Source organism: Acinetobacter sp. Gutcm_16 (genome assembly GCF_028649355.1).
Lineage (GTDB): Bacteria > Pseudomonadota > Gammaproteobacteria > Pseudomonadales > Moraxellaceae > Acinetobacter > Acinetobacter johnsonii.
This window is the reverse complement of sequence record NZ_JAQSUV010000018.1, coordinates 1-115,343: the sequence shown is the minus strand read 5'-3', so window position 1 is coordinate 115,343 and position 115,343 is coordinate 1. Positions and strand designations below refer to the sequence as shown.

Here is a 115,343-nt window from a genome sequence, read left to right as displayed (position 1 = left end):
ACCAGCTTGTCACTATGGGTTGGATAGAACGAGACTGCTAGCATACCGGTATAATGCATACTCACGATGGTCAAGGCCATCATTGATGCAACACACCATTGGTACAACAGTTTCTTACTAACTGCACTTTTATATTTAAAAATCAGCCAGAAAGTGAGGCCTGATCCACTAATCGCAATTAAGATAGAGAAAACTGTCAGTAAGGGATCATAAGCGCTCTGATAGCCCTCAATAACCAGTCCCATCATACCAGTATAATGCATGCCCGAAATACCAAGCCCCATCAATACCGACCCCAAGACTAATCTTAAAAAAGGTAAGGTCTGGCGCGTAGTCAGCCAAATTGAAAAAATGGATGCAATAAAAGCAATAAAAAAAGAAAGAATAGTTAGTACAGGGTCAAAATGACTATGCGTCGGCAAATCACAAGCCAACATACCCACAAAATGCATAGCCCAGATGGCACAGCCCAAGAAAAAACTACTGAGTAAAATGAGCGCTGTTTGAAATTTTTTACGCCAAGCACGAAATAATAAGCGTTCGGTCGACACTGCAAAAAAACACGCCAACAATGCCACAACAATTGAACCTAATACCAAACTAAAATCGTAATGCACATGCATCATATAAAGTGTCCGTATTAATTGCTCTTTTTCTTCATTTATATATCCTTTTTATCAAAGGCGAAAAGCATTACTACCCGATTAAGAATCTTATACAAACAGGTTCAGGTCAAGAAAAAATCACAGAAATCTCATTAGAATTTATAGATTTATTTTACCTAGCAGATTGGTTTGGCAGCCTGCCAATCCCACATTTGTGTTTTTAATCACAATTTAAATAAAAAGCCAGTCGAAACTGGCTTTTTAATACATCGACTCAACAATTAAACTATTTTGCAGTGCCTTTTTGCAACTTAGCATAATCTAACAAGACATTTGCAGATTCAGTCACAAAAGCTTCCTCTTCAGGCAATGCTGGACGCTGATTCGCTTTCATTTTAGCACGTGCCTCAACTAGAGCTTCCATAGACGCTTGATAGCTTTCCCAGTTTGCATAAGGCTTTTGTCCTGCAATCTGACGGCGCTTATTTTCCGAATCTAAAGTCTGCTTTTCCAAAGCCAACAGCTCGGCTTTACGCTGATCAATATCTAAAACCACTCGTTTTTGATCTTCGGTTTTTTTCGAAATCGCTTTACGCTGTTCAAGATAATTAAACTGCGGGTCGACTTTAACGCGTGCTTGCGACAGTTCACCTAAACGTTTCACATACGGTGCAATGCTGCCTTCACGTTTAAACGGTGCGGTTGGAATAGTGTCCCATTCAAGCGCATTTTTCGCTTTACGCTCACCAAACTCTTCATTGTAAATATCTACCAATTTCACGTCTGGAATCACGCCTTTGTTTTGCGTACTGCCACCCGTTACGCGGTAAAACTTACGTTGCGTTAGTGTCGCTTGACCATGCGCCAAGTTATCGAGCTGAACTTGTGCTGTTCCTTTGCCTGTAGTAGTACTACCAATCACAATGCCACGTTCATAGTCTTGGATTGCAGCAGAATAAATTTCGCTTGCAGACGCAGATGCTAAATTCACCATCACTGCCAATGGACCCGCATAGGTTTGCGCGCCATTGTCATCGTCTTCAAAAACGCTCACATTGCCGTTACCATCTCGAATTTGCACCACAGGACCTGACTTAATCACCTGCCCAAGCATACGAGCTACTTCTTCAAGTGACCCCCCTGGGTTATTACGTAAGTCGATAATAATCCCTGATACATTCTTGGCCGCCAAAGTTTTCAGCGCATTGTTAGTATCTTCAGATACAGAACGATATTCTGTGCCCGCGCGACGTGCACGATAGTTTAAATAGAAAGACGGAATTTCAATCACACCAAAGGTGTACTGCTGGCCATCACGCGTCACATTCACGGTACGTGAACGAACCCCTGCATCTTCTTCTTGAATGACGTCACGGGTAATGGTCACATTACGCGCTTGGCTCATCGGCGCACCTGAACCGAGTAAACGTATGGTGACTTTGGTACCACGTTTACCACGGATTAAGCCCACAATTTCATTGCTCGGCCAACCGATGACATCCACCATTTTTTCGCCATCTTGCGCCACACCAATGATGCGGTCACCCGACTTCACCTGTCCAGACTTGCTCGCAGGACCACCTTCTACAATGGTTTCGATTTTGGTGTAGTCTTCATTGCCCCGTTCGGGTCGAATCGACACCCCAATCCCTTCAAGTTGCAAAGTCGTCTGACGATTCAATTCCATTGCATCGACAGGCGGGAAATAGTTACTGTGCGGATCATAGGTAAGCGTCATCGCATTGAGTGTTTTGTCTAACACATCATCACTTTTCACCCGTGAAATACGTTCTAACTGGCGCATATAACGCTTGGTTAAGGTTTGTACTGGGGTTAAATCTTCCGAGCTAGTGAGATCTTGTCCATTGGCCAATTCTGGGTTGGCTTTAAGCGCTTTTTGCTTGGCCAACTCTTCTTCTTTACTGATGGTCAAATTAATCAGCTGTGAAACCAACATTTTGTTCCAATGCTGACGCTGCGCAGCTTCATTGGCAAAATACGGTGCCTTTTCACGATCCGTTTCGATATAAACGTTGGCTTGTTTTAAATTCTGCGGCTTTTTCAGCTCATCCAGCATATACGTATAAAACTGGGTCAAACGATCACGATACTGTGCATGAATCGCATACGGTCCGCTTAAGTCACCCGCTTTTAAAGCCGCTCCTAAGTTTGAACCATATTTACGCTTATAACTCTCTACTTCAGAAGCAAGAAACAACGAATGATCTGGATCTAAACTGTCCAAATAAAAATCGAGAATACGCGCCGATGTTTTCGCATCTAAACGTTGATTGAGATAATGTTGACGGTCAACCAAGGTCGCCAGTTGACGAGACACCAAAGCCTGCTCCTGCGACGGAACAATAGCTTGTTTGGTTACAGCGGTAGTTTCAGTCGCTGCAATGGCTTCATTAATGGCATGGGTGAAAAAGAATCCACCCGTTGCAATTGCAACCGCACAAGCAATGGTTTGAAGTTTCATAAATAATTCTTAGTTCCTTGGTTTTTGACCAAAATTACAATGTCATTTTTCGACATGAATTGAGAATATTCAAAATCTTAAACAACTTAATCTGTTTATGTCGTGTAGTTTTATCATAATCTGTGCTGACAAAATGTAGCAAATCATTGCAAAATTCGGGTATTGTTTTCGACGACCTGTTTCGCTCACCTTTCAGAGCCAAAACAGTCACTGACCAAAAAATCAAATACGGACACCCAATATGATTGGCGCATTGATGCTCGACATCGCAGGCACAGAACTTACTCAAGAAGATATTGCACTATTACAAGCACCGCAAGTCGGTGGCATGATTTTATTTGGACGAAATATTGAGTCTCCTGCACAAGTTCGCGCCCTCACCGACCACATGCGCCGAATTCGTCCTGATATTTTGATTGCTGTCGATCAAGAAGGCGGACGTGTTCAACGCTTAAAACAGGGCTTTAGCCTACTTCCAGCAATGGGTAAGTTTGGCGAGCTATTCTTAAGCGAACCTGAAAAAGCCTTAAGCTTGGCAGAACAATCTGGCTGGCTGATGGCGACAGAAGTGCTTGCCGTCGGTATCGACTTTAGCTTTGCCCCTGTACTCGACTTAAATGACATCAGTGATGTGATTGGTGACCGTGGCTTTGCCAAAAATATTCAAGACATCGTACCGCTAGCCAGTGCGTTCCTAAAAGGGATGAAAGCCGCGGGCATGGCATCGACAGGCAAACATTTTCCAGGCCATGGTTCAGTCAAAGCAGACTCGCATGTCGCAGCAGCCATCGACTCACGCACGTATGATGAAATTTATGCCAAAGATATGCAAACCTTTATCAAACTGATGCCGCAGTTAGACGCACTCATGCCTGCCCATGTGATTTATAACCAAGTCGATCCAAACCCAGCAGGTTTTTCGCCGTATTGGATTCAAACCGTGCTACGTCAGCAACTGGGCTTTGATGGTGTCTTATTCTCAGATGATTTAAGCATGCAGGCCGCATGTGTTGCAGGTGGTGCAGATTCCCGCATTCAAGCCGTACTCCATGCAGGCTGTGATATGGGACTGGTGTGTAATGACCGAGCATCCGCATGTGTAGCCTTGGAGGGGATCAACCAACTGGCGCTGCCAAACCAAGCTCGCTTAGAACGCATGCGTGGTCAGATTCCAAATATCAGCGTTCAGTCGAAGCTGCATTTAGGTGAAGATTGGGCCAAAGTACGCGACCAAGTGGAACTGTTTAGATTAAGTTAAGCACTTCATCTTTGACCATTTCAACCTCGATATTTCGGACAAAGGGACATCACAAGATGTCCTTTTTTCATTATGATAAACTTAAAATAAATCAACAGGCTTGCTCTGCATTGCCCAAACAACAACGCTAAAACAACAAAATATCAGGTACGGATACCATGACAGATGCTCTATCAGCTCATCGCCACATCTCTTTTACTGCGCACTATACAGGCTATATTTGGTATAGCATGGGCATCTCACATCCTGTATTTGCCACCCGCAAAGGGAAGTTGCTAGCCAAACTTGTACATCCACTCGAAAGTTGGGCTGAAAAACATGTCGGCGGCAGCATGCGCACCACATTAAAACAGCGCCATCAAATGATTGATGACCACCTCAGCGCGCTGATCCAACAATACCCAAGCTTACAAGTTTTAGAAATTGCCAGTGGCCTGTCCCCTCGCGGCTGGAGCTTTCGACAACAGTATCCTGAGATTGACTATCGTGAACTCGACTTACCAGACATGGCAAAAATGAAAACTCAGGCCTTAAAACAGATCGATCAGACCAGTCCAGCGGTTCTCTCCGCCGACTTATTTAGTGCAGATTTTGCCCGTGCTTTTGAGGTGTTTGACCCAAACCGCCCTTTGGTGGTGGTGAGTGAAGGTTTGATCAACTACTTTAGCAAAGACATGCTCACTCAACTGCTACAAGGCATTGTCCAATACGGACAGCAGTTTGATCAGTTATATTATCTGACTGACCTCTACCCTGAACCTGTGAAAAATAAGCTGGCTAACTTTATCTGGAGCAGTAGCAAGCTTTTAAAATGGATGTCCCGTAGCGCCTTTGGCTTTCACTTTGTCAGTCCGCCTGAAGCGGCTCAATTTTTCAAACAAGTAGGCTTCAACACTGTTACCGTTCACCAACCCACTTTAGCTTTCAATAGCACTCAGTCCGACACTTCAAACTTAGATCAGCAGGACCACTTAGGCGACTTGGTCTGGTTGATACATAGCCAATGGCAAAAGCCCAATCAACCCGAGCAATAAACTTAGTCCCCATAAAAAAACAGCGATGAAACGCTGTTTTTTTATTTTTGAATTTCACTTAACTTACGGCTTCGAGCAAAGTCTGTTCTTGTTTCTGACGTCCCACAAAGCGAAGCAGTCGATCCGCGAGTTCAAAACTGCCATGTTTAAATAAGGCACGAATATACAGCCCATCTTCGGCAAAAATTAAACATTCAATCTGAAACTCGCCTTCTTCATCGCTCAAGTGCAAAGCCAAATCACGCGGATATTTAGCCGCCACAGCAGCTAAGTCTGACTCAAAGCGTAAAAGCACCCCAAAGTAGTTCAAGTCCACCACTTCAGTCGCAATCACCAAGTCTGAATGTCGATAGCTTAAGAAAGTTTCAGGGTGTTGAATCTGAACCCGCTCTTCACCGCGGCGCTCCATATCCAGCATTTGTGCCCGACTAAAGGGGATAATCCCGTCTAAGTGCTGAATGGATTCATCCTTCAGAAACGTCGCAAACAAATGCATGGTTTCTTTACGGCGTTGTAGCTGTGGCACATGGTCTGCATTGGCAATTTGCGCATATTCCATGTCAGGACATTGCAACGCAAAGTTGGCATTTTCATGTGGCAAGGTAAAACTGTCATATTGGCCACAGGCCACCAAAACTTTGCACTGTGGAATCGGCACATCGGTGAGGCGAAGCAAACGATTACAGTTGATTTCATAACGCTCTTGTTCTGTTGCGGTAAACTCCGCCATCTGTCTGAAGAACAAACGCTTGGCTGTGGGTGACATTTTGGTTTTATCCATTTTGGCATGATTGACCAAATACAAAATCACGGCCTGACCAAACTCATCCATGCGTTGTTCACGCATTAAGTGTAACGACTCTTCTAGCAACATCCGCCAGCTTTTGCGGGTCTTTTGCATCACACCCATTAAAATCATACGGTCAATGAGCTCCGGTCGTTGATCGGCCAGACAAGACGCCACCACTGAGCCCAGTGACATGCCCATCACTGAAACTTTGTCTAATCCTTCAATATCTAACCAAACGCCGAGCATTTTCGCGAGATCACCCAGTTCTAACGTGCCCGCAGACAAACCTGTATCGATATTACGAATTTGTTGATTGGCACCCATTGAAGGCAGATCAATCAGGATAATCGGACCGGCATCGAGCAGTTGCTCAACGCAATATTTGTAGGAATTAAAGTTTTGAAATGCCCCACCGATAATCACGATAGGCGTACGATGGAATGACTCTGGCCGAGCAATCGCCATGTATTCGACTTTCCAACCCTCAATCCATGTGGTTCGTGCAGGTTCTTTAAAGCTGTTACGATGGTAAACATCAAAAAAACCTAAGCGTAAATTCGCGTCATCCAGCTCGGCATCCCTTTGAATCATAGAATTCATGTTCCTTCCCTCTACTCTTGCCTGTACTTTTTGTTTTGCAAGAAATGCACGATCACGCCTGTCAACGACAACAGGGTGTTCAGTGTTGTAATAATTATGCAAGGACTTCATGTCCTAAAATTCATTCTATACAGAGCACTGTTTTACACGCAACAGATTGTGTAACCGCTCATCATGTTTTAGATAAAAAACAATTTCAAAATATGTATAAGTCCGCCTATACACTGGATTTTTCATGTAGAGACTATGCGGTCGAGTGTTAGGCTGTTACTATCTTCTGTGAAATTTCTAAGTGATCAAACCGCTATGCAAGAGTCGATTGAACAATATATGCAAACGGTAGGACAGCAAGCACGTCAAGCTTCTCGTATTTTGGCGCGTGCTTCTACCGAAACTAAAAACAATGCGTTGTCAGCTATTTATACTGCTTTAGTCAACAGTGAGCCCACTATTTTAGCGGCAAACCAAGCAGATATGAACAAAGCGCACAGCAACAACTTAGACAGTGCTTTACTTGATCGCTTAGAACTGTCTCCCGCACGCTTTAAAGGCATGTTGCAAGGCTTAAAAGATGTGATTGGCCTCAAAGATCCTGTCGGTGAAATCACCGATATGGCCTATCGTCCGTCAGGAATCCAGCTTGGTAAGATGCGCGTTCCTTTAGGCGTGGTTGGCATGATTTACGAGTCTCGCCCAAATGTGACCTTAGAAGCCGCATCTTTAGCACTAAAGTCAGGTAATGCCATTATTTTACGTGGTGGTTCTGAAGCCCTCGAATCCAATAAAGCCATTGCTGAAGCCATTCAACGCGGTTTAAAACTGGCGGGTTTACCTGAACATGCAGTTCAAGTGATTAACACCGCAGACCGCGCAGCCGTGGGGCAACTGATTACACTCACTGAATTTGTCGATGTAATTGTTCCACGTGGAGGCAAAGGCCTGATTGAACGTATCAGCAATGAAGCCCGTGTCCCTGTGATTAAACACTTGGACGGGAACTGTCACGTTTATGTTGAAGCACAGGCTGACCTACAAAAAGCCCTACCGATTGCGCTCAATGCAAAAACTCACCGTTATGGCGTATGTAATGCAATGGAAACTTTGCTGGTCGATGAAAAAGTCGCAGATGAGTTTTTACCGCGTGTCGCTGAGCTCTACACTGAAAAACAAGTGGAGTTGCGCGGCTGTGCTGAAACTCAGCGCATTTTAGGTGCTGCTGTCAAAACGGCGACAGAAGAAGATTGGTACACCGAATACCTCGGTCCAATTTTAGCAGTGAAAGTGGTGTCTGGTATGGAAGAAGCGATTGAGCATATCAATAAATACGGCTCACACCATACCGATTCGATCATTACAGAAAACTACTCTCTAGCTCGTGAGTTCTTGGCCGCTGTGGATTCGAGTTCGGTCATGATCAATGCGTCAACCCGTTTTGCCGATGGTTTTGAATATGGCTTAGGTGCAGAAATTGGCATCTCAACGGATAAAATCCATGCCCGTGGCCCAGTCGGCTTAGAAGGCCTGACTTCACAAAAATGGATCGTGTTTGGTGATGGTCAAATTCGCCAATAACTCATCCGACACATTTTAAATATCTATGTTCAGCTCTTTCCAAAGGGCTGAACATTTTTTATATCTGAACGCCCTCTGCAAGCACTCTCAAAACAAAAGCATGATCATCATAAGATGCACGCGTATTTTACTGATCCCCTATCGGCTGTTGTTTTGACTTTACATCCCTTTTTTTACATAAAGGCGTTTGCCAACCTAATCAGTGCCATTTCAACTCGAATGCTTAAAATTTAGAGGAAATCATGCTTTTTTGATGGTCACGTTGATTGCGTATGTGATTGTGCGTGTATCTAAAATGACATATCAAAAATAAACAGGAACGCCACAATATATTCAGCTCTTTTCAGCAGATAGCATGTTATTTTTATAGCGTTGAAGCTGATGAATAATTCAGCATCATTTCATGAATAAATGAAAATCATGAACCGATAAATTTTAATTATTATTCATCAGACGGTCGATAGTGCTTAAGTCTAATCACCTAAAGTCTATCTTGGACTAAAAATATACACATGATACAACATAAAAAATGATCAAGATTGCATAAGAACGTACTGCATGAAGATCAGTTCTAGGACGGATAATTCAATTAGAATCAGGTATTAAAACGTGTCTACATCAGTATTAGTAATTAACTGCGGATCTTCATCAATCAAATATGCGCTCGTTTCTGAACGTCGTGAAGATCGTATTTTCGGTTTAGCTGAGAACTTAGGTTCTGCTGACGCTCGTATCAAAGGCATTACTGCGGGTGGTCAACCCCTTGAATTGTCTATTCCACATGCCGATCATGAAAAAGCATTGGAAACCATCTTAGAACGCCTTTCACATTATAACCCTCAAGCCATTGGTCACCGCGTAGTACACGGCGGTACATTGACCAAAGCTGAGCTTTTAACAGAAGAAATTGTCGAACGCATTCGTGCAGCAACACCACTTGCTCCATTACACAACCCTGCACACTTGGTTGGGATTGACGCCACGATGCGTTTATTCCCAGAACTACCACAAGTGGCGGTATTTGATACAGCATTCCACCAAACCATGCCTGCACATGCTTATCGCTATGCTGTGCCAAAATTTTTATACACTGAACACAATGTCCGTCGCTATGGCTTCCACGGTACAAGCCATGCTTATGTGTCTGAACGCGGGTCAGAACTGGCAGGTAGCTTCAAACAAGGGGGCTGGTTAACTGCACACTTGGGTAATGGTAGCTCTACTTGTGCAATTTGGAATGGACAAAGTGTCGACACCTCAATGGGCTTAACTCCACTTGAAGGTGTCGTGATGGGCACACGCAGTGGTGATGTCGATCCAAGCTTACATAGTTTCCTTGCCAACAACTTAGGTTGGGATATTTATAAAATTGATAAAATGTTAAATAGCCAATCGGGCTTACTTGGCCTGTCTGATCTATCAAATGACATGCGTACTTTGATTGAAGCCTCTGAACAAGGCAATGAAGATGCGACTTTAGCTATTGAAGTGTTCTGTTACCGCCTCGCAAAATCATTGGCTGCACTGAGCTGTGGTCTACCACGTCTTGATGGCTTGTTCTTCACGGGTGGTATTGGTGAGAACTCCGCATATATTCGTGAAAAAACAGTCGCTTTCCTGCCACACTTTGGTTTTAACTTGAGTAAAGAAGCCAATGACAGTTTAAAACGTGGTACCGAAGGTCGTATTGATGCAGGTACAGGCCCACAAATTTGGGTTGTGCCGACCGATGAAGAAGGCCGTATTGCCAAAGAAACTGCATCCGTGGCCGATGAGGTGATTCAAACTGCTGCAAAAAAGTCTGAAGACAATGTAGCGATCGCTTAAGCGGTCGTTACATTCACTCAAGTCTGTTTTAAATTCTTGTATGACGAATAAATATATGAAAACGATTTTACTTGTGCCCACTGGGGAAGGCGTCGGCTTAACATCCGCTTGTCTGGGTTTGGTTTATGCGCTGGAATGCCAAGGGGTTAAGGCTGGCTTTTTAAAACCTTTTTCTCAAGAACTCACCACAGGTGCAGACCGTACCACAGCGCTCTACCACCATGTTTCAAAAAATGAAACTGTTGAACCGATTAGCTATCACACCATATTGCAACAACTCAGTGCTGGTGAAAATGATGAGCTACTTGAAGATGCGGTTCGTTTGCATCGTGCTATTGCGCGTAAGCATGACCTGATCATTGTTGAAGGCTTAGTCCCGAATAGCCGAGATTCTTTTGCCTCTGAACTAAATGCACAACTTGCGCAAGCACTCGATGCCAAAGTTATTATTGTCAGTAATGCAGACATTAATAAACCAAGCGCGACGGCTGAAAAAGTCGATAGCCAGCTACGCTATTTTGGCGGTGCCAGTTCTGAGCGAACTGCGGGTGTGTTATTGATGCGCACCAAAGGCTTGCCCGATGACTCAGCACATATTCCAGTGACGTTTGACCCAAGTCTGCGTTTAATCAGCGATACCAATAAATTTATTATTGAACTCCAAAAAACCCATCCAAAGCTCGGTTCAGACAAACTCCCTGTAATCGGCTTGGTTCCATTTAGCAACACGCTCAGCGTACCGCGTATGTCAGACTTGGCTTCACACATTCAGGCGGAATGGATCAATCAAGGCGATGCTAACCAACGTCGTGTGTTGCATAGCAGTCTGATTGCATCAAACATTGAGCATGAACTACATAAGTTTGTCGCAGGCGAACTTATCATTAGTGCATCAGATCGTATCGATGTACTTTTGGCATCTAGCTTAGCCAGCAGTAACGGTATTCCACTGGCAGGTTTGGTCCTAACTGAACACCATACGCCAAATGAGCAAGTGCTTGCATTCTGCCAAACAGCGATTAAACAAGGCTTACCAATTTTACATACAGCGCTCAGCACGTTCGACACGGCGCAGAGCTTAGCCAATCTCAGCAATGAAATTCCTGTCGATGATACTGAACGCGCTGAACAAGTCACTCGTTTTGTATCGAGCCATATCAATGAAGAATGGCTAAAGGTAATGTTGAATGGCTCGTACCAACCTCGTCTCTCGCCTTCGGCTTTCCGCCATGAATTGGTCCAAAAGTCGATTGCCGCGAAGAAGCGCATTGTCCTCCCTGAAGGCGATGAACCACGTACAGTTCAAGCTGCGGCCATTTGCCAATCTCGTGGCATTGCACACTGTCTCTTATTGGCAAAACCTGAAGCTGTCGTAGAAGTGGCAAAAGCACGTGGTATTGAGCTTCCACATGACTTAGAAATTATCGATCCAGATTTAATTCGTGAAAACTATGTCGAAAAAATGGTGGAATTGCGTAAAGGCAAACTGAACGAGCTGCAAGCACGTGAACAACTGCAAGACACAGTCGTTCTTGGTACTATGATGTTGGCACTCGATCAGGTCGATGGTTTGGTTTCAGGTGCAATACATACCACAGCCAATACTGTACGCCCAGCCTTCCAACTCATTAAAACAGCGCCTGAGTACTCACTGGTCTCTTCCGTGTTCTTTATGCTGTTACCCGATGAAGTCTATGTGTATGGGGACTGCGCGATTAACCCAGACCCAAATGCCGAAGAGCTCGCTGAAATTGCGATTCAATCGGCTGACTCAGCGAAGGCCTTCGGTTTAGATCCACGTATTGCGATGATTTCATACTCAACAGGTACCTCTGGTGCTGGAGCTGAAGTTGAAAAAGTCGCTGAGGCAACACGTATAGCGAAAGAACGCCGTCCTGATCTGTTGATTGATGGGCCGCTTCAGTACGATGCAGCATCGGTTGAAAGTGTCGGACGCTCGAAAGCACCTGATTCTAAAGTTGCAGGTCGTGCCAATGTGTTTATTTTCCCTGACCTAAACACAGGCAATACGACCTATAAAGCCGTGCAACGCTCTGCCAATGTGGTAAGCGTCGGCCCAATGTTGCAAGGTTTGAACAAACCTGTAAATGATTTGTCTCGTGGGGCTTTGGTGGATGACATCGTGTTTACGATTGCACTCACTGCAATTCAAGCAGAACAGCAAGCAACAGCGTAAAGTAATTTAAGCGGATCAAAACCATCCAACGGAAAAGTTGGGTGGTTTTTTTATTCTATAGCGCTCAACGGTATGACCGAAGCTTAACTTCTATATATTTACGAACATAGCCCAAACACAGATAAAATAGTAAGACTTTACTTTTCAGAAACTTAAGAAATATACTCAAGCGATATAATTAAATCCTAAATCATTGGTCTCATAATGAATAAAAAATGGCTTCCAATTCTAATAATGACAACATTTTCACTGACAGCATGTAATGAATCTAAGCAGCACCAAACACCGTCAGACTCAACCACAGCATATAAAAACTTAAGTACAGCCAATCCAGCTGACATTAAAGCGGATCTTGATGCCCTAGATCAGATTTCGAATAAAAACTCTCAAGCCATTTTGAACGCACAAGATGCGCTTAAAGCAGCTCGTCAAAATAAAGAAGTCGATACCATCCCCGCCCTGCTAGAACAACTGAAAACCCATTCTCTTGCGTTTAATACCGCACTAGATGCAACAAACTTCAAAAGCCAAGAGGGTGCTGCGTTACGTGAGAAATTTAAGCAAGTCCATCTTCTAGGAGTTGAGCTCGCACAAGAAAATACTAAAAACCCACCACAGATGGATCGTATCACTGGATTAGAAGCAAAAATTAGCGTCATACAACAAAGCTCTATCAGTGAAATGAGAGCCTTACAACGCATGATATATCCTCAACTCAATACTGGGGCATTAGACAACACCCGACAACAAGCAAAATCAACAGCTGAGCTCAATGTTACGGCTCGCACTGCACCGCAGACCACCTCACATCTGAGTCAAGATAATGCCGCAGACATTAAATATGATCTCATCGTTCTTGGAGCTGCATCTCAAACAGCCCAAAAAAAGGCGCAAGATTCTTTTATGGGCATGCAGTATGCGATAGACAGCGGAAATAAGAATGCGCTTATGACGGCTGTTAAACAAACCACTACGCAAATTCATGACCTGAATCAAAAATACGATACTGTGACACTCAAAAGTGCTGAAGTCACAGCAGCTCGTGAAAGGTTAAAAGAAGAAAATAATCTCCAAATCGAAATGGGTAATATCATCTTATCGGACTCACCAGATCGACAGAGGTTTGCTGAGCTAAATGAGAAATGGAAAAATGCTCAGAAAATGGTTGAAATGGAGATGGAAGCGCTTCGAATTAAAGCTAATACAGCATCATGATGAGCTCATGCAGATTTGGTTCAAGCTATTGTCAGTAGAAAAATTCCCTGACAGCTCTAGATACGACTATGTCCAGTATAGCCAATGATCATAGCGGTAAAGCTGTATAAATTTATTTCGCCGAAGTTCTATTCTTTTAAATTGCTATAATGACCGACCTAATTGATAAAAATTAAAAATGACATTAATAAAAAAAGTAGTCCCTGTGATATTGCGGGATATCAATCAAAGAACAGAAATATTAGTGTTTAAACATCCTATTGCAGGTATTCAAATCGTAAAAGGCACAGTTGAGACGAATGAAGAACTAGAAGAAGCAGCTTTGCGAGAGCTTTATGAAGAATCAGGGATTTCTTCTGCACATATTCACTCATATTTGGGTTTACATCATCCATCTGAACAAGGTCCTAACTGGCATGTATTTATCTGCCATAGCACAGAAACTATAAAAGAGCATTGGACACATTTATGCAATGATGATGGCGGGCTAGAGTTTAATTTCTTTTGGCACCCTCTTTTTGAGTCACCAACCGCAGATTGGCATCCACTATTCCAAGAATTACTCGCGTTTATAAAATCAAAATATTGAGCCGTAGCTTAGGAAAATTTTTGATTCACTAGAGCTAACAGCGTATAGCTTTAAAAGCCCAGATCTCGTGTCTGAGCTTTATAAACTGTAGTGTCTTTAGATCTTCATCACTCAGCTTCGCTTCAACATTTGACTCAGTCTAAAGTTAGGCGTTTGAATAAAGAAAATTGCATTACCACATAAAATCAAAATCACCCCAATCACCGCATTCATATGCCATTGATACCCTTCCCAGATGGTCGAAATCACCAAAGCCACCAAAGGAAATAACAAAGTACTATAAGCTGCCTTACCCGCACCAATACGTCCAACCAAATAGAAGTAGGCGGTAAAGCCAATCACTGAACCAAAAATAGCCAAATACAATAAAGCACTCACCGCACTGAATTCCATAGCGGGGAAAAACTCGTCTTGTTTAAATCCAGCAATCAATGCCATCAAGATTGAACCATACAACATGCCATAAGCATTGGTGGTAAAAATATCCAATCCGTTTTTCTGATGGCGCGCACTGATCATATTGCCCAGTGAAAAACCATAGGTTCCTAACACACAAAGGCCAATCCCCATCAGCGTATGATTATTTAAGGTACTCCCCACCACATCATGCCAAAACAAGGCAATAATCCCCAATCCACCCAACAAAACCGCAGGATAAAAACGGGTAGATACCTGTTGTCCAAAGAACAGTTTGGCGTTGAGGGTATTAAAAATGACCGCCATCGAAAAAATAACTGCCTCTAAACCACTGCTGATATATTGCACCGCATAATAAAAACAAACAAAGTTAAAACCAAAAATACAGCATGCTTGTAACATACAAAACAGATGATCTTTTACAGCCAGTTTTTGTAGTTTTCGGCACAACACAACAAAAGTAAACAACACTAGAGCCGAAATAAAGAAGCGCCAAAACACGGCTACATTGGTCGATATTCCACTTTGTTGCTGCAGACTAATCGCAATCCATGTCGTTCCCCAAATCACGACCACCAAAGCATATAACAGCGCATTCATACTCTTTAACCCAAACTCAAACCACTCACGCTATTGTGCTTGGTTTAGGTTTCTCATTTCTTGCACCTTCTTGTGGTCACTATCATGAACTTGTGGTTTTTTACTGATTTTCGGATATAGATGACAAAATGAAATCAAAGTCCTACACTCATTCTTCCATTCGGCACTGCGTATAGATGATGAAATATCAGATTCTAGATCAATTACAACAACATAAAGCTCAACTCCTCGACTCGGTCGAACTGGGTTCGGGCATGCAGTTGGCCATGTGGCAAAACAACCAAGACCGTGTCAGTGTTTGTAGTAACCACCATACACTCAGTATGTATATTCAAGGTGGATATCACAGTTACCAAAAGACAGCTCAAGGTTGGCATAATGGCGGTGGGCCAGATCATATGTGCTTGATGCCACAAAATTTTGAGTCGACCTGGGATCTGCGCGACCCACTGACTTTTGTGCATCTGTACTATACTGAAAAACACCTACAACGCGTCGCCGAACAGGTCTGGGATCGTGAGCCAAGCCAAATTATTTTAAATCCACAAAGTTTCGTGGCCGACCCACAGATCGCTATGATCTATCGACACTTTTTACTCAATGGGGCTTGGCAAAACAGGGAAAATCACTTGCAGATGAGTACTGCCACAACGCTTCTGCTCAACCATTTGATTAAAAATTATAGCCATACCGAATGGCAAGTCCCTGAAGTCAAAGGTGGGCTGTCCCCATATACCCTGAAACAGTTATTAGAGTGGATTGATCAGCATATTCAGCAAAGCTTGACCTTATCAGATTTGGCTGAACAAACTCAGCTCAGTGAATATCATTTTGCCCATATGTTTAAGCAATCCATGCACATGCCACCGCACCAATATGTGATGCAACGTCGACTTGAACTGGCACACCAAGCTCTACAGCAGACGACTGCTAATATGACAGACATTTCGGAACAATATGGATTTAGCTCCAGCAGTCATTTTAGCCATCGCTTTAAAAAGCACTTCGGCTACTCTCCATCCCAAATGCGGAAAAGTGAGAAAAATTAGATCGGATAAACTCACATTCAGCTTATTTATCTAACATCAAAATAAAGCTCATCATTAAACTCGACATTAAAAAACCGAAAAAAGCACTCATCAAATAAGCTTTCCGACGCTCTTGAGCAGATTGGCTCAGGACTTGATGGCGCATTTCCATATGTTGCTTTTCTTCAAAAATCGTCATCTCGACATCGTTTTTTGGCGGAGCTTTTTTCAAAAGCAAAGGCAACATTGCAAGCATCATGCAGTAAAAATTAAATTTAAATATATCTTCGACAATGACATTGCCTGCATGCTTTTGAGCCATTAAATAAAACAGGAAAATAGACCACAAGAAAAAGCATCCGATAAATAGCAAGGCTGAAGTCGAGGAATAGTATTTCATTTTATTTTTTAAGATTTGAAACTGGAATCTTAAGGCGTTAAACAATTTTTAGCTAGTTGAAGATTTGAAGATTTGAAGATTTGAAGATTTGAAGATTTGAAGATTTGAAGATTTGAAGATTTGAAGATTTGAAGATTTGAAGATTTGAAGATTTGAAGATTTGAAGAAAGCTTAAAACAAAAAAAGAAGATAAAGCTTAAGCCTGATCTTCTTTTTGACCGTACATCCAAGTCGCTGCGATATATACACAAAAGCCCGCAGCCATCACTAAACCTGTCAACATGCTCGATGTCCTATTGTTTGATGAATGCATTATGCTAAAGTTTTATGACAACTTTATGACAGTGTTGTCATATTTCAATATTATTATTTTTCCAATATATTCAATAACTTAAGCAATAAATCATATTCATAATCCAAATTTAGACATGAAATATTTCATTAAATTTAGATATTTTTGTCATATTTACCACCGTTTATAACCTCATTTTCTCATCAATTTTGTTCAACTATTAAACTTTCGCCCAAAGGCTTCGCAAAACATCCACAACCTCGGCATTTTGTCTTATAATTTAGCCCGCTAGCTATCAGCCCGCTCAAGAGATATTTGTATGACCACTATTATCAAGCAAGATGATTTGATCACATCGGTCAAGGACGCGCTTCAATTCATTTCGTACTATCACCCACAAGACTTTATCCAAGCGATGAGCCGTGCGTACGATCGTGAAGAAAACAAAGCTGCGAAAGACGCCATTGCACAAATCTTAATTAACTCGCGTATGTGCGCAGAGGGTCACCGCCCGATCTGTCAAGATACAGGTATCGTCAACGTATTTGTTGAAGTGGGCATGGATGTTAAATTTGATTTAACTATGAGCTTAGACGATGCAATCAACGAAGGCGTACGTCAAGGTTACTTAGAAAACTCAAACGTATTGCGTGCTTCTGTATTGGCTGACCCAGCTTTTGGTCGTAAAAATACCAAAGACAACACCCCTGCTGTGATCTACCACAAACTTGTTCCAGGCAACAAAGTGGATATTACCGTTGCGGCAAAAGGTGGCGGTTCAGAAAACAAATCTAAACTGGCTATGTTAAATCCATCTGATTCAATCGTGGATTGGGTACTAAAAACTGTTCCAACCATGGGTGCAGGCTGGTGTCCACCAGGTATGTTGGGTATTGGTATTGGTGGTACTGCTGAAAAAGCCATGATGCTTGCAAAAGAATCGCTCATGGAAGAAATCAACATGGACGAATTGCTTCGTCGTGGCCCTGAAAATAAAATCGAAGAACTTCGTATGGAAATCTTCGAAAAAGTAAATGCATTGGGTATTGGCGCGCAAGGCCTAGGTGGCTTAACCACAGTTCTAGACATTAAAATTAAAGATTACCCATGTCACGCTGCGGGCAAACCAGTGGGCATGATTCCAAACTGTGCAGCGACTCGTCACGCACACTTCCAACTTGATGGTACAGGTGTTGCACACATTCAAGCACCTAAACTTGAAGACTATCCATCAGTCACTTGGGATTCTTCAACTTCTAAACGTGTTGACCTAGATACGATTACTCAAGAAGAAATGAACGCATGGCAACCAGGCGATACATTATTGCTTAACGGTACAATTTATACGGGTCGTGACGCTGCGCACAAACGTATGGTTGACATGTTGAACAATGGTGAAGAGCTCCCAGTTGACCTTAAAGGTAAATTTATCTACTACGTTGGCCCTGTAGATCCAGTCGGTGATGAAGTGGTTGGTCCTGCTGGCCCAACAACAGCAACACGTATGGACAAGTTCACACGCCAAGTACTTGAAGCAACAGGTATGTTCGGCATGATCGGTAAAGCGGACCGTGGCCCTGCAGCGGTTGAAGCAATTAAAGACAACAAAGCGACTTATTTGATGGCAGTAGGCGGCGCAGCTTACCTTGTGTCTAAAGCGATTCGTGAAGCTGAAGTGGTTGCTTTTGCTGACTTAGGTATGGAAGCGATTTACAAATTTGTAGTGAAAGACATGCCTGTATCGGTAGCAGTTGATGTGAATGGCACATCTATTCACGCAACAGCACCAAAAATCTGGCAAGCGAAAATTGGTAAAATTCCAGTAGTTGATGCTGCAGCGGGCTAAAACTTAAGTTTTACTTTTTTGGATACCCTTAACATGCTAAGGTCATGTTAAGGGTATTTTTTTACCTACTTTTATAGACTTAATCAAAAGATATAGACCAACAATGAAAAAATTAAATCACATGCTTTGCGGTATTACCTTATGTGTCCTCAGCACAGTTTCTTTTGCCAAACCCGCGACCGAAGCATCGGTAGAAAAGGCGCTCAAACTGGGCGATATTAAAGGCACATTAGCACAGTCTCAGCAAGAAATGCGCCCCGTTTATGACCAGCAAGCCGAAGAAATTATTAAGAATATTTTTAAAACCTCAACACTCAATGCCGAACAACAAAAAGCAGCCAAGCAAATCGCTGAAATCACGGCATCATTTAGCAGTAAATTGATTTCAGATCCAAAATTTATGCAAATGCTTAAAAATGTCTATATGCAGACCTTTACCGAAGAGGAAGTGTTGGCCAACATTCAGTTCCTCGAAACGCCTCTAGGCCAGTCTATCAATAAAAAAAGCAGTAAAATGATGAGTGAAATCATGCGTAATAGCATCGCCATGTCTGCTGAAATGATGCAAGATCCGGCTATTCAGCTGGAAATGAATCGTCAAATTGAAAAGACCCTGACACCATTATTTGAACAAGCAAAAAAAGTACAATAGCTTACTTACCAGGTTAAAGGATTCCACAGCTTAAAGGGCTTCATCAGCTGAACATCTTCACTTGGGTCATATTTGGCAGGTTTAAGTTTTTGCGCTTTCTTTCGTAACTCACCCGTGTGTTGATCTTCCGCGACAAAGTTGTAACTGTTCGACTTTAACTGGGTAAATGCAATTTCTTGAATCGCAATTTTTTCAGGGATAACCGCCAAAGGCCCCGAAACATCACGGCGTGTGGATAAGTTCTCTTCATCGTACTTGATGAAATAAGACTGCCCTGCTTCTACGCTAAAATCGATATATTTCGGCTTTTGAAAATGGTTAATACCCAAAGGCCGACTACTCGATAAACGATAAGTCCCAGCGGGCAATTCGACCCAATAATAATGATTGTTCAGCAGGCTTGGAATACGTTCTTTATTGATAAATAAACTCGATGCCACAATTTCTTGTCGATTCCATTTTGAGTCTGGACGATACAGATAAACCATCGCCGCTTGTTCATGCTGGGGTTGGACACGCTGAAATCGCTGTCCTAATTTTTGATTGACCCATCCACCTACGCTAAACACCCCAATACGATACTGCTCAATCATGCCTGGGTCGTGTTCAAAATCAACTTCATGACTGAGGGTTGATGTTAATTCAGGTTGTTCAACTGTCGCTTTTCCATGACAACCCAATAAAATTAAACTGCTTAAAAGCGTAATCGTCATTGCACGCATGACTATTCCTCACGACGTATTTTTATTTTGATACTGAATTTGTAGTTTTAATCTAGGCATCCCAGCCTATTGATGCAGAGTAGCATTCCCTCTTTTTTTTGAATATAAAAAAACGTGTGAAAACACTCGATTTTCACACGTTTCAGATGAATAACAGCTTAAGCGGACTTTGAATTAATCACTTTTAAATCAACTTTAGCTGCATCTTTCTGTTCGATTCTAGGTAAACGCTCTGGCTTAAATAATGGTGCAGCCGTACCGTTAATCACGTCTTCATTCACCACAACTGTGCCAACATCGGTACGACTTGGTAAATCATACATGGTTTCAAGCAGCGTATTTTCTAAAATAGAACGTAAGCCACGTGCACCCGTGTTACGATCCAAAGCTTTTTTCGCTACAGCGCGCAGTGCTGAGTCTTCAAAAACCAGATCAACGTTTTCCATATCAAACAAATGTTGATATTGACGTGTCAGTGCATTCTTCGGTTCAGTCAGAATTTGCATCAAGGCTTCTTCATCTAACTCTTCCAAAGTCGCAATTACAGGTAAACGACCAATAAACTCTGGAATCAGACCAAATTTCACCAAATCGTTCGCTTCAACTTGACGGAACAAGTCAGACAATTTCTTGCCCTCATCTTTCTTCTTCACTTCAGCCGTGAAGCCGATTCCACCTTTTTCTTGGCGCTGTTGTACGATTTTCTCAAGACCTGAGAATGCCCCACCACAGATGAACAAGATATTTGAAGTATCAATTTGAATGAATTCTTGCTGCGGATGCTTACGACCACCTTGAGGTGGAATAGAGGCAACCGTACCTTCGATCATTTTCAGTAAAGCTTGTTGCACGCCCTCACCCGACACATCACGCGTGATCGACGGGTTTTCAGACTTACGGGTAATCTTGTCGATTTCATCGATATAGATAATACCTTTTTGCGCTTTTTCTACATCGTAGTCTGCTTTTTGTAGAAGCTTTTGTACAATGTTTTCAACATCTTCACCGACATAGCCTGCTTCGGTAAGTGTCGTGGCATCAGCCATAGCAAAAGGAACATCGAGAAGACGGGCCATAGTTTGCGCAAGCAAGGTTTTACCCGAACCCGTTGGTCCTACTAATAAGATATTACTTTTCGCAATTTCAACAGCATCATCGTTTTTATGTCCACCATGCGTCGCTTTAAGGCGTTTATAGTGGTTATAGACAGCAACTGACAAGGTTTTCTTTGCCACATCTTGACCAATGACATATTGATCTAGTGCCGCACGAATTTCGTGAGGTTTAGGCAAGGGTTTTGCAGCCCAGTCACCCGACTCAACTTGTTGACTGGTTTGCACCAAGTCTAAGCATACGTCCACACATTCATTACAGATGTACGCGTCCTCGCCTGCAATCAGTTTCCCAACTTCAGACTGCGTTTTACCGCAAAATGAACAATGCTTTTGTCCTTGAGGATGTTCGGACATATTCACTCCAATTCTAAACTTTTAAAACTTATGGACGTTTAGATAACACTTCGTCCACGAGACCATATTCTTTTGCAGCTTGCGCTGTCATAAAGTTATCACGGTCAGTATCACGTGCCACAGTTTCATAGTCTTGACCACTGTGCTCTGCCATTAAACGGTTTAAACGTTCTTTAATGAACAGAATTTCACGTGCATGAATTTCAATATCAGATGCCTGACCACGGAAACCGCCTAACGGTTGGTGGATCATGACACGTGCATTTTCAAGGCAATAACGTTTACCTTTCGCACCTGCATTCAGCAAGAAAGCACCCATTGATGCTGCTTGCCCCATACAATAGGTCACAACATCTGGTTTAATAAATTGCATGGTATCGTAAATCGCCATACCCGCAGTCACCGAACCACCTGGTGAGTTAATGTAAAGATGAATATCTTTATCTGGGTTTTCCGCTTCTAAAAACAACATTTGCGCGACAATCAAATTCGCCATGTTATCTTCAACTTCACCAGTCATAAAAATGACGCGTTCACGCAAAAGACGTGAATAAATGTCAAATGAACGTTCACCGCGAGATGACTGTTCTACAACCATTGGAACTAAGGCATTATCGATAGTTGGAATATACATACGTTTACTTATTCCTAAATTTTTTGTTACTCAACTCATAGTCACAATATGAGGGATAATTGCTGAAAATGCAAAATATTCCCAAGTAAATAACAGATATTTTTTGCATAAGCTTTGTGAACGCAAGGCCTTTTACAAACCCAGATCACAATAAAAAAGGCGCTCAAAGCGCCTTTTTTACTTTAGCTAAACTTAGCCTTGTTGACGAGCTTGTTGCTCTTTCAATAAGTCTTCGTAGCTTACAGCAGTATCCGTTACTTTAGCAGACGCTAAGATGTGATCAACCACTTGGTCTTCTAACACAACAGCTTCGATTTGCGAACGTTGTTGTTTGTCATTTTTGAAGTATTCGATCACTTCAGCTGGATCTTCATAAGAAGAAGCCATGTCTTCGATGTAAGCATCAACACGTGCTTGATCTACTTCAATTTTAGCATCAGCTAAAACTTTGCTTACCAGTACGCCTAATTTTACAGATTTTTCTGCTTGTTCTTTGAATAATTCATCTGGAAGCATGCTTGAGTCAAATGCTTTCGCACCTTGAGCACCAAACTGCTGAGTGAACTGTTGGATCATTTGTTGACGTTGACGGTCAACTTCTTGAGCAACCATAGATGCAGGAAGTTCAACTTCGTTTGCAGCTACAAGTGCATCAAAAGCTGCACCTTTCACTTGATTACGCAAACCATTTTTCACTTCACGTTCCATGTTTTTACGAACGTCAGCTTTTAACTTCTCAATGCCTTCTTCTTCAGTTAGACCAAAGATTTTAAGGAATTCAGCATCAACTTCTGGAAGTTTTTGTTTTTCAACAAGCTTCACAGTAATTTTGAATTGAGCTGATTTACCAGCAAGGTTTTCAGCTTGGTAATCTTCAGGGAAAGTTACATCAATCACTTTCTCTTCGCCTTTCTTCATACCAACGATGCCGTCTTCGAAGCCAGGGATCATACGACCTGAACCTAAAACAAGTTTAAAGTCTTCTGCAGAACCGCCTTCAAACTTCTCACCGTCTACTGAACCTTCAAAGTCGAAAGTAACTTGCATGTCTTTTTTAGCCATGCCTTTCGTTTCAGCCCAAGAAGCACGTTGCTTCTGAAGGTTTTCGATCATTTGATCAACATCTTTGTCGTTTACTTCAGATGCTTTACGTTCAACTTCTAAACCATCAAATTTCACGTTAACTTCTGGATAAACTTCAACAGTCGCTTCGTATACAAGCGCGTCGTCTTTTAATTCAGATTTTTCAATGTTTGGCATGCCAACAGCATTGATTTTTTCTTGTTGGATCGCTTCAAATACTGTGTCACGAATAATGTCGCTTACGACTTCTTGGTAGATACCCGCGCCATATTCACGACGAACAACATTTACTGGCACTTTACCTGGACGGAAGCCGTTGATCTTCACAGTTTTAGCAGTGCGTTTTAAGCGAGCTTCGAACTGCTCGTTAACACGGCTCGTCGGTACAGATACATTTAAACGACGGGTAACACCCGAAACCGCTTCAGAAGTTACTTGCATGGCTTCCTCAATCTTTTGGTAAGAACAATTTTAAAAAGTGCCACATTATATGACAACATTGAACGATATACAAAACACCCGATTGAAACCACATATTTTTTCTTCATTTATCGTTTTTTATTTTGAATATTTTTAAATCGCTACTGATTAAGCGCAAAGTATTATATTTTTTATGGCTTTTTGTTGCAAATGATAAATATTACCATTAATATTTGCATCAACTTTGATCGTTTTTTTCAATTTTTTTCTCGTCCATCATTGGAACTCTAGTTATGAGTAAGTTTAATCTACACCCTCTTTCATTGGCATTGCTTGGGGCAATCACCACTCCTGTTTTCGCAGAAACAACAACTGAAGATTCTTCTACCCATCAGCTTTCCACCATTGTGGTTTCAGCTGCAGGTTTTGAACAAGATATTAAAAAAGCACCTGCTACAATGACGGTCATTACAGCAGAAGATTTAAAAAATAAACGTATTAATTCGATTGCCGATGCCTTAAGCGATATAGAAGGCGTTGATATTAGTCCCACAGCAGGAAAAACAGGTGGTCTGAATATTCGTATTCGTGGAATGGATTCAGAATATACACTCGTTCTAATTGATGGTCGCCGTCAAAACAGCACTGGTGACATTACTCCAAATGGATTTGGCGAATCAAACAACAGTTTTATCCCTCCAATATCTGCGATTGAACGTATTGAAGTCATACGCGGCCCTGCATCAACATTATATGGCTCTGACGCCATCGGTGGTGTAGTCAATATTATTACTAAAAAAGTTTCAAATGAATGGACTGGAGCAGTCACTTTAGAAGGAACATTACTCCCTAATAGTTCTGATTTCGGGAATCAACGCTCTGTAGATGCATATGTTACTGGTCCACTTATTCCAAACCTCCTTGGTATTCAATTAAGGGGCCGCAAAGCTGAACGAGATCAATCAAACGTAATTCGTAGCGATGATGAAGGTACTGAAACAGAACTAACTCAGGGACAAAACCCAACCAAGTCAGACTTAGAAAATATTGGTGTTCGCTTAACTTTAACACCAACGGATCAACATGATATTTCTGCGGAATATGAGCAGACAGATCAATGGTATGACAACTCTAAAGGACAATTAGGCACTTTAGGTGCAAACGGCGGTTATGATAAGTCCCAAGAATATAATCGTGAAAAAATGATTCTTTCGCATACATGGCGCAGTAATATCGGCACTCTTGAGTCTAGTCTTGCAAATACTCAAACAGAAACTGTAGGTCGCTTAATTCCGGCTCGCGCGCAAAATATGTCTCAGGCAATAACACCACGTTTGCTTGAAAGCGAAGATACTATTTTCGATACCAAGTTTACGACTAATTATATTAATGGTCATAACATTACTTTAGGTGGGCAATGGTGGGATGCAAGCATTCGTGATGGACTTCGTGTTCAAAAAGAAGTTTCTTTTGAGCAATTAGGACTATTCGCTGAAGATACATGGTCACTTAATGATAGTTTGGCATTAACCTTGGGTTTACGTTATGACAATCATGATACTTTTGGGGATTTTTGGACGCCGCGCGCTTATTTAGTCTGGAATGCAAATGAAAACTGGACATTTAAAGGTGGCTACTCTGAAGGCTACAAAGCGCCTCGATTAGAACGCCTAACCACAGGTATTTATAATGTTAGTGGTCAAGGCCGCACACCTGTTTTCGGTAATCCTGATTTAAAACCTGAAACCAGTAAAAATTTAGAACTAGGTACGTATTTTACGAATAACTCTAATTTTGACTTTAATATCACAGGTTTTTTTAGTGAAATTGAAGACAAAATTATGACGGGTAATGCTGAGTTACGTTGTAATACTGATACGAATAAACAGCAATGTGAAGACTATATGCTTTCCGTTGGAACGCCTTGGACAATGGACTATAACCGAGGTGCTCCAGATACGTGGAACGTTACGCGCCCAATCAATGCCGAAGAAGCTGAAGTTTATGGTATTGAAACTGGTCTAAATTGGGAGTTTGCAGAAAACTGGAAACTAGGCCTCAATTATACTTGGACCGAGACGGAAATTAAGGATAAACAACTTAATAACCCTGTTCTAAATGATACACCAAAGCATATGGCAAACGCCTCTTTGAAATGGCAAGCTGCCGATTTCGTCAATTTATGGGCACGTGGTGAATATCGTAGTGAACGTGCACGTTTTACGTCAAATTACGAGAATCTAACTGCAGCTAACCAAGCTGTTTATGATGCTTTAGGAGATTATAAGGCATATACACTGTTCCATATTGGTTCAAACTTTATCGTTAATGATAACTGGGACGTTGGTGTGGCTTTATACAATGTCTTTGACAAAGACTTCAATGATTATGAAAATATAGGGACAGGCTACTACAATCGTTATAGCAACACCCAAGAAGGACGACGCGTTCAGCTAAGTACCACCTTTAAGTTCTAATCTACATGCAAAACCCTGCTCCGGCAGGGTTTTCTTCGTACATACCGAATATAGATCCAACATAATTTCTACATATTCACTTGAGAAACACCTTCAAACTTAGCTTAAAAATAATGGATTCTAAATTCCAATAACATTATAAAAACATAATCTAATTTTCCAATTTAAATAAAAATCAAAAATTTATATCAAATTCATTACATTATTACATTTATTTTTTCTACACAAATATATCTAAGCATCGACAATTCCAATGTAATAGCTATGCTACAAAAAATAAGAATCATTATTATTCGCATACTAATTTACAACGCTAGAACTAGATTCGTTATGGCCTTCATCAAAACACGTAAAAAGCTGGTTTCTTCAGCAATCGCTTCAACACTCTCTGTGGTTGCAGTCAATGCTGTTGCGCAAGATCAAATCGCGCAATTAGAAACAATTCACACGGAAGCGGCAGCAGAACAAAGTTTGAAAGTAGACAAATCTGCAAACAGCAAGTTCGTTGCTCCCCTACTCGACACACCAAAGTCAGTATCTGTTATTTCTAAACAGTTGATTGAAGACACTCAAGTTACAACTTTAAGCGATGCTTTACGCACAGTGCCTGGGATCACACTTGGTGCAGGTGAAGGTGGTAACCCAAATGGTGACCGTCCATTTATCCGTGGTTATAGCTCTGAAAGTTCAATGTACGTGGACGGTGTACGTAGCTCGACGTCTCAAAACCGTGAAATGTTTGCCATTGAGCAAGTTGAAGTAACGAAAGGTTCTGCATCTGCGTTAGGTGGTGCTGGCGCTGCTGGTGGTAGTGTCAATATGATTTCTAAAGTTGCCAAAAAAGGGGACTTTTTAGAAGGTTCTGTGGGTGCAGGAACAGATGATTACCAACGTATTACCTTAGACGGTAACAAAGACTTTGGTAATGGTATTGCTGGCCGTGTTGCAGTAATGGGGCATCATAACAATAAAGCGGGACAGAAAGACGGCGCAGAATATGCACGTGTAGGTATTGCCCCAAGCATTACCTTTGGTTTAGACACAGCAACTCGTGCGACATTAAGTTATTATTATCTTGAGTCTGATGATACACCTGATTCAGGCGTACCTTATTGGAATTCATCGAATAATACAGCAACAGGTAAACCATTAAATGCCAAGCAAGGCATTTACTATGGTTGGTTAGATCGCGATTTTCAAAAACAAGAAAATCAAATTGGTACAATCAAACTTGAGCACGATCTGACTGATAATTTAACCATCAGTAATACTGCTGTTTATAGTAACTCTAAAAATGACTATATCTGGACACAGCCAGATGACAGTCAGAAAAATATTGCAAACGGTGAAGTATGGCGCCGTGTGAACTCTCGTATTACCGATACTAATACTTTTACAGATCAACTGGCTTTAACTGGAAAATTCAATACAGGCTCAATTAAGCACAGCTTTAATGTAGGTGCTGAATATAGTGATCAAGAATCTGATAAAGGTTCGTATACTGTTACATCAAAATCAGGAAAACCAATTACTGGCTCACCTACAACGGGTGCATGTTCACTTGGAATAGGTGCAGCTTCTGATTATTGGTGTACTGATGCATTCAATCCAAATTCAAAAGATCCATGGTTAGGCAATATTGCAGCAAATAAAGCAGTGACAACAACTACGGCAACAACCGCTTCTGTATATTTACTAGACAGCATTGAATTTAATCCGCAATGGTTGTTAGACCTCGGCTTACGTTGGGACAAGTTTGAAACTGAGCTTAAGACCAATGCAACTGGTGCTAAAATTGAAAGTGATACAGACTTTTTCTCTTATCAAACAGGTTTGACATTTAAGCCTGCTGAGAATGGCAGTATTTATGCAAGCTTTGCAACTTCTGCCAACCCAGTTGGTATCGATGCAGGTGACGGTTCTGAAACTGCGGTGTCGGCTGTCAATAAAGATCTAGATCCAGAAGAAAGCCGTACCTTTGAAATTGGTACAAAGTGGGATTTATTTAACGAAAAGTTAAATGTAACGGCTGCTATTTTCCGCACAGAAAAACAAAATACTCGTATCTCGCTTGATGCAAATACCACAACAAACGGTGGGTCAAGCAAAGTTGATGGCTTTGAACTGGGCTTAAACGGCAACATTACTGATAAATGGGCGATTTCTGCGGGTTATACCTACTTAGATAGTGAATCCACTAAAAATGGTATGAGCTGCCGCGGTACAACATGTACAGACCAAACCATTTATAATGGTAATGTAATGCCAAACGTTGCGAAAAACAGTGCAACTCTTTGGACCACTTACCAAATTATGCCCCAGTTCACTTTAGGTGCTGGCGCAATTGCAATGGACAAAGTTTATGGTGACTTAGCAAATACTAAATATGTCCCTGGCTACGTTCGTTACGATGCTATGGCGCGTTACAACGTCAACAAAAATGTTGACCTTCAGTTAAATGTCAACAACTTGGCTGATACACGTTATTTCACTAAAGCTTATGCATCTCACTATGCAACTGAAGCCGAAGGTCGTAGCGCAGTACTGTCTCTAAACTTCAAATACTAAGTTTATAACTAAAATTTCTCTTCATCCTGAGATTTGATAAAAATAGCCTCTCATTGAGGCTATTTTTATATATGCTTAAAGACTAAATAGATCTTTCATTTTCAGCAGGTCATGTTGTGATCCATCATATCCCCAACGTATTAAGCAAAGAACAGTTACAATACTTTCGCCGTGAAATGGCAAAAGTTGAGTGGATTGATGGTAAAAAAACCACAGGATCACTCTCAAAAAATGTAAAACAAAATCAACAGCTCCCTGAAGATCATCCTCTTACGCAACACTTAGGCCATATCATCTTAGAAGCACTTGGACAACATCCACTCTTTATGTCCGCGGCCCTACCTTTAGATATTTTGCCACCTTATTTTAACCGCTATGAACAGGGCGAAACTTTTGGCTTCCATGTAGACAATGCCATTCGCTGGGTAGCTGGAAGCAAAGATCGGATTCGTACCGATGTATCCTGCACTGTTTTTCTAAGCGAACCTGACGAATATGAAGGTGGCGATTTGGTCGTAGAAGACACCTATGGCTATCATGAAGTGAAACTACCCGCGGGTGATATGATTTTATATCCATCTACTAGCGTGCATGAGGTAACACCAGTGACCTCGGGCTGCCGTGTCGCTTCGTTCTTTTGGGTTCAAAGTATGATTCGAGATGATGCTGACCGCCATATCTTATTTAATCTTGATCAAACCATTCAGAACCTACGTGTGCAACTTGGTGATCAACATCAAGAAGTGGTCAAGCTCACCAGTCTGTATCATAACCTGATGCGTAAATGGGCTGAACTGTAAAACAATAATCCCAGCCCAACGTCAACTACTGTAGCAACTGGACTGTTCCATGACATCAAAAACTGTATTGCCACCACTCACCCAAATTCCTGCCTCATTGCAAACGATTGCAGACTATGAAATTGAGGCAGAAAAGCATCTACCTGAGATGGTCTGGCACTATTTGCAAGGTGGTGCTATGGATGAAATCAGTGTTCGGAATAACCTCGCTCAGTTCCAAAACCTGCTCTTGATACCACGCATGTTAAGAGATCTCACTCAAGGCAATACGAGCTGTGAAATCTTAGGACAAAGCTTTCCACATCCTATTTTTGTCGCACCGATTGGACATCAACAGCAGTTTCATCCTGAAGCAGAAGCAGCAACTGCACTGGCAGCTGAAGTACTCGGTAGCAATATGATTTTGAGTACTTTTACCAACACAAACATGCGAACATTCAAACCTGAAAATCCCTACAAATGGTTCCAACTGTACTGGCAAGGTGACCGCGATAAATCTTTGGCTTTACTTAAGCTCGCTGAGGCACAAAACTTCACCGCCATTGTCATCACTGTGGACTCACCACATACAGGTATCCGTGACCGTGAACGTCGAGCCTTCTTTCACCTCCCTGAAAATATGCAGCATCCGCACACTCCTGCCCATATTCCACTGCCTGAACTGCAAGAAGGCGATCATCCCGTGTTTAACGGACTAATGAAAATTGCTCCAACGTGGGACGACATCGCTTGGATGGTTCAACAGACTGATTTACCCATCCTGTTAAAAGGCATCGTCAGTCCACTCGATGCACAACTGGCCATTCAACAGGGCGTGCAGGGCTTAATTGTGTCTAATCACGGCGGTCGTGTTTTAGATACCTGTATTCCTCCACTGAAAGCCTTGCAACTCATTAAGCAAACTGTGCCAAATGACTTCCCTCTTTTATATGATGGCGGTGTGCGTCGCGGCTCAGATGTATTTAAGGCGATTGCTTTAGGTGCTTCCGCGGTTTTAGTTGGACGACCATGTATTTATGGTCTTGCCACTGCGGGTGCCTTAGGCGTTGCCCATGTGCTTAAAATCTTAAAAGAAGAATTTGAGATCACCATGGCGTTGATGGGCACTGCAACACTTGCAGATATACAGCCCGATATGGTCATAGAGTTCTCATAACCTCTTCAACAAAGCGAATGAAATAAACCAAATTCGTAAAATGAAGAAAAAGATCAAACACATCTCAAAAATATACGGAAATATTTCCCCCAAATATCAAATTAAAGGGAAATATTTTTTCAGATACGACTAAAAGCCATAAAAAAAGAAAAATCTTTTCGACCGAACTGGATTAAACTCTTAAATATAACGTTACAAGGTTACTCACGGTAAATCTAAGTCGTATCAAATATTTACGTTTACAAACACCCTGAAGACTCCCTTGTAAATAGAGACCATAGACACAATCTATATAAATAGTAGGTTGCTTTTTATTACCCACTCAAATGCAACCCGTACTATGTAAGGAGTTACCTCATGATGTTGGCTGATCCAAGTAAAAAATATCGTCGCATGTATCAACGTGTTGACTTGCCAGACCGTCAATGGCCAAACAACGAAATTACAAAAGCGCCTATTTGGATGAGTACTGACCTGCGTGATGGTAACCAAGCGATTTTTGAACCGATGGATATGGAACAAAAATTTAAAATGTTCCAAATGTTGGTGAAAATTGGATTCAAGAATATTGAAATCGGTTTCCCTTCAGCATCTCAAATTGACTTTGACTTTACCCGTAAATTAATCGAAGAAAATCACATTCCAGATGATGTGTATATCGAAGTTTTAGTTCAAGCACGTGATCATTTAATCCAACGTACTTTTGAGTCTTTAGCGGGGGCAAAACGTGCCATCGTACATATTTATAATTCAAATGCTCCAACTTTCCGCCAAAAAGTCTTAAATGTCGATGTTGCAGGTGCGAAGCAATTAGCAGTCAATGCAGCCAGCAAAGTTAAAGAATATGCAGCGCAATACCCTGAAACGGAGTGGGTGTTCCAGTACAGCCCAGAGTGTTTCTCTGCAACCGAATTAGAAGTTGCAAAAGACGTGTGTGATGCAGTTACCGAAATTTGGGAAGCATCACCAAGCAATAAAGTGATTTTAAACTTACCTGCTACGGTTGAAGTTTCAACACCGAATGTTTATGCAGACCAAGTTGAATGGATGCACCGCAACATTGCTCGTCGTGATGGCGTGATTATCTCTGTACACTGTCACAACGACCGTGGCTGTGGGATTGCTGCCTCAGAATTGGCGATTATGGCCGGTGCAGATCGTGTCGAAGGCTGTGTATTTGGTAATGGCGAACGTACAGGTAACGTTGATGTCGCTGCGATTGCTTTGAATATGTACTCTCAAGGTGTTGCACCAAACTTAGATTTTTCAAATATCAATGAAATCATTGCAACGATAGAAGAATGCACAGGCTTGCCTGTTCACCCTCGCCACCCTTATGCAGGCGACTTGGTCTTCACCGCATTTTCTGGTTCGCATCAAGATGCCATCAAAAAAGGGTTCGAGTTCCAAAAGAACGAAGAAATTTGGGATATGCCATACTTACCAATCGACCCGAAAGACTTGGGCCGCGACTATGATGCTGTGATTCGCGTCAACTCACAGTCAGGTAAAGGTGGTATTGCTTACTTGTTAGAAGCAAATTACAACGTGGTGTTGCCACGTCGTATCCAAATTGAATTCTCTCAAACCGTACAAAAACGTACCGATGAAGAAGGCACTGAAATTACCGCACAAGAAATTTGGAAATTGTTCAAAGAAACTTATGTGGACACCAAAGATACGCATTACTCGACTAAAAACTACCGTTTGTATGACAACAACGGAAAACAAGTGGTTGAGCTTGAAGTTGAAGTGAATGGTGAAACGCAGCAATTACGTGGCGAAGGCAATGGTCCAATCTCTGCGATGTTGGATGCTTTACAGTTACCAATTGATGTCTTGAGCTACGAAGAGCGCGGTATTAGCTCTGGGGCAAATGCAAAAGCCTTGGCTTTGGTTGAGTTACAAGTCAAAGGAACAGGTAAATCAGCCTTCGGTGCAGGTATTCACGACAACATTGTGACCTCATCGATTGAAGCTATTATTGCATGTACCAACCGCTTAATTGATCAAGGTGTGTTAAGCACAGATCAAGTGATTGCTGCTGCGGTATAAGTATTAGCAATAATAATTAGCACTAAAATGACTTTAGAAGGATACCCTCAAGTGGTATCCTTTTGTTTATTAACCCCAAAGATTTAAGGCGAATTATTCCTGTGTCTTTTCCTGCTGACTCCGTGGGTATCGTTAGTCCACAAAAGTTTACTTTTGAAGAGCCCTTAGAGCTCGAATGCGGTCGTATTCTCCCTCGTTATGAACTGATGGTTGAAACCTATGGTGAGCTCAATGCAGATAAATCCAATGCGATTTTAATTTGCCATGCGCTATCGGGTCATCATCATGCTGCGGGTTACCATCATGCTGACGATAAAAAACCGGGTTGGTGGGATGCTTGTATTGGCCCAGGCAAAGCGATTGATACTTCAAAGTTTTTCGTGGTTGCACTGAACAATATTGGGGGCTGTAGCGGTTCAACAGGGCCAACTTCGCCAAACCCTGAAAATGATAATCGTCCTTATGGTCCTGACTTTCCTTTAGTCACCGTCCGTGACTGGGTTAAAACCCAAGCTATTTTATCCGATCATCTGGGTATTCAAGTCTGGAGTGCGGTGATTGGTGGTTCGCTGGGTGGTATGCAAGCTTTGCAATGGTCGGTTGATTATCCTGACCGTTTGCAAAAATGCGTGATTATTGCCAGTGCGCCGAAACTGTCTGCTCAGAATATTGCCTTTAACGAAGTCGCACGTCAGTCAATTTTGTCTGATCCAGACTTCCATGATGGTCGCTATCTTGAAAATGACAGCTATCCAAAACGTGGCCTAATTTTGGCACGTATGGTCGGTCATATTACCTACCTGTCTGAAGAAGCTATGAAACAAAAATTTGGCCGCGACTTAAAGTCAGGCAAATTTATGTACGGCTTCGATGTCGAATTCCAAGTCGAAAGCTATTTGCGCTATCAAGGTGAGCAATTTAGCCGTAACTTTGACGCCAACACTTATCTGATTATGACCAAAGCTTTGGATTATTTTGATCCTTCGCGTGAGTATGAGCAGTCTTTAGTTAAGGCCATGTCACAGACCAAATGTCAGTTCCTCGTGGTGTCCTTTACTACCGACTGGCGTTTTACCCCGCAACGTTCACAAGAAATTGTGGATGCGTTGATCACCAATCACAAACCGGTGAGCTATTTAGATATCGACGCTGAACAAGGCCATGACTCATTCCTATTCCCTATTCCGTTGTATGTAAAAGCATTACGTGCATTTTTGGGCGGTTCTGAACACCTTCAAGCAACTCAGGAGGCTGTGTAATGCGTATTGATCATCAACTGGCAGAAAAATGGATCAAACCTGATTCCAGCGTACTCGATTTAGGTTGTGGTGACGGTGAATTACTGGCTCATATGAGCAAAAAGCACAATATTCGCGCATATGGACTGGAAATTGATCAAGAAAAGATTGCAATTGCGGTCGGTCGCGGGTTAAATATTATTCAACAAGACTTAAACTTGGGTTTAAGCCGATTTGCAGACCAGTCTTTTGACTATGTCGTCATGGCACAAGCCTTGCAAGCGGTAGATGCACCAGATGTTTTATTACGTGATATGGTGCGTGTAGGGAAACAGGCGATCATTACATTTCCAAACTTTGCTCATTGGAAGACTCGTTCTTTCTTGGCTCTTAAAGGAATGATGCCTGTTTCTGAAGCTTTACCGTACATGTGGTATAACACACCCAATATCCACTTATGTACTTTCCGTGATTTTGAAGCACTTTGTGCGGAAAATAACATCAGAATTATTAATCGACTCGCTGTAAATGGGGATCAACAAGATAGTTTACTCAGTAAACGTCTCCCGAATTTGTTTGGTGAAGTCGCAATTTATCGAGTGAGCGCTCTATGAAAAAACTATTCTTAAGCACGACACTACTGGTTGGACTTTTGAGCATTCAGGCTCATGCAGATTATGTTTCCCCAACCACGTCTGTTGCGAGTCAAGCTGCACAATATTCTGTTATGGATATCAATAGCTTAATTAAAGCGGCAAAAGCAGGTCAGCCTGCTGCGCAGTTCTATCTTGCAACCAAGTATCAACAAGGTAAAGACATCTCTGCAGATGAACGACAGGCCTTTGCTTGGTACAAAGCCGCTGCAGATCAAGGTCTTTCGGCAGCTCAGCTAAATGTTGGCCGTATGCTTGCAGATGGCCTAGGCACCAAAAAAGATGAATCTTTAGCACGTCAATACTTTGAAAAAGCAGCCAGCCGTGGTGATAACCGCGCAAGCTTTAACTTGGCCATGATGGAAGAGCAAAAGAAAAACTACATGGGGGCTTATCAATGGTATGAGCTTTCAACCCGTGATGGCATGCTCGATAATAAAGTGATTACGCTTTCTGAAGGCAAGAAAACAGCCTTGGCGGCAAACTTAACACAAGATCAAATTCGTCAAGCACGTGACCGTGCAGACAAGTGGATTCAAGCTCAATAAGCTTTTATTTCCAAACTCAGCACCTTCGGGTGCTTTTTTATTGCCTATCCATGAGTCGGACTTGTTAAAATAACCGCATAATTTTTAAAGCACGGATCTTTCACATGGCATCAACTGATTGGTTATCTCAAGGCACATTAGTCCTCGCAAGCAATAACAAAGGTAAAATTGCGGAATTTGAAAAATTATTTGCAGAACTTAACTTACCTGTTGAAGTGATTGCTCAAGGTAAATTGAATATTGAAGATGCCATTGAAGATGGTTTGAGCTTTGTCGAAAATGCGATTATTAAAGCACGTCATGCTTCTAAAATTTCAGGAAAACCAGCCATTGCAGATGACTCCGGCATTTGCATCCCTATTTTAGATGGTGCACCGGGGATTTACTCTGCACGTTATGCAGGCGAACACGGCGATGATGCTGCCAATAATCAAAAATTATTAGCTGAACTCAAGCCACTGCGTAAAGACGGTCAAGCGATTGAAGGCATGTTTGTATGCGTTTTAGCGTTAGTACAACATGCTGATGATCCTCTTCCACAAATTTTCCAAGGCATTTGGAAAGGTGAAGTACTAGAGGCTGCACGTGGTGAAAATGGTTTTGGTTATGACCCACTGTTCTGGTTACCCGAGTTAGGGCTTTCAAGTGCAGAAATGAGCAAAGAAGAAAAAAATAAAATCAGCCATCGTGGTCAGGCGATGCAACTGTTTAAAGCCAGTTTAGAACAATAAAAACTAAGCTGAGTAATGTTGCCCTTCTCCCCTCGGGGAGGACGGTGGCGAAAGATTCTCTATATCTCCCTATCACCGTTGCGCAGCACTTGCATTTCCAGCTAAAAGTGAGTGCTTAGATCACAGCAAATACATGCAGCAATAAACCATAAATACTCACCACGGCACAGCTGATGATCGTACCTGAAGCAATGTATTTTGCCGACGTGCCTGTACCTTGATAATGCGTTTCCAAAGCCACAATATTGGCTGCTGGCGGTAAACAGAACAATAAGAACATGACCCCAATATATTGTTCAATATTAGGAATAGCAAGATAACGATAACTCAGCCCACACAGCACCACGCCACATACCAATTTTAACAAAGCTGTCCGACTACTTTGCCACAAGTCCGCTTTTTCAACTTTGGTGTGCCTCAACCACATGCCCAATACACACATGCCAGAGAAACTCATACCAAATTTGGCTGCACTATAAACCACATCAATCAGATCATGCTGTGACCAATGTTGTACCCCAACGAAACGAAAAATAACGGCCAGCATCAAAGCAATCATGGGTGGAGCACAGAGCACTTTTTTTAAAATAAACGAAAAAGCTAACGGTGTTTGGCTCACAGCCGTCACCGCCCAGAGATTGCCAAAAATAGAACCACCGATGTATAGCGCCACCATTGCTGGACTAATTTCTGTGCCAAACAACGCTATCGCAAAAGGAAAGCCTAGCCATGCCATATTGACATAACTAAAGCATAGGGCGCTTAATTTATTCTTTGAAAAGTATAAGAAAAAGTAAAATAAGAGCACTGCCACGACAAAACTGAATAACATCAAACTAAAGCTACCAGCCTGATAAAACACCATGTTGTAGACAATAACAATCGGAATAAAACAACGCGCTAATAGACTTGAAAATCCTGTTTTCAACCGTGTTGCCAATGGGGTAGATGCAAGGAATAAACCACTAAGAAAGGCCAACAGAGGGAGCAGCAACGTCACTTCAATATCCTTGAAATTTCACCTAATCATCATAACACTGCTTTTCCTCAAAATCAGTGCGAAGCGATCGTTTTGTCTTGAAATTGAAATATCATCGTCACCGCAATGTCACACAAGCCTGTTGATATAGGGAAAACGAAAAATGATGAGGATCTACCCATGGCGGGACTATCAATTTGGCACGTACTAATTTTTGCAATTGTGGTTATTCTTCTTTTTGGTACAGCCAAACTTAAGAACTTAGGCAAAGATGTCGGTGGTGCCGTGAAAGACTTTAAAAAATCAATCCGTGATGAGGACGCTGAAGCAGCTCAACTCAATGAACCACGCACCTTAGAACATCAAAATAGCAACACAAGCAACTCAACCGTCAAACATTAAGTCATTGGAGTTTTGCGATGCTCAATATCGGCATGACAGAGCTTTTGGTGTTTGGCATTATCGCACTATTGGTTCTTGGACCAGAGAAATTACCTGAAGCGGCGCGCTTTGCAGGCAAGTGGTATGGCAAAGTCAAACGCATGGTCAGTAATGTACAAAATGACATTGACCGTGAGCTACGGATGTCTGAATTACGTGAACAAATGCAAAATGAAATGAAGCGAATTCAGGAGCTTGAACAAAAGATGCAAGCTCAGATGCAACACATACAACAACAAAATATTTTGGCAAATGAAAAACACCAAGAAACTGCCACACTCGATAATAAAAATATCTCCCATACTTATCAGTATGTAGATCAAAAAGCGCCTATCTTACTGACACTTCAGCCTATGAAACAAAAGTCATCTGTAGATTCGGCACCTTATTTAGGCTGTGTTCAAAATCGCTTTAAACCGATGCGGGAGGCCGTATGAAATCTAGCAACTTAAGCCCTGTAGTGACTCAAGACTCAGAGCAACTGCTGCTTGAAGAAATGCCGATTACTAAGCACTTGATCATCTTAAGAGGTCATTTATTTAAAATCGTCGGTTTAATTCTCATTTTGTTTTTTTGTTTATTGCCTTTTGCCAATCATAGCTACCAAATGCTATCTGAACCCTTACGAGCACAACTTCCAGTTAGCTCATCTATGATTGCAACGGATGTTACTGCCACCTTTATGGCGCCATTTAAACTAAACTTTTTTGTGGCTCTCATGCTGGCCATGCCTTTTATCATTTATCAGCTTTGGGCTTTTGTAAAACCTGCGCTATACGAAAAAGAAAAATCACTCGCAACACCTCTTTTGATTGGTAGTATTGCTTTGTTTTATGCAGGTGTAGCTTTTGCTTATTTCATTGCGCTGCCATCCATTTTGCACTTTTTTATCAGTGTTTCTCCTGACACTGTGGCCCCAATGACAGACATCAACAGCTATCTCAGCTTCTGTCTAAAACTGTTTTTGGTTTTTGGCTTAACATTTGAAATTCCTATTGTTACCTTGATACTCATCTTGATTGGGGTGGTGAGCACACAACAATTGGTTGAAAAACGAAAATTCATTATTGTCGGCTGTTTTTTTGTTGCAATGTTTGTGACCCCACCTGATGCTCTTTCGATGATTATGCTCGCGATACCGATGTGGCTTTTATTTGAGATTGGTCTCTTTTTTGGAAAACTGATTGAAAAAAAGCGCGCGGCTGAAGCTTAAACTCCCCCCGAGTTTAAACAATGAGCAGGCAAAAATGCCTGCTTTTTTTATGGCTAGATGTACTACTGATCATTTCATGTTTTTGACATATAAGCTTCACCACCTTGTCATATTGCATCTTTACTTTGTGTGTAACTTTCTAAAAACGACCAAGCAAAAACGCTAGGAATAAACATGACCTATCAAACGCCTTACCATGAAGACCAAGAACTGGATAATAATGACTCAAGCAACGTCCATTTTCGAGACATTCTAGAAAAACGGATCTCACGTCGTAACTTAATTAAAAAAACGGCTAGTGGGGCTGCTGCATTGGCTTTAGCTTCAAGCTTAACCGCGTGTGGAGACGATGATGACAATTCAAACTCATCAGGTGGTAACACCACACCAACCGACCCCAATACGCGACCAGAAAAGCTTACCTTTAGCCCTGTTGAAAAAAACTTAGATGATTGGGTGACGGTTCCTGAAGGCTATACTGCCTCTGTACTTTATGCAATGGGCGACTCGATTCATCCTGCATTTGGGGCATGGGAAGACAACAATGTACCTTCAGGCCCAAGCTTTCAGTTCCGTTCAGGTGACTGCCATGATGGGATGAGCTTTTTTGGATTAGATACTGCAAAGGGTCAATTTGACGCTACCGCATCTGAACAAGGCTTGTTGGTGATGAATCATGAATATATCAACCAAACCTTCTTACACCCACAAGGCCCCACCAAACCGAATGGCCGTCGCCCTGAGGATGAAGTGATTCGCGAAGTCAACGCACATGGGGTTTCTGTCGTTCATATCAAGAAAGACAACACCAATCAAAAAGTTGAAATTATACAAAACTCGTTATTTAACCGCCGCATCACAGCATCCACGGTGATGGACTTTAACGGCCCTGTTGCCAACACTACTTTACTTGCGACCCAATACTCACCTGTCGGGACGAAAACGCGTGGTACGCATAATAACTGTGGCAATGGTTACACCCCATGGGGCACTTATTTAACCACTGAAGAGAACTTTATTGGATACTTTAAACGCGCTGGTGCAGATGAATATGCAGGCCGCTCAGAGAAAGAAAAAATCGCATTAAAACGTTATGGCTTGGGCTTAAGTATTGATTATCTTTATGAGAAAAATGCAGATGGCACCCCGAAGAAGAATGAAAAAGGACAAATTATTTACCTCCTTGATCCAGCAGGAAATAAAATCCCAAATAAAGATGAGCAAAATCGTACCGTTTATTTGGATACGAACTCACGTTATGCTTGGGAAACCGCAATTGGCGAAGCTGAGTCGCAAGATCTATATGACCGTTGGGATGCAACTATTAAAGGAGCAACTGCTACACAAGACTTCCGTAATGGGCCAAACACCTTTGGTTGGATTGTAGAAATTGACCCGTTTAACGCAGGTCAAAACCCTGTAAAACGTACTGCACTAGGACGTTTCGCACATGAAGACTGTCGTGCAAGCCGTGCAATTGAAGGCCAACCGTTTGCCTTCTACATGGGGGATGACTCTCGTGGCGAATACATTTATAAATTTGTCTCGGATGCAACTTGGGACCCGAAAGACATTAACACAGGTTACCGAGCAGGTGACAAATACATGAACAATGGCAAGTTCTATGTGGCTCAATTTAATGATGACGGTACAGGACAATGGGTCGAATTGGCTTATGGACAAAATGGCCTAAATGAACAAAACAGCATTTACCCATTTAGCTCTCAAGCAGAAGTCCTGACCTTTGCACGCTTAGCAGGTGACACGGTTAAAGCAACCAAGATGGACCGTCCAGAATGGGTCGCAGTTAACCCAGAAAATGGGGAAGTTTATGTTACGCTGACCAACAACTCAAACCGTGGTACAGCATATACAACCGATGCAGCGAATCCACGTAACTATAGCGACCCAGAAGGCGGTAAAGGCAATGTCAACGGTCATATCATTCGCTTCAAAGAAGAAAACTCAGCGGCAGAGACCTTTGAATGGGATATTTACTTATTTGGTGCTGAAGCTGCGATGGCGGAAAACATTAACCTCTCAGGTTTAAATGATAACAACGACCTGTCATCACCAGATGGGATGTGGTTTGACCCACGGGGCGTGCTGTGGATTCAAACCGATGATGGCGCGTATACCGACACAACTAACTGTATGATGCTTGCAGCCTTACCGGGTCAAGTGGGTGATGGCGGTGCTGCAACTGCTCCAAATGAACAAGCAACTATTGTGGGTGCAAAAGTTACAGATGAAAACTTACGTCGTTTCCTCACAGGCCCTGCTGAATGTGAAATCACGGGGGTAACCATGACGCCTGACCACAAAGCCATTTTCATTAATGTGCAACATCCGGGTGAAGACTCTAAGAGCTACGATGCACCAACCAGCCACTGGCCTGCAAGCCAAACCGATCGTACGAACCAAACTGCGCGTCCACGTTCGGCAACCGTGGTCATTACACGTAATGATGGCGGTTTGATCGCAGGTTAAGCAAAAACACAGCAAATGCCGACCTCATGTCGGCATTTTTTATGGTTTAAAGAATACCGCCTGTTCCGTGATTTTTCCTTTGAACTCACCCTGCTGCTGCTTTTCCAGCCAAGACCATTGTTCATGGGTCATGCGCAGGAAGTTAGAACAGCGTGTCCCATAAATAGGACTTTGAATAAAAATCGAAGATAATAACTCTTCCATATCCAGACTAATGCCAGTTTGTGGCAACAGGTCTGAAATAATCTTGCGTTCATCCTCCAAAATATCCCAAGCCGTTGTCTCTAAATCACTTTGTAAGATATGGGATTGTTGCAACATCGGTAAGAACTCTTGGGTAAAGCGCTTACGTAAATGTTTGGTTTTTTCCCAATGTTCAGTCATCAAACCATTCGACACCACATACACGCCTTTCGGAAGAACCTGTGGTGCTTCACCTCGATTGCTCATGTAGACCGCCTGATGCCGATCCCCCATAAAAAGATTAAAGCCCGCATAGTCGCATTGTGTTTTCTCTAAAGCTTGTGCAAAACGAATCGGGGTTTGTTCAGACTCCAAAAAGGATTGAATCAAATGTCCACGAGACGTTGGATAGCTGGTTTGATCCTTTCCATCGCGAAAGTTAGTTAAAACTGCCCAACATCCTGTTGGCGTTATCCCCATCCATGTGCCGCCAGACTGCAAATCTTGCCCTGCAATAATCGGGCTATTTTCCCATTGCTTTAAATGGCTCGAAGGGCGCTGATAGAACTCATCTCGATTTGAAATCAAACACAATGGCATCTCATCCAAGACCTGCCATGCTATTGCCACAATACACATAAACGATACTCATCATCTTTACACATTGAATGTACAACATTTTTCATCTCTTTCAGCTAAAATCTGTTCAAAACATAATGACTAGGAATATGCATGCTGACCTATCCAAATATTGACCCCGTTGCAATAGCACTTGGCCCTTTACAAGTCCATTGGTACGGACTGATGTATTTATTGGCCTTTTTGTTTGCTTGGGGACTTGCAAGCTACCGCGCGAAAGAACGTGGTTGGACACCTGATATGGTCTCCGATTTGATCTTTTATGGCGCTCTAGGTGTGGTTATTGGTGGTCGTGTCGGTTACGTCTTCTTTTATGGCTTTGAGCAATTCCTTGCCAACCCAATTTGGCTGTTCCAAGTCTGGACAGGCGGCATGAGTTTCCACGGCGGCTTCTTGGGTGTAATGCTTGCCATGCTGTTCTGGTGTAAGAAATACAAAATGACTTGGTTCCAAACCCTCGACTTTATTGCGCCATGTGTCCCTACAGGGCTCATGTTTGGTCGTATTGGTAACTTTATTGGTGGAGAGCTTTATGGTCGCCCTGTTGCAGATCCAAACTTTGCACTGGGTATGATTTTCCCAACCGACCCGCTACAGCTAATTCGCCATCCTTCTCAGCTCTATCAGGCCTTTTTTGAAGGGTTATTGTTATTCATCATACTGTGGTGGTTCAGTTCAAAGCCACGTCCTCGTATGGCGGTTTCAGCGTTATTCCTGATCGGTTATGGTATGGCCCGCTTCATCGTCGAGTTCTTCCGTGAACCTGACAACGGACAGCTGTTCATCGCATGGATGAGTAAAGGCCAATTCCTCAGTCTACCAATGATTCTGGTCGGCGCATGGATGATATGGTATGCCTATCAAAAGAAAATCTATGATTGGGGCCCACAAAAGAATAATGGCTAATCCGATGAACGGATTAAATATTGGGGGCATCATTGCCCCCTTTTTTAGGGCCAAATTATGCTAAAGTGACATATGTTTGGTTTTTAAATACATCACTCCCATGCTCGAATTTTGGTTTAATCCCTCAATTTCTATTCTTAAAAAATTACTTATTTTTATCGCAATTGCTGTTGTAACAGGTGTGTTGTATTGGATGGAACCCCTAAGCCTCAATGCCATTTTAATGTTCTTGGGTACGGGGATTGTTTTTCTGATTTGTCGTTACTGCAAAACTCATTTTGCGGCCAAAAATCCTACAGGTTTTCTGTATCGTCTACTGACTTGGATTCCGATTGCCCTACTCTTGGCGCTGATTTTTATGAATATTAAAGATGGTGAACTGTTGATTCCAGGTGCACAAGGGATTGGTTTTATGGCGCTGGGGATTTGCCTATTTTCCCCCCTATCCCTTTTGCATAGCAATACTCAGCCTGAGTCCAAATAAACCATGTTGAGCTTTTGGTATTCGGAACGCTGTAGCCGTGAAATTAAACTCATCATTTGTATTGCAACTTGCGTGATGATTGTTATCGCAGCACAAGTTCAACAGCTTGGCGCAATTTTTATTGGTTTGAGTCTAATGATTGGCATTGCAATGCATCTGCTACGTGGTGTGCAATTGAAGATTGCTCAGGACAATCCGTATCGGGAAGGCTTTTCGCGTTTGGTGGTTTTTCTACCCCTAATTGCCCTGATTTGTTTGCTCGGCTATCTACCCGCGCAAGATAAAATTGCGCTGGCGCTTCAGTGTATCGGCTTTAGTGGGATTGGTTTATTTTTAGTATCGATTCACGCACAACGTGAAAAAAGAGTTTAATCGGGATGCGGAGTTGCTCTACATCCCGTCAACATCTGCTTAATCCATTCGATAATAGCTGTAGTTCACATTTTGGTTACGGTAAACTGCATAACCACTTTGTTTAAAATCAGAAACCCAGCCATTGCCTGAATAAGCGGCAATATGTCCATAACGGTTTTTTGCAGTACGGTCGATAATATAAATATCGCCTTTTTTAGGCTGATCAAAAGATAAGTTGATTTTACGATAACCAATGCTGGTTAAGGTCTTACCCCAATCTGCTGCCGCCACAGGATGACTCTTGAAGCGTGCACCCGCAGACTCTAAGCCAATGCGAATACTTTTAGCACATTTTTGGGTACTGGTTTGACGGGTAATATTTCTTAAAAAGCCTGTAAATTTTTCAATATCCACACGCTGATGGTTACTAATAGCCCTTTCTCGTGCCTGCTTCGAGCTTAAAATATCCGAAGCGGTAACATTTCGCTCTGACTGAGAACGTATTATGATATTGGTTTGCGCAGGCGCATAGACGTCATTCATATTTACGTTTTGATCATAAGGCATACTAAAACCAACTCTCCTCCCAATCATTAGGGGTGTGCAACTTTTCGAGTTCGAAATACTAACCGCTCAGCATTGAACTTTCATGTCGTAAATGTAATATTTTTTTTCAAAATAAAACACAACCTTTCTAAAGTTTTCTTTTCTCTGTACTTTTTTAAACTTAAATTAACTAAAAAAATTTACCCCTTACCTAAGTCCTTTTTCGGCTTAAGCTCAAATGTTTCACCATCGGCTAACGAAGTCCTTAAATATGGAATGGATTGCCCATCTAAACGGCTGCTTATTTAGATCCAATTCAACTCAATTATTTCAGTTTAAATCCTGTACAAAACCACTTTAACCTGGTTCTCTGTAATAGCTTTCACATAATTTTTATATGATTAATCATCTCGCCTGACTTACTAATCTCGGGTGCGCAATAAGGCACAATTCAGTATAATCATCCGCAGATTTTATAATTTAGAGTGGAAAGTACAGGCACCTCTATTAAGAGGTCTGTTCCCCCGAAGTGTTTATTTGAGAGTTTTATGAAAACGTATTTAGACCTGCTACAACACATCCTCGATCACGGCGGTGATAAAGGCGACCGTACTGGTACAGGTACGCGCTCGGTATTTGGTCATCAAATGCGCTTTGATCTTTCTCAAGGCTTCCCTTTATTAACCACTAAAAAAGTACACTTTCGTTCGATCGTGATTGAACTGTTGTGGTTCTTAAAAGGCGATACCAATGTGCAATATTTACAGGACAACAAAGTCAGTATTTGGGATGAATGGTCAACCGCAGAACAAACTGCACGTTTTGGTCGCCCAGAAGGTGAACTGGGGCCTGTGTATGGACATCAATGGCGTAATTTCGGTGCAACCAAAAAAGCCGACGGTTTGTATGAAAAAGATGGTTTTGACCAAATTGCGTGGTTAGTCAATGAAATTAAAACCAATCCAAACTCACGCCGTCTGATTGTATCGGGTTGGAATCCACAAGAAGCGGGGCAGGTTGCTCTTCCTCCGTGCCACACCCTCTTCCAGTTCTTTGTTCATAACGGCAAACTGTCTTGTCAGCTCTATCAACGCAGTGCCGATGTATTTTTAGGTGTGCCTTTTAATATTGCCAGTTATGCGCTACTCACCCATATGATCGCGCAAGTCTGCGGTTTAGGCGTGGGTGACTTTGTCTGGACGGGTGGTGATACGCATTTATATGCCAACCATTTTGAGCAAGCAAAGCTTCAGTTAAGCCGTGAACCTTTAGGGCTGTGCCAACTGAAACTCAATCCAGCGGTTAAAGATATTTTCGACTTTAAATTTGAAGATATCGAAATCGTGGGTTATGAATCACATCCCGGGATTAAAGCACCTGTTGCTGTTTAAAGTAGATCAAGTCCAATTCAATCTCGCATTGAATCAGCGGGATTAAGGTTTACTAATAGATATTCTTCCTCTCCTTGAGGAAGAGTAAGAAATATGACCCAACATTTGAGCGCGTTATGGCCTTTCAAAACTTAGAAGTTGTACATGTAGTCGCAATGGATCAGCAACGCTGTATAGGTAAAGGCAATGACCTACCTTGGCATATTTCAGCCGATCTAAAACACTTCAAAGCCATCACCCAAGGTGGTGTGGTCATTATGGGCCGTAAAACGCTGGAATCGATGGGCCGTACTTTACCCAAGCGTGTCAATTGGGTCATTACTCGCGACACTTCTTGGACTTTTGACGGTACAAAGGTGGCTTACAGCATCGAAGAAGCTTTAGCGCAAGCTGTTGCCGATGTTCAAGCTTCAGAAAAACCTGACAGTATTTTTATCATTGGTGGCGGTGAAATTTTTAAACAGACCATCGATATTGCGGACCGTTTAGAACTCACGCATGTTGAACTCGATGTGCAAGGTGATGCGCATTACCCTGCTATTCCAGCAGCATTCAAAAAAGTGGCGTCAGAACAACATATTGATGACAAAACTGGAATTGCTTTTGAGTTCGCAACCTATCAAAAATAAAGCATATTCTTTTTGCTAAAAGCACGATGCATAACATGATCAAAATAGAATTTTGGCGGACACTGGGCTTTGGATTACTCCACATCCTGTTTAGTATTTTTGTCTTGTTCAGTTCAATTTGGCTGTGTTTTGCATTGTGGATTCAAGCGCCTTGGGGTTGGTTGGTCAGCCGTATTTTTATTGGGATCTGGATTGCTTTTGCGCTCAGCATTTCAGGCATCTATATCACCCAAAGCTTTTTTGGTCGTCGCCTCGATATCGCTCTTTATCTCCTTGGCTTTTTACTGGCGTTGTCTTGGTATTTTAGCTTAGACGCACGCCAAGACCGCGACTGGCAACCTGAAGTAGCAAAAATCTTGCATTATGAAAAACAAGGCGACCATGTCACCCTTCATAATGTCCGCAATTTCACATGGCACCCTGACGGCTCCTATACTGAACATTGGGATACCCGCTCTTTCGATCTAAATCAAATCACTGGGGTCAATATCATTACCTCATACTGGATGGGACCGCAAATCGCACATACCTTGGTCAGTTTTGATTTTGCCAATACTGCACCACTGACCTTTTCCATTGAAATACGCAAAGAGAAAAATGAAGAGTTTTCAGCGATTGGTGGTTTTTTCAGAAAATATGAGCTGAGTTTAGTGGCCTCAGACGAACATGATATTGTGTATACCCGCAGTAATATTCGTCATGAACAAGTCTATTTCTTTCCTGTTCGCCTCGGACAGGCTGAAAGTAAAGCACTGTTTGTAGAGTATTTACATAAGGCAGACGAGCTCGCCAAGCACCCTAAGTGGTATAACACCCTCACCAGTAATTGCACCACCTTGGTGTTTGATATGGTTCAAGCCGTTTCACATGACGCTTTACCGACTGACTACCGTATTTTAGCTTCAGGTTATTTGCCGAATTATTTGTATGATTTAGGCGCGATTAGCCCACAGTGGGATATGAAAACTTGGTATCAAAAAGCCTATATCAACCCACGTGTAAGCAAAGAAACAGCTTTAACCAGTCGTGAGTATTCACAGCTCATTCGTCAGGGTTTACCCGTTGACCAAACTCGCTAAAGTCTGCAACGAAAAGCTGCAAGTTAAAACTGGCAATCAAGGACAAAATTTGCTTTGATAGTTCAGACGATACATCACAATAAGAGTCTGATCCCATGTTAAAAAAACTGATTGCAAGCAGTCTTTTAGCGAGTAGCTTAATCATGACTGGCTGCCAAACGACACCACCGCCATCCGACACCATTGAAATGACCAACATTCAACAGCTTCAGCAACGGACTTGGATTTTGACGCAAATTGGCAATACCGAAATTAAAACAGCACCCAATGAACGTAATATTCCAAGCCTTCAGTTTTCAGCTGATAACCGCATCAGTGGTGCAGATGGCTGTAACCGCATTATGGGCAGCTATACCGTCGGACGCGATACGCTCACCTTGAGCCAGCTCGCAACCACCCGAATGGCCTGTATCAATAACAGTGCTGTTCCGCAACAGTTCCAAGAAGCGCTGGCAAAAGTGACACATTACCAAGTGTTTGGTAAAACTCTGAAACTACTCGATCGACATGGTAACTTGCTGCTACAGTTTGGCTCTGCCATTCAACCACGTTAAATTATTTCTATAAAAAGCCTGTAATCACAGGCTTTTTTAATCTGTAACAGACAACATTGTACTGAACCAATCTGCCCTTATATAAACAGATATAAACACAATTAGGATTTTAAAATGCAACAAGCACTCTTTGGTGGTGGATGTTTTTGGTGTGTAGAAGCGGTTTATTTAGAGCTTCAGGGCATACATAAAGTGACCAGTGGTTATGCAGGTGGAGACACCGACAACCCGACGTATGAAGATATTTGTCGTGGCGATACCAACCACGCCGAAGTTATTTTAATTGATTTTGATGAAACTCAAATCAGCTATGCTCAGCTACTCGATGTGTTTTTTGCCACTCATGATCCTACGACACTCAACCGTCAAGGCAATGATGTCGGCACCCAGTATCGTTCAGTCATTTACTATTTTAATGATGCGCAGCGTGCTGATGCTGAGCAAGCGATTAACGACTTAAAGGCAGAAGGTCTCGAGATTGTGACCGAACTAAGTCCTGTACCGATGTTCTATTCGGCTGAAGACTATCACCAAAACTTTTACGCTCGTAACCCATCTCAAGGCTATTGCAACTTTGCCATTCCGCCAAAACTGATGAAACTGCGCTCTAAGTTTCAGGCTTTATTGAAAGACAGTAAATAACTCAATAATTCACAATAAAAAAAGCGACTTCAAGAGTCGCTTTTTTTAACATCAGCTTAGTTATCGCTGACGAAAGCAATATCCGCCAGTCCAGCTTCACTCGCACGAGACATGACTTGTGCCACCATGTCGTAACGAGATTCTTTATCTGCACGAAGTTGAACCGTTGGCTTGGTTTCCAACTCACCCGCTTCATTAAAACGCGTTTGTAGTTCTTCCAAGCTAATCACTTGATTATCCCAAGCCACTTCGCCTTTTGCATTAATGCTCACCGTAATGGCTTTAGGTGGAGGATCTACAATATCAGCTGTCGTTTTTGGTAAAGTTAATGGAATTGATGGGTTGGCAACGGTCGCTGTCACCAAGAAGATGATCATCAAAACCAGCATAATATCGATCAGCGGAATGAGGTTCATCTCATTCATGCCAGCATCGTTATCGTCACCCAATTGAAAAGCCATTAAGCTTGACCTCCAACTAAACCTTGTTGAGTCGCTTTACTTTCTACTGCCGCAGGTGCTGAGTCTTGTTGCAACATGGTATCAATGAGCAAGCCGTGTGCTTGGTCTTGAAGCTCATGTGCCAGAGTACGGTTTACACGCGCACAGATGTTATACGCTAACACCGCAGGAATCGCGACAGCCAAACCTAAACCCGTCATGATCAGTGCTTCACCTACAGGAGTTGCAACTTGCGCTAAGCCCGCTTGACCACTTTTGCCAACAGCAACAAGGGCATGGAAAATCCCCCATACTGTACCGAACAAACCCACGAACGGTGCAAGCGATGCAATCGTACCTAGAACTGAAACACCTTTCTCAGCATTCGCTTTTTCAGCAGAAATTTGACGAAGGAGTGCTTGTTCTGCAACGGCTTTACGTTGTTCAAAGTTCAATACAGCAAACTTTGATTTTAACTTAGCTAAAGCTTGCGAAAGTTGAGCATAAGCTTGTTGTTTCAATTGACGTGTACCCATGATACGTAAAACAAAGATGGTCCACGTTGCAATCGACATTGCCAACAAGATGAAATACAGTGTTTTACTGACTGCATCAGCATGTTGCCAATAAACTGAAAAGTTCATACTCGAACTCCTGATAAAGTTAGCGTTTTGTATTCAATTCTAAATCAAATGGTTGCTCAGCCCGAATTGGATAAGCCACACCATTTTCTTTATAAGGTTTAAATTTAGCGCCTTTGACAGCTCTTAAAATCTTTTCATCTAAAGCAGGCACACCACTTGAGCGCGTAATACGGGCATTCACAATCGCCCCTTTTTCATTCGCCTCAATCAGCACAACGACTCGACGGTTTTCACCTTGTAAATCTTGATTACTATAAACTGGTTTTGGAGAGCGACTCCATTGCACACCTGAACCACCAATCGACACCGACTTAGGTGAAGTATCAGCTGGTGCAGCTTGAGTGACAGGTTTCGCTTGTTCTTGTTTCTCGACAGGCTTTTCGACTTTTTTCTCTGTAATCGTCGTGGTGACTGTCGGTTTTACTGGGGTTTCGGTTGGTTTAACAACCGGTTTAACCACTTCTGCTTTTTTAACTTGTTGAACCTTTTCTACCTTTTTCGGTGGGGTCGGTTGTGGTTTTTCCACAATCTTCACTTCCTTCGGCTTAGTCGGTTCCTTTTTCGGTTCTTCCTTCGGCTTAGGCGGTAGCGGTTTTGGTGGTTCTTGAATTTTAACGAAGCGAACCTTCAAGGGTTCTTTTTCAATCGGTTTGAGTTCAGGAGCTTTCATGTGGTTCACTGCCCACAATACGCCCATATGGCCCACGACAACCGCGATCAAAGCAGCAAGAACTTTCTTTTTCATCGGGTTGGGAGTCTGCATAGGAGAAATAACTGTTGAACTCATTAAAATCGGTGACCTAATTTAAGCGGAGTGGCCACTGGGTTGGTTTCCACTATAACGCTTATCGGTTAGTACAATAAAGTAGCGCAATGATAAATGAGAAGTGTTTTCATTTGCAACTATTAATTTGTCACTTTTTATGGTTTTTTCTAATCATACCCAAACAAAAAAGGCATACTTAATGTATGCCTTTTTAAATCGTGCTTGCAACCCATTTTTTATTGGAAAACGACTGTTTTGTTACCATCAACAATAATACGGTCTTCTAAGTGCCACTTCACTGCACGTGCCAAGACATTACGTTCAACATCCTGACCCAATTCACGTAATTGATCAACCGTAAAGTCATGGTTCACACGCTCTACATCTTGCTCAATGATCGGACCTTGATCCAGATCCGCAGTGACATAGTGCGCGGTTGCGCCAATAAGTTTTACACCTTTTTCATGCGCTTGCTTGTATGGGTTTGCACCAACAAAAGCAGGTAGAAATGAATGGTGAATGTTGATCACTTTCATTTCCCACTTTTCGACAAATGCTTCATCTAGAATTTGCATATAACGCGCAAGTACCAATAAATCATTGCCTTGCATTAATTCATCAATTTCAGCATAAGCTTCGCGTTTGTTGTCCTTCGTTACAGGGACAACTTCAAACGGAATGCCAAAGTTCTCAACCGCTTCACGTAAAGTTTCGTGGTTAGAAATCACTTTGGTAATTTCGCACGGCAAACCACCACGCGCATGACGCCATAAGAGCTCAAGTAAGGCGTGGTCTACTTTAGACACCAAAATCCCGACTTTTTTCACATCGCTGACCAGCGCCAAACGCCATTGCATTTCATAACGCTCTGCTACATTTGCAGCAAAAGTTTGAGTAATGCTTTCTTTACGAGACTGTAAATTGTCCAGTTCAAACTCAACACGCATAAAGTAACGTCCGCCCTGAGCTTCAGTCGCGTATTGATCAAGCGCAGTAATATTCGCGCCTTGATGATACAAAAAGCTCGATACAGCTTGCACGATCCCTGGCTTATCTTCACAAGTAATCAGTAAACGTGCTGTGTTAGCAGTTGTCATGTTCATGTTGGTTCTTGTTACACCTAATCAAAATAAGCCGAGTATTCTACCGCGTTTCATGCGCTTTCTAAATAGCTTGTTTTTCGGCTTCAATTATTTTTCATATGTGAAAGACTCGCGAAAAGTTCTGACGGGCCAAAACTTTCCAATAATCGCTCATATGTTTCACGGCTTTCACCGCGCAAATACGCTCCTTCTAAGAACACCATTTGGCGCAACGCTTGCCAAACCCATTTCTCTTCAAGATGATTTGAATCACTGATATGCCCAGACATATACAAAAAGTTAGTCCAGTTGGTGAGGACAATCCACAAGTTAATCACCAAGGCCTCTATTTCAGAAGGTGTCATTTGCATTAAACCAGCATCAACAAAGGCCTGATAAATTTTTTGCCCTTGTTGCATCACCTGTCCAGCAAAACGTGGATACATTTTTCTAAAATCTTCGTTATTTTCAACTAAATGATAAACATCACGATGTAAAAAGCGATAGGCCCACAATTGGTTGCTTAACACTTGGAAATAACTAATTTTATCATTCACATCCAAAACACGATCATCCGGCAGTGCCAGCATGTCCAGCGTTTCTTTCTGATACTGTTCCATGAGCTCTTTGATAATTTCACTTTTATTGCGAAAGTGATAATACAAATTGCCCGGACTCATATTCAATTCAGCGGCAATATGATTGGTCGTAACAGAACGTTCTCCACGCTCGTTAAAAAGCTGCAAACTGAGTTGCAAAATACGTTCTTTGGTTTTCAACGTTTTAGTTTGAGACATCCTAAAATAACCATTCATTCAGTGCATTAGAAGACTAACACATAAAGTAACTTGACTAATTAGAGCAATTACTCTAAAAATTAAACATAAATTGAAATTTGAAATGGTAGTGCGGCATGAACAGTCAAACAAAAACAACTTCATTGACACCACATTCTTATGATATTCAGCACCTACATGATGTGCTTGAACAGCAAAAGCACGCTTATTTACGTTATCCATTGCCAACCGCAAAAGAGCGTATTGACCGTTTGGCACGACTTAAGCGTATCTTAGTTAAGTATCAAGATCAATTTGCAGAGGCAATTAATCAAGACTATGGCAACCGTTCCACCAGTGAAACCAAAATTGGGGAATTGCTCACCTGCCTTGAACACATCAAATATTATAGCAAGCATTTAACCACGTGGATGAAACCCTCGAAACGTCACGTTTCCATCATTCACCAGCCGGCTAAAGCATGGGTGCAATATCAACCTTTAGGTGTGATCGGCATTATTACCCCATGGAACTATCCTTTATTACTCTCGATTGGACCCTTAATTTGTGCTTTGGCGGCAGGTAACCATGCCATGATTAAGATTTCTAGTTCATCGAGTAACTTTGGTCGCATTCTTGAAAAAGCGCTCTCTGAAGCCTTTCCTCAAGAATTAGTTTCCGTGACCAATGGCGGTGGCGCGATCTCGGATGCCTTTTGTCGTCTGGCTTTTGACAAACTGATTTTCACAGGTTCAACCAATGTCGGTAAAACCGTCATGTCTGCTGCGGCAGAGAACCTCGTTCCATTGATCCTCGAACTTGGCGGAAAATCACCAGTATTAGTACATCCTTCTATTCATTTACGGGATGTTGCACAGCGGATTGCTGCAGGTAAACTGTGGAATGCAGGTCAAACCTGTGTGGCACCTGACTATATGTTCTTGCCTAAAGGTAAAACTGCCGAGTTCATTGAACACTTCCGCGAGTGTGTAGAAGAGATGTATCCTGACATTCTGCATAATCCAGACTACACCTCTATTATTAATGACCGCCAATACAACCGCTTGCAAGGTTATCTTGAAAATGCACGTGAGCATGGAGCGCAGGTGGTTGAGGTCAACCCAGCCCATGAAACCTTCTCCGACACCCGCAAAGTGCCCCCTACACTATTAACAGGGGTCACGCCTGACATGCGTATTATGCAAGAGGAAATCTTTGGACCACTGCTACCGATCATGGAATATGATCAAATAGACGATGTTATCGAGTTTATTAATAGCCGTCCGCGTCCACTTGCATTATACTACTTCGACTTTGATCAGGCGCGTGCAGATTATGTCGCACAGCGTACTCATTCAGGGCATTTCGGACAAAACACGGTTTTGACCCATGTCGCACAAGACGATTTACCATTTGGTGGCGTTGGTGCATCAGGTATGGGGAAATATCATGGTCCAGAAGGTTTCTTCAGTTTGTCGCATGAACGGTCAGTGATGTCGAATCCCAAGTTATATAGCTTGAAATTCATTCTCCCACCGTTTAACAAACCAATTCACAAGTTGATTTCAAAGACCCTTCTTCGCTAAATGATCAAGGCATGACCTATCGCACGGGTTCATGCCTAGTTTTAATGAAAATCGCTTGTCTTTTAAGCGCATTTTTGGTATAAAACGCCCCTTGAATGATTTCATCCGTTTACTTAATAACTAGCGCACAATCGGTGCTGTCTAGCAATGGAGTTCACCATGTCTAAGGTTTGCCAAGTTACCGGCAAGCGTCCAGTCGTTGGCAACAACGTCTCGCACGCCAATAACAAAACCAAACGCCGGTTCGAGCCGAACCTGCATCACCACCGTTTCTGGTTAGAAAGCGAAAAACGTTTTGTACGTCTTCGTCTAACTACAAAAGGTATGCGTATTATCGACAAATTGGGTATCGAGAAGGTTGTTGCTGACCTACGTGCTCAAGGTCAAAAGATCTAAGGAGTCTGAACCATGCGTGATAAAATTCGCCTAGTTTCTACTGCTGGTACAGGTTATTTCTATACCACAACTAAGAACAAACGTACTATGCCGGAAAAAATGGAAATCAAAAAATTTGATCCAAAAATCCGTCAACACGTAATCTTCAAAGAAGCTAAAATTAAATAATTTTAGTTTTTTGGAAAAAACGACCTGCTTTAGGTCGTTTTTTTTTGCTTTTTTTTCGTTCGACTTGTTAAACTTTTAATCTCTTTTGGCACCTTTTGTGCTTTGCTTCTTTTTCACCCTTAACTTTTGCTTAAGGAGTTTTTAGTGCCTCATGACGTAGATCTCATTATATTACTTGCTGTCGGTTTTGGGCTTGCGCTCATTTTCGGCTATCTTGCCGTACGCTTACGCCTTCCCCCACTCATTGGTTATCTGATTGCGGGTATCATTATTAGTCCCAATACCCCTGGTATTGTCGCGGACATTCATCTGGCGAACCAATTGGCTGAACTTGGGGTCATGTTCCTCATGTTTGGTGTGGGCATGCATTTTTCCCTCAATGACTTATTACAAGTTCGACGTATTGCACTGCCTGGTGCTATTTTACAAATTGCTGTCGCGACTCTACTCGGAATAGGCGTCAGTATGATCTGGGGGTGGAGTTTTGGTTCTGCCTTGGTCTTCGGCTTAAGCCTGTCTTGTGCCAGTACAGTGGTATTACTCAAAGCACTGGGAGACCGTGGTCTACTCAATTCGGTCAACGGTAAAATTGCCGTAGGTTGGCTCTTGGTTGAAGATCTGGTCATGGTCTTGGTACTGGTACTCTTACCCGCAACAGCAGTTCTACTCGGTGGAGAAGCCCTTACAGGCAGTGCTGATGACAACATTTGGCTTACCTTAGGCATTACCTTACTTAAAGTTGTAGGCTTCATCGCTTTTATGCTGATCATCGGGAAACGTCTTGTTCCAATGATCATGCAATTTGTCGCTCGCCTTGGTTCACGTGAACTGTTTACCTTAACCGTGGTGGCTGCTGCGGTCTCAATCGCCTTTGGCGCGTACAAAATTTTCGGTGTTTCCATGGCACTGGGCGCGTTCTTTGCAGGAATGGTCGTTAAAGAGTCTGACTTTAGCCACCGTGCCGAAGAAGAAACTCTTCCTCTACGTGAAATTTTTGCCATTTTGTTCTTTGTTGCAGTGGGTATGTTATTTGACCCGCGCATCTTAGTGGAACAACCGGTGCATGTGCTTGCAGTCGTTGCAATTATTATGGTCGGCAAAACCATTGCCGCTATGGCACTAGTGCTCTTTTTCCGCTATCCCATCAATACAGCCCTCACCGTCGGTGCGTCACTGGCACAGATTGGTGAGTTTTCCTTCATCTTAGCCACACTCGGGGTTTCACTTAAACTCTTGTCCTTAGAAGGGCAAAACCTAATTTTGGCAGGAGCACTCATCTCCATCACCTTAAACAGCTTTGTGTTCTCCGCAATTGAGCCTGTACAACGTTGGATTCGTGAGCGCTCGCATCTAGCACGCTTACTGGAGCGTAGTGGTGACCCACTAGCAATGCTGCCTGATGAAGTCTCACAAGACTATTTACGTGACCAAGTGGTAATTGTTGGGCATGGTGAAGTGGGCCGTCGTATTACCAAACAATTGATGGCCGAAGACATTAAAGTGGTGATTGCGGAAGAAAACCGTGAAATTGTAGAAAACCTACGTGAAAAAGGCATTGCGGCTGTTTCTGGCATGGCGACAGACCCTGGTGTACTGATTCAAGCCCATATTCAACATGCGCGCCTGTTGGTACTTTCCCCGATGGATATTTTAGATATTCATAAAATCGTGGATATTGCCAAAACCCTCAATCCTGAGATTCAGGTCTTAGTATGTGCGGAAAGCAAAGAAGAAGCCGAAGTGATTCGCCGCGATCAAATTGGTGAAGTTTATTTTGCAAAAGAGGAAATGGCGAAAAATATGAGCAATCATATTTTAAATCAAATTCAGATTGCACATCATCAAGCACCCACCCACTAACCAACCAACACTGGATACAAAAAACGCACTGTTCAGTGCGTTTTTTCATATTCGGCTTAGCTGAAGAACTGTGGCTTTTCATCCACCACTTCCGCTTGCCACTCGCCTACTTGTTTTTCAAGTAAGCCGTATAAAGCCGCTTGCACCATCTGCTGAGCAACGACTGTTGTCTGGTCGCCCAATAATGCTTTGAGCTCTTCATTAAACTGGATCGTGACTAAAGGCGCACTCTCCGAACCTGCGTTACGTAGTGCGAGCTCACCACCTTCAAGTTGAACCAATTCTAAAATGGCTTCTTGATTTCCAAATAATTCTTTCAATTGTTCTATAGACATATTTCCTCCATGTTCAACATGGTGGCAAAGGCAGTTGCACTTTGCTTCGCTTAGACTTATTGATATAAGGACAAATTTTCAAACTTCAAGCGCTGGTCATCGCTTTTAGAATTCAACCATCTCATTCCGAAAGCCATCGATCAACGCCGTTAAGTCTCGATGCCACTCGCGTAAAATTTTGGTATCGGGTAACCATGCCTGAGGGGTTTGAGTGACTTTAATGATCAGATTCGATGAAGTTTCTGACTCAGGTTCAGGTGTACTCGGCTCTGGCGCATACTGACACAAGCGATAAGTACGTTTTAACTCGGCAATGAAACCTTCTTTCGAGAGTTGTTGCATTACAGTCACTTCAGGCGAGACTTGGCCCTTAGCTGCCATATGCTCCTCTATGGACTTCAAGGTCGGGGTAAAGTCATTTAAGCGGTAGTAACGGACCAACTCTTGTAGAAACGCAAGCACCGCGCCATGCAAGTGAAACACAGCAGCCTCACGGTAAGCCTGAGCTTGTTGCACATGATCAATTTGTTCTGCTTGTTGACATGAAAGTCGAGCAAAGTAGAGTTTTTGGTTAGTGCGATCAGCATGGTAACGGGCAACACGAGTCATGAAGGGTGTTCCTAAGTTTTGGCGTTTATAACAATTCTAAGATTAATCTTTCTATACAGCAGTGCATAATAAAAATTATGCATGATCTATTTCAATAAAATAAATCTTTCTTTTTGCTATGACAGGCATCGAAATATGGATTGGACGCACATTTGTGAGTACCCAAGCCCAATATCCCTCTTCCCAATATGATGCCATCGCCGAATCAAGCTCATCTTCTCTCCATGAGTGAATCGACTCAACATCAACCATAGCAACAGCATACCCCAACTCTTCATCGTCCTCGTGGGTTAAATAGTACTTATTTTCCACAATAATCAAATCTTTGAGCGGCCATTGCTCTGGTCGCCAAGAACGGATCGCTAAGGTTTTATTTCCTTGAGAGATTTGTCGTCCCATCGGCGCAACAATCGATAAAGCTGGATAGATTTTTTTCATTTTATCCCATAAAAAAGGAGCATCCATTGCTCCTTTTTATTTATGCTTCTGGCTTCTCAGGCTTATCTTCCGCCTGTTTGACGCGAATACCAGTGCCATGCAGACGTAGTGTATTAAGCCCTTTAATAGCTTTAATCGCTTCACGTGCGTGTGGCATTTCAACAAATGCAAAACCTTTCGATTTACCTGTTGCTGCATCAAGGATTAAATTACATGATGCAACTGTGCCATATTGCTTAAATAATTCAAGCAGTTCAGCTTCAGCTACTGTACGCTCTAAATTACGAACTAAAATTTTCATCTTACAACCTTCAAAAATAGGCAAAATCATCAAAAAGCAATCGCCTACGCTACTTTCTGAACATTGCACAACAAATACCACAATGTAATCTGTTTAGTTTAATCGAGATTAATCCCAAAATCTAAATTAATCGATTGGCGCTCAATTAAAGCACTCTTTACGGTTTGCTGACGAGGCTTATGATGGGTTTCCATGCTACACAAATTTCGCGTCAGATCATTCAAAAAATAACTTTCGACTTTGCGCCCTTGCTCATCAATCACGTCTCGTGCCCATAGACTTAAATTTTGCTTGGTTAAAATCAGCTCATTCTGCGCACGGGTCAGCGCCACATACAAGACCCGACGTTCTTCTTCGACATCATTAAAATCACCTTGGGCACGTGCATGTGGATATTGCCCTGGGGTGACATTGACGACATAACAGACCTTTTGCTCTGTGCCTTTGGCCGAGTGAATGGTAATCAGGGTGACGACATCGCTATCGGACTGGCGTTCGATTTCAGAAATCGACACAGGATCAAGCACATATTCCTCTAGAAACTCACTCAATTGGGTATGTTTAGAAGCCAATTGCTTCACCAGCTCAAAGTCACCTTGGCGGCGGTTCCAGTCTTTTTTATAATTTTCTGCCAATTGTGCTTCAATCGCCTGAATACCCAAACCGACACAAGCCTGTACTTCCTGTTTCAGTACCGTCATTTGCTTCATGATCAACACAGTTTCAGCTGGAATTCGCCCAAATTTCTCTAATTTATCAAAGATCAAATCAAACTCAGGCTCCAGTAAAAGTTGCTGAGCAAGACGGCTTGCACCCACATCTCCCACCCCATTCCACAAGGTAAGAAAACGCATCCATGCAATATCATCTAGAGGATTGGCAATCACGCGCAGCAAGCTCAGTAAATCTTTCACATGTGCGGTTTCAAGCAGTTTCATGCCCCCAATAAATCGATAGGGGACATTGGCCGCTATACACGCCGCCTCAATATGACGTGCTGCAAAGCTAGAACGGACCAAAACCATATGATCCGACCATTTACTGCCTTGTAAGTAATGGCGCTCTTTAATGTCGATCGCAATCCATTTTGCTTCATCAAACTCATTTGGGAAAATGTGCATGCGAGGCTTCACGCCCTCACCCCGATGAGCATCTAGGCGTTTGTTATATTGAATCTCAGATTGATCGAGCAGCCAATTTGAAAGGTCTAAAATTTCTTGGGTTGAACGATAGTTTTGCTCCAATTTAAACACCTGAGCATTCGGCACACGGTCTTTAAAATGGTGAATATTTTCAAAATCAGCCCCACGGAAACCATAAATCGACTGTGCATCATCACCCACGCAGAACAGGCTCACTTTGTCTTTAAGGGGCTCAAGCAAGGCCCACTGCAAAGGGTTGGTGTCCTGCATTTCATCGACCAGCATGTGTTTGCAGAGCGATGCCACATAGTCCGCTAAACCTTCTGACTGGTCGAGTGCTGAGGCCACGATCGCCAAAATATCGTCATAATCTAAAAAGCTACGCGCACGTTTTCGTGTCTCGTACTCTTTCATGATTTCCGCCATTTGATCTTTAAAAGCCAAATGCTCAGGATGCTGTTTTTCTAAGGCATCACTCAACTTTTGACGCGTATTTCGTGCAAAAGAATATAGGTCACAGAGTTCTTGCGGTTTAGGCAGCTGATTGGGATTTTTCTTGTCATCTTTCCCACGAATCAGGCGGAACATCATCAGCTGATCATCACGATCAATAATTGAAAACTGCTCTAAACCAAACGCTTTCGGTACACGGCGCAGCAGATACATACAAAAAGTATGAAAAGTAGAAGCACGCAACCCTTTTGCCTGCTCACCTAAAGCCAGCTCCACTCGCGCCACAATCTCGCTGGCTGAACGACGGGTAAAGGTTAAAATCTGAATTTGGTTGGCAGGAATCCCTTGATCAATTAGGTACGCCGCTCGTGCCACAATGGTTTTCGTCTTGCCACAGCCAGCCCCTGCGAGCACCAGACTGTGTTGCGACTCAGTCGTGGCAGCTTGTTTTTGTTGCGGGTTTAATTCATCAATTAGGCTGGCTAAACTCATAATCACTCATCAATTCGTGGATGCTGCTAGTCTAACAAATCTATGACATCAATATGAGGCTGCAGCAACGATTATCCATTTCTATCTAAAATACACCTTCAAATCTGGGGCTAAGACCTTATGCTCGAACCGCTTGCTGCCTCAAAAATTTAAAATTAAGCTTGCTCAGTATGATTTAAAAGCAAAAGTCGAGTGATGTCCTCACAGCTGTTTTGCAAATTCTGCTCTGCGTTTTTCAATGCTGTTGCTAAATCACAGTCAGGTTCATTGATCGAAACAATTTGACTAAACCCTTCATCAAATAATGCCTCAACATCCTCTCCGACACGTCCAGCAAAAGCAATCACTGGTTTATTCAACTGCTTGGCTAACTGAGCCACTGCCCACGGCGTTTTGCCAAACTTGGTTTGGAAGTCAATACTTCCTTCACCAGTAAAGACATAATCGGCTTGCTTTATTTTCTCCGCCAGTTGAGTTTGCTCAATCACCCACTTCGCGCCAGACTGAAGCTGAGCGCCTGTAAAGGCCATTAGACCAAAACCTAGCCCTCCTGCGGCGCCTGCCCCCGCAATATTACGTACCTGTAGATTAAGCTGTGTTTCCACCACATCCGCAAAGTGACTCAAGTTTTGATCCAACTGCTCAACCATCTCTGCGCTCGCCCCTTTTTGCGGGCCAAACACATGCGACGCACCCTGTGCTCCACACAGCGGATTAGTGACATCGGAGGCAATCAAAACTTGTACTCGTTGCAAGCGCGGATCTAAAGCCTGCATATCGATCTGTTCAATATCTTGTAAATGGCCACCACCAACGGGCACTTCCCGCCCTTGTGCATCTAAAAACCTTATTCCAAGTGCTTGTGCCATGCCACTGCCTGCATCATTGGTAACACTGCCTCCAAGTGCCAAAATAATTTTGGACACACCTGCGTCCAAGGCATGTCGAATCATTTGCCCCGTTCCCAAAGTTGTGGTCAGGAGTGGGTTTCGCTGTGCGGGCTCAAGTAGATGAATACCATTGGCTTTTGCCATTTCAATAACAGCCGTTTGCCCTCCATCAAATAAGCCCCAATACGTTTTAACTCGTTGTGATGGCAATGGCCCTGTCAGCTCACATTCGACTTTTTGGCCTGCTAAAGATGCTAATAAAGCATCGACTGTGCCTTCGCCGCCATCGGCCATGGGTACATGTATACATACAGCATCAGGGATTATATTTTGAATCCCGCGCTGCATCGCCACACAGGCCTGTTCTGCTGTCATACTTTCTTTAAAAGAATCAGGCGCTAAAATAAAAGTTTTCATCATCCATCATTTTTAGAAAATTTAATTTATTAATAACACGATTTATAAATTTCCCGCCCGCATTTTTCTCTTTTCATTGTCCTTGATACATCTCGATAAAGTTAAAATAGACTCAATGATTTTTTAATTCTAAACAGAGAAGAGTTTTATTGTACGCGTCACCAAAACGACCACCATAGTTCATTTGGTTTTAATGCATAAATTAAACAAAGTGCGAATCAATTAGCCGATAAAATCATCATTAAACACTCAACGCTCTTTAAAAAATAGGTGATGTATGCAACGTATCAATTTGGGAAAAGCCGCACCTGAACTGTATAAAACAGTGTTAGAACTCGAAAACTTATCCATGCAAAAAATCCAACAAGCAGGTCTTGAGATTGGATTTTCACACTTGCTGAAACTGAGAGCCTCACAGATTAACCAATGTGCGTTCTGTGTACGTATGCATACCCAAGATGCCATAAAAGCTGGTGAATCAATGGAACGGATTGCCCTCATCAGTGCATGGCAAGAAAGTGGATATTTTTCCGAAAAAGAACGTGCTGCGCTGATTTTAATTGAAGAAATTACACTCATTGCCCAGCAACATTTCCCCGACTCGGCATATCAAGAAGCAGTAAAAAGTTTATCCGATGCAGAAGTTGCTGCTATTGAATGGATCGCGATTGTGATTAACACGTGGAATCGTATTGCGATTTCAAGTCAATATGCCGTCAATCCGTAAGCCTGCCATTCAGCTTTGCACATGATATAAACCGCACAAAAAAAAGGGAGCCTGCATGAGGCTCCCTTTTATTTTTTAATCATGCTTTATTCAGATTGGCTTGCTGGTGGAATCTGCTTAATGGCTGCCGCCAGAGTCAGATAATTAATCCCTTGGAATAAAATATCAAAAGCAAGGAATAAGCCCAACACCCAAAATGGAGCATCTGGTGTAGTTAAAATCATAATGCCTGCCAGCAGAGTTAAAACACCAGAGAAAAGTGTCCAGCCCCAACCTTGGAATGCTCGAAATAAGATTGCATTAAAGATACGAATGACCCCAGCAATAATCAAGAAAACCGCTAAAACACTGGTCAAGACAATGGCTGTTTTCACAGGTGTGCTAAATGCATAATAGCCCGCAACCAAATACAACACACCAAACAAAGCCCATAGCCAGCGGAAGCCACCCTCAAAAATCTTAAAAGCGGCGATGAAGTGTAGAACACCACCTATCATCATGAGCACGCCAAAGATAAACACCACAGATAAGGTGGCAAAAGGCAAAGCGGCCAAAAGAACGAAACCAAACAACACCAATAAAATCCCTAAACCCAAATACCATTTACGATTTTCATGGAGTTGATGGCGAACTAAATCATTACCAACTGTTTTCATCTTCTTCTCAAGTTTGATTTTCGTTCACTTAGTTTTAACATGTTTTGCAGCGAACTTGTAGGCTTGAGTTTATCCACACAATCAATCCATGCTGTGGATAAACACAGCATTATCCACAGTTACTTTTTCCACCCAATTTCAATCGCAGTGATCTCATTCACCAATGTTTCATCAATCGATTCAGGCATTTTACTCTGTGTTTGTGAGGTTGGAATGTGCCCAGCCATTAATTCAGCTTTGGTTTGAGGGAACAGCGGTTGTTGATTTGGATAAGCATAACCCGCAGGATACATCGGCTGTCCTGTGGCTAAGTCGTATTTATCACTGGCACCAAAGGCATGTAAAAGCTCATGTGCAAGCACGACTTTGTTTTGCTCGGTTTGCTTGTTAGATGCAAATAAATTCACCGAACCGATGCGACCTTTTTGCAAAGCTGTCGAGTGTTTCAGCTCTTTAGTCAGTGCTGGGTCATAATAGTTCAAATACAAAGTAACAGTTGGTGCACCATCTGAACCTTGATGGTTTTTCCATGCATAATAACGGAACTTTAAACTCCACAAGACCGTATCCAATAAACTTGCCTGCTCAGGCACTTTAGGCGGTAGCTGTTTGAGTTCGCGCCCAAGTTGGAAGTAAATCGCAATCGGTTGACCGCGATATGTCGCAGACATCTGCTCTAAATAATCTTGTACCCCTTTTAAGTTCGCAGGCGTCAATTGCTGTATATATTGCTGAGTTGTACCTTGCCCATCTGCATTAACTGGATGCAGTAATACAATAATGGGCTTACTCCAATCTTGGTTCTGATCCCTGTAAGCATTCACAGCGACCACCAATAAAATCAGCAGCAAGATTAAAATACGAAGTTTTTTCCACATCTTTGATCCCCAATTTTTAATAATTTTTTATCACAATGATCAGCACATTACGTAATTTCTAAATGTATTATAGGTTGTTGTAATACAAAGTTTTCCCAAATAAAGTCGTATAATTTTCTTTGATTTGAAAATACAGCCAAAGTTTTAGCTTCAGATAAGCTGCACCACCGATATTCAGTATGCTCATGATTCAATAGAACAGATTGGTTTTCAGCACAGAAGCCAACAAATGCGAGAATCATTTCAATCACATTCAAGCTTGGCTCATAAAACTGCTCGATGTAATCTGCACTAAATAAACGTTGAGGCTGAATGGCTGTTTCTTCTTTGATTTCGCGAAGTATCGCTTGGCTGGCGGTCTCATTTTCTTCAACCTTTCCTGCGACATGGCACCAATAATCACCTTTAATACGCTTCATCAATAACAGTTTAATTTCACTCTCAATTTTTGACAGTAAAACTGCGGATACAACAACAGAGCGAATAGGAATCATACATTAACCAGAATCTTTTTTTATTTATAGATGTGCATCATATAAAAAATGCCCACCAAAGTGAGCATTTCTTGATTATTTCTAAGCAATTAAAACTTAAGCTTCAACCCACTTTCCATCATTGAACACCAATGACCATTTGGTTTGCTTACCTTCAGGCGTTTCAGAACCAATATATTGCGCTTGATTCTTACGGCTAAATTTCACCAAAGTTGGATTCCCTTCTGGGTCAACATCAGGTGCTTGCAAAATAAACTGATACTTCGGATCAAGCTGATCGGCAACACTACGAAGTTCCGAAACTTTAGGTGCACGTGTTTCACGTACTTTCGGGAACTTACTTGCCGCCAAGAATAAACCTGCTGCCCCATCACGTAATACAAAAAAGTCATCATGCTTAGTTGAACGTAAATGTTCCATCTTAATCGGGTCTACACGCGGAGGTGCAGGCTGACCACTTTTTAAGACTTTACGTGTGTTATCACAGCTTGAGCAAGCAAAATAAGGTCCAAAACGACCCGTCTTCAGCTGCATTTCCCCATCGCACTTATCACATGGAATGGTTGGGCCATCATAACCTTTGATTTTGAACTCACCTTCTTCAAGTTCAAAACCTGCACAGTCTGGGTTATTACCACAGACATGTAGCTTACGACCACCATCGATCACATAACTGTCCATCGCAGTTTCACAGATTGGACAGCGTTTTTTCGACATCAAATCTGCTGTTTCTGCTGCGTCATCATCAGAAAGTGCAGCAAGTGATTCAACTGGCGTTAAGTTCAACGTGCCTTTACAACGCTCTTTCGGCGGTAAGTTATAGCCAGAGCACCCTAAGAAGACACCTGTGGTTCCCGTACGAATCTGCATTGGACGGTCACATTCTTTACAGTGAACCGCTTCCACCTCTACAGGTTGATTGCGGCGCATACCGCCTTCACCTTGCGCATTGGTCAGACGTTTTTTAAAGTCGCCGTAGAAGCTGTCGAGCAACTCCTTCCAGTTGCGTTCGCCATCAGCCACTTTATCGAGCTGACCTTCTAAGTCCGCGGTAAAGTCATAGTTCATGAGGTTATTGAAACTTTCATCTAAACGATCAGTAACAATCTCACCCATTTTTTCAGCAAATAGACGACGGTTTTCCAGTTTGACATAACCACGGTCTTGAATGGTCGAGATAATCGCCGCATAGGTCGATGGTCGACCAATGCCCTTTTTCTCAAGCTCTTTCACCAATGACGCTTCAGTAAAACGTGCAGGTGGCTTGGTAAAGTGTTGCGATGGATCTAATTTTTCAAGCTTCAGGATTTCACCGACTTTCACCGCAGGCAATAACACATCATCGTCCGACTTGTTTTGACCACGGACTTTAGTGAAACCGTCAAAGACTAAGGTACGACCTTTGGCTTTAAGCTCAACACCGTTGGCATCCACTAAAATAGTCGATGACAAGTATTCTGCTGGTGTCATTTGACACGCGACGAACTGACGCCAAATCAAATCATACAAACGCTGTGCATCACGTTCCACACCCACCAAGCTGTCGCCTTTTAACGCCACATTCGATGGACGAATCGCTTCGTGGGCTTCTTGTGCACCCGCTTTGTTACCATAGCGGTTCGGCTTAGCAGGCAGATATTTCGCACCAAACTCGGTCTCAATATGATGACGTACCATATTCACCGCATCGTCACTCAAAAAGGTCGAGTCGGTACGCATATAGGTAATAAAACCCGCTTCATACAAACGCTGCGCCAACATCATGGTTTTCTTCACAGAGAAACCCAAACGTGTACTGGCTGCTTGTTGTAAAGTCGATGTGATATACGGCGCGCTCGGATTCACCTTGGTTGGTTTATCTTCACGTGCTGAAACTTTGTAATCTGCGTCTTTAATGAGCTTCAATAAAGCATCGGTATCGGCTTTATTGCGTAGCTTTAAGGCTTTACCTGCTTGTTTGACGGCTTCTAAACGAATCTCATCAGTCTGTGACTTAGTGTCTGCAAAAACTTGCCAGTATTCTTCGGGAATAAACGCACGAATTTCACGCTCACGCTCAACCACCAGTTTAACTGCGACAGACTGAACACGCCCTGCCGATAAGCCACGGGCAATTTTTTCCCAAAGTAAGGGCGAAATCATAAAGCCGACAACACGGTCTAAAAAGCGGCGTGCTTGTTGCGCATTAACTTTATCGATATCAAGGCGTGCTGGATGCTTAAATGCATCTTGAATGGCATTTTTGGTAATTTCGTTGAATACCACACGTTGATAACGTGAGTCATCGCCACCAATCACTTCTTTTAAATGCCAAGCAATCGCTTCTCCTTCACGGTCCAAGTCCGTTGCGAGATAGACCTCGTCAACTTGCGAAGCAAGCTTTTTCAGTTCAGCAACCACATGCTCTTTGCCTGGAAGCACTTCATAATGTGCTTTCCAGTCATGCTCAGGATCAACACCCATACGATTGACCAATGCATTTTGTGCTTTTTCAGCTTTCTGAGCATCGGTCAGTTTGGTTCGTGTTGCTGGCTTCTTTTCTGCAGTCTTACTGGAACCACCTGTAGGTAAATCACGCACGTGACCCACAGACGACTTCACAATGTAATTCGAGCCTAAATATTTATTGATTGTTTTCGCTTTTGCAGGCGACTCCACAATCACTAAAGCACGCTTTTTCCCAGCCTCAGGAGAATCTGCTGTAGTACTTTTGGATGTGGACCGAGGAGCTTTCGCCATATTAACCGTTAATCCTGTTTCAATGGGTCTGTAAAATTAAAGTTCAGCCAAAGACTGTAAATATGCTTTCATGGCATCTAACTGGGTTGCTCTTAAGTCAGAATGCTCATCCCAATAGAGTCCCACGCAGTTTGCTTGCATATCAATAGCATAAATACCCTTTAATTCAATGGGTAAATGTTTAAACTTGTCATCACCTGTAATGAGCTCAAGCTGCTGATCAACAACGCGAGCGCGCATTAAAGGTAGGCGTGCTTCTGGAATCAGGACACTGTAGTACGCCACCATGCTGGCACGGTTTTCCGAAGCCATTGGTATTTTCGTCCAGTCAGGTGCTGCGACTAAACGTGGGTGTAAACCCATCTTGCGCGCTTTATCACGCATTTCACCCAAAGCTTTCTCTCTTGGACTTACACGAAGTCCAAAAATCGAGCCGAGGATGAATAAGATGATAAATCCGACAACCCAAATTCCAGTATTTTCCATAGCACAACCTTTTTATTCCTTTATTAGAGTTGCATAAGCACAATATAAAACGCAAGTTTGAACGATAAAATTAATTTAAGAACATTTCATGACTATATAGAACTTCATGTCCATTCCAGTAAATATAGCCTTTATCGAGTAACTCTTTCAGCAACATACGCACATCTGACTTCGGAAACATTTGCTCAAGCAAATCACGGAGTGCATAGATATCTTTGGGTTTATTAGTTTTTAACTCGCGTAGTTTTCGTGCGACCTCAAGCTGTACAGGGTCAATCTGTGCAAAGTTTTTAAACAACTCTTGTTGCGCGGACTGCGTATCTACAGTTGGTTCAAGCACACCTACCATACTGTCTTGTTGCAGTTGCTGTAGCGCTTGCTGCATGCTTTGCGGCTGTGTAATTGGGTCTTGTTCATCTAAATTCAGTGCCAACCACTGCTTCAACACTTTTTTACGAAAGCGAATTTGCTCATCATAGCGTTTGATGATTTTGAGATTAATCAACATCCCCACCACCCGCTGCGTCTTTTCAGGTACGAGTTGCAAAATATTACTTATTGAATTTTTTAGACCGTCCAATGTGCTCGGCTTACCTGACATTTTCCCCAAAGCATCGCAATATTTTTTGACCATTTTTAAATAAGGCTGATTTTTGATACGGTCTAAACTGGGAAGATGACGTTGACTCGGTACAGCTTCAGACTGAATGAGGATCAAATTGCTCTGAATATCCGAAGATTGCATTAAGTCCAAAAGTATTTCTGCTGTATTGACCGCAGAGATAATTTCAACCTGCGTCTCTGGCTCAAGTAAAGCCATTAACTGCCCGACCACCACGGCATATTCGAACTCTTTTTGCTCGGCTTTGGGCGTGTCTAAAATTACCACTTGACCACTGCTGATCCAAGCAGCCAGTTCCGTTAAATCTTGCAATGCATACTCAAATTGACCTTGGCAATGAAACAAATACAAAGTCGGATAATGCTCCACAATCTCGCGCAACAATTTGGCAGTTGGAACATTATTTTCAAGGTCAAGAAGAACAACTTTTTGAGTCATAGGACAGTTTTTATGGGACGCACCAGAAAGCGAGTATTAGAGTAGGAACTGCATCAAAGGTCAAATGATTTCGCCAGTCAAATTGGGCTTTAAGTTGGGTAAAACAAAAAAAGAGACAAGACCCAGTAATATCCACAACCCACATCACAGCTTTTTTTTAGCCCCAGACAGCAAATAAACTTAATAATGTGGCGGACGATCAGCTATTGGGTCAAATGTCGCAATTCCATCGGACAAATCTGAAGATTCAACACGTTGATACAAAATTTGCATTTGTTTTTTTAAATCAGCAATTTCCAGTCCTTGAATCACCAATTGTTCATTGAGTTGTTCAACTAAATCATCTAAAAATGCAATTCGGACTTGCAAATCTTCAATGGGTGCGGACAATGGCGCTTGATTATCAATATTTTGTTGTTTAGACACTTCAAGTCCTCATTTGAGATTTTTCAGGAAACATTATGGCCTATATTACTTTAAGGGATGTCCAACTTGCGTTTGGTGGACCTGCCTTGCTCGACGGCGCGAACTTTTCATTAGAGCGCGGTGAACGAGTGTGTTTAATTGGTCGTAATGGTGAAGGTAAGTCTACTTTACTTAAACTGATCGAGGGAAGTTTATTACCCGATTCTGGCGAAGTTTCTCTGCAAAATGGCATTACCATTTCAATGTTGGCGCAAGACGTGCCGATGGACTCGGGCAAAGTGGCAGATATTGTGGCAGACGGTGCAGGTGAAGCCGCAGATGTGCTCAGAGCCTATCATGAAGCCAGTGATGCTTGTGTACTTGGAGACATGGAAGCATGTGACCGCATGGGTAACCTACAACACAAACTAGATCAGTTGGATGGCTGGGCTTTAGAAACCAAAGTCAATTCTATTTTAAGTAAAATGGGCCTAGACCCAGATGCCGATTTGGCCGATTTATCAGGTGGTCGTAAGCGTCGTGTGCTGCTTGCCCGCGCGCTCCTTACCCAACCCGATGTGCTATTACTGGACGAACCAACCAACCATTTGGACGTTGAAAGTATTGAATGGCTCGAGAAGTTTTTACTTGATCAAAATAATTTAACTTTACTGTTCATCTCGCATGACCGTTCATTTGTAGACAGTATTGCAACTCGTATTGTTGAACTCGACCGCGGCACCCTGCGCAGCTATGAAGGTAACTACTCACGTTACCTTGAGCTGAAAGCACAGCAAATGGAAGCGGAAGAGAAGCAGAATGCACTGTTTGACAAACGCTTGGCTGAAGAAGAAGTATGGATTCGCCAAGGCATTAAAGCCCGTCGTACCCGTAACGAAGGTCGTGTTCGTGCCCTAAAAGAATTACGTGAACAATCGAAAGCACGCCGTTCACAACAAGGCAAAGTCAGCATGGCAACGCAAGATGCGAGCCGTTCAGGTAAAGTGGTCTTTGAAATTGAAAACTTAAGTGTTCGCTTTGGTCATGGTGCACCAATCATCAAAGACTTCTCCGCATTGGTGTTACGTGGTGACCGTATTGGTCTTGTTGGTGACAACGGTGTCGGTAAAACCACCCTCATTAAAGCCATTTTAGGCGAACAAGAACATACGGGTACGGTGAAAACAGGTACGCAATTGGAAGTGGCTTACTTCGACCAATTACGTAATGCTCTCGACCTTGAAAAATCAGTCAAAGATAACGTGTCAGAAGGTTCAGACCATGTCGATGTGAATGGTAACCGTCGTCACATTTACAGCTATTTGCAAGATTTCTTGTTCTCACCAGAACGTGCGCGTACACCAGTCAAAGCTCTTTCAGGCGGTGAGCGTAACCGTATTCTTTTAGCCAAGTTACTACTTAAGGCATCTAACTTAATCGTGATGGACGAACCCACCAATGACTTGGATATGGTGACACTAGAGCTGCTAGAAGAAATGTTGTCCGACTACAAAGGCACTTTACTGCTTATTTCGCATGACCGTGCCTTTATGGATAACGTGGTAACCTCAACTTGGGTGTTCGATGGTAAAGGCAATATCGATGAATACATCGGTGGTTACCAAGATTACTTACAACAGCGACCAGACCAAACTGCGGTTGATCAAAAAAGTGCTGTGAAAAAAGCAGCGGCGAAAGCTGAAGCGAACGCAGCACCTGCTAAAAAAGTCAAACTCAGCTATAAAGATCAACGTGCGCTTGAACAACTGCCTGCCGAAATGGAAGCACTGGAAAAAGAGCAAGCGGAAATCAATGCCTTACTTGCAGATGGTTCACTATTTATTTCAGATGCAGACAAGGCGATGACGTTGTCGAATCGTTTGACTGAAATTGATGAGCTATTGCTGGAAAAACTGGAACGTTGGGAAGAACTGGAAAATTTAACCAAATAATTTTTCGTAAGCTCCATAAAAAAACTCCGCACAATGTGGAGTTTTTTTATATTTAACGCGGCTGACGATGCCCACCACCGCCAGGATGTATGCCAGCACCTCCACCTGGATGTCCGCCAGGATGAATTCCACCACCACCTGAATGACTACCTCCTGGATTCAACCCACCTCCACCAGGCTGCCCTCCTCCTGGATGGATATGATCAGGATGTTGCCCCCCTGGATGTCCACCGCCATGACCATTAGGTGGTGGACGATGGTCTTCTAGTGGAAAGGGTGCATACCCTGTCCAACCAAACCCATGATAATAATGATTATAATCATCATATGGACTATAGACACAGCCCGTTAAAGCAATAAATAGCACACCGCAACTGCTGATGTTTTTTAGCATTTTTATCTTCCTATTCTTATCTTTCTTCTTAGTATTGTGAATTTCACCCAAATTAAAACAAAACAAATGTTGCGAGATGTTTAGACCATGTTCTCCACTGAGCATGAATACAGTTTCACCCACCTCATAAAAACCATCACAACTTGATATGAGAAGGTCCTGTACAACAGCTTCATGGCGAAGATTGCATCTTCATTCTTGCTTCATGCTAAACTCGAAATATTCTTTTTTCAGCCTTTATCGCAATTTATGAGTTCGAAGCCAGACTATCAACCCGGTGAATTTCAGTGGTCTTTCCTACAACCTAAATATTGGGGTGTTTGGATCGGTATCGTCTTTCTCATGATATTGGCGATTCTCCCATGGGCAATTCAACACCGACTGGCAACCCTCTTAGGCAACCTCAGCTTTAAATATCTGAAGTCACGACGTAAAACCACCGTTCGTAATCTGGAGGTGTGTTTCCCTGAATGGTCGGCCCAAGAAGTCCTTGAAAATGCCCGTTTAGTTTTTGTCGATCAAATGCTGGGCGTATTTGAAACGCTGAATGCGTGGTATAGCCCAAAGTGGTTTACTGGCCGTGTCAGTATTGAAGGTTTAGAACATATTCAAAAAGCACAAGCAGAAGGTAAAGGCGCACTGCTTTTAGGAACCCACTCTACTTTGCTCGATGCGGGTGGTTATCTATGCGCACAGTATTTTGAACCAGATGTGGTGTATCGCCCGCAAAATAATCCACTGCTGGATATGCTCATCTACCGCTGCCGTGCCACCATTTATGCACATCAAATTGATCATGATGACATGCGTGGTTTAGTCCGTAACTTAAAAAATGGCCATGCCATTTGGTATAGTCCAGATCAAGACTTTGGTTTAAAACAAGGTGTTATGGCGCCATTTTTTGGCGTTCCCGCAGCGACCGTTACAGCACACCGTCGTTTATTGAAAATGACCAAGGCTGCGGCCATTCCTCTGTATTTTTATCGTGATGGGGATATTAAAAACCCACAATACAAAGTGTTGATTGAACCTGCTGTGGAAAACTTACCCAGTGAAGATGAAGTCGATGATGCGACACGAGTGAATCAAATTATTGAAAATCAACTCCGTATTGCTCCGACTCAATATATGTGGTTCCACCGTCGCTTTAAAACTCGCCCTGCAGGCTATGACAAGATTTATTCTTAACAAAAAGGGCTGCTTAAAAAGTAGAACCCGAGTTCTGCGTCCTGCAAAACTCGGGTACATGAGGTTGTGCTTTCAACGTTATTCTTGTTTTATTCGGTGGCATTCCATACCCACATCATATCCATGATGATTTCCATCAGCTTCAACTTCCATACTGGGATGATCCATTCCCGCTCCATCTGCTGATGAGACTAGAATACGGGGATACCAAATGACTAACCATTCGTCAGATTCCCAAATCCCTGTAAGCCATATCCTACAGTGATGAAATCCGCGCGCCCGTATGTTTACTGGTAATCTTTGGCAATTTTATCTGTAACCTGCTTACCTTCTCGTTCCGCTTTCTCAATTCCATCTTCAATCGCCTCCTGCGCTTCTTGCTCATCGGCTTCGGTTTGTTCCAGTTCTTCTTGTACTTGCTCAAATACCCGACCGGTTTGAAGCACCACATATACAGGGAAATGATCTGAACCAATATGTGCTAAACGTTGCATCTGCACTAAGGCAAAATCCGTACTGTGAAAAACATGATCCAGTGACCAGCGCAGCAAAGGATAGTCGGCATGAAAAGTGTTAACAAAATGTCGTCCGACGCGAGGGTCTAGCAGCCCACTGATCCGTTGAAAAAGTCGTGTCGTGCGCGACCACGCCACGTCATTCAAATCCCCCATCACAATACAACTCTCATCCAAATCTTTAATCTGATCCCCAACTATCAATAATTCAGCATCACGTAAAGTAGAGTCTTTGGCTTCGGTCGGACTTGGCGGTTTCGGGTGTAAGCAGTACAGTTGCACTGGTTGTCCTGACCTTAAGATGACTGTGGCATGAATCGAAGGAATTTCATCGCTCAAAATAAACTTAACTTCAATATCTTTAAGCGCTAAACGACTATACAAGTGCATGCCATACAGATTATCCAAAGGCACTGCAACCCGATAGGGATAGTCATCTTCTAATACACTTAAGGCTTGTTCCCAATGTGCATCCGACTCTAAAGTCAAAATCAAGTCCGGTTGATGCTGACGAGTCTGTTGCAGCAATAAGTGGTATTGAGTATTGGGCGTTAGTACATTCGACACAATTAAAGAAATCTGGCGTTCTGGCTGTAACTCTGTTTTGGCAACGGTTTTAACCTGCTTTTTCCATACAAAGGTATAAGGCAACACCATTTTGAGTTGGTATGCCACTGCCGCAATTAACCCCAGCAAAATGACTTCACGCACCCAATCCCAAGGCGCATCCCAAAGCAACATTAAGATAAATGCAATCAATCCCAATGCCAAAATCTGTAAGCGTGGAAAATCTGCGCCTCGAAACCACCATTCATCTCGTGGAATCAGAGACCAGAAGCTTAACCAAATCACAACACATGCCAGCAACTCAACCCAGATCATAGATACCCACTCTTATATTCTTAATTTTTTGTAGATTCATAAATTAATATCAATTTTGCATGTAACATAAACAAGATATATTGCACAATATAATTGCTGTTTTCATTGTGTAGTGCTTGCAGTTAAGCGCTCTTTTGATACACTCGAATCCCCTTTTAATTTTTAACGCACCGAGGCAAAGTGACATGAAAGTAGGTCTGGTCGGTTGGCGCGGGATGGTTGGTTCCGTCCTTATGCAACGTATGGTTGAAGAGAATGATTTTGCTCATTTTGAGCCATTTTATTTCTCTACCAGTAATGCAGGCGGTGAAGCGCCTGCGTTTGGCGGTAAAACTGCCCCAGCACTTATGGATGCATCAGACATTAACCGTCTGAAGCAAATGGATGTCATTATTACCTGCCAAGGTGGCGACTATACCTCAGAAGTTTTCCCGAAGCTCAAAGCAGAAAACTGGACAGGCTATTGGATTGATGCGGCATCTACACTTCGTATGGAAGATGAAGCTATCATCGTGCTTGACCCTGTCAACATGAACGTGATTAAAGATGGTTTAGTGAATGGCACTAAAACATTTGTTGGCGGTAACTGTACAGTTTCACTGATGCTGATGGGCTTAGGTGGTTTATTCCAAAACAATTTAGTGGAATGGGCAACCTCGATGACTTATCAAGCAGCATCGGGTGCTGGTGCGCAAAATATGCGTGAACTGATCTCTGGTATGGGCTATTTGTACAACAACACCAAAGATTTATTAGATGACCCACGCTCTCCAATTCTAGATATCGACTCTAAAATTGCGGAATTACAACGTGGCGAAGGTTTCCCTTCAGCAAACTTTGGCGTGCCTTTAGCAGGCTCACTCATTCCTTATATCGACAAACAATTAGACAGCGGTCAGTCGAAAGAAGAATGGAAAGGTCAAGTTGAAACCAACAAAATCTTGGGCAACCAGCAAATCGTTCCGATTGACGGTCATTGTGTGCGTATTGGTGCGATGCGTTGTCACTCTCAAGCTTTAACATTAAAGCTGAAGAAAGACGTGCCTCTCGATGAAATCGAAGATATGTTACGTAGCGCAAACCAATGGGCAAAAGTGGTTCCAAATACCCGTGAAGCGTCTATGACTGACTTAACACCTGTGGCTGTAACAGGCACATTAACAGTTCCTGTTGGTCGTCTACGCAAATTGAATATGGGCAAAGAGTACTTAGGTGCTTTCACTGTCGGTGATCAATTGCTTTGGGGTGCTGCGGAACCCTTACGTCGCATGCTCCGTATCCTGATTGATTACAAAAATACTTAAGCATTTACCCGCTAAAGTATTAAGCCGATCACACTTGATCGGCTTTTTTTTGTAACCCTGATGTTAACGTTTTACAAATAACACACAACTCGCTAATCTATAATTTTCGCTTTGCGATCTGTGACCGAGCTAAAGATTAAGATGACCGTAAATAACAAATTAAAGATAGCCATTTTAGCCATTATTGCTTCGCAAAATGTGAATGCGATCATTGTCGATCCTATTCAAATTCAATCTGCACCTGGGGAACTGTTATATGCAGAATTGAACTTTCACGATGCCGATCCGAATGCTCCCATTCAAGCCAGTCTAGCCAGCGCAGAAGATTTAATGTCTCTTGGTGTCATGCATCAGCCGCCCAGTAATCTGAACTTTTTTACCCGTCGTACCAGCGCCAGTACAGGTGTGATTACGATTACTTCTTCACGCCCTTTAACTGAAGCGGAACTGAACATTGTCGTCAAAATCAAAGAAGGCAATGCGGCACGGCTACAACATATTAAAACAGCCAATAAACGCTCGGCAGCACTTCAAGCCCGTACGAATAATAATGAAAAAGCCTTAAAACCGGTGGTGATTGTCAACGAAAAAGATATTGCGCTGAACTTACCTGTCAGCACACAATTCAATAGCTTAAAAACAACAGCTGCGCCGACGACAAACACGACACCACTCAAACTCAATAACCATACCCCACCAAGCATGAGTGCGACCGCTATTACAGCGCCAACGCAAGTTATTTCAGTAGCGTCTACACAAATTGCAGCAGCTGCTCAAACATCAACTCCACGTGTTGAACCGATTACGCAAGCGAAAAAATCGGCAGATCCGTTAGTGCAAAAGTATGCCGATTCAGTTCAAAAATCAGATGCGCCAATTTCAGCACAGGCCAGCCCTCAACCTAGTCCATCGACAGCAAAAACAACACCTGCTGCCCCTGCAACTACTGCACGCCAAGCCGCACCTCAAAGTGCCCATGTAGTTCGGTCAAATGAATCTCTCTGGGGCATTGCATCGCGTATTGCTGCTGAAGAAAACCGTCCTGTCGGTGAAGTCATGCAACAAATTAAAGCCAAGAATGAACATGCCTTTATTCAAGGTGACGTAAACCGCTTACGTCGTGGTGCCAACCTCAACTTAACAGGCCTACAAACAACCAAATCAGAGCAAAAAGTCTCCGTTTCATCACTTCCAAAACAGAGCTCACAGCAATCTGGCAAGGCGAAATACCGCCTCAATCAAGCCGAGATGAGTTTGGTTGCAGAGAAAGAGCAAGATTCAAGCCACGGTTCTGCCAAGAAGTCGACAGAAAAGAATCAAACATCAAACGAGTTGTCATTAAAAGTTATGACATCCCGTGAAAAAACCGTTAAATTACAGAGAAACGTAACACAATTAGAAGTGGCACTTAATCAGAAAGATCAGAGAATTCAATTACTAAACGCTCGTCTTGCACAATTGCAACAACAATTGAAAGCACAACAAACTGAGAAAAAGCCAACACACTAAAGTGTTATTTTGATTATTTGATTTTGGATGAACTTGCACAAAGACAAGTTCAAAAGGGGTAAAACATGCTTATTTATGTGATTCCATTTATCTTACTATTGGTTGTTGCCATAGTCTTAAAAAAGCGTGAGGCGAGTAAAGAAGCAGAACCAAAAACTCAAAAAGCGGTTGCTGCAAAAAACAAAGCCAAAAAAACCAGTTCGTCTAAAAAATCCCCGCAACAAACTCAAGTCGTTGAAGATGTTGTTGCTAAAAAAGCCACGACACCACTCGCCACAGATCTACGTAATAAAATTGAAGGTCAAATTCGCGACCGCAATTTCTTCTCAGCTGAAGCACAAATCAACCAAGCCCTAAATAAAGACAATTCACAACACGAATTATATTTACTGCTGCTCGATATTCACTTGCTCCAAAAAGATGAGTTTGCCATTAGCCAATTGCTGAATCATTTACGTTCTTTAGAACTGGATGATATTTTGGCGCAAGCAGAAGCCAAAAAATCGGATTACGATCAATTACATCAAAATAGCCGTGACACGATTGAGTTTAAACCAACTGAAATTACGCCATCTGCACCAAAACCTGTAGAAGCAACCAATACTGCGGACTTTGATGCCCTGATGTCATCAAATAATCCTGCGCCCGCTCCTGTGCAGGCTTCTGTTGTTGAACCGGTTCAAGACATTAAACCGCTTGATTTTGATACCTCAGCATTTACCACCACAACAACAGCTCAACCTGAACCGAGCATCGAAGTTCAAAGCTTAGATTTTGATATTTCTAGTTTAAATACGCCAACGGCAGAACCAGCCAAACCTGCTGAAGAACTTAAACCGCTCGATTTCGGTTCACTCTCTTTAGAAAGCACGCCGGCTCAACCAGCAGAAACTGCTGCAGCCGACATCCAACCTTTAGATTTTTCATTCAATCTCGACACAGCGCCGACAACAACGCCAGAAGCAGAAATTTCGCCGCCTGCCGTAGATGAGCGTCCTGAATTTACATTTGATTTTTCAAGCGAATCCACAGCCGAAGCTGCAAAAGATATCCCTGCTTTTTCTTTTGATACGGTTAGTCCAAGTGAAGCGATAGTAGAAGAAACACCAGCAGTTGTTACCCCAAGCCTCAGTTTTAGTCTAGAGTCTACTGCACCTGCCAATACGACAGATCAAAGCGATCCTCTGGTGCAGTCTTTCCCTCAACTGAACGAAGTCAATGAAATACACTTAAACCTTGAATTGGCTGAGCAATACATTCAACTTGGCGCTTTCGAAGCTGCACGTGAAATTTTGGTTGAACAAGAACCAAATTACTCTACGGAACAACGTCAGCAAGTAGAACAGTTACTGAGCCGCATAGCATCCTAAGCCATTTCGTTTTAAACTAAAGCAGTCATCACCGACTGCTTTTTTTATAATGAAAAAAATTGCGCTTATCTATATGGGTGGAACCTTTGGCTGTATTGGCGAACCCTTACAACCAATGCCTGCCGAAGACTTTATTCCCAAGCTCACACATGTCTTGCCGATTCATCTCGACATTGAATGTTTTATTGCACCTGTCATTAAAGACAGTAGCGCCTGTACGGCTGCAGACTGGTTATTGCTAATTCAGCAGATTCAACAATTGCAACTGCAACAATTCCAGCATTTTGTCGTGATTCATGGCACAGATACCTTAAGCTATGCCAGTGCTGTCGCTGCACACTTTATTGCAGACTCCGCACGCGTGGTTTTCACAGGTAGCCAATATCCATTGCTTAATGTACAAGGCACAGATACGCGTGAATTTAGCGATGCGATCAGTAATTTGAATTTTGCCTTAGATGCGGTGATGAAACATCCTGTCGGAGTGTATCTGGCTTTTCATCAACAGGTATTGCATGCGCAGACTGCGCTAAAACGACATACTACAGAACTGGATGCTTTTACAGGTGTCATGGCTGAACAGCCGATTCCACACAGCTTAAAAACGCACATAGTACAAACAGGTGATGTAGAACGATCCCACCAGTTCAATTGCCTCAATCTGATGATGCAACCTGTTGCCTTGGTGCAGCAAATCCAGAACTTGAGAAATCTACTCTCCGCACCGCCACATTTCCTCATTTTGCAAGGTTTTGGAACGGGTAATTTAGCTGTGAATGCCGAGTTAATAGCACTTTTCGATGAATTTTACGCACAAGGCTGTGTTGTTATCTTAAGCACCCAAGTCCCTTTCGGCCGTACTGATCAGCGCTATGCAGTTGCCGCGTGGACAACTCAGGCCAAAATAATTGTTAGTGATTGCCTCGGACATGCAGATCTGTATGCCAAAGCCCTCAAAATGTATTTACAATACCCCAGCGCTGAAGCACGCTTCAGCCATTGGCATGATTTGGGTTAATTTGAGGTACATATGCAACGTTTTGCGATCGGCATTGAGTTTTGTGGAACACACTATCGTGGTTGGCAAACCCAGCAAACAGGTGTGATCAGTGTACAAGAGACGATTGAAAAAGTACTCTCTAAAATTGCCAATGAACCGATTAGCTTACATGGTGCAGGTCGTACCGATGCTGGCGTCCATGCCACCAATATGGTGGCACATTTTGATAGCTCGGCACTTCGTTCAGAGCGCGGTTGGTTAATGGGCAGCAACAGCCAACTACCAAAAGATATCTCGATCCAGTGGATCAAAGCGATGGACCAAGACTTTCATGCGCGCTTCAAAGCGCAGGCCCGTCGTTATCGCTATGTCGTTTATAACCACCCGCAACGCCCTGCTCTTATGCATAAACAAGTCACACACGCTTATTATGCGCTAGATGTGGCGAAGATGATGCAAGCTGCTCAAAAGTTCGAAGGCACGCATAACTTTGAAAGCTTCCGTGCAGCCGCATGCCAATCCAATCAACCTGTGCGCCATGTCAGCCATTGTCGCTTAATTCAACATGGCCCATATTTGGTCCTCGACATTCAGGCCGATGGCTTCTTGCACCATATGGTCCGCAATATCATGGGCTGCTTACTGGAAATTGGTCAAGGTATGTATGAAGTCGAGCATATTGAGGCTATTTTCGCAGCAGAAGACCGCAAAGCCGCAGGCATTACAGCCCCTCCTGATGGGCTGTATTTCATTCATGCCGACTATCCAGCGCAGTTTAAGCTACCTAAGCAGCCGCTTGGGCCGCACTGGCTAAATATGCCTGAATAATTTATTTTTGAATCCTCCCCCTAGCCGGCTTTTTCAAAGGAGGGGAAGAAATTCCTCCCTTTTATAAAGGGAGGTTAGGAGGGATTTCTTAACGCTGCTTACGCTTGCGATATTCCACTGGGGTTTCATTGGTCCAGCGTTTAAATGCACGATAGAAGGTACTTGGCTCAGAAAAGCCCGTCAAATACACGATACGCTCTACACTTTCAGCCGTATTGGCCAAAAGTTTTTTCGCCAAACGACAGCGATAATCAGACAAAATTTGCTGGAAGCTGGTATTCGCCTCACTAAGCTGTGTGCGTAAACGCCTTGGGGTAATACTGAGCTGAGAAGCCACTGTTTCAAGTGTGGTTTCACCACTTTCTAGGGTTGAACCTATCGCACGACGGACTTCACCCACCAAATCATAACGGGCTAATTCTTGAAGTTTTTCAATCGCTAACTGCTCATGCAGTTGCAATAGTTCAGGTTCCGCTTGCCACAACGGATAAGCCAAAATACTTGGGTCAAAATATAAGCGGGTTTCTTTTTGCCCTAGACTAACCGGGCACTCATATACGCGGAAATACTCATCATCAAACGCGCCTTTACTGAAGTTAAAATCAATATAGATCGGTTCAAAGCGCCCTTCAGTAATAAATTTAAAGAACCTTAAAATACCGGACATCGCACATTCAGAAAAATGTCGATTGACCAAATTTTCAGCCCAAGGTTGTTCCCCATTGGTCAAATAACACCGGTCATCTTCAACCACCAACTTGGCATGAAAGGCATCACTGATCAAGCGCTGATAAGCCAAAGCACGCTTCAAGCCCTCACCGAAGTTTTCGGATGAAATAAACAAATGCTCAATCACTTGGCCACGGTATAAAGGCAGATTTTCACCCAAATGTAGACCGATGTCTGGATCGCGGCTCACCTCTTCTGCCGCCACCCAAAAAGCGTATTGTGCGCTCAAAGGCGTACGCTCATTGGTTTCCATCTGATTTAATGCAACACCCGCCTTTGTTAAAATTTCTTCTGTTGGCAACCCTGAACGACGAATCGCTTGGTAGCCTAATCGCAATACAACCGATGCATCCGTTAGCTGACCCACGCTAGAACCTTCCTTGTATGTTCTTCATTTATACATAAAACATTAAAATTAGATTAACTGCGATTGACCGAACTGACAACAACTTATACAGTTTTTTTGTTGAAAATATTTATTCCGCTTGTTCGCTTATTTTACTGACAGATGATCAGGCAACCGCCCATTCCGCCTTGTTTTATGCAAAAAAATTGACTATAATTTGCGCCTTTCCAATTTATTCATTCAGGTAGGCTATGGCCAATAAAGAGGAACTCATCGAGTTCGAAGGCGTTGTCACCGAGACGCTTCCTAATACTATGTTTCGTGTACGTTTAGAAAACGGTCATGAAGTGATTGCTCACATCTCTGGTAAAATGCGTAAACACTATATTCGCATTTTGACTGGCGATAGTGTTAAAGTAGAAATGACACCTTATGATTTGTCTAAGGGTCGTATCACTTATCGTGCGCGCTAAGTTTTAGCGAAGCGAAAAAGCCACTTTTTAAGTGGCTTTTTTAATGTCTGCGCTCAGACTAAAACGTTATGAATCAACTAGATTTCATGCAAAAGTCAAACTGTAATTAAATGCAACAATAACTTAATACGCCAAAACAATAATGAAAATGACTTCAATGAAGCTAGCTATTTTACTGTTTCCAATACTCTGTGTTGCTTGTGCTACAACAAGTCAAACTCAGCTCAAGCAAACCTTACAACACTATATCGGCCAATCGTCAAATCAAGTTCAAAATTAACTCAACCTCAATAGCATGGGTTATAAAATGCTCGGTGCTCCTGTATATACCCCAGAGAAACTGACCTAAACTCTGTTACGTAATATGCCTATTCCGATGGTAACCCCCAATATTGGAACCAGTGTCAATATGGGTGCACCCATTCCGACACCTTCCAGCGGTAGCCTGAATATTGAAATGAAATGTAACATTGAGTTCAGACTGCATGATGATCTTGTGGAATCTATTCACTACATCGGCAAAGCGTGTTAACGGCTGCGTTATGTTGAGTCGCCTACATACCGTTTATCTCAAATTACTCGAAACATACTCAAACGAACGTTCAGATATACAATACTAAAAGGGTCTTTCTCTGCTTAGGGGATGATCATGAAGCCCTTTATTGTCAGTTTTTTTAGTTCCATCTGCTTTCTACTGCTTCAAGCTTGCAGCAGCTCTCCAACGCAACACCAGACCGTCGTTTCACCCGCTAAAATTGCGCTCCCCGACTATTTAGAACAATATATCGGCCAAGATGTATCGAGCATTCGGCGCGAACTCGACTTACGTCAACTCGGTTATGAAACTTTAGGTGCGCCGATTCAAACACCAAACCAACTGAGTTACACCATTGTCAGGCGGATTCAAATTCCAACCCCTATGCCCACTATGCGTAGCGACAGCAGTGTCGGTGCGATTCCTATTCCCACACATACGCCATTTTATGATGTTCAGTTAGAGTGCCAAGTCCACTTCTTGTTAAAAGATAATATTGCTCAATCAATTCAATATCGAGGTAAAGCCTGCAAAAGTTATTAAATTTTAGGCATAAAAAAACGCAGCGGATGGCTGCGTTTTCAAATTGCTTTTGGCTTAGTTCAGCGCAGCCACAACCGCCTGCCCCATTTCCGCAGTACCCACTTTGCTCATGCCTTCAGACATGATATCAGCGGTACGCAAGCCTTGATCTAGGACATTGCCTACTGCATCTTCAATCGCTTGAGCAGCAGCTTCTTCACGGAAGGTATAACGCAACATCATAGCCACCGAAAGAATAGTGGCTAATGGGTTAGCAATATTTTGTCCTGCGATATCGGGCGCCGAACCATGACATGGCTCATACATCCCTTTCGCATTTTCATCTAAGGATGCTGATGGCAACATCCCAATTGAACCTGTCAACATCGCGGCTTCATCAGACAAGATGTCACCAAATAAGTTACCTGTCACAATCACGTCAAACTGTTTAGGCGCTCGCACCAATTGCATTGCAGCATTATCGACATACATATGCGACAAGTTAATGTTTGGATAGTCAGCTTCTTTCATCGCCGTTACGGTTTGTTTCCAAAGCTCCGTCACTTCAAGGACGTTGGCTTTATCAACCGAACAGACTTTGCCACCACGTAAACCAGCCATTTCAAAAGCCACTTTCGCAATACGCTTAATTTCAGACTCAGCATAAACGTCGGTGTTAAAACCTTGTTTTTCACCATTCTCAAGTTCACGAATCCCCCGTGGCTGACCGAAATAAATCCCGCCAGTTAATTCACGAACGATAAGAATATCAAGACCTGCTACAATTTCAGGCTTTAAGCTTGATGCATCTGCCAATTGCGGATACAAAATAGCTGGACGTAAGTTCGCGAATAAATTCAATTCACTACGAATTTTTAACAAACCACGCTCTGGACGGATCGAACGCTCAATGTTGTCCCACTTCGGACCACCTACCGCACCAAGTAAAATTGCATCTGCATTTTTAGCTTGTGCTGCGGTCACATCTGGATAAGGTGAACCGTGTGCATCTATGGCAGCCCCACCGAGTAGGCCCTGTTCCCACGTTAAACCTAAATTGAATTGATCATTGACTCGTGTAAGTACCTGTTCTGCGGCTTTTACAATTTCAGGACCAATGCCGTCACCAGCCAAAATCAAAATATGTTTAGACATGAAATATTCCATTGTTGGTGAGTTCTGACTCACACGATTAAAGTTTTTGTTCTACAAACTCGCCCAAGCCATTTAAGACATTGTAAGGTTTGCAAAAACGACGAATTGTTCTTTGGTTTTGCTTTAAATCGACACATAAAGGGTCAGGTGCAGACATATTCAACAAACTTCCCTGATGTCGACTGCGCGCACGGAACATCCTAAAGGTGTAGCGTTCCGCAGGCTTAAAACGATGAATCACATGCAGCGTTTCAGCGCGATCGACCGAAACAGGATAGAAGCGAATCACCAGTTCATGTTGCCCCGCTGGCACTGACAGAAACAAGGCATTCGCTTCATTCAAATCATCTCGTTTTAGACGCACGACCTTCTCTCGAATGGCCTCACGGCTGACACGATGATTGTCTGCATCCACAATTTTGATCTGATTCCATCGCTCAAATTCGCAGTTCACCGTACCAGTACAGTAAAGCTGTGCATTATTTTTACTCGCTGGGGTATCCTGAATACGCTTTATGCTTGCCGTATTCATGCTTTGGCAGGCAGTTAATGTTCCCACCAACGCCAGTAGAGCGATACGACTGTAACTCGTCACCATTGTTCAAGCCCAACCTTTACCAGTAGCAAAACGTTTAAAATTCTTTTGCTCGATATTAACAAGAGATGGCCCCAAGCACTAGATGCATCGAATTTTCAATTAAGCATGAATTTCAGCAAACACCCACGGACGTGATGCTTTGGTCTTTTCTTCATAGGCTTTGATGTCATCTGCAACCTGTAAAGTTAAACCAATATCATCCAAACCATTTAACAAACAGTGCTTACGAAATGGATCGACTTCAAATGTGAAGGCTTCGCCCGATGGTGTACGCACTTCTTGCGCGCCCAAATCAATCGTCAGCTGATAACCTTCTGTTGCTGCACATTCTTTGAAAAGTTGATCAACAATTTCTTCAGACAAAATCACAGGTAACATGCCATTTTTGAAACTATTATTAAAGAAAATGTCGGCATAGCTGGGTGCAATCACAGTACGGAAACCATATTCTTCCAATGCCCACGGCGCATGTTCGCGGCTTGAGCCACAACCAAAGTTCGCCCGAGAAATTAAGATACTGGCCCCTTGGTAACGTGGCTGATTCAATGCAAAATCAGGGTTTTTAGGACGTTTAGAATTGTCTTGTCCTAAAAAACCTTCATCTAAATAACGCAACTCATCAAATAAGTTTTCACCAAAACCCGTGCGCTTAATAGATTTCAAAAACTGTTTTGGAATGATCAAGTCTGTATCGACATTGGCACGGTCTAAAGGTGCAACGATACCCTGTTCAACGGTATATTTTTTCATGTCTATGCTCCCAAGCCCGAATTAAAATGAACGCACATCGACAAAATGACCTGCAATCGCTGCTGCGGCTGCCATTGCTGGACTCACCAAGTGCGTACGACCGCCATTGCCCTGACGACCTTCGAAGTTACGGTTAGAGGTCGATGCACAGTGCTCACCGGGTTGTAATTTGTCTGCATTCATGGCTAAACACATTGAACAACCTGGCTCACGCCATTCAAAGCCCGCTTCAATCAAAACTTTGTCTAAGCCTTCGGCTTCTGCTTGCGCTTTGACTAAACCAGACCCTGGAACCACCATGGCTTGTTTAATCGTACTTGCCACTTTTTTGCCTTTGGCAACTTCAGCCGCGGCACGAATATCTTCAATGCGAGAGTTGGTACATGAACCAATAAAAACACGGTCTAACTGAATATCTGCCAACGCCTGACCTGCGGTTAAACCCATGTAGTTATAAGCACGCGTCCAATCATTGCGTTGCACTTCATCTTTGGCTTGTTCTAAAGTTGGTACAGCTTGAGTCACTGGAATCACCATTTCAGGCGATGTACCCCAAGACACTTGTGGCTCAATCTCTTCACCTTGCAATACAACTACTGTGTCAAAATGCGCATCTGCATCCGAATGTAAGGTATTCCAATACGCAACTGCAGCATCCCACTGTGCGCCCTGTGGTGCATATGGACGGTCTTTAACATAGGCAATGGTTTTGTCATCGACAGCGACCATACCCACACGTGCGCCGCCTTCAATCGCCATATTACACACCGTCATACGACCTTCGATCGACATATCACGGAACACTTGACCACCAAACTCGATGGCATGACCTGTACCGCCTGCAGTACCAATTTTACCGATGATGGCTAAAACTACATCTTTCGGTGTTACACCATGACCCAATTGACCATCAACACGTACCAACATGTTTTTCATCTTCTTTTGAACCAAGCACTGGGTTGCCAATACATGCTCCACTTCAGATGTACCAATCCCGTGCGCCAAACAGCCGAATGCACCATGTGTTGCCGTATGAGAGTCTCCACAGACCACAGTCATACCCGGTAAAGTCAAACCTTGCTCAGGCCCGACCACGTGAGCAATACCTTGACGGACATCATTAATGTCGAACTGCACCACATTAAAGGTTTTACAGTTGTCGTCTAAGGTTTGAACTTGGATACGTGAAGTATCATCTTCAATACCTGCTATTCCCTCTGAACGCTCTTTGGTCGATGTTGGAACGTTATGATCGGGAGTTGCTACATTCGCACTTAAACGCCATGGTTTACGACCCGCAAGTTGTAAACCTTCAAAGGCTTGCGGAGAAGTCACTTCATGTAATAAATGACGGTCGATATAGAGTAAAGCCGAGCCATCGTCGCGTTGTTTTACTAAGTGGTCATCCCACAATTTGTCATACAATGTTTTTGCTTGTTGGTTTTCGCCTGCCATGTCGATTGACTCCACTGGACTGGGTAATTCTTTCATTAAAATCGATTATAGCGACGATTTCACATAAATCTAATTTATCATTTTTATTAATTTAGAAACTTTTTGGAATTATTTTAAATTCATACCTCTTTGTTTCAATCCCTTTGATTACAAGCCCTCACCGTTGGTTTTAATTCAAGCGTTATAGCCTATTTATCAACCTATTGTAGGCCTCGCAGTATATTTCCCTGCTCAGCCATGCAAGGTTTATCTTCCCTAGTTAGACCAATACTTTTTAAGGCTCGCTTCATTGATGTGAACAATAAGACAGCGACCTATGCATAGACTAAAGAGTAAAATCTACAGAAGTTTGTTTTCTCAAGTCAAATATCCCAAATAATCGACTACGTCACCTTGCATTCAAAAACCCAATCATGAGCAATCAAAATTTCATTTTGACTTTATTAATGATAATAATTACTATTTACAAATGAAAGGCATTATTGAGAGGGTATTTATCATGGCGAACATTCAGAAATTTGTAGCGAACAATCAGCGCATATTCAAAAAAACCCTAAGCTATTACATCATGCACATTACTGTGGCCATGATTGTGGCTTACTTTGTCACAGGTAACTTATGGATGGCGGTCACCCTCAGCTTATTAGAACCAACCGTTCAAGCCTTCGCATTCTTTTTCCATGAACGTATTTGGGAGAAAAAGAACCGTACCACCGAAGAAAATATTCCCGCTTAAGCCTTTATATCAAGCGCCCTCTCAACTCTCAAAAGATCACATCAAGTGATCTTTTTTTATTTTATTCCAGATCCAATAAGCTCACGTTCATTTTAAAGATCGCAATTCATATAAAATTATTTTATAATTTAATTATACTTTCATAACTAGATTATCCTTATGAATCTTGCAGCCTTCGAAGCTTTTGTAAAAGTCATGGAAACCGGCTCTATTTCTTTAGCCGCAGATCAGCTCTTCATTACGCAACCTGCTGTAACCAAACGTATTCATAGTTTAGAAGAATATTTTGGTGTGAAACTGTTTGAGTCTGCGGGTCGTGGTGTACAAGCCACACATGCCGCACATTCACTGCTGCCTAAAGTTAAAAACTGGCTCAATGAACTGGGTGACATTCACCATACCTTGAGTCATGAACAAGGCATGGTCCAAGGCAAACTTAAAATTGGCACCAGTCACCATATTGGTTTGCATCACTTGCCGAGCCATTTACGTAGCTATGTGCAAAGCTTTCCAAATGTCACCTTAGATGTGCACTTTGTCGACTCCGAGCAAGCGCATGAAAAAGTACTGGCGGGTGATTTGGAATTGGCTTTTTTGACGCTTCCACCCAAACTCGATGAGCGTTTACAGTACGTCACCATTTGGGAAGATCCTTTAGTTTTTGTAGCAGCACCGTTTCATCCGTTGGCACAAATGCAAAACTTACAACTCGAAGACCTGATTCAGTACCCAAGTTTATTGCCTGCATCACAAACCTATACCAGCCAAATCACACTAGCAGAGTTTGAAAAACAAAGGCTGAAACCTAAAATCACCATGAGCAATAATCCACTCGAATCGATTCGTATGTTGGCCTCGATTGGACTGGGTTGGTCAGTGCTTCCAAAAACGATGATTAACCAAGACCTACAGCAGTTGAATGTGAAGTTCGAAATGAACCGTCAACTTGGTATGGTTTGGCATCCGGGCAGAACCCAATCTCGTGCGGTGCAAGAACTGATTGCAATGATGAACTAAGCTTTATAGGCATTAAAAAACCATCCACAAGGATGGTTTTTTATTTTGCGCGAGCGAATTAAGAAGCACTAATAGCCAGTGCAACCAGCCCAAGCCAAATCACCAGCAAGATCGAACCTACTATGAGATTTGTACCCCCACGATTTTCTAATTCCGTATTGACGTTGCTATTTCCAAATTGGCGAATTTTGGCAATCTGTTGATCAACATGATGCTTGTACAAGGTATTCCCAAACATTCCAAAGGCTACGGCCAAGCCGATATTTGCACCAGAACTTTCAATCCCTAAAAGTATTTCAACCATCCCTATCGCCACAATCAAACCAATGGCCATAAAGCCATAACGGTACATTTTTCGATAAAACAACCAGACCACTCCTAAGAAAAAGGCGGCAATATTAAAGCCTGCATATTGTTTCTTTGGCGTGATTTTTTTAAATTGAGCTTGATAGTAAGACTCATATTTCGCACCGATAAACAGGGCACGATCTTGTTCTAATTGATTAACTGAAGCTACATAGTCTAAAGACGTAGAGTCAGGAAAAGCTTGATGATCGAGAGATATAAATTTCTACTTTTATCTTATTTTTATCAAGAGAGGCAAAGCTTCGACGCTCAGCCTCTTTGAGTTCTACTTATTTTTGGATGAGTGAATCTTCATGCAGGGATTCATTCAGCTGATCTACAATAATGGCCCACTCACCATCCGATTTAATTTTTTCTGCCAAAAACTGACGTTGCGCTTCAGTCCAATACTCTGCGTCAACAATCGTGGTTTGTGCATTGAGCTGATGCGTTACAATAAACAACGCGATGGCCTCTTCACTCGCATCTAAACCGAGTTGCTCAAACAGGTGGGTCATTCTTGGTCGTACACTCATATTTTTCTCCACGCTTATGTTCTAATTTTTCATAGTCAAAATAGCTTTAGCCAAGGTTCAACATAGCATATTTGGTTAATTTTCCAAGATCAGCTCACCTATAGCCCGATATTTTATTATCGCTTTAGGCACTTTTCATTTTTGACGTCGATGCCTTTCAAATAAAAAAGACTGCCCGAAAGCAGCCTTTTCAAACAACTAAAGACAGATACTTAAATCGACCAGTCTTGGATTTCCCATGCCTGCTCTTTAGCCAATGCTTCTAGGCGATCATCTGGATTGACGGCAATGGCATGGTCTGCGTATTCCAGTAAAAAGCGATCATTGATGGAATCTGAATACGCCCAAGACTCGCTGACATCACGCCCTGCAAGCCATTGATCTAAACGCGTCAATTTGCCTTTTTGATAGCATGGTGTATTGATCACTTTGCCCGTGTATTTACCCTCAACCACTTCAGCATTGGTCGCAATAATTTCACTAATCCCAAATTCACGAAAAATCGGTGCCGTAATAAAATCAGAGGTTGCGGTAATGCCAACCAAAGCATGTCCAGCATCGCGGTGTTTTTCAATGGCTGCAAAACCTTCAGGACGCATTTGCGGGCGAATCACTTTGTGCATGAACAGTTCATGCAGTTCAGTCAGGTAGGCATTGTCATGTTGAGTCAAAAATTCAAACACAAATTCATTATAAGCAATCGGGTCGAGCTGCCCTGCTTTGTAGTCTTCATAAAATTTATCGTTCATGGCGCGATGGCGAACTGGGTCGACCAAGCCTTCATTCACCAAAAACTCTCCCCAAGAATGATCTGAATCGGTGTTTAACAAGGTGTGATCGAGATCAAATAGCGCCAATTTCATGAAAATACTCGTAAAAACTGAAATTTAAGAAAAAAATTGTAAATCTATCTCCGCTAGTCGATAGAAATTCGTTAAGATCATAGCAATTTTAACATTTTTAAACTTTGCTTTTTTCGAGTTGGATACAGAAATAAAAATCCCCGATCGCAAAGTCATAAATTACACAATATTTAGGTAGCCAAATGATCGATTCGGAAGGTTTCCGACCCAATGTCGGGATCATTTTGGCAAACGAGTTTGGACAAGTTTTATGGGCAAAACGCATTGGACACAATGCTTGGCAATTTCCACAAGGAGGTATCCAATATGGAGAAACCCCTGAACAGGCACTTTATCGTGAGCTGAGAGAAGAAGTTGGCTTACTGCCCGAACACGTCCAAATTGTAGCGCAAACTAAGGGTTGGCTGCGTTATCGTTTGCCGCACCGATACATTCGTACAGATTCTGATCCCGTATGTATTGGACAAAAACAAAAGTGGTTTTTACTCAAACTCACTGCTCCCGCTCAGAATATTCGTTTGAATTTGTCTGATCCGCCTGAGTTTGACCAATGGCAGTGGGTCAGTTATTGGTACCCACTGGGGCAAGTTGTGAATTTTAAACGCGATGTATACCGCAAAGCGATGGTGGAGCTGTGTAATCAGCTCCCTCAAAAAAAGCCTTAAAAAATCTAGACGTCCTACAGATTTTTTAAGGATCTCTTGTTATAAATAAGTTGGACGCACATTATTTTTGGAGTAGACGCGATGTCGAATATGCAACTGGATACCCTTCGACGCATTGTACAAGAAATCAATGCGTCCACCAGTTTGCATGAATCACTCGACATTATGGTCAACCATGTGGCGGAAGCCATGCATGTTGACGTTTGTTCCATCTATTTACTCGACGAACGCAATCAACGTTATTTGTTGATGGCATCGAAAGGTTTGAACCCCGATTCGGTCGGCCATGTTTCACTGCATACCAGTGAAGGCTTGGTCGGTCTGGTGGGTCAGCGTGAAGAAATCGTCAACCTTGACAATGCACCGAAACATGAACGTTTTATGTACTTACCTGAAACAGGTGAGGAAATTTATAACTCGTTCCTCGGTGTACCGGTCATGTACCGCCGTAAAGTCATGGGCGTGCTCGTGGTGCAAAACAAAGAGTCGCAAGACTTTAGTGAAGCCGCAGAATCTTTCCTCGTCACGCTCTGTGCTCAGCTTTCAGGGGTTATTGCGCATGCGCATGCGGTGGGCAATATCGATGTATTTCGTAAACCGAGTAATTTACCTGCCTACAAAACTTTCCAAGGTGTCCCGGGTTCAGGTGGAATTGCATTAGGGCGTGCCGTCATTCTCTATCCCCCTGCGGATTTGGCCGCTGTCCCTGACCGTGAAGCCGATGACATCAGTGAAGAATTAGAACTGCTTGATCGTGCTCTCACCTCAGTGCGTGATGAAATCAAATCGCTTGATGACAAAATGCAAGATGCCCTCATGGCGGAAGAGCGTGCACTGTTTAGCGTGTTCTTACGTATGTTGGATGAAAATGCGCTGCCAGCGGAAATTAAAGAACAAATTCGTGATGGTAACTGGGCACAAGGTGCGGTGCGTATCGTCATCGACAATCACATCGATCTGTTTGAACAAATGGAAGATGACTACCTCCGTGAACGTGCCGCGGACTTAAAAGATCTCGGGCGACGGATTTTGGCTTATTTACAAGAAGCTGACTCCAGCCACCGTGAACTCACCGATGAAAGTATTCTGATTGGGGAAGAAATCTCAACCGCAGCTTTGGTAGAACTGCCAGTCGATAAAATTGCAGCCATTGTAACCACCGAAGGCGCCATGAACTCGCATATGGTGATTGTGGCGCGCGCACTCGGTATTCCAACCGTTGTTGGTGTCACTGAACTGCCGATTAATACCCTTGATGATGTGGAAATGATCGTCGATGCGCACCAAGGGCGTGTGTTTATTAATCCACCTCGCCGTTTACGTAGTCGCTATAAAGAAATTCAAAAAGAAGAAGAACTGATTGCCAAAGATTTAAAACAGTATGAAACCAAAGACGCCATCACCCCTGATGGTGTCGCAGTCAAACTGTTCGTCAATACTGGCTTGATGATTGATGTGGTCCGTGGTGTACAACGCGGTGCCAAAGGCGTTGGTCTATATCGCTCTGAAATTCCGTTCATGCTGCGTGATCGCTTCCCGGGTGAAGAAGAACAGCGTGCGATTTATCGTCAACAGTTGAGCCACTTTGCCAACAAACCTGTGGTGATGCGTACCCTCGATATCGGTGCAGATAAGGACTTGCCTTATTTTTCAATTGAGGAAGAAAACTCAGCTCTCGGCTGGCGCGGCATTCGCTTTACGCTCGACCACCCTGAAATTTTTTCTTCACAAATTCGTGCCATGCTCAAAGCCAGTATTGGTCTCAACAACCTACACATTCTACTGCCGATGGTAACCAGTGTCAGCGAAGTAGAAGAAGCGCTGTACTTACTAGAGCGAGACTGGGTCGCGGTGCAAGAAGAAGAACAGGTCAAAATCACCAAACCAAAAATCGGGATCATGGTCGAAGTACCAAGTGTCTTATTACAAATTGAAGAGTTTGCCGAGTTGGTTGACTTTTTCTCAGTGGGTTCAAACGACTTGACACAATACTTACTGGCCGTTGACCGTAATAATCCACGCGTTGCTAATGTCTACTCACATTTCCACCCAGCGGTTTTACGTGCGCTCACCCGCTTAGTCAAAGAGTGTCATAAGTACAACAAACCAGTCAGTATTTGTGGGGAAATGGCGGGCGATCCTTTGTCAGCGATATTATTGATGGCAATGGGCTTCAATACCCTATCAATGAGCTCAAGTAACATTCTGCGTGTACGCAAAGCCATTTGTCATGTCCCAATGCCAGATGCGGTCGAATTGTTAGAGCGTGCCTTGAAAATGAGTAATCCACTCATTGTGAAAAGTCAGATGGAATATTATTTTAAAACCCATGGTTTGGCCGATATGGTCAAATCCGCAACACGTATTGTGACGGCTTAAAGGTCTTTAAACCCAAAGAACGGACATTAAAAAAGGGAGATAATCATCTGAATATCTCCCTTTTTTGTGCTTGTCATAGCCTCGTTTTGCATTTTTCTTTCGGTCTACAAAGACTTGGCTTTGGTTGACTTCATGCATGTGTTTAGCCACGAAGTTGTGAATCACAACTTTTGGCTCAGCTTTCTTCTTTGCCATTTTTTTCACCTTGTTGATGTGATCATCTCGCTGATGATGCGCTAGAAATTTTACGCCTTTTTGACCGTTTTACAAGCGATTTTGGCTAGGCTTATGCCCAACTCATGCGCTATTTTTCAATTCAATTACAGGTTATGGCAATGCTTTATTTTGCACTGCCTTTGATCCATATGCTTAAAATGTCGCTTAGACATAAAACTGTTCTAACAATAAAACCATCGCAATCAACATCATCAATGACCCAGACACTCGACTGACCACCCTAGCTGCCTGTGGACGTGTGCCCAAAACTTTTTGCGCACTAAATCCAACCAGGAAATAAACAGCCGCACAACTCATAAGGTGGATCCCAGCCAATAAAACAATTTGAGAGGTAGGCGACAAAGCCGCTTGCGGGTCGATAAAGGGCGGCAATAAAGCCAAAAATAACAGCAGGACTTTCGGGTTTAATCCACTCAAGTAAACGCCTCGAATGTACCATGACTTTGAAGATGCAATGGCCACCTGATCGCTGCTAATACTCGCAGGACGCATCGACAGGCTCAGCCCCATCCACAGCAAATAAACAGCCCCAACACCCGTGAGTACTTGAAGCAATACGGGCTGACTGGTCACCAATGTCCCTACACCCGCCGCAACAATCAGTGCCGCTATCAAATGCCCAGTTAATAACCCGGTCACCGCAGGCAAGACTCTTTTGCCCTGTATTCCGGATGAAATGGCATAGGCCCAATCTATACCTGGTGTCATCACAAACAGGATCGAAACACCCCAAAATGCAATTAAAATATTCAGTGACATCCCTTTCCTCTCTTATCAATCACCGTTTTGATGTTTAATCCAATCAAAACATGATCTGTATCAAATAATTTTGAAAGGATATCCTTTAGGCTCTAAAATGTGCTTTCAAATATTTGTGCAATAACGCCTAATAAAGGGGAGATTCTTCCACATGGATAAAATTGATAAGAAGATTCTTGCTGAACTGCAAGCCGATGGTCGTTTATCTGTTACGGAGTTAGCGCATAAGGTAGGGCTTAGCCTCTCTCCCTGTCACCGCAGAGTCAAAGCCTTAGAAGATGCAGGTATTATCAAAGGCTATCGCGCACAGCTGGATATCTCCCAGCTCGGCTTGAATTTCTCCACCATTGTTTTTGTGACGCTCAAAAATGGCGATAAAGATTCGGTGCAGAGTCTTGAAGAAGCGATTCTTAAGGTTCCTCAAATTGTGAAAGCACAGCGGCTTTTTGGCGACCCCGACTACTTGCTGCATGTCGTGACCTATGACTTGGAAAGTTATCAAAAACTCTATGATGAGCACTTGTCAGCACTACCAAATGTGCAACGTCTCATCTCCACCATGGTGATGAAAAATATTATTTCTAATCGTAGTGTTTTGTTCTAAAAGAGCATACCCATGGGAAGCTAAACACCTATAATTCATCTATATTTTTTATGGATGGTTTCATTATTTCAAAACAGATTTACCTTGCCCTGAGTTTAGGCGAGAATCATATTATTTCTCACCATTTTTTGTTTGCTTCTATTGATAAAAGCGCTAGATTAAATCTTAGTCACATACAAAATAAGAGTGCCGCCATGCCATTAGAAAAAGACAAAGATGCAACCATTGTGGTCAAAGATACGCCTGATCAAGAAAAGTATGAGTTTCTAAAAGAAAAAATTCGTTATAAACAAGCCTTGCGCGAAAATTCAAAAAAAATTGACCACCAAAAAGTCCGTTTGAATATCCAAGCGGATGCACTGCCAAGTAAAACCTTTTTTATTATGAATGCCTTGGCTGCCGTTATCGCAGGCTATGGACTGCTGTCCAACTCTGCTGCGGTGGTGATTGGCGCGATGCTGGTTGCCATGATGCTGGGGCCAATTTCGGGCATTGCTTTGGCTTTAATTGATAGCCGCTGGTTGCTGTTTAAAACAGCCTTGTCCACTTTGTTACTTGGCATTGCCATGATTTATAGCATTGGGATTATTTTAGGGCTAGTGAATTATGACCTGCCCATGACCAACGAAATTTTAGCCCGTACTCAGCCAACCATTTTGGATTTGATGATCGCCTTAGCAGGGGGTGCCGCAGGTGCTTTTGCCTCAGTATCCCCTCGCCTATCTGTGGCCGTGGTGGGTGTTGCCGTTGCGACGGCCTTAGTTCCGCCCTTGGTGGCCAGCGGGATTTTATTCGCGCATATGGAATGGAAAAACTCAGCCAATGCATTTTTACTGGCGGTGACCAACATCTTCGCCATTCAGATTAGCTCATCTTTAGTCCTTTGGATTGCAGGCTTTAGACGTGGTTCCACCGAAGAGGTGCAGAGTAATGTCAAAGAATTTCTCAAACGTAATGCTATTAGCTTAATGTTCTTGGCACTTTTGGGAATTTATCTCTCCTTTAATTTTTATTCTATGCTCCATGCTCGCCTGTATGAGAGCGGCAATGAAACTATCATCAGTACGGCGTTAAATCACGATAATAATATTATTGATACCATCCAATACGATAAAAAAGAGGGTTTCACTTTAGTCCGTGTCTATATCCGTGGGGATGCCCCCCCTCGTCCAGAAGAAATTGCAGCACTCAATCAAAAGCTATTGCCAGACTTGAACGATAACCCAAGCATTGTTCAAGTCCGCTTTATTCCGATTGATATTATTCAGGCTGAAGACAGCCCCAACGTCAAACTCGAACAAGATGAAGCGCAAAAGCTTTCAGTACAATAATGAGCTTTAAGCTGCAAATGCTCTATGCAGCAGTCGTTCTACGTCGGGTTGTTTCATCTCAAGCATCCCGACAACACGACCATGAAATGGACTATAACGGCTTTGAATAAAGCCATCAGCCACATAGTTTGGTGCATGCCGTTTTAGCAGGACTGCTTGTGCCAAAATCACTAAACGGCTGACCAAGCTGCGCCCCATAAATTGTAGTTCTTCAGGTGTCTGTTGGAACAACTGAAATAGATTTTTCAGCTCTTGTTTCAACTGTTCATCTTGCATAGCCGTGGTAGCCAAATCTTGAAACAGGATTTCAATCGACTCTACATCACGGCTGATAGCACGCAGCACATCCAAACACATGACATTGCCTGAGCCTTCCCAAATGGTATTGACTGGGGCTTCTTTAAAAATACGTGCCATGACGCCGTTGTCAACATAGCCATTGCCGCCAAAAACCTCCATCATCTCCCCTGTAAGTTCAACTGCACGTTTACATATCCAGAACTTCGACGCTGGGGTCATAATGCGTTTCCATGCCACAGACAGCACGTCATCCGCTTCATAGCAGTGTGCCAGATGGAAACTGAGTTGCATTGCCGCTTCTGTTTCTAAGGCTAAATCTGCCAGTACGGCGCGCATCAGCGGTTGTTCAGCCAAATGCTTACCAAAGGCTTTACGCTGACGGGTATAGGCAATGCATTGCACCAAGGCTTGTCTGAGCATGGCAGTACTGCCCACTGAGCAGGTTAAACGGGTGTAATTCGCCATTTCTATAATGGTGGGAATACCGCGCCCAGCTTCCCCAATCATGATGCCCCACGCCTCTTTAAATTCGACTTCGGAACTGGAGTTGCTACGATTGCCGACTTTGTCTTTTAAGCGTTGCACATGAATTGGGTTCTTGGTGCCATCCTCTAGCCAGCGCGGTACAAAGAAACAGGCCAAACCATCTTGTTCCGTCTTTGCCACCACCAAATGTGCATCACACATCGGTGCAGAAAAAAACCATTTATGCCCTGTGAGTAAATAGGCTTGACCGCGTCCCGACTCGGCGACTGGTACAGCCATGGTTTCATTGGCACGCACATCCGAACCGCCCTGTTTTTCGGTCATGCCCATGCCCAGCCAAATCGATTTTTTTTGACTGATCGGCACATCACGTTCATCGTATTCTGTAGAAAGCAACTTATCACCGATTTTGGCCCACAGTTCAGGTTCGCGTTGAATCAGTGGAATACTGCCTAATGTCATCGAATTTGGGCACAAGTTTCCACACTCCACCTGCCCTGCCAAATAAAAACGTGCTGCCCACTCAACCCATTTTGAGGATGAATTGGGATGATTAAACGGATGTGCATGGGTATCGAACTGACGATTTAACCCCATCCATTTATGCCATGCAGGATGAAACTCGATAAAGTCTTTACGGCGTCCGCGCGTATCGAAGGCATGCAATATAGGCGTATGCTTATTGGCGAGGTCGGCATAATCATAATATTCCGCTGAACCAACGGCTTTTCCCATCTCTGTGAGTCTTGCCTGATCCTGACTGCCATAACGAGTGAGAATTTCTTGTAAAACGGTATCGGTTTCAAACAAGTTGTAATTTTCCAGTTCATCAAACTGATTACTGATTTGATGGGTCATCCATGCCTTATTCATATCACTTTGCTCTTGTTATGCTGTGCTTTTCATTTCAGTATAGAGAAAAATTGAGTCTGCCATGTTCAGCTTTATGCCATGAAGAATCCTGAGATCCAAGTCCGTCGTAGACCGCGCCAATCCAGAGCAAAACTCACCCAAGAAGCTTTGCAAGAAAGCTTTGTTCGGCTTTTGCATGAGCGTCATGCACACGAAATTACCATTCGGGAAATTACCGATGTGGCGGGAGTCGGTTTAGGTACCTTTTATGAGTACTTTTCAAAGAAGGAAGATTTGGTTGCATTGACCATTCATCAGCATGTGAAAACTAATGCGGAGCAGCTAAAAAGTTATGCACAAAGGCTGATGGAGTTATCCACAAAATTAACTTTTGAGGACTATTTACAGCAAATTATTCACTTTCAGCTTGAGCAGATTCAGACTCGACAGTTTCTCTGGGCGCAGACTTTTTTACTGGAACGGCAGGTGTCTAATATTGAAAGCTATCGAAAGAGTTATGCCATGATGGTACAAATGTGGCAGAGCATTCTTGAGCCTTATGTTGGGGATGAAGTGCAACTCCAGCAAATGAGTTTAAATGTGCAGCGGGTATGTTATGGCTTTGTGTCGCAGACTTTGTTGGTAGAGCCTGAATTTGGGGAGTGGGATGCGCTTTAAAAGGATATTGTTCAAAGTTTAGGAAAACTTAAGTTTGAATAAAAATAGACATTCTATTCATTTTCTCGCTTACATTTAATTTTTAAGTAATTGATATACATAATAATATTTAAATTAGGCTCGTATAAGCCCTATTATCTAAAATGGAATCAATATTTCAGGGTATTCCTTGGAATTTTGTATCATTTAATTCTTATGGTTTAATAACAATACCGTTAAAAAATTATAAAAAATAAATGAAAGCATTAATCACAGTAGGTTGTAAAACAGATCATGGTGGAATCATTGTTTTAGGTGACTCTTCTTTTTTAGTCGAAGGTAAGGCAGTACATCTTGATGGTATGACTCATTTTTGCCCTAAATGTAAAGTTCAATCACGTGCAATAGCTTCTAATCAAGGTTTTATGGTCGTGGGTGGAAAAAGCATTGTTGCTGTTGGTGATACCTCTAGTTGTGGATCAAAATATTTAAAAATTTCTGATTTAGCTGTGATGAGTAGTGGGGCTAGTAGTCCAAAAATTGTATCTAATAATACTAATAGTTTTGTAGCTGAACCTAATTTTAAATACGGACAAAAATTTGTACTACAGGATGAGTTAACAGGAGAACCTTTAGCTAATGTATGTTATGAAATATACATGAATGGTGAAACTTTCCACGGTAAAACGGATAAAGAAGGGTTTACTCATTTTATTACTAGTGAAACAGAAGAAGAACTAGAAATAAGAATAATTTTAGAGGATCATGAACATGGCGAATAGAGTAACAGGCAGAGGAAATCCTAAAAATACTGTTTTAAAGAGTATAACTTCTAAATTACAAAAAATAGATGCAGAGATGAAAAAACAAGCTGCTACTATTATTAAAGTCGGAAGTAAAAGACAGTTAACTTCTGGTGAAATAGCTATGTCTCGCCTGATTTTTAAAGATGCAATTGATTACTCTAAGGTCTGGATACATTTAGGTGGCTTAATACATACAAAAACAGGTAATGCCATGACGCCTGCTGGGGAAATCTATTTACCGAAAGATGATTACTTAAAAACACCTGACTATAGCAAAGCTACAGGTGAAAACCGTCATTGGTTTATTCATGAAATGGTACATGTTTGGCAATATCAAATGGGGACATCAACTGGTTGGCTTGGGATAAAACAATTATGTAAAGGAGGATATACTTCGGAGGTCAATTCTGTTGACTCGGACAATGAGTTAGAAGCCTATGACACGGACTTAGGAGGTCGAGATTTAAATAAAAAATTTCAAGATTTTAACTTTGAACAACAAGGTAGAATTATTGAGTTTTGGTTTGATGCTTGTTATTTACAAAAAGTTAATCCCAAACGGGATCATCATCAAAAAAGTTTACAATTATTAGGCTATGTTGAGAAAATATTAAGAGATTTTTTACTTAACCCCTCAAATAAAAATTTATTACCGAAATCGTGATTATGAAAAAAATAATATATAGTTTTGTAGCAATGGTGCTTATAGGTTGTAATCAGCAGAGTCGAGATCTTAATACAAAAATTATTAATGATAATTTATGTCTTTTCACGAATGAATCTAAAGATTATGGAAAAGATAATTTTCTAGTTCATTTTGCAAAAATTGACTTTTCTAAAGAATATAGAAGTGAATATGAAAAATCTTACTCAAAAACAGACTTACCTATTAGTGAAAAAAATTGTATAGCTATCCCATTAGATAAGTTAGAAAAAAATTTAGCTTATACAATTACTTTAAGCACTATTAATAAGTCATTTAACTCTCAAATTTGTATTTTAGAAAATAACAGCGGTATTAGTATTAAACAGGTAGAGGCTGGAAAAAGCACATGTGAATAACTCCTATCGCATTAATCCACTTTAAAATTAACATAATTCACGCCATACAAAAATAATACAAAATTTAATAATATCAATATATTGAAATAAAAAACCGTCCTTAAGGACGGTTTTTTATTTCAATTAAACTACTTCACGTCAAAACGGTCTGCATTCATTACTTTTACCCAAGCAGCAACAAAGTCTTTTACAAACTTCTCTTTGTTGTCATCTTGCGCATACACTTCTGCATATGAGCGTAAAATCGAGTTCGATCCAAACACTAAGTCTGCACGTGTCGCCGTCCATTGGGTTACCCCTGTCGCACGGTCTACAATTTCATAACGGTTTTTACCCACAGGTTTCCAATTATATTTCATATCCGTTAAGTTGACAAAGAAGTCATTGCTGAGTACACCCACACGAGCCGTCAAGACACCTTCTGGTGCACCTGCATAGTTTGTGCCGAGTACACGCATACCACCGACTAGAACCGTCATTTCAGGCGCAGTTAAACCGAGTAATTGTGCACGGTCTAACAACATTTCTTCAGGCTGTACGCTGTAATCTTCTTTGACCCAATTACGGAAACCATCATGCTTAGGGAGTAAATCTTCAAAAGAATACACATCTGTTTGCTCTTGAGTCGCATCACCTCGTCCTGCAAGGAACGGAACTTTGATATTCACACCCGCAGCATGCGCCGCTTTTTCAACAGCTGCCGTACCGCCCAATACAATCAAATCCGCAATGCTGACTTTTTTCGCCAGACTCGCCTGAATTTCTTCAAGCTTCGCCAAAACTTTGGCTAAACGCTCTGGTTCATTACCCACCCAGTCTTTTTGTGGTGCAAGACGAATACGCGCCCCATTGGCGCCTCCACGGTAGTCGGAACCACGGAAAGTCCGCGCACTGTCCCAAGCGGTATTAATCAATTCAACCGAAGTTAAACCACTATTTAGCAACTTCGCTTTTAAGTCTTCAATTTCAGCTTCAGACAAAACATAATCGACCGATGGAATTGGGTCTTGCCAAATTAGATCATCATTCGGCACATCTGCGCCTAAGTAGCGGGATTTTGGTCCCATGTCACGGTGAGTCAGCTTGTACCAAGCACGCGCAAACACTTCAGACAAGTAAGCTGGATCTGCATAAAAACGCTCTGAAATTTTACGGTATTCAGGGTCCATTTTGAGTGCCATATCGGCATCGGTCATCATTGGATTACGGCGGACATTGGGGTTATGTGCATCAACAGGTTTATCTTCCTCTTTGATGTTAATCGGTTCCCATTGTTTCGCACCCGCAGGACTGGTGGTTTTTTCCCATTCATAAGTGAACAGCAGATAGAAAAACTCGTTATCCCATTTGGTCGGGTGTGTGGTCCAAGCCCCTTCTAAACCACTGACCATGGTGTTCGCGCCATTGCCTGTACCTTCAGAGTTATGCCAACCGAGACCTTGGAACTCCACGTCTGCGCTTTCAACATCTGCCCCTAAGTTTTCGGCTTTACCATTCCCGTGCGCTTTACCTACGGTATGACCACCCGCAGTGAGTGCGACAGTTTCTTCATCATCCATTCCCATACGGTCAAAAGTGACACGCATGTCTTGTGCAGTCCGAAGGGGATCTTGGACGCCATCAACCCCTTCAGGATTGACATAAATTAAACCCATTTGTACCGCAGCTAATGGATTTTCAAGCGATTTACGGTCTTGGTCATTGGCATAACGGTTTGCCGTTGGTGCCAGCCATTGACGCTCTTCCCCCCAGTAAATGTCTTTTTCTGGCGCCCAAATATCTAGACGACCACCACCAAAGCCAAAGGTTTTTAGACCAGCTTCTTCATAAGCCACTGTCCCTGCAAGAACGATTAAATCGCCCCATGAAATTTTGTTGCCATATTTACGTTTGATTGGCCATAGTAGGCGACGGCCTTTATCGGTATTTACGTTATCAGGCCAACTGTTGAGAGGGGCAAAGCGTTGGTTCCCTGTGTTAGCGCCGCCACGTCCATCTTGTTTACGGTAAGAACCCGCCAAGTGCCATGCGGTACGTACAAACATCCCAATGTAACTACCATAGTCAGATGGCCACCATTCTTGGCTGCTGTTGATGAGTTCACGGAGATCTTGTTTCACCGCTTCTAAATCCAATGATTTAAATGCGGCTGCATAGTCAAAATCAGGATCCATCGGGTTGGTTTTTTTATCGTGTTGCGACAGGATGTCGAGATTGAGCGCATTGGGCCACCAATCAGAATTATTGGTGCTGGCTAAACTCGTTTGTCCACCATCTTTCTGGTGAAATGGACAACCTGATGCTTGCATATTCTGTGTCATGTCGAGCTCCAAATTTAATCATCAAATTATGATTATCATGAACCGTTTAAAGTAATTATTACTGTTCTAACATAGTCCCTTTTGATAACAATCTAAAGCGAGTTTTACGAATAAAAACAATCGGATTCTTCCATGTAAACATTTAAGAAAAAAAGAATTTTAATTTTTCAACAAGATAAGATCCGATGAAAACACAGCAAAAAGAAAGGCTTTTTATACGAGGTTAATGGGCATTTTCAATTGAGCTTATTGATCAAAACTCAGACAAGCCTTACCAGCAATGAGCGCGGCTCAGATTGGGTTAAAATTAAACAATAAAAGAAGCGTACTTTCTGTTTTTAGATTTATTTGAAAGATATTCTGATGATGTTGTTATGGTCTCGGTGATGACTGTTTTGCCAGCCATCACCTGATCTTTACATATAAAGCGCCCATTACACGCTTAAACGTCGACCTTCTCTTAAACAGACAAACGGATTCATCAGCTTCGAGCTATTTTTCATCGCCACTTTCAAGTCAATCTCAGGTTGTTCACGACTTTCATCGGTTAACTGAAAGGTACGATAGTGAATGGCCATCGAACATTTGGCATGCAGGTCTTTATGCGCTTGAAAAGCATCTTGCGGATTCATATGCATATAGCGCATCAGCTCACGCGGTTCATACGCCCCGATAGGCAGTAACGCAATTCGCGGTGCGCCAAAACGCTGATGCAGCTCTTTAAAGTGCGGTGAATAACCCGTATCCCCCGCAAAATAAGCATAGTCAGCGCCACAGTGAATACTAAACCCGCCCCATAACGCACGGTTTTGATCACGCAGCCCACGGCCAGAACCATGCTGTGCTGGGGTATAGACCAGTTTTAAATCATGCAGACGCGCCGACTGCCACCAATCCATTTCCAGCACTTGTAAGTGCTTGGGTAAATACCATCCATTGCCCAAACCTGTATAAATGGGCATGGCGAAACGCTCATACAACCAGTTCAGACTGGCAATATCCATATGGTCATAGTGGTTGTGGCTCAAAAGCACTGCATGGATGGTCGGTAAATCTTCCAAGGCAATGCCAGCAGGCATAACACGGCGAGGTCCCCGCCCTTGCTTCGGACTGACATGTTCCGCCCACACAGGATCGGTCAATAAATTATAGGGCCCAATTTGAAGTAATACCGTGGCATGACCCACAAACCACACCTGCCAATCCTTTAAATCGGCATGGGGCCGATCTTGCGGCAAGCTTTTTTTATCGGCATGAAAGTGTGCATACTCTTGCGCCAAATCCACATTCCATGTCGAAGATTTACGCTTAATCAACCATTTCAGCAAGTCGCCTCGGCTACGGCCCTCAGGTCGACGAACCGAATTGACAAAGCGAGTCCCGTTATAATGGTCGGAATGTAGAAACTGAAATTCGGGCTGTCGCCATGTATGGGACATGGTATTTTCAGTCGGAATTTGATAATGGAGTTCAGTTGATTTTGGCTTCATTTAACGTCGTTATCTTTATTGCAATACACCAGTAACAGGACCAGTTTTGAAAACTGACCTCTACCTTAACCTATTCCAAGCGTCCTTGCATTCGCTCTAACCACACTTTTTTTGATTGTGGCTTCACAAAGAGTGCCACAATTTCAGGATGTTTTTGTTTAATTTTTACTTCAATGCGATTAACACACGCTTCTATCTCATCGGTAGTGAGGTGATCTTCAAATTCTACACTCAACGAGGCCAAAACCTGCTTGGCACCCATTTGCTCGGTCAGTAAGCCGTTGGCCGACAGTACGCCTTCATCGTCTTGGGCAATTTTTAAGATATTTTGACGTACATGCAGGTCTGCGGTCTCACCGAGCAGCAAACCTTTGGTTTCTCGTGCCAAAAGAAAAGCGGACACCGCCAAAACCAGCCCAATCAGAATGGACGCCACTCCATCCAGTGCAGGCATATTTAAACGATGTGCCAAATAAATACCGAGAAAGGCAATCAACAGCCCAATTAATGCAGCAGAGTCTTCAAACAAAACGGTAAACGTGGTGGGGTCTTTACTGCGTCGAAAAGCTTCGAAATAACCTTGCTGACCTTTTGCCTTACGAAACACTTTCAGAGCAACACACCATGAAATACCTTCACTTACAAATGCAAAGCCAAGTACAACATAATTGATGGTCGGGTTTAGAATGGGTTCAGGATGCAAAATGTGCATGATCCCATTGTACATAGACACCAATGCCCCTAAGGCAAAAACCATGAGAGATACAATGAAGGCCCAAAAATACAGCTCTCGCCCATAGCCAAAAGGATGATTAAAATTGGCAGGTTTATTTGACTTCTTCAATCCATATAACAGTAAAATTTCGTTTAAGGTATCCACAACAGAGTGAATGGCTTCACTCAACATGGCAGAGCTGTTGGTCAAATAAGCCGCAATAAATTTTACCAGCGCAATGGCTAAATTCCCGAACAGCGCGGCATAGACCACCAGTTTATTTGAATCTGCCATATCGATTTTTAGCCCATATGTTCAATTAAATTATATTTATGTTTTTATCATATCCAATTTCAGCAAAACGCAATTGTATTTTTATGTAGTTCACTTCACCTGATTTTCAGGGGGATTGGAATGAACTATTTTCAATATTTAATTAATACCTTTTAGCAATTATTAAACTTGTTAATTCATATACGAAAATCTCAAAAATCAACCCAAGATCATTTATTTTCTCAATAATTGAATCGTCTTCACGGCATCATTATTTATCGATTATACTTTACCGCAGTCATGGTAAGACATTTTTTGGATTAGTCAGTGGGTTATTTATATGGAACTTAGACACCTTCGCTATTTCATTACTGTTGCTGAAGAACTGAACTTTAGTAAAGCAGCACTGAAACTTTATACCGCCCAACCCTCTTTAAGTCAGCAAATCAAAGACCTTGAAGAAGATGTCGGTGTGCAGTTACTGTATCGAACCAAGCGAAAAGTTGAACTCACAGAAGAAGGCGCTGTTTTCCTTGAACAAGCGCGTCTCACCCTAGCTCAGGCAGACAAAGCGGTCGCTATGGCACGCCAAGTGTCACAAGCCAAACAGCAGATGCTCCGCATTGGTTTTGTCCCTGTGGCGGAAATGAAAATCTTTCCTTATGTACTGCCCAATTTACGAGTACAAAATCCAGAGTTAAAAATTGAGTTGTTCAGTATGAACAATACTGAGCAACTACGTTTGCTGAAAAAAGGTGAATTGGACATTAGCTTTACACGAAATAATGTCCATAGTGATGAAATTGAAAGCCAGTTTGTACTGCGTGAACCACTCATTTTCCTGTTGCCGAAAGATCATCCTTTGGCCCAATACGAGCGAATTCCTGTTGAAGCGTTAAATGGCATTGATTTTATTATTCCCGCAGCCGAGCAGTCACAGACTTTGCACCAGACCATTTTGGAATTTGCCAAAGCCCACAATATTGAATTTAACATTGTGCAAAAAGCTGACAACATCCTATTCAATATCAATGCGATTGGCTTGGGGCTCGGCTGTACAATTTTACCTGGTTATGTTGCGCCACTTAGCATGAACAACACGGTAATTCGTCCACTTGAGGTTGAGCTGCCGTATTTGGATCTGTATGTGAACTATCGTAAAAATAACAGCTCACTGGCAGTGACTAAATTTATAGAATTACTGACTCGGGTATTTTATTTGGATATTAACCGCGAATAACTCCGCAGTGAGTCCTGATTATTCATCTCATTCGGCGCGCCACTATTTTCTGAATAAATAGTTACGCGCCTTTCTCATAGAACTATACGCTGTAAGACAAGCATATTTGCACCCTTATGTTTTTAAGCGATGTCGATGACATCTCGCTTTTTCATTTTGCATTCTTTTTAAGCTAGGATAGGCTAAGAAAAACAGGCTTTTGTCAAGTTCCCTACAGCTGAAGTCCGAACACAGACTGGTACTGAAGTAGATCTTGTGACTTTAGCTGCACGAAAAAAATAAAACGAAGAAGGAGAAAATTATGCCAGTGCCCACTTTGCAGCGTTTAAAAACAGCAATGAAATTTCGCCCCTTCTTTTTCATTAGTTTTTTGCTGACTGCTGTTTTTTATACGCTGCTGAATACATTTACCGACTGGTCTTGGTCGACCAATTTATTGATCAGTTGGAATATTGCCGTCTCAAGTTATTTAGTCAAAACCATGACCACCCTGTGGTCTGTTGACCATCGGCACATTCTGCAACATGCACAGCAGCAAGATGCCAGTAAATGGATCATTCTACTGTTGGTCATCCTGACTTTGCTCATGTGCTTAATTGCGATTGTATTAGAATTGACTCATCTTCCGAATGACCCAACCATCAAATACGGGCACTTGGCGCTGTCCTTACTCACCATTATTAGCGCATGGTTCTTTATGCATACCGTGTTTGCCATTCATTATGCACATGACTATTATCTGGCTCTCGCAGACCAACAAGATGCAGGCTTAGACTTTCCCAAAACGGCTCAACCGACCTATCCCGACTTTTTATATTTTAGTTATGTGATTGGCACTTCTGCGCAAACCGCGGATGTTTCCATTACCTCACGTTCGATGCGTATTCTCAATATTCTGCACATTATTTTAGCTTATGGTTTTAATACCTCTATTCTCGCCATTAGCATCAATGTCGCGGCGGGTTTTATCACGCTATAAGTACCCTGTTTTTCATTTCTTGGTCATCCTCTCAAATGACAACCATCCAATATAAAGACGATGATTGAAGTCCTTTCGACGAAACCTCACAAAAAAAGCTCCCAATGAAAGAGCTTTTTCAAATCACAAACCCAACAATTCAATCAACCGTTCATCAGCCTTAAAGCATACTGAAGACAAAAGCTTTGAAGATGATCGCCCAAAACAGGCAGACTCACTCTGACCATCTTCCACAGGCTATATATTTAGACGACTCAAGTTAAATCACTTGTTTAAGGTCAACATATTGCAATAAATACTGCTGCAAGCTCGGCACATCATCCGCGATGGCCAAAGGTTGATATTGTCTGAGCGTTTCAGGTGTATGCACCCCATAACTCACCCCGATTCTCGGCATGGCAATAGTACGTGCCATTTCTAGGTCATAACTGGTATCACCGACCATAATCGCGCGTTCAGCAGATACACCCGTTTCAGCTAAAATTTCTTCCAACATCAAAGGATGCGGTTTAGATTTGGTCTCACTGGCTGCACGTGTTGTCACAAATAGTGCTTGGCTCTGTGTTTGCGCTAATACTCGATCTAAGCCTTTACGACTTTTACCTGTCGCCACCGCCAACTGTAAACCCGCTTCACGTAAGCCATTCAACATATCGGCCACGCCGTCGAACCAGACATCGCCTTTCGAGTTCGCCACATAATGCTCGGCATAACATTGCAAAATCTCAGTATGTAACTCAGGTACTTGAGGAAATAATCGCTGCGCGACCTCTGGCAAACCTAAACCAATAATACTTTTTGCTGCATCAGCAGATAAGGGTTGTGCAAATTGCTGCGCGGCAAACAATAAACTCGCCACAATCTGCCCCACTGAATCAAATAATGTCCCATCCCAATCAAAGATTATCAGTTCTACAGGTTTGTTCATGCTGGGGTTCCAATATTTACTTTTATAAAGTCAATTTACACGATGCTTTTGCTACACGATGGCCGCAAGGATGTCACCGTTGAGCTGATTTGCACTTCGCTTTAAAGCAGTGCTTAAAGCGCGTACAAGACATTCCGTCAGCTCAACAAAAGCCATGTCTTAAAATGAAAGGGAAAAGAATTAATCCTTCTTCTGCGCTCTTAACTGCGCCACAATACTCTGCATATCTTCAGGTAACGGCGCTTCAATCGGTGCATAACCAGGAATGTCTAAACGCATTGCATGCAGACATAAACGACGCGGTTTCGGTCCTTTATATTCTGTTTCATGACCATACTTATCGTCACCGACCAATGGATGACCAATGCTTAAACCATGCACACGAATTTGATGGGTACGACCTGAAAGTGGCGATGCATAAACTAAGGTTGCATGCATAAAACGTTCAGCCACATTCCACTGCGTTTTAGACTCTTTACCTTCACTTGACACACGCACACGACGTTCACCATTGGCCAGTTCATAACGGTGCAAAGGCGCATCAATTAACTGCTTGTCTAAACTCACCACACCTTTGACTACAGCAGCGTAAGTTTTCTTAATTTTGTGTTCACGCAACATGTCTTGCAAACTTTTTAACACACTACGCTTTTTAGAAATCATCACCAAACCTGAGGTATCACGGTCAATACGATGAATCAGTTCTAAGTATTTTTTACCTGTCGCGGCACGTAAGCCTTCAATCAGACCATAAGCCACGCCACTGCCGCCATGTACAGCAATGCCTGATGGCTTATTGACGACCATCAAGCCCTCATCTTCATACACCACACGGCTGAGTAAACTCTGTGCTACTTTGTCAGAAACAGGCGCCGCATTTTCATCTTTTTGTTCATAGCGAATCGGCGCCACACGAATCTGGTCACCAATAGACAGCTTAGTTTCTGCTTTTATACGCTTTTTATTCACGCGAACCTGACCTTCACGAATCAGGCGATAAATACGACTTTTAGGCACACCTTTTAAACGGCTAAATAAAAAGTTATCAATCCGTTGCCCTGCTTGATGCTCGTCCACTTCAAACCACGTCACGTTTTGCCATTGTTGGGTAGAATTCATACAGTTACTGCGACCTAAAAAATACGGAATTTGAATAAAAAATGACCATTTAGGCTATGCTTTACACAAGAAAGACTAGCTTAGCCCATAGGCAGATGGTACAAGGTTTGATATAGTCAGCGCACGGATACCACCATAAGTGAGTCAAAAGCTTAATCATTTCAATTTTAAATTGAATAGTTAAGAAAATAACTCAACTCAGCTTGGAACGGTCCCAAAAGAATTATGCCGACGCCGAAGGCTTATTATATCGGCAAAACAGCAAACTGTTAGGTTTAATTGTGCATCTGCACATAAATCAGTTTGCCCCAAAAAAATATGTGACCAACGAAGGTTGGTTTTTAAACGTAAACTGATATACATCAGATTAGTCGCTCCCTGATGTCGTATTCAGGCCACAGCGTTGATGCATATGGATCTGTTCAGTTGTAAAGGTACGATGATAATTCCGTATCAAGACACCCTATCCAAAAAGAAGGGTTGCTCTTCGAGCAAATGTGACAGTGAAAGTTACTTACATCCAATGCACCGCTTGTCCGCCAGTGAAACGCGCAGGAGACTTTAATCGTTTAAAGATTGAAGCCGTATTGCCATCATCAATATGTGAATCAAAACCGAAGCCGATCAAAAAGGCAGGTAATAAAACTCAGACCACAATCGGTTTATTTGAGATCTGAGCAAAATTGGTCCGTGATGTTTGATGTTCGCTACGTGTTTAGCGATAGTTTGCTGTGTATCACTATTAGGTGTTACACCCATGAAACGTATGTTGATTAATGCAACACATGCAGAAGAGATTCGCGTTGCACTTGTCACTGGGCAGCGTCTTTACGATTTTGACTTAGAGAATCGTACCCGTGAACAAAAAAAATCCAATATCTATAAAGGTCACGTGACTCGCGTTGAGCCTTCTTTGGAAGCCGTCTTTGTTGAATATGGTGCGGGACGTCAAGGCTTCTTGTCTATGCGTGAAATTGCAAATTCATATTACCAAGCAGACCCACGCCAAACTTCAAACATTCGCGAATTGATCACTGAAGGCACAGAGCTTTTAGTTCAAGTTGAAAAAGAAGAACGTGGTAACAAAGGCGCTGCCCTTTCTACCTTCATTTCTTTAGCTGGTCGCTATTTGGTACTCATGCCAAATAACCCGAAAGGTGGTGGTATTAGCCGTCAAATTTCAGGTTCAGTACGTGAAGAATTGAAAGAAATGTTGGCGTCGTTAAATGTACCTCGTGGCATGAGCGTGATTGTACGTACTGCGGGTATCGGCCGCTCTCAAGAAGAATTACAACTCGACCTACAGCACTTACTTGATCTTTGGGCGCAAATCCAAAATACAGCAAGTTCTGGTCCATCACCAATGTTGGTTCACCAAGAAGCGGGTGTGGTGACGCGTGCAATTCGTGATTATTTACGTGATGATGTTGCTGAAATCTTAATTGATTCAGAGCAAGCCTATAACGAAGCCTATAACTTCGTAAAAGCAGTCATGCCTCGTCAAATCGACAAGCTAAAAACTTATACGCTAAATGAACCGTTATTTGCTCATTTTGGTATCGAAAGCCAGATTCAAACAGCTTATGAACGTGAAGTTAAACTTCCTTCAGGCGGTTCAATCGTTATTGACCAAACCGAAGCATTAGTGTCAATCGACATTAACTCTGCAAAATCAACCCGTGGTAGTGACGTTGAAGATACAGCGCTCAATACCAACCTTGAAGCAGCAGAAGAAATTGCACGTCAATTACGTTTACGTGACATTGGTGGTTTGGTCGTGATCGACTTTATCGACATGACCAAAGACCGCAACCAACGTATGGTTGAAGCGAAACTTCGCGAAGCAACACAAAGTGACCGTGCCCGTATCCAATTCGGTCAATTGTCTCGTTTTGGCTTGATGGAAATGAGCCGTCAACGTCTACGCCCTTCGCTTGAAGAAGCAACAGGTTATGTCTGCCCGCGCTGTCATGGTACAGGTATGGTGCGTGACTTGCGTTCATTATCGCTTTCAATCATGCGTAAAGTAGAAGAAATTGCGCTGCGTGAACGTCATGGTGAAGTTCAAGTACAAGTTCCAGTTGAAATTGCAGCATTCTTATTGAATGAAAAGCGTCACACGTTGGTTTACCTTGAACAAACCTCAGGTGTTCGTGTAACTGTGCTTCCGCACCCGCACTTAGAAACCCCACATTACGAAATTTCGTATAACCCTGAAGGCTTTGCACCAACCAGCTATGAACGTACAGAAGCAACACGTTCAAGCGAAAAAGAGTTGGGTTACGAGTCATCAGAATGGCATTTAGATGGCGCAGATCATGTGCATCAACATGCCGCTCCTGCGCCTGTACAACAAGAAAAAGGCAACAAAAAACCTCGTAACAACGCGCCACAACAACAAGTTGCGCAACAAGCCCCTGCTCAGACTGCACCTTCAAGCAGCCCATGTGCATGGTTAGAAAACTTGTTTGTACAAAAACAAGCTGCGACTGTCGATCAATCACGTTCTGCAAACAATGCTGCTGCTGCCATTGAGCAAATGGTGAATGGTGGTGCAGTAAGCCGTGGTCAGTTTGGTCAAGTTGGCACGCCTGCTGCGGCACCAGTTGCACCAAGCAACAATGTCTACATGAGCTCTGCACCTGTTCATGCAAAATCTGAACACCGTGAAGATAAGCATGTAGAGAAAGAAGAACGCGGCACACGCCACAACAAAAAGCGCCCTAATAAGCACAAAGAGTCACGTGAGCAAAATGCGCAACATGACAACCAAGTTCATGAAGAAATTGTGCAGGTCTCTCGTCAAGATCAACAGCGCCAAGATCGTTATGAACAACGTCCTGAACGCAATGAACCACAACGCCAAGACCGTCATGAACAACGTTCTGAGCGCAGTGAACAGCAACGTCAAGAACCGCGTGAAAACAAGCGTTCATCACGTCGCCAACACGGTGAGCAACAGCAAAACACTGATGTTCAAAACGAACAGCAAAATGCAATGCCACGTCGTGACCGCCGTAACCAACCTCGTCCAGAACGCCCAAATCGCCACCGCGACCCAAGTGTACTGAATGAGCAAGCGACTGAAGCAGCGCCAGCTGTGGTTCAAGAACCTCAAGTTAAAGTTGAGTTGATTGAAGCACCGCGTCAAGAAATGATCACAACAGCCCATGTGGTCAATGTCGATCAAGCGCAAAGTGAAATCGTGGCATTAACTCCGCCTGCACACACTGCAACCGAAACCAAGCCTCAGCAAGCGGCTGTTGCGAAAGCAGAAGTTGAAGTAAAAGCTGAGAAAGTGGTACAGGAGAAAGCAACTGAAGTTGTAGCAGCACCTGCTGAACAACAAGCAGAGCAAAAACCACGTGAAAGCGTAAAACGTGCCAGCAATGACCCACGCCAACGCCGTCGCCAACAACGCGCTGCACATACACAGCAAACTGAAATACCTAAACTCACACCTTCACAGGTGCCAACTTTAGGTCAGTACACCATCAGCAGCTTGATTCGCCATGTCTATGGTGAAGACTGTTCAGTGCTGATTGAGCAGTTTGGTTTAATTCCAACCTTCAACCGTGCCCTTCAGAAATTTACTGAAGAGTATGCAGCAACGTTAAGCAAAACTGTGACAACGCCTGCTGTTGAAGCAGAGAAAAAACCGGTCACCCGTGATGTTGAAATCACAAAAACGCAGCCTGAAGCAGAGCCAGTTCCAGTATTGGACCTGACACCGCCTGCACCTGTGTCTGAACAACGTGTTGCAAATGACCCGCGTGAGCGTCGTCGTCTAGCTAAACTTGCTGCTGAACAAGCTAAACAAGCACGTGAAACAGCACCTGTTGCTGAATCGTCAGCGCCTGAAACAGCGATTGTTACAGAAACGCCTGCTGCTGAAGCTGCGCCTGCTGTAACTCCAGAGGAAAACGAGCCTGCTCTTGTAACAGAAAGCGAAGCGCCTATTGCCGTTGAAAGCAGTGAAGTGAAAAGCATGGCTGATGTAGCTGCGGTTGAAGAAGTGGAAGTTGTTGTTGCTCCAGTTCAAGCCAAAGCGCCTAGAGCGTCAAAGCAAGCTGAAAAAGTAGAAGCGACTGAAACTGTATCGGAAACGGCTGCGGACGAGTCGGATAAATCAGACTCGGACAAGCCAGTTCGCCCACGTCGTCCACGTGGTCGTCCACCGAAAAAAGTGAGCCCGACCGAGTCGTAATTCGCCCTAGAGTTGTAAATTTAAAAAACCTAGTCATGTCAGTGGCTAGGTTTTTTTGTTATTTTCGTCAGATTAGGTTGATTGCACTAGACCGAAACGATTAAAAGAACAAGTGTAGAAACTGAGCACTATTCAAACGCATTGGATTGCATAAAATAATTAGGATTCATATGAGCCAACACCCATCACATGACCTCATTGGTATTACTGACGTTGCAGCAAAACTTCCTCAATTCATCAGTAAAGTTCCCAACTTACTCAGTGGATTAAAGCAAGCATATTTACGTACCCCAAACACCCCAGCAGGCCTCGGGATTGCTTTTGAAAAAGCAGTGAAGCGCAACCCTCACGGTATGGCCTTGCTTTTTGAAGATCAAAAATTTAGCTATCAAGCCCTCAACGAATGGGCAAACCAAATCGGGCATTATTTTTTATCCATCGGGGCAAAAAAGGGTGATGTCATCACAGTGATGATTGAAAACCGTCCTGAATTGGTTGCAACCGTGATTGCACTTGCCAAAATTGGCGTTACTGCGGCTTTAGTCAATACCTCGCAAGTCGGTAAAGTGCTGGCGCATAGTATTAATCTGGTCAAACCTATCGCAGTAATCGTGGGTGAAGAATGTCGTGCCGCAGTTGATGAAATCCGCCATGATCTAAATCTCACTGCGGATCGTTTCTATTGGTTTGCTGACCAAGAAACCCAAAAAGATGCAGGCCTTGCACCGCAAGGTTTTAGTAATCTTGCTGAAAAAATTGATGTCTTTGCCAAATTCAATACCCCTACCACACACAGTGTGCTGGGTAAAGATGGCTTATTTTATATTTATACCTCAGGTACAACCGGTCTACCTAAAGCCGTTATTTTCACGCATAGCCGCTGGACATTAGCTTATGGAACCTACGGGCACGTACTCAACCTCGGCAAAGACGATGTGATGTATGTCACCCTGCCGCTGTACCATGCAACAGGCATTGTGGTGTGTTGGTGTGGCGTGATTGCGGGTGCGGGCACCTTGGCTTTGCGCCGTAAATACTCCACCTCTGCTTTTTGGAAAGATGTGCAAAAGTTCGATGCCTCAGCCATTGGCTATGTCGGTGAGTTATGTCGCTACCTCATGGATGCATCACCTTCAGAATTAGAAAAAGGCCACCGTGTCACCAAAATGATTGGCAATGGCATGCGTCCGAATATTTGGGACAAATTCAAACAGCGTTTTGGTATTGAAGAAATTTTAGAGCTTTATGCATCGAGTGAAGGCAATGTCGGCTTTAGCAATGTATTCAACTTTGACAACACTGTCGGCTTTTCACCTACGCCTTATGCCATTATCCAGTTTGATAAAGAAAAAAATGCGCCTGTTTATGATGCCAAGGGTGGCTGTATCAAGGTCAAAAAAGGCGAAGTTGGTTTATTGATTGGTAAAATTACTCGCCGCTCCCCTTTTGATGGCTATACCGATCCTGAAAAAAATAAATCGGTGATTCTTAAAGATGTCTTCAAGTCTGGCGATGCTTATTTCAACACAGGGGACCTAGTCCGCGACATTGGCTTTCGTCATGCCCAATTTGTCGACCGCTTAGGCGATACCTTCCGCTGGAAAGGCGAAAATGTGTCCACGACTGAAGTTGAAAATATGGTCAGTGAATATGACAAAATCACCGAAGCTGTAGTGTATGGTGTTGAAATTCCAAACACCAATGGTCGTGCGGGAATGGCTGCGATTACACTGGCAGACGGCGCTGAACTGAATGAGCAGGATTTAGCTCAAATGCTCGTGAGCTTTAAAAAATGTCTGCCTGCCTATGCTGTACCCGTTTTCTTACGCGTACAAAAGCAAGTTGAAACTACAGGAACGTTTAAATACCAAAAGAACAAGCTCAAAGAACAAGCCTTTGACCCGAAAAAAACGGATGAACGCTTGCTGGTCCTGTTACCCAACAGCAGTGCCTATGCAGATTTAACGCAACAAGTCTTTGATAACATTCAAGCCTATCAATATCGCTTCTAAACTCGAATTGCTTGTTTTTTAGCTACCTAATCGCAAATTTGTTGTATTTATAATCAAACATCAACAAGTTTGCGATTTTTTACTTGCGCTCGATGCATATCTTGCTACAATACGCTCCATCAAATGATATGGGTCGTTAGCTCAGCTGGTAGAGCAGCGGACTTTTAATCCGTTGGTCCCGCGTTCGAATC

General features: G+C 42.7%; 107 protein-coding genes (1 of these 107 running past the window's edge). 59 read left to right on the top strand and 48 right to left on the bottom strand.

What is annotated here, in order from left to right; all coding sequences use genetic code 11:
* Window positions 1–626, bottom strand: partial view of a bifunctional diguanylate cyclase/phosphodiesterase gene (locus PTT44_RS03545; protein WP_168157970.1) — the start only. Its footprint begins 1,453 nt before the window's first position; the window shows 626 of its 2,079 coding nt (coding positions 1–626); the start codon lies at window positions 624–626; its stop codon lies beyond the left edge, outside the window.
* 265 nt (window positions 627–891) lie between these two features.
* Window positions 892–3,087: a carboxy terminal-processing peptidase gene (locus PTT44_RS03540; protein ID WP_168157971.1), complete on the bottom strand. Its 2,196-nt coding sequence runs from the start codon at window positions 3,085–3,087 to the stop codon at window positions 892–894.
* Between the two features lie 241 nt (window positions 3,088–3,328).
* Here PTT44_RS03540 and nagZ point away from each other — a divergent pair, with 241 nt between their 5' ends.
* Window positions 3,329–4,345 carry a beta-N-acetylhexosaminidase gene (gene nagZ / locus PTT44_RS03535; protein WP_273795536.1) on the top strand — a complete coding sequence of 339 codons (1,017 nt, stop codon included), beginning with the start codon at window positions 3,329–3,331 and terminating at the stop codon, window positions 4,343–4,345.
* A 158-nt stretch (window positions 4,346–4,503) separates the two neighbouring features.
* Window positions 4,504–5,379, top strand: a complete 876-nt coding sequence (locus PTT44_RS03530) for a class I SAM-dependent methyltransferase (protein WP_168157973.1) — start codon at window positions 4,504–4,506, stop codon at window positions 5,377–5,379.
* A gap of 58 nt (window positions 5,380–5,437) precedes the next feature.
* Here the strand turns inward: PTT44_RS03530 and PTT44_RS03525 are convergent, their stop codons facing one another.
* Entirely contained in the window at window positions 5,438–6,769 is a 1,332-nt protein-coding gene (locus PTT44_RS03525; RefSeq protein ID WP_168157974.1) for an alpha/beta fold hydrolase, read from the bottom strand.
* A 306-nt stretch (window positions 6,770–7,075) separates the two neighbouring features.
* Here PTT44_RS03525 and PTT44_RS03520 point away from each other — a divergent pair, with 306 nt between their 5' ends.
* From PTT44_RS03520 to PTT44_RS03500, 5 genes are all read left to right on the top strand, one after another.
* Window positions 7,076–8,341 carry a glutamate-5-semialdehyde dehydrogenase gene (locus PTT44_RS03520; protein WP_168158291.1) on the top strand — a complete coding sequence of 422 codons (1,266 nt, stop codon included), beginning with the start codon at window positions 7,076–7,078 and terminating at the stop codon, window positions 8,339–8,341.
* Between the two features lie 609 nt (window positions 8,342–8,950).
* Window positions 8,951–10,168: an acetate/propionate family kinase gene (locus PTT44_RS03515; protein ID WP_168157975.1), complete on the top strand. Its 1,218-nt coding sequence runs from the start codon at window positions 8,951–8,953 to the stop codon at window positions 10,166–10,168.
* 55 nt (window positions 10,169–10,223) lie between these two features.
* Complete coding sequence (gene pta, locus PTT44_RS03510; RefSeq protein WP_168157976.1) at window positions 10,224–12,365, top strand: phosphate acetyltransferase; 2,142 nt, start codon at window positions 10,224–10,226, stop codon at window positions 12,363–12,365.
* Between the two features lie 204 nt (window positions 12,366–12,569).
* Window positions 12,570–13,580 carry a hypothetical protein gene (locus PTT44_RS03505; RefSeq protein ID WP_168157977.1) on the top strand — a complete coding sequence of 337 codons (1,011 nt, stop codon included), beginning with the start codon at window positions 12,570–12,572 and terminating at the stop codon, window positions 13,578–13,580.
* A gap of 178 nt (window positions 13,581–13,758) precedes the next feature.
* Window positions 13,759–14,169 (top strand): NUDIX domain-containing protein, encoded by a 411-nt coding sequence (locus tag PTT44_RS03500; RefSeq protein ID WP_168157978.1) that lies wholly within the window; start codon window positions 13,759–13,761, stop codon window positions 14,167–14,169.
* Between the two features lie 111 nt (window positions 14,170–14,280).
* On the opposite strand, the gene PTT44_RS03495 is transcribed toward PTT44_RS03500, so the two are convergent.
* The gene (locus PTT44_RS03495) at window positions 14,281–15,186 is read right to left on the bottom strand and encodes a DMT family transporter (RefSeq protein ID WP_168157979.1); all 906 of its coding nucleotides are present in this window, start codon (window positions 15,184–15,186) and stop codon (window positions 14,281–14,283) included.
* A gap of 179 nt (window positions 15,187–15,365) precedes the next feature.
* Here PTT44_RS03495 and PTT44_RS03490 point away from each other — a divergent pair, with 179 nt between their 5' ends.
* Window positions 15,366–16,235 (top strand): helix-turn-helix domain-containing protein, encoded by an 870-nt coding sequence (locus PTT44_RS03490; RefSeq protein ID WP_168158292.1) that lies wholly within the window; start codon window positions 15,366–15,368, stop codon window positions 16,233–16,235.
* Between the two features lie 22 nt (window positions 16,236–16,257).
* On the opposite strand, the gene PTT44_RS03485 is transcribed toward PTT44_RS03490, so the two are convergent.
* Complete coding sequence (locus PTT44_RS03485; protein WP_004692420.1) at window positions 16,258–16,563, bottom strand: hypothetical protein; 306 nt, start codon at window positions 16,561–16,563, stop codon at window positions 16,258–16,260.
* Window positions 16,564–17,225: 662 nt separating this feature from the next.
* Here PTT44_RS03485 and PTT44_RS03480 point away from each other — a divergent pair.
* Entirely contained in the window at window positions 17,226–18,752 is a 1,527-nt protein-coding gene (locus PTT44_RS03480) for a fumarate hydratase (protein WP_004692421.1), read from the top strand.
* A gap of 103 nt (window positions 18,753–18,855) precedes the next feature.
* Window positions 18,856–19,404 (top strand): DUF2059 domain-containing protein, encoded by a 549-nt coding sequence (locus PTT44_RS03475; RefSeq protein ID WP_168157980.1) that lies wholly within the window; start codon window positions 18,856–18,858, stop codon window positions 19,402–19,404.
* 5 nt (window positions 19,405–19,409) lie between these two features.
* Here the strand turns inward: PTT44_RS03475 and PTT44_RS03470 are convergent, their stop codons facing one another.
* The 4 genes from PTT44_RS03470 to tig form a co-directional block, all read right to left on the bottom strand.
* Window positions 19,410–20,126: a DUF2846 domain-containing protein gene (locus PTT44_RS03470; protein ID WP_010325895.1), complete on the bottom strand. Its 717-nt coding sequence runs from the start codon at window positions 20,124–20,126 to the stop codon at window positions 19,410–19,412.
* Window positions 20,127–20,284: 158 nt separating this feature from the next.
* Complete coding sequence (gene clpX / locus PTT44_RS03465) at window positions 20,285–21,595, bottom strand: ATP-dependent protease ATP-binding subunit ClpX (protein ID WP_168157981.1); 1,311 nt, start codon at window positions 21,593–21,595, stop codon at window positions 20,285–20,287.
* Window positions 21,596–21,623: 28 nt separating this feature from the next.
* A complete protein-coding gene (clpP, locus tag PTT44_RS03460) occupies window positions 21,624–22,229 on the bottom strand; it encodes an ATP-dependent Clp endopeptidase proteolytic subunit ClpP (RefSeq protein ID WP_004692427.1) in 606 nt (201 codons plus the stop codon).
* Between the two features lie 192 nt (window positions 22,230–22,421).
* Window positions 22,422–23,753, bottom strand: coding sequence for a trigger factor (tig, locus tag PTT44_RS03455; RefSeq protein ID WP_004979052.1), 1,332 nt, complete (start codon window positions 23,751–23,753; stop codon window positions 22,422–22,424).
* A gap of 272 nt (window positions 23,754–24,025) precedes the next feature.
* Here tig and PTT44_RS03450 point away from each other — a divergent pair, with 272 nt between their 5' ends.
* The 9 genes from PTT44_RS03450 to rdgB all read left to right on the top strand — a co-directional run bounded on the left by PTT44_RS03450 (window position 24,026) and on the right by rdgB (window position 35,958).
* Window positions 24,026–26,209: a TonB-dependent receptor domain-containing protein gene (locus tag PTT44_RS03450; RefSeq protein WP_273795535.1), complete on the top strand. Its 2,184-nt coding sequence runs from the start codon at window positions 24,026–24,028 to the stop codon at window positions 26,207–26,209.
* A 330-nt stretch (window positions 26,210–26,539) separates the two neighbouring features.
* Entirely contained in the window at window positions 26,540–28,777 is a 2,238-nt protein-coding gene (locus PTT44_RS03445; RefSeq protein WP_168157983.1) for a TonB-dependent receptor, read from the top strand.
* Window positions 28,778–28,893: 116 nt separating this feature from the next.
* Complete coding sequence (locus PTT44_RS03440; RefSeq protein ID WP_168157984.1) at window positions 28,894–29,577, top strand: Fe2+-dependent dioxygenase; 684 nt, start codon at window positions 28,894–28,896, stop codon at window positions 29,575–29,577.
* Window positions 29,578–29,626: 49 nt separating this feature from the next.
* Window positions 29,627–30,733, top strand: a complete 1,107-nt coding sequence (locus tag PTT44_RS03435) for an alpha-hydroxy acid oxidase (RefSeq protein WP_168157985.1) — start codon at window positions 29,627–29,629, stop codon at window positions 30,731–30,733.
* 357 nt (window positions 30,734–31,090) lie between these two features.
* Window positions 31,091–32,788 (top strand): 2-isopropylmalate synthase, encoded by a 1,698-nt coding sequence (gene leuA / locus PTT44_RS03430; RefSeq protein ID WP_273795534.1) that lies wholly within the window; start codon window positions 31,091–31,093, stop codon window positions 32,786–32,788.
* Window positions 32,789–32,889: 101 nt separating this feature from the next.
* Window positions 32,890–34,047: a homoserine O-succinyltransferase MetX gene (gene metX, locus PTT44_RS03425; RefSeq protein ID WP_126038232.1), complete on the top strand. Its 1,158-nt coding sequence runs from the start codon at window positions 32,890–32,892 to the stop codon at window positions 34,045–34,047.
* Window positions 34,047–34,640, top strand: coding sequence for a methionine biosynthesis protein MetW (metW, locus tag PTT44_RS03420; RefSeq protein WP_004979039.1), 594 nt, complete (start codon window positions 34,047–34,049; stop codon window positions 34,638–34,640). Before metX ends, metW begins: the two co-directional genes overlap by 1 nt.
* Window positions 34,637–35,227, top strand: coding sequence for a tetratricopeptide repeat protein (locus tag PTT44_RS03415; RefSeq protein ID WP_004692440.1), 591 nt, complete (start codon window positions 34,637–34,639; stop codon window positions 35,225–35,227). Before metW ends, PTT44_RS03415 begins: the two co-directional genes overlap by 4 nt.
* Window positions 35,228–35,331: 104 nt before the next feature.
* On the top strand, window positions 35,332–35,958 hold the full coding sequence (gene rdgB, locus PTT44_RS03410; RefSeq protein WP_125280830.1) for an RdgB/HAM1 family non-canonical purine NTP pyrophosphatase: 627 nt from the start codon (window positions 35,332–35,334) through the stop codon (window positions 35,956–35,958).
* A 115-nt stretch (window positions 35,959–36,073) separates the two neighbouring features.
* On the opposite strand, the gene PTT44_RS03405 is transcribed toward rdgB, so the two are convergent.
* Entirely contained in the window at window positions 36,074–36,958 is an 885-nt protein-coding gene (locus tag PTT44_RS03405; protein ID WP_010325883.1) for a permease, read from the bottom strand.
* 159 nt (window positions 36,959–37,117) lie between these two features.
* Here PTT44_RS03405 and tatA point away from each other — a divergent pair, with 159 nt between their 5' ends.
* The 4 genes from tatA to PTT44_RS03385 all read left to right on the top strand — a co-directional run bounded on the left by tatA (window position 37,118) and on the right by PTT44_RS03385 (window position 41,081).
* Window positions 37,118–37,339, top strand: a complete 222-nt coding sequence (gene tatA, locus PTT44_RS03400) for a Sec-independent protein translocase subunit TatA (RefSeq protein WP_004979030.1) — start codon at window positions 37,118–37,120, stop codon at window positions 37,337–37,339.
* A gap of 17 nt (window positions 37,340–37,356) precedes the next feature.
* A complete protein-coding gene (gene tatB / locus PTT44_RS03395) occupies window positions 37,357–37,815 on the top strand; it encodes a Sec-independent protein translocase protein TatB (protein ID WP_168157986.1) in 459 nt (152 codons plus the stop codon).
* Window positions 37,812–38,591 carry a twin-arginine translocase subunit TatC gene (gene tatC / locus PTT44_RS03390; RefSeq protein WP_010325881.1) on the top strand — a complete coding sequence of 260 codons (780 nt, stop codon included), beginning with the start codon at window positions 37,812–37,814 and terminating at the stop codon, window positions 38,589–38,591. The genes tatB and tatC overlap by 4 nt, the downstream gene beginning before the upstream one ends.
* 174 nt (window positions 38,592–38,765) lie before the next feature.
* Window positions 38,766–41,081 carry a PhoX family protein gene (locus PTT44_RS03385; RefSeq protein WP_010325880.1) on the top strand — a complete coding sequence of 772 codons (2,316 nt, stop codon included), beginning with the start codon at window positions 38,766–38,768 and terminating at the stop codon, window positions 41,079–41,081.
* Window positions 41,082–41,120: 39 nt separating this feature from the next.
* On the opposite strand, the gene PTT44_RS03380 is transcribed toward PTT44_RS03385, so the two are convergent.
* The gene (locus tag PTT44_RS03380; RefSeq protein WP_168157987.1) at window positions 41,121–41,903 is read right to left on the bottom strand and encodes an NRDE family protein; all 783 of its coding nucleotides are present in this window, start codon (window positions 41,901–41,903) and stop codon (window positions 41,121–41,123) included.
* 93 nt (window positions 41,904–41,996) lie between these two features.
* On the opposite strand from PTT44_RS03380, the gene lgt reads away from it, so the two are divergent.
* The 3 genes from lgt to PTT44_RS03365 all read left to right on the top strand — a co-directional run bounded on the left by lgt (window position 41,997) and on the right by PTT44_RS03365 (window position 43,665).
* A complete protein-coding gene (lgt, locus tag PTT44_RS03375) occupies window positions 41,997–42,809 on the top strand; it encodes a prolipoprotein diacylglyceryl transferase (RefSeq protein WP_168157988.1) in 813 nt (270 codons plus the stop codon).
* A 100-nt stretch (window positions 42,810–42,909) separates the two neighbouring features.
* Entirely contained in the window at window positions 42,910–43,293 is a 384-nt protein-coding gene (locus tag PTT44_RS03370) for a hypothetical protein (protein ID WP_168157989.1), read from the top strand.
* Between the two features lie 3 nt (window positions 43,294–43,296).
* Window positions 43,297–43,665 (top strand): hypothetical protein, encoded by a 369-nt coding sequence (locus tag PTT44_RS03365; protein ID WP_125273939.1) that lies wholly within the window; start codon window positions 43,297–43,299, stop codon window positions 43,663–43,665.
* Between the two features lie 39 nt (window positions 43,666–43,704).
* Here PTT44_RS03365 and PTT44_RS03360 read toward each other — a convergent pair whose 3' ends face one another.
* Complete coding sequence (locus tag PTT44_RS03360; RefSeq protein WP_010325875.1) at window positions 43,705–44,214, bottom strand: hypothetical protein; 510 nt, start codon at window positions 44,212–44,214, stop codon at window positions 43,705–43,707.
* Window positions 44,215–44,741: 527 nt separating this feature from the next.
* Here PTT44_RS03360 and thyA point away from each other — a divergent pair.
* The 5 genes from thyA to msrA all read left to right on the top strand — a co-directional run bounded on the left by thyA (window position 44,742) and on the right by msrA (window position 48,488).
* Entirely contained in the window at window positions 44,742–45,584 is an 843-nt protein-coding gene (gene thyA, locus PTT44_RS03355; RefSeq protein WP_005400836.1) for a thymidylate synthase, read from the top strand.
* A gap of 116 nt (window positions 45,585–45,700) precedes the next feature.
* Window positions 45,701–46,213, top strand: a complete 513-nt coding sequence (locus tag PTT44_RS03350; protein WP_168157990.1) for a dihydrofolate reductase — start codon at window positions 45,701–45,703, stop codon at window positions 46,211–46,213.
* A 26-nt stretch (window positions 46,214–46,239) separates the two neighbouring features.
* Entirely contained in the window at window positions 46,240–47,292 is a 1,053-nt protein-coding gene (locus tag PTT44_RS03345; protein WP_168157991.1) for an Lnb N-terminal periplasmic domain-containing protein, read from the top strand.
* Window positions 47,293–47,387: 95 nt separating this feature from the next.
* Entirely contained in the window at window positions 47,388–47,846 is a 459-nt protein-coding gene (locus tag PTT44_RS03340) for an META domain-containing protein (RefSeq protein ID WP_168157992.1), read from the top strand.
* A gap of 114 nt (window positions 47,847–47,960) precedes the next feature.
* On the top strand, window positions 47,961–48,488 hold the full coding sequence (msrA, locus tag PTT44_RS03335) for a peptide-methionine (S)-S-oxide reductase MsrA (RefSeq protein WP_168157993.1): 528 nt from the start codon (window positions 47,961–47,963) through the stop codon (window positions 48,486–48,488).
* Window positions 48,489–48,544: 56 nt separating this feature from the next.
* Here msrA and PTT44_RS03330 read toward each other — a convergent pair whose 3' ends face one another.
* From PTT44_RS03330 to PTT44_RS03310, 5 genes are all read right to left on the bottom strand, one after another.
* Window positions 48,545–48,949: an ExbD/TolR family protein gene (locus tag PTT44_RS03330; protein WP_004692473.1), complete on the bottom strand. Its 405-nt coding sequence runs from the start codon at window positions 48,947–48,949 to the stop codon at window positions 48,545–48,547.
* Complete coding sequence (locus tag PTT44_RS03325; protein WP_004692475.1) at window positions 48,949–49,572, bottom strand: MotA/TolQ/ExbB proton channel family protein; 624 nt, start codon at window positions 49,570–49,572, stop codon at window positions 48,949–48,951. The genes PTT44_RS03330 and PTT44_RS03325 overlap by 1 nt, the downstream gene beginning before the upstream one ends.
* A gap of 19 nt (window positions 49,573–49,591) precedes the next feature.
* Complete coding sequence (locus PTT44_RS03320; RefSeq protein WP_168157994.1) at window positions 49,592–50,359, bottom strand: energy transducer TonB; 768 nt, start codon at window positions 50,357–50,359, stop codon at window positions 49,592–49,594.
* A 215-nt stretch (window positions 50,360–50,574) separates the two neighbouring features.
* Window positions 50,575–51,441 carry a formyltetrahydrofolate deformylase gene (gene purU / locus PTT44_RS03315; protein WP_004692478.1) on the bottom strand — a complete coding sequence of 289 codons (867 nt, stop codon included), beginning with the start codon at window positions 51,439–51,441 and terminating at the stop codon, window positions 50,575–50,577.
* Between the two features lie 83 nt (window positions 51,442–51,524).
* Complete coding sequence (locus PTT44_RS03310) at window positions 51,525–52,217, bottom strand: TetR/AcrR family transcriptional regulator (protein ID WP_087527660.1); 693 nt, start codon at window positions 52,215–52,217, stop codon at window positions 51,525–51,527.
* A gap of 116 nt (window positions 52,218–52,333) precedes the next feature.
* Between PTT44_RS03310 and PTT44_RS03305 the strand changes: the two genes are divergently transcribed.
* The 4 genes from PTT44_RS03305 to PTT44_RS03290 all read left to right on the top strand — a co-directional run bounded on the left by PTT44_RS03305 (window position 52,334) and on the right by PTT44_RS03290 (window position 56,206).
* Window positions 52,334–53,782: a coniferyl aldehyde dehydrogenase gene (locus PTT44_RS03305; protein ID WP_168157995.1), complete on the top strand. Its 1,449-nt coding sequence runs from the start codon at window positions 52,334–52,336 to the stop codon at window positions 53,780–53,782.
* A gap of 159 nt (window positions 53,783–53,941) precedes the next feature.
* Window positions 53,942–54,178: a 50S ribosomal protein L28 gene (gene rpmB, locus PTT44_RS03300; protein WP_000048256.1), complete on the top strand. Its 237-nt coding sequence runs from the start codon at window positions 53,942–53,944 to the stop codon at window positions 54,176–54,178.
* A 12-nt stretch (window positions 54,179–54,190) separates the two neighbouring features.
* Window positions 54,191–54,346, top strand: coding sequence for a 50S ribosomal protein L33 (rpmG, locus tag PTT44_RS03295; protein ID WP_003654787.1), 156 nt, complete (start codon window positions 54,191–54,193; stop codon window positions 54,344–54,346).
* Between the two features lie 144 nt (window positions 54,347–54,490).
* Entirely contained in the window at window positions 54,491–56,206 is a 1,716-nt protein-coding gene (locus tag PTT44_RS03290; protein ID WP_168157996.1) for a cation:proton antiporter, read from the top strand.
* 56 nt (window positions 56,207–56,262) lie between these two features.
* Here PTT44_RS03290 and PTT44_RS03285 read toward each other — a convergent pair whose 3' ends face one another.
* The 6 genes from PTT44_RS03285 to PTT44_RS03260 form a co-directional block, all read right to left on the bottom strand.
* Window positions 56,263–56,541: a hypothetical protein gene (locus PTT44_RS03285; protein WP_004692486.1), complete on the bottom strand. Its 279-nt coding sequence runs from the start codon at window positions 56,539–56,541 to the stop codon at window positions 56,263–56,265.
* A 105-nt stretch (window positions 56,542–56,646) separates the two neighbouring features.
* Complete coding sequence (locus PTT44_RS03280) at window positions 56,647–57,150, bottom strand: DUF6586 family protein (RefSeq protein WP_168157997.1); 504 nt, start codon at window positions 57,148–57,150, stop codon at window positions 56,647–56,649.
* 75 nt (window positions 57,151–57,225) lie between these two features.
* Window positions 57,226–57,588 carry an ASCH domain-containing protein gene (locus tag PTT44_RS03275; protein ID WP_252726098.1) on the bottom strand — a complete coding sequence of 121 codons (363 nt, stop codon included), beginning with the start codon at window positions 57,586–57,588 and terminating at the stop codon, window positions 57,226–57,228.
* A 40-nt stretch (window positions 57,589–57,628) separates the two neighbouring features.
* Entirely contained in the window at window positions 57,629–57,889 is a 261-nt protein-coding gene (locus PTT44_RS03270; protein ID WP_004692489.1) for an RNA recognition motif domain-containing protein, read from the bottom strand.
* A 98-nt stretch (window positions 57,890–57,987) separates the two neighbouring features.
* Complete coding sequence (locus tag PTT44_RS03265; RefSeq protein ID WP_168157999.1) at window positions 57,988–59,976, bottom strand: ATP-dependent helicase; 1,989 nt, start codon at window positions 59,974–59,976, stop codon at window positions 57,988–57,990.
* A gap of 155 nt (window positions 59,977–60,131) precedes the next feature.
* Window positions 60,132–61,286 carry a glycerate kinase gene (locus PTT44_RS03260; RefSeq protein ID WP_171527497.1) on the bottom strand — a complete coding sequence of 385 codons (1,155 nt, stop codon included), beginning with the start codon at window positions 61,284–61,286 and terminating at the stop codon, window positions 60,132–60,134.
* 274 nt (window positions 61,287–61,560) lie between these two features.
* On the opposite strand from PTT44_RS03260, the gene PTT44_RS03255 reads away from it, so the two are divergent.
* Window positions 61,561–62,010, top strand: a complete 450-nt coding sequence (locus PTT44_RS03255; RefSeq protein WP_168158001.1) for a carboxymuconolactone decarboxylase family protein — start codon at window positions 61,561–61,563, stop codon at window positions 62,008–62,010.
* A gap of 86 nt (window positions 62,011–62,096) precedes the next feature.
* Here PTT44_RS03255 and PTT44_RS03250 read toward each other — a convergent pair whose 3' ends face one another.
* The 7 genes from PTT44_RS03250 to PTT44_RS03220 form a co-directional block, all read right to left on the bottom strand.
* Window positions 62,097–62,666 carry an HdeD family acid-resistance protein gene (locus tag PTT44_RS03250; RefSeq protein WP_004692502.1) on the bottom strand — a complete coding sequence of 190 codons (570 nt, stop codon included), beginning with the start codon at window positions 62,664–62,666 and terminating at the stop codon, window positions 62,097–62,099.
* Between the two features lie 119 nt (window positions 62,667–62,785).
* Complete coding sequence (locus tag PTT44_RS03245) at window positions 62,786–63,544, bottom strand: hypothetical protein (protein ID WP_168158002.1); 759 nt, start codon at window positions 63,542–63,544, stop codon at window positions 62,786–62,788.
* Between the two features lie 47 nt (window positions 63,545–63,591).
* The gene (locus PTT44_RS03240; protein WP_168158003.1) at window positions 63,592–64,038 is read right to left on the bottom strand and encodes an NUDIX hydrolase; all 447 of its coding nucleotides are present in this window, start codon (window positions 64,036–64,038) and stop codon (window positions 63,592–63,594) included.
* A gap of 96 nt (window positions 64,039–64,134) precedes the next feature.
* Entirely contained in the window at window positions 64,135–66,777 is a 2,643-nt protein-coding gene (topA, locus tag PTT44_RS03235) for a type I DNA topoisomerase (protein ID WP_078389556.1), read from the bottom strand.
* Between the two features lie 36 nt (window positions 66,778–66,813).
* Window positions 66,814–67,263: an ammonium transporter gene (locus PTT44_RS03230; protein ID WP_004692510.1), complete on the bottom strand. Its 450-nt coding sequence runs from the start codon at window positions 67,261–67,263 to the stop codon at window positions 66,814–66,816.
* Between the two features lie 70 nt (window positions 67,264–67,333).
* A complete protein-coding gene (locus tag PTT44_RS03225) occupies window positions 67,334–68,323 on the bottom strand; it encodes a hypothetical protein (protein ID WP_168158004.1) in 990 nt (329 codons plus the stop codon).
* 180 nt (window positions 68,324–68,503) lie between these two features.
* A complete protein-coding gene (locus tag PTT44_RS03220) occupies window positions 68,504–68,749 on the bottom strand; it encodes a SlyX family protein (RefSeq protein ID WP_168158005.1) in 246 nt (81 codons plus the stop codon).
* Between the two features lie 35 nt (window positions 68,750–68,784).
* Here PTT44_RS03220 and PTT44_RS03215 point away from each other — a divergent pair, with 35 nt between their 5' ends.
* Window positions 68,785–70,680 carry an ATP-binding cassette domain-containing protein gene (locus tag PTT44_RS03215; RefSeq protein WP_168158006.1) on the top strand — a complete coding sequence of 632 codons (1,896 nt, stop codon included), beginning with the start codon at window positions 68,785–68,787 and terminating at the stop codon, window positions 70,678–70,680.
* Between the two features lie 52 nt (window positions 70,681–70,732).
* On the opposite strand, the gene PTT44_RS03210 is transcribed toward PTT44_RS03215, so the two are convergent.
* Window positions 70,733–71,074 carry a hypothetical protein gene (locus PTT44_RS03210; protein ID WP_168158007.1) on the bottom strand — a complete coding sequence of 114 codons (342 nt, stop codon included), beginning with the start codon at window positions 71,072–71,074 and terminating at the stop codon, window positions 70,733–70,735.
* 249 nt (window positions 71,075–71,323) lie between these two features.
* Here PTT44_RS03210 and PTT44_RS03205 point away from each other — a divergent pair, with 249 nt between their 5' ends.
* Window positions 71,324–72,262, top strand: a complete 939-nt coding sequence (locus tag PTT44_RS03205; protein WP_087011581.1) for an LpxL/LpxP family acyltransferase — start codon at window positions 71,324–71,326, stop codon at window positions 72,260–72,262.
* 287 nt (window positions 72,263–72,549) lie between these two features.
* On the opposite strand, the gene PTT44_RS03200 is transcribed toward PTT44_RS03205, so the two are convergent.
* A complete protein-coding gene (locus tag PTT44_RS03200; protein WP_168158008.1) occupies window positions 72,550–73,659 on the bottom strand; it encodes an endonuclease/exonuclease/phosphatase family protein in 1,110 nt (369 codons plus the stop codon).
* Window positions 73,660–73,844: 185 nt separating this feature from the next.
* Here PTT44_RS03200 and asd point away from each other — a divergent pair, with 185 nt between their 5' ends.
* The 5 genes from asd to truA all read left to right on the top strand — a co-directional run bounded on the left by asd (window position 73,845) and on the right by truA (window position 79,670).
* Window positions 73,845–74,963, top strand: a complete 1,119-nt coding sequence (gene asd / locus PTT44_RS03195; RefSeq protein WP_168158009.1) for an aspartate-semialdehyde dehydrogenase — start codon at window positions 73,845–73,847, stop codon at window positions 74,961–74,963.
* Window positions 74,964–75,104: 141 nt separating this feature from the next.
* Window positions 75,105–76,472, top strand: coding sequence for a type IV pilus assembly protein FimV (locus PTT44_RS03190; protein ID WP_168158010.1), 1,368 nt, complete (start codon window positions 75,105–75,107; stop codon window positions 76,470–76,472).
* A 65-nt stretch (window positions 76,473–76,537) separates the two neighbouring features.
* The gene (locus tag PTT44_RS03185; RefSeq protein WP_168158011.1) at window positions 76,538–77,842 is read left to right on the top strand and encodes a hypothetical protein; all 1,305 of its coding nucleotides are present in this window, start codon (window positions 76,538–76,540) and stop codon (window positions 77,840–77,842) included.
* A 49-nt stretch (window positions 77,843–77,891) separates the two neighbouring features.
* Window positions 77,892–78,860 (top strand): asparaginase, encoded by a 969-nt coding sequence (locus PTT44_RS03180; protein WP_168158012.1) that lies wholly within the window; start codon window positions 77,892–77,894, stop codon window positions 78,858–78,860.
* 12 nt (window positions 78,861–78,872) lie between these two features.
* On the top strand, window positions 78,873–79,670 hold the full coding sequence (gene truA / locus PTT44_RS03175) for a tRNA pseudouridine(38-40) synthase TruA (RefSeq protein ID WP_168158013.1): 798 nt from the start codon (window positions 78,873–78,875) through the stop codon (window positions 79,668–79,670).
* Window positions 79,671–79,758: 88 nt separating this feature from the next.
* Here truA and PTT44_RS03170 read toward each other — a convergent pair whose 3' ends face one another.
* Entirely contained in the window at window positions 79,759–80,766 is a 1,008-nt protein-coding gene (locus tag PTT44_RS03170; RefSeq protein ID WP_004692528.1) for an AraC family transcriptional regulator, read from the bottom strand.
* A gap of 230 nt (window positions 80,767–80,996) precedes the next feature.
* Here PTT44_RS03170 and infA point away from each other — a divergent pair, with 230 nt between their 5' ends.
* Both infA and PTT44_RS03160 read left to right on the top strand, forming a co-directional pair.
* Window positions 80,997–81,218, top strand: a complete 222-nt coding sequence (infA, locus tag PTT44_RS03165) for a translation initiation factor IF-1 (protein ID WP_004692529.1) — start codon at window positions 80,997–80,999, stop codon at window positions 81,216–81,218.
* A gap of 649 nt (window positions 81,219–81,867) precedes the next feature.
* Complete coding sequence (locus tag PTT44_RS03160) at window positions 81,868–82,296, top strand: hypothetical protein (RefSeq protein WP_168158014.1); 429 nt, start codon at window positions 81,868–81,870, stop codon at window positions 82,294–82,296.
* Window positions 82,297–82,350: 54 nt separating this feature from the next.
* Here PTT44_RS03160 and leuB read toward each other — a convergent pair whose 3' ends face one another.
* The 4 genes from leuB to leuC form a co-directional block, all read right to left on the bottom strand.
* A complete protein-coding gene (gene leuB, locus PTT44_RS03155; protein ID WP_010325845.1) occupies window positions 82,351–83,430 on the bottom strand; it encodes a 3-isopropylmalate dehydrogenase in 1,080 nt (359 codons plus the stop codon).
* 37 nt (window positions 83,431–83,467) lie between these two features.
* Window positions 83,468–84,028: a hypothetical protein gene (locus PTT44_RS03150; RefSeq protein ID WP_010325844.1), complete on the bottom strand. Its 561-nt coding sequence runs from the start codon at window positions 84,026–84,028 to the stop codon at window positions 83,468–83,470.
* Between the two features lie 99 nt (window positions 84,029–84,127).
* Complete coding sequence (gene leuD / locus PTT44_RS03145) at window positions 84,128–84,778, bottom strand: 3-isopropylmalate dehydratase small subunit (RefSeq protein WP_005400865.1); 651 nt, start codon at window positions 84,776–84,778, stop codon at window positions 84,128–84,130.
* A gap of 21 nt (window positions 84,779–84,799) precedes the next feature.
* The gene (gene leuC / locus PTT44_RS03140; RefSeq protein ID WP_058868871.1) at window positions 84,800–86,233 is read right to left on the bottom strand and encodes a 3-isopropylmalate dehydratase large subunit; all 1,434 of its coding nucleotides are present in this window, start codon (window positions 86,231–86,233) and stop codon (window positions 84,800–84,802) included.
* A 499-nt stretch (window positions 86,234–86,732) separates the two neighbouring features.
* Between leuC and PTT44_RS03135 the strand changes: the two genes are divergently transcribed.
* Both PTT44_RS03135 and PTT44_RS03130 read left to right on the top strand, forming a co-directional pair.
* On the top strand, window positions 86,733–86,969 hold the full coding sequence (locus tag PTT44_RS03135; RefSeq protein WP_004692541.1) for a DUF2061 domain-containing protein: 237 nt from the start codon (window positions 86,733–86,735) through the stop codon (window positions 86,967–86,969).
* 159 nt (window positions 86,970–87,128) lie between these two features.
* Window positions 87,129–87,986, top strand: coding sequence for a LysR family transcriptional regulator (locus PTT44_RS03130; RefSeq protein WP_168158015.1), 858 nt, complete (start codon window positions 87,129–87,131; stop codon window positions 87,984–87,986).
* Window positions 87,987–88,044: 58 nt separating this feature from the next.
* Here PTT44_RS03130 and PTT44_RS03125 read toward each other — a convergent pair whose 3' ends face one another.
* From PTT44_RS03125 to PTT44_RS03115, 3 genes are all read right to left on the bottom strand, one after another.
* A complete protein-coding gene (locus PTT44_RS03125; protein WP_273795538.1) occupies window positions 88,045–88,461 on the bottom strand; it encodes a DUF2628 domain-containing protein in 417 nt (138 codons plus the stop codon).
* Window positions 88,462–88,621: 160 nt separating this feature from the next.
* A complete protein-coding gene (locus tag PTT44_RS03120; RefSeq protein WP_004978928.1) occupies window positions 88,622–88,867 on the bottom strand; it encodes a DUF2789 family protein in 246 nt (81 codons plus the stop codon).
* Between the two features lie 212 nt (window positions 88,868–89,079).
* Window positions 89,080–89,730 (bottom strand): HAD family hydrolase, encoded by a 651-nt coding sequence (locus PTT44_RS03115; protein WP_004692545.1) that lies wholly within the window; start codon window positions 89,728–89,730, stop codon window positions 89,080–89,082.
* 182 nt (window positions 89,731–89,912) lie between these two features.
* On the opposite strand from PTT44_RS03115, the gene PTT44_RS03110 reads away from it, so the two are divergent.
* Window positions 89,913–90,395 carry an RNA pyrophosphohydrolase gene (locus tag PTT44_RS03110; RefSeq protein WP_004692547.1) on the top strand — a complete coding sequence of 161 codons (483 nt, stop codon included), beginning with the start codon at window positions 89,913–89,915 and terminating at the stop codon, window positions 90,393–90,395.
* Window positions 90,396–90,476: 81 nt separating this feature from the next.
* Complete coding sequence (gene ptsP, locus PTT44_RS03105) at window positions 90,477–92,774, top strand: phosphoenolpyruvate--protein phosphotransferase (RefSeq protein WP_004978924.1); 2,298 nt, start codon at window positions 90,477–90,479, stop codon at window positions 92,772–92,774.
* Window positions 92,775–92,780: 6 nt separating this feature from the next.
* Here the strand turns inward: ptsP and PTT44_RS03100 are convergent, their stop codons facing one another.
* Both PTT44_RS03100 and PTT44_RS03095 read right to left on the bottom strand, forming a co-directional pair.
* Window positions 92,781–92,969, bottom strand: coding sequence for a DUF7230 family protein (locus tag PTT44_RS03100; RefSeq protein WP_004978921.1), 189 nt, complete (start codon window positions 92,967–92,969; stop codon window positions 92,781–92,783).
* A 186-nt stretch (window positions 92,970–93,155) separates the two neighbouring features.
* Window positions 93,156–93,770 carry a LysE family translocator gene (locus PTT44_RS03095; protein ID WP_168158016.1) on the bottom strand — a complete coding sequence of 205 codons (615 nt, stop codon included), beginning with the start codon at window positions 93,768–93,770 and terminating at the stop codon, window positions 93,156–93,158.
* Between the two features lie 151 nt (window positions 93,771–93,921).
* Between PTT44_RS03095 and PTT44_RS03090 the strand changes: the two genes are divergently transcribed.
* Window positions 93,922–94,374 carry an Lrp/AsnC family transcriptional regulator gene (locus PTT44_RS03090; RefSeq protein ID WP_010325833.1) on the top strand — a complete coding sequence of 151 codons (453 nt, stop codon included), beginning with the start codon at window positions 93,922–93,924 and terminating at the stop codon, window positions 94,372–94,374.
* Window positions 94,375–94,568: 194 nt separating this feature from the next.
* The gene (locus PTT44_RS03085) at window positions 94,569–95,705 is read left to right on the top strand and encodes a DUF389 domain-containing protein (RefSeq protein WP_168158017.1); all 1,137 of its coding nucleotides are present in this window, start codon (window positions 94,569–94,571) and stop codon (window positions 95,703–95,705) included.
* A 6-nt stretch (window positions 95,706–95,711) separates the two neighbouring features.
* Here PTT44_RS03085 and PTT44_RS03080 read toward each other — a convergent pair whose 3' ends face one another.
* On the bottom strand, window positions 95,712–97,364 hold the full coding sequence (locus PTT44_RS03080; RefSeq protein WP_168158018.1) for an acyl-CoA dehydrogenase family protein: 1,653 nt from the start codon (window positions 97,362–97,364) through the stop codon (window positions 95,712–95,714).
* Between the two features lie 78 nt (window positions 97,365–97,442).
* On the opposite strand from PTT44_RS03080, the gene PTT44_RS03075 reads away from it, so the two are divergent.
* The 4 genes from PTT44_RS03075 (at window position 97,443) to PTT44_RS03060 (ending at window position 99,868) form a co-directional block, all read left to right on the top strand.
* A complete protein-coding gene (locus PTT44_RS03075) occupies window positions 97,443–98,021 on the top strand; it encodes a TetR/AcrR family transcriptional regulator (RefSeq protein WP_168158019.1) in 579 nt (192 codons plus the stop codon).
* A 236-nt stretch (window positions 98,022–98,257) separates the two neighbouring features.
* Window positions 98,258–98,782 carry a PAAR domain-containing protein gene (locus PTT44_RS03070; RefSeq protein ID WP_126038362.1) on the top strand — a complete coding sequence of 175 codons (525 nt, stop codon included), beginning with the start codon at window positions 98,258–98,260 and terminating at the stop codon, window positions 98,780–98,782.
* Window positions 98,772–99,470: a zinc protease gene (locus PTT44_RS03065; protein ID WP_168158020.1), complete on the top strand. Its 699-nt coding sequence runs from the start codon at window positions 98,772–98,774 to the stop codon at window positions 99,468–99,470. The genes PTT44_RS03070 and PTT44_RS03065 overlap by 11 nt, the downstream gene beginning before the upstream one ends.
* A complete protein-coding gene (locus PTT44_RS03060; RefSeq protein WP_326942888.1) occupies window positions 99,467–99,868 on the top strand; it encodes an NF045616 family extracytoplasmic (lipo)protein in 402 nt (133 codons plus the stop codon). Before PTT44_RS03065 ends, PTT44_RS03060 begins: the two co-directional genes overlap by 4 nt.
* A 128-nt stretch (window positions 99,869–99,996) precedes the next feature.
* On the opposite strand, the gene katG is transcribed toward PTT44_RS03060, so the two are convergent.
* The 3 genes from katG to PTT44_RS03045 all read right to left on the bottom strand — a co-directional run bounded on the left by katG (window position 99,997) and on the right by PTT44_RS03045 (window position 104,688).
* Window positions 99,997–102,189 (bottom strand): catalase/peroxidase HPI, encoded by a 2,193-nt coding sequence (gene katG / locus PTT44_RS03055; RefSeq protein WP_168158021.1) that lies wholly within the window; start codon window positions 102,187–102,189, stop codon window positions 99,997–99,999.
* Between the two features lie 434 nt (window positions 102,190–102,623).
* Entirely contained in the window at window positions 102,624–103,679 is a 1,056-nt protein-coding gene (locus PTT44_RS03050; protein ID WP_125274605.1) for an MBL fold metallo-hydrolase, read from the bottom strand.
* Between the two features lie 70 nt (window positions 103,680–103,749).
* Window positions 103,750–104,688: a cation diffusion facilitator family transporter gene (locus PTT44_RS03045; protein WP_168158022.1), complete on the bottom strand. Its 939-nt coding sequence runs from the start codon at window positions 104,686–104,688 to the stop codon at window positions 103,750–103,752.
* Window positions 104,689–105,007: 319 nt separating this feature from the next.
* Between PTT44_RS03045 and hcaR the strand changes: the two genes are divergently transcribed.
* The gene (gene hcaR, locus PTT44_RS03040) at window positions 105,008–105,907 is read left to right on the top strand and encodes a DNA-binding transcriptional regulator HcaR (protein ID WP_168158023.1); all 900 of its coding nucleotides are present in this window, start codon (window positions 105,008–105,010) and stop codon (window positions 105,905–105,907) included.
* A 301-nt stretch (window positions 105,908–106,208) separates the two neighbouring features.
* Window positions 106,209–106,886 (top strand): DUF1345 domain-containing protein, encoded by a 678-nt coding sequence (locus tag PTT44_RS03035; RefSeq protein ID WP_058868856.1) that lies wholly within the window; start codon window positions 106,209–106,211, stop codon window positions 106,884–106,886.
* A 259-nt stretch (window positions 106,887–107,145) separates the two neighbouring features.
* Here the strand turns inward: PTT44_RS03035 and PTT44_RS03030 are convergent, their stop codons facing one another.
* Complete coding sequence (locus PTT44_RS03030) at window positions 107,146–107,814, bottom strand: HAD-IA family hydrolase (RefSeq protein ID WP_168158024.1); 669 nt, start codon at window positions 107,812–107,814, stop codon at window positions 107,146–107,148.
* A 180-nt stretch (window positions 107,815–107,994) separates the two neighbouring features.
* On the bottom strand, window positions 107,995–108,933 hold the full coding sequence (locus tag PTT44_RS03025; protein WP_004692575.1) for an RluA family pseudouridine synthase: 939 nt from the start codon (window positions 108,931–108,933) through the stop codon (window positions 107,995–107,997).
* Window positions 108,934–109,690: 757 nt separating this feature from the next.
* Here PTT44_RS03025 and PTT44_RS03020 point away from each other — a divergent pair.
* The gene (locus PTT44_RS03020) at window positions 109,691–113,140 is read left to right on the top strand and encodes an Rne/Rng family ribonuclease (protein WP_168158025.1); all 3,450 of its coding nucleotides are present in this window, start codon (window positions 109,691–109,693) and stop codon (window positions 113,138–113,140) included.
* Window positions 113,141–113,310: 170 nt separating this feature from the next.
* On the top strand, window positions 113,311–115,152 hold the full coding sequence (locus PTT44_RS03015; RefSeq protein WP_168158026.1) for a long-chain-acyl-CoA synthetase: 1,842 nt from the start codon (window positions 113,311–113,313) through the stop codon (window positions 115,150–115,152).
* Window positions 115,153–115,343 lie beyond the last annotated feature (191 nt).

Excerpts from the sequence above, each read along its gene's own strand:
- PTT44_RS03540 (WP_168157971.1), bottom strand. The coding sequence starts at position 3,087 with ATGAAACTTCAAACCATTGCTTGTGCGGTTGCAATTGCAACGGGTGGA.
- nagZ (WP_273795536.1), top strand. The coding sequence starts at position 3,329 with ATGATTGGCGCATTGATGCTCGACATCGCAGGCACAGAACTTACTCAA.
- PTT44_RS03530 (WP_168157973.1), top strand. The coding sequence starts at position 4,504 with ATGACAGATGCTCTATCAGCTCATCGCCACATCTCTTTTACTGCGCAC.
- PTT44_RS03525 (WP_168157974.1), bottom strand. The coding sequence starts at position 6,769 with ATGAATTCTATGATTCAAAGGGATGCCGAGCTGGATGACGCGAATTTA.
- PTT44_RS03520 (WP_168158291.1), top strand. The coding sequence starts at position 7,076 with ATGCAAGAGTCGATTGAACAATATATGCAAACGGTAGGACAGCAAGCA.
- pta (WP_168157976.1), top strand. The coding sequence starts at position 10,224 with ATGAAAACGATTTTACTTGTGCCCACTGGGGAAGGCGTCGGCTTAACA.
- PTT44_RS03505 (WP_168157977.1), top strand. The coding sequence starts at position 12,570 with ATGAATAAAAAATGGCTTCCAATTCTAATAATGACAACATTTTCACTG.
- PTT44_RS03500 (WP_168157978.1), top strand. The coding sequence starts at position 13,759 with ATGACATTAATAAAAAAAGTAGTCCCTGTGATATTGCGGGATATCAAT.
- PTT44_RS03495 (WP_168157979.1), bottom strand. The coding sequence starts at position 15,186 with ATGAATGCGCTGTTATATGCTTTGGTGGTCGTGATTTGGGGAACGACA.
- PTT44_RS03490 (WP_168158292.1), top strand. The coding sequence starts at position 15,366 with ATGAAATATCAGATTCTAGATCAATTACAACAACATAAAGCTCAACTC.
- PTT44_RS03480 (WP_004692421.1), top strand. The coding sequence starts at position 17,226 with ATGACCACTATTATCAAGCAAGATGATTTGATCACATCGGTCAAGGAC.
- PTT44_RS03475 (WP_168157980.1), top strand. The coding sequence starts at position 18,856 with ATGAAAAAATTAAATCACATGCTTTGCGGTATTACCTTATGTGTCCTC.
- PTT44_RS03470 (WP_010325895.1), bottom strand. The coding sequence starts at position 20,126 with ATGCGTGCAATGACGATTACGCTTTTAAGCAGTTTAATTTTATTGGGT.
- clpX (WP_168157981.1), bottom strand. The coding sequence starts at position 21,595 with ATGTCCGAACATCCTCAAGGACAAAAGCATTGTTCATTTTGCGGTAAA.
- clpP (WP_004692427.1), bottom strand. The coding sequence starts at position 22,229 with ATGTATATTCCAACTATCGATAATGCCTTAGTTCCAATGGTTGTAGAA.
- tig (WP_004979052.1), bottom strand. The coding sequence starts at position 23,753 with ATGCAAGTAACTTCTGAAGCGGTTTCGGGTGTTACCCGTCGTTTAAAT.
- PTT44_RS03450 (WP_273795535.1), top strand. The coding sequence starts at position 24,026 with ATGAGTAAGTTTAATCTACACCCTCTTTCATTGGCATTGCTTGGGGCA.
- PTT44_RS03445 (WP_168157983.1), top strand. The coding sequence starts at position 26,540 with ATGGCCTTCATCAAAACACGTAAAAAGCTGGTTTCTTCAGCAATCGCT.
- PTT44_RS03435 (WP_168157985.1), top strand. The coding sequence starts at position 29,627 with ATGACATCAAAAACTGTATTGCCACCACTCACCCAAATTCCTGCCTCA.
- leuA (WP_273795534.1), top strand. The coding sequence starts at position 31,091 with ATGATGTTGGCTGATCCAAGTAAAAAATATCGTCGCATGTATCAACGT.
- metW (WP_004979039.1), top strand. The coding sequence starts at position 34,047 with ATGCGTATTGATCATCAACTGGCAGAAAAATGGATCAAACCTGATTCC.
- PTT44_RS03415 (WP_004692440.1), top strand. The coding sequence starts at position 34,637 with ATGAAAAAACTATTCTTAAGCACGACACTACTGGTTGGACTTTTGAGC.
- rdgB (WP_125280830.1), top strand. The coding sequence starts at position 35,332 with ATGGCATCAACTGATTGGTTATCTCAAGGCACATTAGTCCTCGCAAGC.
- tatA (WP_004979030.1), top strand. The coding sequence starts at position 37,118 with ATGGCGGGACTATCAATTTGGCACGTACTAATTTTTGCAATTGTGGTT.
- tatB (WP_168157986.1), top strand. The coding sequence starts at position 37,357 with ATGCTCAATATCGGCATGACAGAGCTTTTGGTGTTTGGCATTATCGCA.
- tatC (WP_010325881.1), top strand. The coding sequence starts at position 37,812 with ATGAAATCTAGCAACTTAAGCCCTGTAGTGACTCAAGACTCAGAGCAA.
- PTT44_RS03385 (WP_010325880.1), top strand. The coding sequence starts at position 38,766 with ATGACCTATCAAACGCCTTACCATGAAGACCAAGAACTGGATAATAAT.
- PTT44_RS03380 (WP_168157987.1), bottom strand. The coding sequence starts at position 41,903 with ATGTGTATTGTGGCAATAGCATGGCAGGTCTTGGATGAGATGCCATTG.
- lgt (WP_168157988.1), top strand. The coding sequence starts at position 41,997 with ATGCTGACCTATCCAAATATTGACCCCGTTGCAATAGCACTTGGCCCT.
- PTT44_RS03370 (WP_168157989.1), top strand. The coding sequence starts at position 42,910 with ATGCTCGAATTTTGGTTTAATCCCTCAATTTCTATTCTTAAAAAATTA.
- PTT44_RS03365 (WP_125273939.1), top strand. The coding sequence starts at position 43,297 with ATGTTGAGCTTTTGGTATTCGGAACGCTGTAGCCGTGAAATTAAACTC.
- PTT44_RS03360 (WP_010325875.1), bottom strand. The coding sequence starts at position 44,214 with ATGCCTTATGATCAAAACGTAAATATGAATGACGTCTATGCGCCTGCG.
- thyA (WP_005400836.1), top strand. The coding sequence starts at position 44,742 with ATGAAAACGTATTTAGACCTGCTACAACACATCCTCGATCACGGCGGT.
- PTT44_RS03350 (WP_168157990.1), top strand. The coding sequence starts at position 45,701 with ATGGCCTTTCAAAACTTAGAAGTTGTACATGTAGTCGCAATGGATCAG.
- PTT44_RS03345 (WP_168157991.1), top strand. The coding sequence starts at position 46,240 with ATGCATAACATGATCAAAATAGAATTTTGGCGGACACTGGGCTTTGGA.
- PTT44_RS03340 (WP_168157992.1), top strand. The coding sequence starts at position 47,388 with ATGTTAAAAAAACTGATTGCAAGCAGTCTTTTAGCGAGTAGCTTAATC.
- msrA (WP_168157993.1), top strand. The coding sequence starts at position 47,961 with ATGCAACAAGCACTCTTTGGTGGTGGATGTTTTTGGTGTGTAGAAGCG.
- PTT44_RS03330 (WP_004692473.1), bottom strand. The coding sequence starts at position 48,949 with ATGGCTTTTCAATTGGGTGACGATAACGATGCTGGCATGAATGAGATG.
- PTT44_RS03325 (WP_004692475.1), bottom strand. The coding sequence starts at position 49,572 with ATGAACTTTTCAGTTTATTGGCAACATGCTGATGCAGTCAGTAAAACA.
- PTT44_RS03320 (WP_168157994.1), bottom strand. The coding sequence starts at position 50,359 with ATGAGTTCAACAGTTATTTCTCCTATGCAGACTCCCAACCCGATGAAA.
- purU (WP_004692478.1), bottom strand. The coding sequence starts at position 51,441 with ATGAACATGACAACTGCTAACACAGCACGTTTACTGATTACTTGTGAA.
- PTT44_RS03310 (WP_087527660.1), bottom strand. The coding sequence starts at position 52,217 with ATGTCTCAAACTAAAACGTTGAAAACCAAAGAACGTATTTTGCAACTC.
- PTT44_RS03305 (WP_168157995.1), top strand. The coding sequence starts at position 52,334 with ATGAACAGTCAAACAAAAACAACTTCATTGACACCACATTCTTATGAT.
- rpmB (WP_000048256.1), top strand. The coding sequence starts at position 53,942 with ATGTCTAAGGTTTGCCAAGTTACCGGCAAGCGTCCAGTCGTTGGCAAC.
- rpmG (WP_003654787.1), top strand. The coding sequence starts at position 54,191 with ATGCGTGATAAAATTCGCCTAGTTTCTACTGCTGGTACAGGTTATTTC.
- PTT44_RS03285 (WP_004692486.1), bottom strand. The coding sequence starts at position 56,541 with ATGTCTATAGAACAATTGAAAGAATTATTTGGAAATCAAGAAGCCATT.
- PTT44_RS03280 (WP_168157997.1), bottom strand. The coding sequence starts at position 57,150 with ATGACTCGTGTTGCCCGTTACCATGCTGATCGCACTAACCAAAAACTC.
- PTT44_RS03275 (WP_252726098.1), bottom strand. The coding sequence starts at position 57,588 with ATGAAAAAAATCTATCCAGCTTTATCGATTGTTGCGCCGATGGGACGA.
- PTT44_RS03270 (WP_004692489.1), bottom strand. The coding sequence starts at position 57,889 with ATGAAAATTTTAGTTCGTAATTTAGAGCGTACAGTAGCTGAAGCTGAA.
- PTT44_RS03265 (WP_168157999.1), bottom strand. The coding sequence starts at position 59,976 with ATGAGTTTAGCCAGCCTAATTGATGAATTAAACCCGCAACAAAAACAA.
- PTT44_RS03260 (WP_171527497.1), bottom strand. The coding sequence starts at position 61,286 with ATGATGAAAACTTTTATTTTAGCGCCTGATTCTTTTAAAGAAAGTATG.
- PTT44_RS03255 (WP_168158001.1), top strand. The coding sequence starts at position 61,561 with ATGCAACGTATCAATTTGGGAAAAGCCGCACCTGAACTGTATAAAACA.
- PTT44_RS03250 (WP_004692502.1), bottom strand. The coding sequence starts at position 62,666 with ATGAAAACAGTTGGTAATGATTTAGTTCGCCATCAACTCCATGAAAAT.
- PTT44_RS03245 (WP_168158002.1), bottom strand. The coding sequence starts at position 63,544 with ATGTGGAAAAAACTTCGTATTTTAATCTTGCTGCTGATTTTATTGGTG.
- PTT44_RS03240 (WP_168158003.1), bottom strand. The coding sequence starts at position 64,038 with ATGATTCCTATTCGCTCTGTTGTTGTATCCGCAGTTTTACTGTCAAAA.
- topA (WP_078389556.1), bottom strand. The coding sequence starts at position 66,777 with ATGGCGAAAGCTCCTCGGTCCACATCCAAAAGTACTACAGCAGATTCT.
- PTT44_RS03230 (WP_004692510.1), bottom strand. The coding sequence starts at position 67,263 with ATGGAAAATACTGGAATTTGGGTTGTCGGATTTATCATCTTATTCATC.
- PTT44_RS03225 (WP_168158004.1), bottom strand. The coding sequence starts at position 68,323 with ATGACTCAAAAAGTTGTTCTTCTTGACCTTGAAAATAATGTTCCAACT.
- PTT44_RS03215 (WP_168158006.1), top strand. The coding sequence starts at position 68,785 with ATGGCCTATATTACTTTAAGGGATGTCCAACTTGCGTTTGGTGGACCT.
- PTT44_RS03210 (WP_168158007.1), bottom strand. The coding sequence starts at position 71,074 with ATGCTAAAAAACATCAGCAGTTGCGGTGTGCTATTTATTGCTTTAACG.
- PTT44_RS03205 (WP_087011581.1), top strand. The coding sequence starts at position 71,324 with ATGAGTTCGAAGCCAGACTATCAACCCGGTGAATTTCAGTGGTCTTTC.
- PTT44_RS03200 (WP_168158008.1), bottom strand. The coding sequence starts at position 73,659 with ATGATCTGGGTTGAGTTGCTGGCATGTGTTGTGATTTGGTTAAGCTTC.
- asd (WP_168158009.1), top strand. The coding sequence starts at position 73,845 with ATGAAAGTAGGTCTGGTCGGTTGGCGCGGGATGGTTGGTTCCGTCCTT.
- PTT44_RS03190 (WP_168158010.1), top strand. The coding sequence starts at position 75,105 with ATGACCGTAAATAACAAATTAAAGATAGCCATTTTAGCCATTATTGCT.
- PTT44_RS03185 (WP_168158011.1), top strand. The coding sequence starts at position 76,538 with ATGCTTATTTATGTGATTCCATTTATCTTACTATTGGTTGTTGCCATA.
- PTT44_RS03180 (WP_168158012.1), top strand. The coding sequence starts at position 77,892 with ATGAAAAAAATTGCGCTTATCTATATGGGTGGAACCTTTGGCTGTATT.
- truA (WP_168158013.1), top strand. The coding sequence starts at position 78,873 with ATGCAACGTTTTGCGATCGGCATTGAGTTTTGTGGAACACACTATCGT.
- infA (WP_004692529.1), top strand. The coding sequence starts at position 80,997 with ATGGCCAATAAAGAGGAACTCATCGAGTTCGAAGGCGTTGTCACCGAG.
- PTT44_RS03160 (WP_168158014.1), top strand. The coding sequence starts at position 81,868 with ATGAAGCCCTTTATTGTCAGTTTTTTTAGTTCCATCTGCTTTCTACTG.
- leuB (WP_010325845.1), bottom strand. The coding sequence starts at position 83,430 with ATGTCTAAACATATTTTGATTTTGGCTGGTGACGGCATTGGTCCTGAA.
- PTT44_RS03150 (WP_010325844.1), bottom strand. The coding sequence starts at position 84,028 with ATGGTGACGAGTTACAGTCGTATCGCTCTACTGGCGTTGGTGGGAACA.
- leuD (WP_005400865.1), bottom strand. The coding sequence starts at position 84,778 with ATGAAAAAATATACCGTTGAACAGGGTATCGTTGCACCTTTAGACCGT.
- leuC (WP_058868871.1), bottom strand. The coding sequence starts at position 86,233 with ATGGCAGGCGAAAACCAACAAGCAAAAACATTGTATGACAAATTGTGG.
- PTT44_RS03135 (WP_004692541.1), top strand. The coding sequence starts at position 86,733 with ATGGCGAACATTCAGAAATTTGTAGCGAACAATCAGCGCATATTCAAA.
- PTT44_RS03130 (WP_168158015.1), top strand. The coding sequence starts at position 87,129 with ATGAATCTTGCAGCCTTCGAAGCTTTTGTAAAAGTCATGGAAACCGGC.
- PTT44_RS03120 (WP_004978928.1), bottom strand. The coding sequence starts at position 88,867 with ATGAGTGTACGACCAAGAATGACCCACCTGTTTGAGCAACTCGGTTTA.
- PTT44_RS03115 (WP_004692545.1), bottom strand. The coding sequence starts at position 89,730 with ATGAAATTGGCGCTATTTGATCTCGATCACACCTTGTTAAACACCGAT.
- PTT44_RS03110 (WP_004692547.1), top strand. The coding sequence starts at position 89,913 with ATGATCGATTCGGAAGGTTTCCGACCCAATGTCGGGATCATTTTGGCA.
- ptsP (WP_004978924.1), top strand. The coding sequence starts at position 90,477 with ATGTCGAATATGCAACTGGATACCCTTCGACGCATTGTACAAGAAATC.
- PTT44_RS03100 (WP_004978921.1), bottom strand. The coding sequence starts at position 92,969 with ATGGCAAAGAAGAAAGCTGAGCCAAAAGTTGTGATTCACAACTTCGTG.
- PTT44_RS03095 (WP_168158016.1), bottom strand. The coding sequence starts at position 93,770 with ATGTCACTGAATATTTTAATTGCATTTTGGGGTGTTTCGATCCTGTTT.
- PTT44_RS03090 (WP_010325833.1), top strand. The coding sequence starts at position 93,922 with ATGGATAAAATTGATAAGAAGATTCTTGCTGAACTGCAAGCCGATGGT.
- PTT44_RS03085 (WP_168158017.1), top strand. The coding sequence starts at position 94,569 with ATGCCATTAGAAAAAGACAAAGATGCAACCATTGTGGTCAAAGATACG.
- PTT44_RS03080 (WP_168158018.1), bottom strand. The coding sequence starts at position 97,364 with ATGAATAAGGCATGGATGACCCATCAAATCAGTAATCAGTTTGATGAA.
- PTT44_RS03075 (WP_168158019.1), top strand. The coding sequence starts at position 97,443 with ATGAAGAATCCTGAGATCCAAGTCCGTCGTAGACCGCGCCAATCCAGA.
- PTT44_RS03070 (WP_126038362.1), top strand. The coding sequence starts at position 98,258 with ATGAAAGCATTAATCACAGTAGGTTGTAAAACAGATCATGGTGGAATC.
- PTT44_RS03065 (WP_168158020.1), top strand. The coding sequence starts at position 98,772 with ATGGCGAATAGAGTAACAGGCAGAGGAAATCCTAAAAATACTGTTTTA.
- katG (WP_168158021.1), bottom strand. The coding sequence starts at position 102,189 with ATGACACAGAATATGCAAGCATCAGGTTGTCCATTTCACCAGAAAGAT.
- PTT44_RS03050 (WP_125274605.1), bottom strand. The coding sequence starts at position 103,679 with ATGAAGCCAAAATCAACTGAACTCCATTATCAAATTCCGACTGAAAAT.
- PTT44_RS03045 (WP_168158022.1), bottom strand. The coding sequence starts at position 104,688 with ATGGCAGATTCAAATAAACTGGTGGTCTATGCCGCGCTGTTCGGGAAT.
- hcaR (WP_168158023.1), top strand. The coding sequence starts at position 105,008 with ATGGAACTTAGACACCTTCGCTATTTCATTACTGTTGCTGAAGAACTG.
- PTT44_RS03035 (WP_058868856.1), top strand. The coding sequence starts at position 106,209 with ATGCCAGTGCCCACTTTGCAGCGTTTAAAAACAGCAATGAAATTTCGC.
- PTT44_RS03030 (WP_168158024.1), bottom strand. The coding sequence starts at position 107,814 with ATGAACAAACCTGTAGAACTGATAATCTTTGATTGGGATGGGACATTA.
- PTT44_RS03025 (WP_004692575.1), bottom strand. The coding sequence starts at position 108,933 with ATGAATTCTACCCAACAATGGCAAAACGTGACGTGGTTTGAAGTGGAC.
- PTT44_RS03020 (WP_168158025.1), top strand. The coding sequence starts at position 109,691 with ATGAAACGTATGTTGATTAATGCAACACATGCAGAAGAGATTCGCGTT.
- PTT44_RS03015 (WP_168158026.1), top strand. The coding sequence starts at position 113,311 with ATGAGCCAACACCCATCACATGACCTCATTGGTATTACTGACGTTGCA.